The following is a 114,244-nucleotide window of genomic DNA, read 5'->3' as shown; positions in this document are numbered from 1 at the left end:
GTCGTCTCCGGCGCGCCCGTCGCTGTCGCCGCTCCTGGTGACAACGGAGACGTCAAGATCCACGAGGTGGGGACGCCCTTCGACGATCAGCGCAACCAGCCGAAGGTCTGCGACTTCTACATCGACGCGTTCAACTTCGACACGATCCAGCAGGTCACCTGGTCCATCGAGACCCAGCCGCCGGTCCTGGGCGGCGCGACCCGTTCCGGCTCCATCACGCTCAGCGGCGGCACCGGCCACACCATGCCCGTCGCGACGCTCCCGAACGGCATGTACAAGCTGACCTGGAACTTCGTCGGCGAGCACGGAAAGGCCAAGCAGAAGGTCTTCAAGGTCGACTGCGGTCCCGGTGGCGGCACGGGCGGCACGGGTGGCACCGGTGGCACCGGCGGTCCCAACGGCGGCCCGCCCGCCGGTGGCGGCGGCCTGGCCAGGGAAGCGGCCCTGACCCCGCTCGCGGGCGCCGCCGCGGTGGGCCTGACCGCGGTCGGCGGGGTGGTCTGGTTCCGGCTGCGTCGCCGTCCCCACGGTGCGGCCTGAGCGGATGCGATGAATCCGAGTTCCGCCCCGCGCCCCACCCGGGCGCGGGGCGCTGACACCGCCCACCTGCACCAGACCTCGCGCCCGGCCGACCGCGACACACCGGGTCGCACCGCTCCGCGCGGATCGTCGGGCCGCACCGCCACCTGCAAGACGCCGGGCCGCTCCACCACCCGCATGGTGCGGCGCCGTCGGCCCTGGTACCGGACGCGGGCCTACCGGCTCACCCGGACCGTCGTGCTGGCTGTCTTCCTGATGGTCGGCGGCTCCCGGTGCGCCGGGAGCGCGGGCCCGACCGGCCCGGCCCGGGCGACGCAGTCGGCCACGGACGCCTCCGGCCCGGCCGGGGCGGCTGCGTCGGCCACAGGCACCTCCGGCCCGAACGGAGCGGTTTCGCCGCCCCCGGACGCCCGCTCGGACGCCCGTGGCGGTCAACACCCGCCCCCGGCGCACCCCGTGGCCCGCTCCGGACGCCCGGCGGCTCCGCCGCGTGCCCTCCCGCGCTCCCGCGCGACCGGGCTCGTCATCCCCTACCTCGGTGTCGACGCCCCGGTCGTCCCGCTCCGGCTCGGCAGCGGGCGGCACATGTCCGCGCCGCCGGACGACGACTCCAAGCGGGTGGGCTGGTACGCGGACGGGCCCACCCCCGGCGAACAGGGCACCGCCGTCGCCGTCGGCCACCTCGACACCATGACCGGCCCCGCCGTCTTCGCGGGACTCGGCGTACTCAAGCCCGGCCGCCTCATCGAGGCCCGCCGCGCCGACGGCCGGACCGCCGTCTACACGGTCGACGCGGTGAAGACGTACGAGAAGGCGCACTTCCCCGACCGGGAGGTCTACGGCGCACGTGGCCGGCCCGAACTCCGCCTGATCACCTGTGGCGGCAGCTTCGACCACCGGACCGGCTACTCCGGCAACACCGTCGTGTTCGCCCACCTGACCGCGACCCGCGAACGCGGCCGTACGCGCTGAACGCGATCGTCCGTTTTCTCACCACCCGGACCGACCCGCCCGATCCGGTCCGGTCTCTTCCCCCGGGCGCGCACATTCCGTTAACTTCCGTGACTCACAAGCCCCGTACGACCCGTACGGGGCGATCCGATCGCGGAGCCCCCGGGGGCACTCGTCATGACACGCGCCATCTCCCTGCACGACGTGAGCAAGGCCTACCCGCGAGGCGCCCGCGTGGTGGACCGGTTGTCGCTGGACATCGCGCCGGGGGAGTTCCTCGTGCTGCTCGGGCCGTCCGGGTGCGGCAAGTCGACCGTGCTGCGCATGATCGCGGGCCTGGAAGAGATCACCGAGGGCGAGTTAAGACTCGACGGCGAGTACGCCAACGAACTCGCCCCCTCCGAACGGGACATGGCGATGGTCTTCCAGAACTTCGCCCTCTACCCGAGCATGACCAGCCGCGACAACATCGGCTTCCCGCTGCGCATCGAGGCCCCCGGCACCGACCCCCGCCCGCGCGTGGACGCCACCGCCCGCATGCTCGGTATCGAGGAACTCCTCGACCGCTTCCCCGGCCAGCTCTCCGGCGGCGAACGTCAGCGCGTCGCCATGGGCAGGGCCATCGCCCGCCACCCCTCCGCGTTCCTGATGGACGAACCGCTCTCCAACCTCGACGCCAAACTCCGCAACCACCTGCGCGCCGAAATCTCCACCCTCACCCGCGAGTTGGGCGTCACCACGGTCTACGTCACCCACGACCAGGCCGAGGCCATGTCGCTGGGCGACCGGGTCGCCGTCCTGCGCGGCGGAGTCCTCCAGCAGGTCGGCAGCCCCCGCTCGGTGTACGCGCTGCCCCGCAACGTCTTCGTCGCCGCCTTCATCGGCACCCCGCGCATCAACCTCCTGCGCGGTCTGGTCCGGGCCCCGTTGGACGGCGCGATGACCATCAGCCTCGGCAAGCAGTACCTGCGTCTGCCCGAACCCCTGTGCCTGGACCACCAGTTGCTCCGCGTCCAGCAAGGCCGCGAGGTCATCGTCGGCCTGCGCTCCGAGGCCATCCGCATCGCGAAGCCCGCCGCCGCCCGCCCCGGTGAGGTGGCGATCAGCGGCCTGGTCGAGCATGTGGAGTTCCAGGGCCACGAGGTCCTCGTCCACTTCAACACCGGCTCCCGGCCCGCCGTCGTACCGGAGTTGGAGGCCCCGCGCCCCGCCCGCCCGGCCCGGCGCCGCCGACGCGAGGGCGGTGTCCTGGGCCGGCTGCGGGAGCGCGCGGGCGTGCTGCGCGCCGGACCGGTCGTCGTACTCGACCACCCGGCGGACCCGGAACCCGACCTCGTACCGCCCGAGGGCCGCCTCCCCGGCGACCTCGTCGTGCGTACCACCCCCGACATCCAGCTCCGCCACGGCATGCAGGTCCCGCTCCTCGTGGACATCGCCCACCTGTTCGTCTTCGACCAGCACGGCGAACGCATCTCGCCCGCCCCGGCGCGGCTGCCCGACCTGGACGAGTGACGACCGGTACGGATAGGCGCATGAGCGCATATATCGGCCGAAACATGATATTCCTCGCGATCGCTGGCCTCTTCCTGGCGGCGGCAGCCCCGACCGCCTACGCAAGCCTCGACACGGAGACCGCCCCCGCGCCGACGCGCGGAGCGCCGTACGTCGAGACGCAGCTCTTCTTCGGCACCGAGCGGCCCGACGGCGGTCCGGCCGTCACCGACCGGCAGTTCACGGCCTTCGTCGACAAGGAGGTCTCGTCGGACTTCCCGGACGGGCTCACCGTGCGGAGCGGGCGCGGGCAGTGGCGGGACGCGAACAGGAGGATCGAGAAGGAGCGGTCGTACGAGGTGATCCTGCTGTATCCGGTGGCGGCGGGTGCGAGCGACCGGAAGATCGAGGAGATCCGGAGGGCGTACGAGAAGGCCTTCGCGCAGGAGGCGGTGGCTCGGGTGGACGACCGGACCCGCGCCGATTTCTGAGGTGTCCGCGTGTCCGTGCCCCGGGGTCTCTGGCGCCGGAAAACTAACACCGCTAGTTTGTGAGGCGGACGACGCAGTCACGCCTGGGAGGCAGCACGATGAAGGCACACGACGGCATGTACATCGACGGCGCCTGGCGCCAGGCCGCGAGCGGGGAGACCATCGACGTGGTGAACCCGGTCGACGAGCAGGTGATCGACCGCGTCCCGGCCGGCAGCCCCGAGGACGTCGACACCGCCGTACGCGCCGCTCGTGCCGCCCTCCCGGGCTGGGCCGCCACCCCGCCCGCCGAACGGGCCGCGCGCCTGGGGGCGTTGCGGGACGTGCTCGTCGCCCGCAAGGACGAGATCGCCGAGACGGTCACCGCCGAACTCGGCTCCCCGCTCGCCTTCTCGCAAGCCGTCCACGCGGCCGTGCCGATCGCGGTCGCGGGCTCCTACGCCGAACTCGCCGCGACCCACGCCTTCGAGGAGAAGGTCGGCAACTCGACCGTTTACCAGGAGCCGATCGGCGTGGTCGGCGCGATCACCCCCTGGAACTACCCCCTCCACCAGATCGTCGCCAAGGTCGCCCCGGCGCTGGCGGCAGGCTGCACCGTCGTACTCAAGCCCGCCGAAGACACCCCGCTCACCGCGCAGTTGTTCGCGGAAGCGGTCGACGAGGCGGGCGTCCCGGCCGGCGTCTTCAACCTCGTCACCGGCCTCGGCCCGATCGCCGGCCAGGCCCTCGCCGAGCACCCGGGCGTCGACCTGGTCTCCTTCACCGGCTCCACGGCGGTCGGTCGCCGGATCGGCGCGACGGCAGGTGCCGCGATCAAGAAGGTCGCCCTCGAACTCGGCGGCAAGTCCGCCAACGTCATCCTCCCGAGCGCCGACCTCGCCAAGGCCGTCAACGTCGGCGTCGCCAACGTGATGTCCAACTCCGGCCAGACGTGCAGCGCCTGGACCCGCATGCTGGTCCACCGCGACCAGTACGACGAGGCCGTGCGGCTGGCCGCGACCGCCGCCGCCAAGTACGGCGACCGCATCGGCCCGGTCGTCAGCGCCAAGCAGCAGGCGCGGGTGCGGAGTTACATCGAGAAGGGGGTGGCGGAGGGTGCGCGGCTGGTGGCCGGAGGCCTCGAAACCCCTTATGAACAGGGCTACTTCATCGCCCCGACCGTCTTCGCCGACGTGACCCCCGACATGACGATCGCCCAGGAGGAGATCTTCGGCCCGGTCCTCTCCCTGCTCCGCTACGACGACGAGGACGACGCCGCGCGCATCGCCAACGGCACGGTGTACGGCCTGGCCGGTGCGGTGTGGGCCGGTGAGGAGGCGGAAGCGGTCGCGTTCGCGCGGAGGCTGGAGACCGGACAGGTCGACATCAACGGCGGACGCTTCAACCCCCGTGCCCCGTTCGGGGGTTACAAGCAGTCGGGCGTGGGCCGGGAACTCGGTGCACACGGCCTGTCCGAGTACCTCCAGACCAAGTCCCTTCAGTTCTGATCCCGTTGACCCTTCAGGAGGCCTCGCATGGTCCGCGCCGCCGTACTGCCCGCCGTGGGCGCTCCGCTGGAGATCGCCGAGATCGACCTCCCGGCCCCTGGCCCCGGCCAGGTCCGTGTCCGCCTCGCGGCCGCCGGGGTCTGCCACTCCGACCTGTCCCTGACCAACGGCACCATGCGCGTCCCGGTCCCGGCGGTCCTCGGCCACGAGGGCGCGGGCACGGTGCTGGCCGTGGGGGAGGACGTCACCCATGTCTCACCCGGCGACTCGGTCGTCCTCAACTGGGCCCCGTCCTGCGGCACTTGCCACGCCTGCACGCTCGGCGAGGTCTGGCTCTGCGCCAACGCGCTCAACGGCGCCGCCGATGTCTACGCCCACCGCGCCTCCGACGGCAGCGATCTCCATCCCGGCCTGAACGTGGCGGCGTTCGCCGAGGAGACGGTCGTATCCGCAGCCTGTGTCCTGCCCCTTCCGGACGGAATCCCGCTGACGGACGCGGCACTTCTGGGCTGCGCCGTCCTCACCGGCTACGGCGCCGTGCACCACTCGGCGCAGGTCCGGGAGGGCGAGACGGTCGCGGTCTTCGGAGTCGGCGGAGTGGGCCTCTCGACGCTCCAGGCGGCCCGGATCGCGGGTGCCGCGAAGATCGTCGCGGTCGATGTCTCCCCGGAGAAGGAGGAGTTGGCGCGCGCGGCCGGAGCGACGGACTACGTGGTCGCCTCCGAGAACACGGCCCGCGAGATCCGCGCCCTGACCGGCAGGCAGGGCGTCGACGTCGCCGTGGAATGCGTCGGCCGGGCGGTCACCATCCGCACCGCCTGGGAGTCCACCCGCCGGGGCGGCCGCACCACGGTCGTCGGCATCGGCGGCAAGGACCAGCAGGTCACCTTCAACGCCCTCGAACTCTTCCACTGGGGACGGACGTTGAGCGGCTGTGTCTACGGCAACTCCGACCCGGCTAAGGACCTGCCGGTGCTCGCCGAACATGTGCTGGCCGGGCGCCTGGACCTGGGCGCACTGGTGACGGAACGGATCGAACTGGCCGGGATTCCGGCGGCGTTCGAGAACATGGTGGCGGGGAAGGGCGGACGGGCACTGGTGGTGTTCTGAACCGCCTTGCCTACGGGACCTGTTCGGGCTCCGGGTCGATGGCAGGGGCAGGGGCAGGGGCAGTAGAGGTGGAAGTGGAGGTGGAGGTGGCCTGCTCCGCCTCCGCCTTCGCGCGTGGCCGGGACCGGGACACCGCCACACCCGTGAGACACAGCACCCCGCCGGCCAGCGTGAGCAGCCCCGGTACCTCGCCGAGCGCCAGCCACGACATCAGGACGACCAGCGCCGGCACGGCGTACGTCGTCGCGCCCATGCGGCTGGCGGTCGTACGGGCGAGGGCATAGGCCCAGGTGGTGAAGGCGAGGGCGGTCGGGAAGAGGCCCAGATAGACCATGTTGAGCGTGGCGGAGACGGGCGCGTCGGCCGCGTCCTGGACGAGCTGCCCCGCGAACGGCAGACACAGCACCGCACCGATGAGACACCCGAACGTCGTCACCTGGAGCGCGCTGGCACGGCCGAGGGCCGGCTTCTGGGCGACGACCCCACCGGCGTAGGCGACCGCCGCGAGCAGACACAGCGCCACGCCGAGCACGGACGAACCGACCTTGCCCGACATCGACAGCCCCACGGTCACCGCACCGGCGAAGGACACCGCCATGCCCGCGAGCAGCCGCGGCGGCATCGGGTCACCGAGCAGCCGTGAGCCGAGCAGGGCGATGAGGATCGGCCCGATGTTCACGACGAGAGCGGCGGTACCGGCGTCGACCTGCTGCTCGCCCCAGTTCAGGACGACCATGTAGAAGCCGAACCACAGCGCGCCCGAGATCGCGATCCCCCGCCACGCGGACCGGGGCGGCACCCCTTCCCGCCGTACGAGACAGAGCACCCCCAGCGCCAGCCCTCCGCTCGCCAGCCGTCCCAGGGCCAGGGCTCCCGGCGAGTAGGCGGCCCCGGCGCTCCGGATGGACACGAAGGCGGAGGCCCAGAGCACGACGCTGACGACAGCGGCCGCTGCGGCGGCGGTCGCTTCGGCGGGACGTACGGGTTTCTTCATGGCCCGAGGCTAGGTGGGGCGGGACGGCGATGCTAGCGGAAATCGGACGGCAGGTTCGGAGGGCAGGTGTGATGCCTTTAAGGTCAAATTCATTACCAATGAGGCTGGATGTCGACTCTCTGGGAGGGGCAGAGTCCGGCACAAGTGCCTACAGGTGAGGACGGTCGGATGAGCCACCACCCCGTACCGAAGCCCGTGCATCGCCTGTGGTCGACCGAGCACGAGCCCGTGCTGTAGGTCGAGGACGGGGACACGGTGTCGTTCGACCTCACCGAGGCGACGGACGGCCAGTTCGGCCCGACGTCGACAGTCGACGCGATCGCGGGCTTCGACGAGTTGTGCGTCAGCGCGATCGAGGCGTCCCTGTCGGGCGCGGCCCGCATCTGCCTGCACAAGGGCCGTCGCATCGCGGCTCCCCAGTTCGAAACGGCGGGCCCGCTCCGCACCGGCTCCGACCGTGTCGACCACTACGCCACGACGGGCGTGGCACCGGACCTCATGAAGGCGGCCCAGGACGCGACCCGCGCGATGATCGACCACCTCGGCACCCGCTACGGCCTCGACCCGATCGACGCATACGTCCTGTGCAGCGTGGCCGTGGACCTGGGGATCACAGAGGTCGTGGACGCCCCGAACCGGGTCGTTCCGGCATACCTGCCGAAGGTGTTCCTCCGCACCTCTTGAGTCACGGTACGGCGCACCCCCCCAGGGGTGCGGGGAACTGCGCGACCAGCCACAACGGACCCGCACCCGGCAGACGACAGAACCTAAGCCCCGCGTTGCATCTCCGAGAACTGCCCAGCCAACCCGTCCAGCAGCGCGGCCAACCCCACCTCGAAAGCCCGCTCGTCAACCTTCTCCTGCTGCTCGGCAAGCAGATGCGCCTGCCCAAGATGCGGATAGTCGGCAGGGTCGTACGCGCTCGCGTCGTCCACGAACCCCCCGGCGAACGACCCCAGCGCCGACCCCATGATGAAGTACCGCATCAACGCCCCGATGGACGTGGCCTGCGCAGGCGGCCACCCCGCATCGACCATCGCCCCATAGACCGCGTCCGCGAGCCGCAGCCCCGCCGGCCGCCGCCCGGGCCCGGTCGCCAGCACCGGCACGATGTTCGGGTGGTCCCGCAGCGCGGACCGATAGGAAACGGCCCAGTCGTGCAGCGCGGTACGCCAGTCGCGGCCGTCCTCGAACATCGACAGATCGACCTGCGCGCTCACCGAGTCCGCGACCGCCTCCAGAATCTGGTCCTTCGTGCGGAAGTGGTTGTACAGAGAGGGCCCACTCACCCCCAGCTCGGCGGCGAGCCGGCGCGTGGAGACGGCCGCCAGCCCCTCCGCGTCCACCAGGACGCGAGCCGTCTCGACGATCCGGTCGGTGCTGAGGAGGGGCTTGCGCGGTCGGGCCATGGCGCACATAGTAGGGCTGCGAGACCGAAACTAGCAGTGCTAATTTAAATGTGCAGTAGTCAATGTGCAGCAGCCGGTGTACGGCCTTCCACTTGGGGTGACGCGCGATGGACCTGGGACTGAGTGAGGAGCAGGAAGCCGTACGGCGGCTCGCCAAGGACTTCGTCGACCGTGAGATCGCCCCGCACGTCATCGCGTGGGACCGCGCGGAGGAGGTCGACCGCTCGATCGTGAAGAAGCTCGGCGGGGTCGGTTTCCTGGGTCTGACCATCGGCGAGGAGTACGGCGGCTCGGGCGGCGACCATCTCGCGTACTGCCTGGTCACCGAGGAACTCGGACGCGGCGACTCCTCCGTGCGCGGCATCGTCTCCGTGTCGCTCGGCCTGGTCGCCAAGTCGATCGCGGCCTGGGGGAGCGAGGAGCAGAAGCGGCGCTGGCTGCCGGGGCTCACCTCGGGCGAGTACGTGGGCTGTTTCGGGCTCACGGAACCCGGCACCGGTTCCGACGCGGGCAACCTCACCACTCGCGCGGTCCGTGACGGCGACGACTACGTCGTCAACGGCACCAAGATGTTCATCACGAACGGCAGTTGGGCCGACGTCGTACTGCTCTTCGCCCGCTCCACCGACGCCCCCGGCCACAAGGGCGTCTCCGCCTTCCTCGTGCCCACCGACAGCCCCGGCCTGACCCGCCGCACCATCCACGGCAAGCTCGGCCTGCGCGGCCAGGCCACCGCCGAACTGGTCCTCGAAGACGTCCGTGTCCCCGCAGCCGCCATGCTCGGTTCCGAGGGCAAGGGCTTCTCGGTCGCCATGTCGGCGCTGGCCAAGGGGCGGATGTCGGTCGCCGCTGGCTGTGTCGGCATCGCCCAGGCCGCGCTCGACGCCGCGGTCCGCTACGCCGGTGAGCGCGAGCAGTTCGGCAAGCCGATCGCCCACCACCAGCTCGTCCAGGAACTCATCAGCGACATCGCCGTCGACGTGGACGCGGCCCGGCTGCTGACCTGGCGGGTCGCCGACCTCGTCGACCGGGGGCTCCCCTTCGCCACCGAGTCCTCCAAGGCCAAGCTCTTCGCCTCGGAGGCGGCCGTGCGGGCCGCGAACAACGCGCTCCAGGTCTTCGGCGGCTACGGCTACATCGACGAGTACCCGGCCGGGAAGCTGCTGCGCGACGCCCGCGTGATGACCCTCTACGAGGGCACCAGCCAGATCCAGAAACTGCTCATCGGGCGCGCGCTGACGGGGATTTCGGCGTTCTGAGTACGTCAGCTGAGTACGCGGACGGATGTGGTGGCGGCCGTAGCAGCGGACGCTTGTCCCCATGAGCGAAGCATCGGGCAAACCGCAGAACACGGCCGCCTTCTACGGCCAGGCCGTCGCATCCTTCTCCGTCGCCATCGCGGCGACCGCCATCGGCATCTTCAAGCTGCAGGCCGACGCCTGGGTGCGGGCCTTCCTCGCGATCGCCGTCCTGTATCTGGTCACCTCCTCCTTCACCCTCGCCAAGGTGATCCGGGACCGGCAGGAGGGGACGCGCGGCACCTACAACCCGTTCGAAAAGCTCTGAGCGGGGAGACTAAGCGCTCGCTCAGGTTCGGCGGTATGGTGGAGCCCTTGTCACCGAGAGGGGCTTACGAGCGATGAGTACGGCGGAGGAGACGACCGCGGGGGACCCGCAGGCCTGGGCAGAGGTCACGCCCGACGCGGCCCGGCGACTGCTGATCGCCGCCGTGGAGGCCTTCGCCGAGCGCGGCTACCACGCGACGACCACCCGGGACATCGCCGGCCGCGCCGGGATGAGCCCGGCGGCGCTCTACATCCACTACAAGACCAAGGAAGAGCTGCTCCACCGGATCAGCAGGATCGGCCACGAGAAGGCCCTCGACATCCTGCGGACGGCGGCGGCACGCGAGGGCAGCGCCGCCGAGCGGCTCGCCGACGCGGTGAGCTCCTTCGTGCGCTGGCACGCGGGCGGCCGTACCACCGCGCGGGTCGTGCAGTACGAACTCGACTCGCTCGGCCCGGACGCCCGCGCCGAGATCCTCGCGCTGCGCCGGCAGGTCGACGCCGAGGTGCGCGGGATCGTCGAGGACGGGGTCGCGGACGGCTCCTTCGACGTGCCGGACGTGAAGGGCACGACCCTCGCGATCCTGTCGCTGTGCATCGACGTGGCCCGCTGGTTCAGCCTCGACGGACCCCGCACACCCGACGAGGTCGGCGCGCTCTACGCCGACCTCGTACTGCGGATGGTGGGGGCCAACTAGCCGCTGTCGTGCGGGATTCGGCCGCTCAGAGGTAGTAGCGCGACACCGACTCGGCCACGCACACCGGCTTGTCGCCGCCCTCGCGCTCCACGGTGAACGCGACGGTCACCTGGACGCCGCCCGGTACGTCGTCGACGCCGGTGATCGTCGCGGTGGCGCGCAGCCGGGAGTCGACCGGGACGGGGGCGGGGAAACGGACCTTGTTCGTCCCGTAGTTGACACCCATCTTCACGCCCTCGACCTTGATGAGCTGCGGTCCGAAGAGCGGGAGCAGCGACAGGGTCAGGTAGCCGTGCGCGATGGTCGTCTTGAAGGGACCTGCGGCAGCCTTCTCCGGGTCCACGTGGATCCACTGGTGGTCGCCCGTCGCGTCCGCGAACAGATCGATCCGCTTCTGGTCCACCTCCAGCCAGTCGGTGTACCCCAACTGCTCCCCGACCGCCGCCCGCAGGTCGTCGACGGAGGTGAAGATCCTCGGCTCTGCCATGTCCCGGCCTCTCACGTCATCCAGCATCACGCGTCTCGAAATGTCTAAGCAACTGCTTAGCATGGTCGTATGCCGGGCCGCTGTCAACGGAACACCTGTGTCGGTGGATGGGTAGGGTTCGAGGGGTGCCCCAGATTCCCGAGAAGATCCACGAGCTGACCGTCGGGCAACTCGCCGCCCGCAGCGGCGCCGCCGTCTCCGCCCTGCACTTCTACGAGGCCAAGGGTCTGATCAGCAGCCGCCGCACCACGGGCAACCAGCGCCGGTACACCCGTGACACCCTGCGCCGGGTCGCCTTCGTACGGGCCGCCCAGCGCGTCGGCATCCCGCTGGCCACCATCCGCGAGGCGCTCGCCGAACTCCCCGAGGAGCGCACCCCGACCCGCGAGGACTGGGCCCACCTCTCCGAGGCCTGGCGCTCCGAACTCGACGAACGCATCAAGCAGCTCAACCGCCTCCGCGACCATCTCACCGACTGCATCGGCTGCGGCTGCCTCTCCCTGGCGACCTGCGTCCTGTCCAACCCGGACGACGTGGTCGGCGAACGGGGCGCGGGTTCACGGCTGATGACGGAACCGGGAGAACGCCGAAAGGGTCGCGCTCCCCGGGACCGGACGTCGGATCCCGGTCCCGGCGAGCGCGAGTGAGGCCCGGCGCCGGGCCTCACTCGTACTCGGTGCCGCCCTTCCGCGTCAGATACGCGGCGCTCACCGCCTTGGCGATCGCCCGGCCGCCGGTCACGGGGCTGTAGCGCTCCACGGCGGGGCGGATCACGACGCCCTCCCGCAGGTGCAGTCCACGCCCAGACACGGTCTCGCGGCCGTTCGCGACCTCCAGCACCCGCTCGATGTCGTACGGCCCTTCGTAGAGTCGTGGCACCAACGGCAGGTCCCCGGCGAGGAGTTCGGCCGAGTCCAGCCAGCGCACCGTTCCGTCGATCTCGGCGGAGACGTCGAACACGGCGTACCCGAGGGTGCCGCGCCGGCCGTCGGCGCCGTAGGTGAGGTCCTGTACGCCCGCGCCGTAGACCTCGCCGAAGATGCCGACCCGGCGTGCGCCGAGCCGTTCGGCGAGGCGGGCGGCGGCCTCGGGGACGCCGTGGCCGAGGACGGCCCGCCAGTACAGATTGCGCGGATCCTCTTTCAGGGCAAGGGACTTGGCGCCGAAGCCCTTCGAGGAGACCTGGACGCGGCCGTCCTCGGCGAAGTACGTGAGCAGGCACGCCGAGCCGTGCAGTTTCTCGGTCAGGACCACAGCCTCGCCCGGTTCGAATATCCCGGGAAACCGCTGGATGTTCTCGATGTCCACCCAGGGCAGCAGATCGGGCGCGGACTCGACGTCCCCGTCCATCGTGGGCGGGATCGGCGGCACCCACTTGACGATGCCGAGCAGTTCCGCGAAGTCGGTGCCGTCCAGGGCGGCCCGGGCAAGGTCCACGTCGGCGAGCGCCTTGGGCCGGCAGACGATGCCCTGCGACAGCTCACCGCGCAGGCGCACCGCCTTGACCCGGTCGGAGTTGCTCCCCGCGAGGCGCCCGGTCAGCCCCAACTCCTCGATCAGCGCGGCCGGGAGCACGGACTGCTCGGGGATGTAGACGGCGGTGTCACCGGTGCGGTACGCGCCCTTCGCGACGACGGCCCGGTACAAACCGACCTGGGCCAGTTCGAGGGCGTCGGCGTTCGGGTGTTCGTGGACGGTCAGCACTTCGGCGGTGACGCGCAGCGTCGACATCGGGGCTCCTCGGGTTCCTCAGTTGGGTTTCATCGTCCTCAACTGTCCTGACAAGAAACCGGGTTGAGCGAGTCGAATATGGGCTGCTAGGGCCGGGCCGCGGCCGGCGGCGAAACCGGTTGGTCGTGGCTCCGTGGCCTGTGTTTCCATTCCGGGGTGACCATCCGGGAGAGGGCCGACGGTGATGTCGAGGAGTGCGTGAGGATTCTCGCGGAGGTCCACGCGCACGACGGCTATCCGGTCAACTGGCCCGACCGGCCCGGTGAGTGGCTGACCCACGGTCCCTCGCTGGGCGCCTGGGTCGCCGAACTCGAAGGCCGCCTCGTCGGGCATGTCTGTCTGGCACCCGCGGGCGAAGACGATCTGGCACCGGTGCTGTGGGGCGAGCGGACGGGGGTGCCGTCGGGTACGACCGCCGTGGTCGGCAGACTGTTCGTCGCTCCGGAGGCGCGGGGACATCGGATCGGCGCACTGCTGATCGGCCGGGCGGTGCGGGAGGCGCGGCGGCACGGCCTTCATCCGGTGCTCGACGTCGTCACCACCGATACCGCCGCGGCAGCCCTGTACGAACGGCTGGGCTGGGAACTGCTGGCCACCGTCGAGCAGCGATGGAGCCCCCAGCAGACGGTGGCCGTCAGTTGTTACGCGGCGCCGTCCTGACACCCGTACTGCACCAGCGCCTCGGCGACCAACTGACCGTTGGACAGGGCCCGTTCACCGTCCGGCAGGTACAGGGTGTCCTCCAGGCCGATGCGGGTCGCGAGCCCCAGCCGCCCCGCGAGCCGGAGCACCGGCCAGGCGCCGCCGTCCTCGCCGTGCAGCAGCACCGGGCGGCCGTGACCGGTGTCGAGGTCGGCGAGGAGGGCTCGCGCGGACGCTTCTGCCGTGTCCGCATCGGGGTCGGTCACCTCCGCGAGGACCCGCAGCACCTTCGAGCGGAGCGGCGAGACGGCGAACCGGGCGGCCCCGTCCGTGCCGGACCAGATGCCGGCCTCCACGCCGACACCCCGGTCCAGCAACACCGCCGCGACCTCCTCGGCGCCCGGCTCGTGCCAGTTGACCGACGCGTGGTCGGGCAGCACCGTCCAGCCGCGCACCCGCTCCAGCCGGGCGGCGGGCTCCGGCTCGGCCCAGGCACCGGTGGTCACACCGACCGGCACAGTCACCCGCGCCCGTATCACGTCGAGGGTCACGGCGAGGACGCGCGGCGACAACGTGTCGCCCCCGCAAGGGGACTTGGGGTGGACGTGCACCTCCGTGGCCCCCGCCGCGACGGCCTCGGCCGCGGAGTCGGCCATCGCCCCCGGCGAGACCGGCACCATCACCCCGTCGACGGCCCCACGGACCCCGTTGAGACAGACCTGCACCATGCCTCGATGGTGCCACCCGCCACTGACAACGCCCGCTCACGCCCATACCCACCGAATCCCGACCCGGCAGGGCCCCACGCCCAACGCCACCGTGTGCACCGACCCGGACGCGTCCACCCGCAGCCGTTGCTCCCTGGGCCGCGCTCCACCGGCGTGGGAGTCGAGGCCGTTCGTGCGGAACGAGTAGCACGCGCGCGGCAACGCCCCCTTCGCGAACCGGACTTCCAGGAGGTGTTCGCGCATCGGGACGTGAATGGTCGTCTCGGCGCGCGGCGAGTACGGGCGCGGGTCCCGGTGCTCCACCGTGTAGTCGACGATCACGGTCTCGCCGCGGGCCAGCGGGCGGTCGAAGAGCAACTCCGCGGCCACCAGCCCCTCGGCGGGCAGTTCGACGACGGTACCCAGCCGGGCCGGGGCCGCCGGGCGGAGCCGCGGTAGCGGCCCGGGGGCGTCGAGGCGGTACAGGGCGATCCAGCGGTCCGCGCCGTCCGCCTCGGCGCGCAGCAGCCGGCGGCTGGTCATCGAGCGGATGCTGCGGTCGGCGGCCACGTCGACCCGGTTGTGGCAGCTGAGCCGGGTCAGGCTGTCGTCCCAGCGGGTGTCGAGCGCGGCGAGGGTGGCGGTCAGGTCGCGGTGGTCCGACCAGACCCGGGCCAGATCCGGGTGGTCGCCGACCGGTGGCAGCCAGCGCCCTCGTGGCCGGGGCGGGCCGAGCAGTCCGGTGAGCGCGCCGGGCGGCAGCCGCAGTACGTCCTCCAGCACGGTCAGCGCCGCCAACGACCGCTGCCGTTCGGGCTGGTAGCGCCCGGACTGCCAGGAGCTGAGCGTCGCCGAGGCCACCGGAGTACCGCGGCGCAGCAGCCGGTCCTGGATCCGGTCCAGGCTCAGCCCGCTGGCCGCGATGGCCGCGCGCAGCGCCTCGTGGAACGGCATCGTCTCGGATCCGGAAGTCACGTACTCCAGCTCAGGTCAGGGCCGTCCTGGGGCGGAAGAGCGTTGCCCCGAAGTTTGGTCAGTCTTTCCCGGCGATGGATCAATCTTGAATGAACCTGTCAGATTTCCCGGGTGTTGCCGCGCCAATTCCCGCAAGACTGAAGGTCCTTGGCTGTCTTGTCAGGCCCATGCAAGCTCGCGGAAGCTGCTGTCCACTGCCGTCACGGCAGTCCCCCCACCCCCTCGAATGACGGAGAGTCATGTCCGCGAGATCTTCCGCCGGGTCCGTTCTCGTCACCGCCGCCGCCCTCACCGCCGCCCTCGCCACTCCCGCACTCGCCGCCGAGCCCAGCGCCGCCTCGAACACCCCCGCCCAGCTCACCCAGTCCATAGCGAGCCACGAGAGCCACACCCTGCGCGGGCTCGCGAAGCCCGGCAAGGTCAACGCAACCGTCTCGTCGACCAACTGGTCCGGCTACGCGGCCGTCGGATCGACCGGCGCCTACACGTCGGTGACCTCTTCCTGGACCCAGCCGACCGTCACCTGTGGCTCGGCCACCACGTACTCGTCCTTCTGGGTCGGCCTCGACGGTTACAGCAACTCCGCGCTGGAGCAGACCGGTACGGAGGCCGACTGCATCGGCGGCAAGGCCACCTACGGCGCCTGGTGGGAGGTGCTGCCCGCCTCCGAGAGCGCGTACTCCGGTGTCACCGTCAAGGGCGGCGACAAGTTCACCGCGACCGTGACCTACACCGGCTCCACCTTCACCATGACCCTCGCCGACTCCACCGAGGGCTGGACCAAGACCACCACGCACGCCGGCTCGTCCGGCTTCAAGAACGCCTCCGCCGAGGTCATCGCGGAGGCCCCCGAGGTCGGCGGCTCGGTCGCGAGCCTCGCCGACTTCGGCACCGTGACCTTCACCGGCGCCAAGGCCAACGGCAGCAACCTGGACACCTTCTCGCCTAACGAGATCGTCATGACGAAGAGCAGCAGCTCCGCCGTACGGGCCCAGCCGGGCTCGATCTCCGGCGGAAGTTTCGCCGACGTCTGGAAGGCCAGCTGACACCTGCCGGCGCCTGCGGCGCACCGCTTCGGGGCTGTCGACGGAACGCCGTCGGCAGCCCCGGCCGTTGCATCGGCAAGCGCAAATCGGCTGCGTCAATATGGGGTGCGGCATCCCCGGCGCACCCCTGGCGCCCTTCTTCGATTCGCCCCGGTTCAGGCCGACATCAGCAGTCGTCCGCGCCTGGCGTAGGCCAGGGCCTCGGGCGTGAGCACCGGACGCGGGACGACGATGCCGCAGTCGGTGCAGACCGGGCCCGAGGACGGTTCGTGGGCCAGGTCGTACTTCCACAGGAGGCGCTCCCCGGCGCACACCGGGCACACGGAACCCGGTTCGCGCTCCAGGGCGGCGATCAGCCGTCGCAGCACCTCGGCCAGTGGCTCATGGGGGTGGAGACGGGGGTCGTCGCACCAGGCGACACCGAAGCCGCCCCAGGTCAGCCGGTGCCAGTCGTCCACGCTGCCCGGGCGGCGCAGCCCGTCGTGCTTCTCCTTCTTACGGCGCTCGGCGAACCCCGCCTCATAGGCGAGCCAGACCTTGCGCGCCTCCTCCAGCTCGTCCAGTGCGGCCACGAGCCGCGCCGGGTCGGGGGAGCGGTCCTCGGGTCCGAACCCGGCCCGGGAGCTCAAGTGGTCCCAGGTCGCCCTGTGTCCATAAGGGGCGAACCGCTCAAGGCATTTGCGCAGCGAGTAGCGCCGCAGCGCCAGATCGCACCGAGGGTCTCGCACCTGTCTCGCCAGACTCCGGAAACCGGCCATCGCCCTGCACCTCCGTCACACCTGCACCTGTACTTCGGTCACCTCGGCGTCGTCGTACGGACGTCGCCGAATAGACGTATCGACAAGCGATTTGGCTCCATCCGATTTCCGATGGCCCCCATAAGCCGCTCCCGCCCATCCAAAACTTGACGCATGTTCATCTTCAATCCCGGGGATACCGGCGGTAACGTCCGGCCACACCCCCGTCGGTAGGAGCCGCCATGCCTCGGCGCACCCCACGTAACTTGCTCGACAGACTGAGAACTCCCGGCAGATTCCCCGGGTTCCTGAAGGCCGCATCCGTATGCGCCCTCATTGCCGCCCTTTTGTCTCCTCTTGCCCAGGGGACCGCCACGGCCGCGACCGCCTCGAACGACTACTGCGGCGGCCAGTGCTCGGACATCCTCCCGGCCGGTGAGAACGGCAACGCCACCCTCGCCCAGATCCTCCTCAATCAGGCCTTCGGCTCCCAGCCCGCGCATGCCGAAGACCAGCTCGGCCCCTACGCCAACCTGGCCACGGGCGCCTCCACGCTGACCGACGCGAAGATCAACACCTTCTTCAACGACGCCTCGTTCGGGGTCCCCGCCGCCAACGTCGCCTCGACCGAGAACCCCAGCGGCCGTACCGATGTGACCATCGTCCGCGACAAGGCGACCGGTGTGCCGCACATCACAGGCACCACGCGCTACGGCACCGAGTACGGCGCCGGCTACGCGGCGGCCGAGGACCGGCTGTGGCTGATGGACGTCTTCCGGCACGTCGGGCGCGGCCAGTTGACCACCTTCGCCGGCGGCGCGACCTCCAACCAGGGCCTTGAGCAGGAGTTCTACCGCAACGCCCCGTACTCCGAGGCCGAGCTCCAGTCCCAGATCGACAACGCCGTCGCCAACAACGGCGCCCGCGGCCAGCAGGCCCTCGCCGACGCCAACGCCTACCTGGCCGGCATCAACGCCTACATCGACGCCTCGGACAGCGGCCGTTACTTCCCCGGCGAGTACGTCCTCACCGGTCACAAGGACTCGATCACCAACGCCGGTACGATCGACCACTTCAAGATCACCGACCTGGTCGCGCTGGCCTCCGTCATCGGCACCCTGTTCGGCTCCGGCGGTGGCGGCGAGGTCAACAACGCCATCTCCCTGCTCGCCGCCCAGGAGAAGTACGGCGTGACCGAGGGCACCAAGGTCTGGGAGTCCTTCCGCGAACGCAACGACCCCGAGGCCGTCCTCACCGTCCACAACGGCGAGAGTTTCCCGTACGGCACCAAGCCCACCACCGCCCAGGGCGAGGCCCTGCCTGACGCCGGTTCGGTGACGACCGAGCCACTCGTCTACGACGCAACGGGCACCGGCGCCGACCAGAGCGCCTCCGCCGCTTCCGCCGCGGCGACCGCGACCGCCCTCAGCTCCGCGAAGCGCGGGATGTCCAACGCCCTTGTGGTGAGCGGCAAGTACACCGCGAGCGGCCACCCGATCGCCGTCTTCGGACCCCAAACGGGTTACTTCGCACCGCAGTTGCTCATGCTCCAGGAGATCCAGGGCCCGGGCATCAGCGCCCGCGGCGCCTCCTTCGCGGGCCTGAGCATGTACGTCGAACTCGGCCGCGGCCAGGACTACTCGTGGTCCGCCACCACCTCCGGCCAGGACATCATCGACACCTACGCCGTCGAACTCTGCACGGACGACTACCACTACCTCTTCCACGGCACCTGCACGGCCATGGACGAGATCGAGCAGAAGAACTCCTGGAAGCCCACCACGGCCGACGGCACCGCGGCCGGGTCGTACACGATGAGAGTGTGGAAGACCAAGTACGGACCCGTCGAATACAGAGCGACCGTCGGTGGGAAAAAGGTCGCCTACACCACCCTGCGCTCCTCCTACATGCATGAGGCCGACTCGATCATCGGCTTCCAGATGCTCAACGACCCGGACTACGTGAAGAGTCCGGCGACCTTCCAGACCGCCGCGCAGCACATCAACTTCACGTTCAACTGGTTCTACGCCGACTCCCAGCACACCGCCTACTACAACAGCGGCAACAACCCGGTGCGGCCCAGCGGTGTCGACCCCGAGTTCCCGGTCTGGGGCCAGGCCGCCTACGAGTGGCAGAACTGGGACCCCACCACCAACACCTCCGACTACACCCCGGCCTCGGCGCACCCCAACTCCATCGACCAGGACTACTACATCTCCTGGAACAACAAACAGGCCCTCAACTACACGACGGCCAGCTGGGGAGACGGTTCCGTCCATCGCGGCAACCTCCTCGACGACCGGGTGAAGAAACTCGTCGCGGCCGGCGGCGTCACCAGATCCTCGCTGGTGAAGGCCATGTCGGACGCCTCCCTCACCGATCTGCGCGCCGAGGACGTACTGCCCGACCTCCTGAAGGTCGTCAACAGCAGCACGGTCACCGACACCACCGCGGCGGCGGCCGTCACCAAGCTGCAGACCTGGCTGACCGCGGGCGGCAAGCGCACGGAGACCTCGGCCGGGTCCAAGACCTACGCCAACTCCGACGCCATCCGGATCCTCGACGCCTGGTGGCCGCTGCTGGTCAAGGCCGAGTTCCAACCCGGCCTCGGTGACAGCCTGTACACCGCGTTCACCAACAACCTGTACATCGACGAGACCCCCTCGGCCGCCCACGGTCCGACCGGGTCGCACGCCGGAAGCTCCTTCCAGTACGGCTGGTGGAGCTACGTCGACAAGGACATCCGGTCGGTGCTCGGGCAGACCGTCTCCGGACCGCTCGCCGAGCAGTACTGCGGCGGCGGCAGCCTCAGCGCCTGCCGGGACATCCTCATCAGCACCCTGAAGACGGCGGCCGGCACCAGCGCGTCCACCGTCTACCCCGGGGACTCGCTGTGCTCGGCGGGCGACCAGTGGTGCGCCGACTCGATCGTCCAGCGCACCCTGGGCGGCATCAAGCACTACAACATCAGCTGGCAGAACCGGCCCACCTTCCAGCAGGTGGTGGAGTACACGTCACACCGGTGACGCCGTAGCGGCGGCGGGCCGGCCGATCCGGCCCGCCGCAAGCACCACCCGGGCCAGCTCCGGGTGCACGATGTCGCTGTGCGCCCCGTTCGGGGCGCCACCGTGGCACACCACCGCACACGCGTCGATGTTCACACAACCCGATGTGGGAAGTGGGGAGTCGAGCGCCTCGGCGAGGGTCAGGGTGCGGGTGCCGGGAACCGCCCGCACTCCGTCGTGGCCCATCGCGCCCCACTTGTCGCCCAGCACCCGGTCGATCTCGAACGCGGCGAACGAGCAGTCGTCGTCCGCCATCCGCGATGCCAGCGGATAGATCGTGCCGAGCGCCGAGTCGAAGTGCGAGTAGCAGCACACCAGCGGACCGTCGACCCGGTTCTGCTGCCCCTGCAGCACACCCCCGGTGCGCGCGTCGTCCGGCAGCCGGGACGCGAACGCGTAGTGCGAGAAGGCCCCTTGGAGCAGCGTCACCGACTTGACCGAGTGCACCCCCTCGGGCAGACCGCGTAGCGCGAACGACACCAGGCGGCCACCGAAACTGTGCCCCACGAGATGCACCCGCACGTCCGGTGCCACCCCCGCGAGCCGCCCGATCACCGGCCCGAGCCCGCGCTCGCCGACCGTGCCCGCGCGCCGTTTCATCGCGTAGTACGCCGCCTGCCGCAGCAGCTCCCGTGCCCCCTTCCAGGGGTTCGGCAGTGTGAACTCCGGGCCGGTGCGCGGTGGTTGAGGCGACGCGAGATGCTCAAGAGCCTGCGCGAACTGGTCGCAGACCTCGGCCGTGCAGCCGACGGCGAGCATCCGCGGCTCGCACTGCGGCAGCCCCTCCGCCATCGTGTCCGCGCCGAACTGTGCCTGCGGCCCGGGCGGCACCACCTCCACGAGCGTCCGCACCAGCCGCCCGAACTCCTCCAACTCGGCGTCCTGGGCGGGCTGTTGGTCCAGCATGCGGGCGATCTGGTCGATCAGCGTCGCGTTCCCCGGAAAGGCTTCGAGGAGCGCGTGCCGGGTGTCGTCGTCGAGCGCCGGGGCCGGAGGCCCGGCCATGGTGGCCGCTGTGTGCGGGAAGTCCGGGATCGGCTGGTCCGGGAACTCCATCGATGGCCAGATCACGCCCACGTACCCGATGCGGGCCTTCGGCGCGAGCTTCGGAATCGGTGCGAAGAAGCGGCTGTAGAGCTTCGTGGCACCGGCACGCTGACTGTTCCACCCGTGCGAGAACACGATCAGGTCACCGACCCCCCGCTGCCGTACTTCACGCAGCAGACGATCGTATTCCGCCTGGTCGACGTCCCCGCCGGCGTCGAAGGTCAACTCCCAGTACGGGCTCACACTCATCGCCGGATCCGCCATGACCGGCCTCCTCGTCCCCCGGAGCGGTTCAATGTGGGCGCATCGTCCCGCTACCGGTGAAGATTGGCCATACATCGCGAGTCACTTGTAGAGGAGGTATTCAGTTCGAATACCCCGGAACACTCTCAACTCCTCCTGCCACCCCGCCACCACCTCGTCGGTGCCCGCGCCCGCGTCGATCGCCGTCCGCACCCGCGCCGACCCGGTGAGGTTGTCGATCCAGTGGTCCGAGCGCCAACCGAAGCCGCTCCAGACCTTCTTGGCGGTCACCAGTAGCGCGATCCCGGTACGCACGGGGTCGAAGGCGGCCCGGTCGTGCACATGGATCTGCACCCCGCCGACCGTCTTCCCCTGGAACTTGGAGAACGTCGGCGCGAAGTACGCCTCCCTGAAGTGCACACCGGGCAGGCCGAGTTGGTTCACCGCCGCCGCCCAACGGCCGTCGATGCCCTCCGCGCCGAGCAGTTCGAAGGGGCGGGTGGTCCCGCGCCCCTCGGACAGGTTCGTCCCCTCGAGGAGACACGTCCCCGAGTACACGAGCGCCGTGTCCGGCGTCGGCACGTTGGGGCTCGGCGGCACCCACGGCAGCGACCAGGCGTCGTAGAACTCCGACCGCTTCCAGCCCGTCATCAGTACGGTCTCCAGCTGAACGGGTGTCTTCAGGAACTCACCGTTGAACAACCGGGCCAGCTCCGCCACCGTCATCCCGTGCGCCTGCGCGATCGGCTGCCGGCCGACGAAGGTCGCGAACTCCCGGTGCAGGACCGGGCCTTGGGCGGTACGGCCGGTCACCGGGTTCGGGCGGTCGAGCACGACGAAGCGCTTGCCGGCGACCTGGGCCGCCTCCATGCAGTCGTACAGGGTCCAGATGTACGTGTAGAAGCGGGCACCGACGTCCTGGATGTCGAAGACGACGGTGTCGACGCCGGAGGCCCTGAAGACGTCGGCGAGTGGTTGACCGCTCTTCAGGTACGTGTCGTAGACCGGGAGTTGGGTGGCCGGGTCGGTGTGGCGGCCCTCGGAGCCGCCCGCCTGTGCGGTGCCCCGGAAGCCGTGTTCGGGGCCGAAGACCGCGGTGAGGTTCACGTGGGGGCTGGCGTGCATGACGTCGACGATGTGGTGGGCGTCACTGGTGATGCCGGTGGGGTTGGTGACGATTCCGATGCGTCGGCCGTTCAGCTGGGCGTAGTCGTGTGCGACGAGTTGTTCGAAGCCGGTTCGCAGAGTGCCGGGTTTGTCGTGTTTGGGGAGTGTGGGAGTGAGGGTTGCCGCCGGGGTCGCTGCCAGGAGGGTTCTTCTGGTGAGGGGCATGTCGGCACGGTATGGGCTGCCGCATGTGAATCGTCGGCTGCGGGCCCTGTGTGGCTGGTCGCGCCGTTCCCCGCGCCCCCAAACGAATCTGCCCTTCCGGTGTTACATACCGACCGGTTAGTCTGGCCATGCATTGGGGCCGGAGTCGAAGGAGACCGATGGTGGAAGCCGTTCAGGGTGCCGGGGTAGTCGTCACGGGGGCCGGGGGTGGCATCGGCGCTGCGCTCGCGCGGCGGTTCGCCGCCGAAGGGGCCCGGGTCGTCGTCAACGATCTGGACGGTGACCGGGCGAAAGCCGTTGCCGACGAGATCGGCGGGACCGCCGTGCCGGGGGATGCCTCGGCCGTTGTCGGTGCGGCCCGGGACGCTCTCGGTGGGACCGTCGACATCTACTGCGCGAACGCCGGGGTCGGCTCCGGCGGCTCCGAAGCAGCCGGTGAGGCGGTGTGGGCCCAGGCCTGGGACGTCAATGTGATGGCCCATGTGCGAGCCGCGGAGGCGCTGATTCCGGGGTGGCTTGAGCGGGGGAACGGGCGGTTCGTGTCCACCGTGTCGGCCGCCGGGCTGCTCACCATGATCGGGGCCGCGCCCTACAGCGTCACCAAGCACGGCGCCTACGCCTTCGCCGAGTGGCTGTCGCTGACCTACCGCCACCGGGGGATCAAGGTCCACGCCATCTGCCCCCAGGGCGTCCGCACCGACATGCTGTCCGCCAGCGGCAGCGCGGGCGACCTGGTGCTCCGGCCGACCGCGATCGAGCCCGACGCCGTCGCGGACGCCCTGATGAAGGGGATCGAGGAGGAGCGCTTCCTGATCCTGCCGCACCCCGAGGTCGCCGGGTTCTACCAGCACAGGGCCGCCGAACCGGACCGCTGGCTGACCACCATGAACCACATCCAGCAGAAGTGGGAGGCCGGCGAATGACCGAATCCCGCTATGCCGCCCGGCCCTGGCTCGGCCTGCTCAACGAGGCCCAGCGCGGGCCCATCAGCCCCGACGACTCGCTGGTGCACGCCCTGCGGCGGGTCGTCGCCGGGACGCCCGACCGCACCTTCCTCACCTACTTCGACGGCCGGCTCAGCTATCGCGAGGTCGACGAGCTCAGTGACTCCGTCGCCGGGTATCTGGCCGCGCGGGGGATTGAGCACGGCGACCGGGTCGCCGTCCTGCTCCAGAACTCGCCGCACTTCGTCATCGCGCTGCTCGGCGCCTGGAAGGCGGGCGCGATCGTCGTGCCCGTCAACCCGATGTACAAGTCGGGCGAGGTGACCCACGTCCTGCGCGACGGTGAGGTGGCCGCACTGATCTGCTCGGACCGCGCGTGGGAGTCGTATCTGCGCGACACCGCGGCCGATTCGCCGGTGCGGGTCGTGCTCACGGCGTGCGAGCTGGATTTCCAGAGCCGTGGGGACGCGCGCGTTCTCACCTTCGAGCGGCTCCCCCAGGCCTCCGACGCCGAGGACCTTGTCGCCGTCGCCCGCCAGGGCCACCAGGCACCGGATGTCCCCGCCCCCGCGCCCTCCGACATCGCGCTGATCAGCTACACCTCGGGGACGAGCGGTGCCCCGAAGGGCGCCACCAACACCCACGGCAACATCCTCTACAACGCCGAACGGCAGCGCACCGGGCTCGAACTGCCGGACCCGCCCGTGTACTTCGCGATGGCACCGCTGTTCCACATAACCGGGATGGTGTGCCAACTCGGCGCCTCGCTCGTCAGCGGGGGCTCGCTGGTGCTGGTGTACCGCTTCGAGGGCGGGGTCGTGCTCGACGCGTTCGCCGAGCACAGGCCCCACTACACGGTCGGCCCGTCCACCGCCTTCATGGCGCTCGCCGCGCGCCCGGACGTCACCCCGGACCACTTCGCGTCCTTCCGGACCATCTCTTCCGGCGGCGCCCCGGTGCCGCCCGCCCTGGTCGAGAAGTTCCGGGCCGGCTTCGGGCCGTACATCCGCAACGGCTACGGCCTCACCGAGTGCACCGCGCCCTGCGCCTCCGTGCCGCCCCAGCTGGAGGCGCCCGTCGACCCGGCGTCCGGGACGCTCGCCGTGGGCCTGCCCGGGCCCGACACCGTCGTACGGATCGTCGACGACCAGGGCGAGGAGGTGCCCTTCGGCGAGCAGGGCGAGATCGTCGTACGCGGGCCGCAGGTCGTGCCCGGATACTGGCGGCGCCCCGAGGCCACGGCCGAGACCTTCCCGGACGGTGAACTGCGCACCGGGGACATCGGGTTCATGGACCCGGAGGGCTGGCTGTACGTCGTCGACCGCAAGAAGGACATGATCAACGCGTCCGGCTTCAAGGTGTGGCCGCGCGAGGTCGAGGACGTGCTGTACACCCACCCGGCGGTGCGCGAGGCGGCCGTCGTCGGGGTGCCGGACGGGTACCGGGGCGAGACGGTGAAGGCGTACATCAGTCTCCGTCCGGGCGCCGAAACCGACCCGGATGAATTCGCCGTGTACTGCAAGGAGAGACTGGCCGCCTACAAATACCCGCGCCAGGTGGAGATCCTGCCCGAGCTGCCGAAGACGGCAAGTGGGAAGATCCTCCGGCGGGAACTGCGTTCCCGGTCGCACGACAGCGAGTGAACACCTAGGAAAGGCAGGTGGCGGCAGTGCCCAGGACGACCGACGGAGACGGGGCTCCCGTCCCGCAGCGGCTGCTGGCCGCCGCCACCCGGCTCTTCGCCGAGCAGGGCTACGACCGCACCTCGGTACAGGAGATCGTCGAGGCCGCAGGGGTCACCAAGGGGGCGCTCTACCACTACTTCGGCTCCAAGGACGACCTCCTGCACGAGGTGTACGCGCGCGTGCTGCGCGTCCAGATGGAGCGCCTGGAGGTGTTCGCGGACGCGGACGAGCCGGTGGAGAAGCGGCTGCGGGACGCCGCCGCGGATGTCGTGGTGACGACGATCGACAATCTCGACGACGCGTCGATCTTCTTCCGGTCCATGCACCATCTGAGCCCGGAGAAGAACAAGCAGGTGCGCGCCGAGCGCCGCCGCTACCACGAGCGCTTCCGCGCGCTCGTCGAGGAGGGTCAGCGCGAGGGTGTCTTCTCCACGGCGACCCCGGCGGACCTCGTCGTGGACTACCACTTCGGTTCGGTCCACCACCTGTCGACCTGGTACCGGCCCGGCGGCCCGCTCAGCCCCCAGGAGGTCGCCGACCACCTCGCGGACCTGCTGCTGCGGGCGCTGCGGCCGTAGGTCTACGGCTCGGGAGGTCTACGGCTCGGGCGTCGGGCCCAGCCCCGCCTCCCGGGCCCACGCCGCCGCCTCCGCGCGGTCCGCGACGCCCAGTTTGGCCAGGACCGCCGACATGTGGTTGCTGACCGTCTTGGGGGACAGACCCAGCCGGGTGGCCACCGTCGAGTTGGGCTGGCCGTCGGCGATCAGGGCCAGTACGTCCCGTTCGCGCGGGGTGAGCGCCGGGCACGGGTCGGGCCGGTCCGGCGGCCTGCTGAGCTGTCCGAGCACGCGCCGGGCGACACCGGGACCGAAGATGGCCTCACCGGCGGCCACCGCGCGGATCGCCCGGACGATCTCGTCCTGGCCCGCGCCCTTGAGGACATAGCCCAGGGCGCCCGCCCGCATCGCGGCGAACACCGAGTCGTCCTCCTCGACCATGGTGAGCATCAGCACGGCCACCCTGGGCGCCACCCGCCCGATCTCCCGGGTCGCCTCGATGCCGTTCAGATCGGGCATCCGGATGTCCATCACCACCACGTGCGGACGCAGGGTCACCGCGGCCCGCACCGCCTCCCGCCCGCTCGCCGCGACCCCGACGACCCGCACGCGCGGGCTCCTGTCCCGCACGGACTCCAGCAGCGCGGCCAGCCCGGTGCGCACCACGGGATGATCGTCGGCGAGGACGACCCGCAGCGCGCCGGTGTCCTCGTCGTCGCGAGGTTCCCGATCCGTCACAGCGCCCTCCCAACGGCGGCGTTGCCGGGTGTTCGCTCTGCCGCAGCGCTATTCGCAGCGCCGGCGTGGCCGGGTGTTGGCTCTGTCGCGGTGCGTCTCCCGGTGCCGGGGTTGCCGGGTGCTCGGTTTGTCGCAGTGCCTTTCGGAGCGCCGGCGTGGCCAGGTGCGCGCTCCGTCGCGGCGCGCTTCCCAGCGTCGGCGTCGCCAGGTGGCCGGCCCGTCACAGCGCTCCTCCCAGCGGCAGCGTCGCCACCACCCGCCCCTGTCCCGCCACGCACCGCCCGCCCAGCTCCGCCGCACGCTCCTGCATCGACGTGATGCCCACGCCCGGCGTCCACGCGGTCTCCTCGCCCGTCGGTGAACCGTCGTCGCACACCTCCAGGCGCAGCCCGTCGCCGATCTCGATACGCAGGTCGACGCGGGAGGCGCGGGCGTGCCGGGCCGCGTTGGTCAGGGCCTCGATCGCGATGCGGTACGCGGCCACCTCCACGGCGGCGGGCAGCGCCGGCAGCCGCTCGGGTGCCTGGACCCGCACCTGGAGCGGGATCCCGTCCGCGCGCCAGGACAGCCGTACCGCGCGCTCCCGCAGCGCGCCCAGCAGCCCCAACTGGTCGAGATCCGGGGGCCGTAGCCCGTCCACCAGCCGGCGCACCTCCGCGACGGCGCCCCCGACCTCGGACCGCAGCTCGGCCAGCAGCACCGCGGCCCGCTCCGGATCGAAGGCCAGCAGATTGCGGACCGCGTCCGCCTGGAAGGCCGCTCCGGCGAGGGTCGGTCCGAGCCCGTCGTGCAGATCGCGGCGGATCCGGCGCCGCTCCTCCTCGCGCGCGGCCACGATCCGCTCCCGGGAATGTTGCAACTGCCTTGTGAGATCGGTGGCGTGGAGCGCGGCGGCCAGTGGTACGGCGAGCAGTTCGAGTACGGCCAGGTCGGCCGGGGTGGGCTGTTGTTCGCCGGGGCGCAGTCCGATCACCAGCGCGCCGACGGTCCGGCCGTCGTAGTCGAGCGGTATGGCATGGATGCGTTCGCCAGGCTCGCCCCAACTGCCGTCCGTCACACCCGACTTCGACTCCACGCAGACGTACGGCAGCCGCAGCGCCTCGCCGACCGCCTCCGGGACCCCGTCGACCCCGGTGCCGGCCAGCCGTTCGCCGATGCGGGAGACCGCGCGCACCGGGTCGTGCCGGTCGCCGTACAGGGCGTGGTCGACCATGCGTTGGAGGAGACGGCGGGCGGGGGCGAAGGCGAGCGCGAGGGTGACGGTGATCAACGCCGGGCCGAGGAGGGCGGGGTCGGGGTTGAGGAGGGCCTGCACGGAGGTGACGAGGCCGACGTAGGTGACGATCACGCCGACCGTGAGGGTGCCGTAGAGGAGGCTGCGGGAGACGACGAGGCGGATGTCGAGGAGTTCCTCGCGGACCACGGCGATCATGATGGCGGTCGGCAGGAACAGGGTGCAGCACGAGGTGTAGACGGCCGGGAAGCCGAGGATCTGGAGGGCCACGCTCAGGGCGAGGGGCAGTATGCCCGCGATGAGCCACAGGAGTCGGCGGCGGTCCTGTTCGCCGCCGCGCCGGTAGCGGACGGCCATGACGGCGAACACGGCGGCCAGTACCAGGCAGGCCTTGGCGGTCTCGACGTCCCGCAGCACGGGCATCCAGCCGGTCGGCACCGGGAGGTAGGAGGGCTGGGCGGGCGTGCCGCGGAACAGGCCCCAGTCGTCCCGGGCCCAGATCGCGAAGTCCAGTGGGGAGGAGAGGAGTTGGGCGGCCAGGGCCCAGCGCCAGCGGCGGTCGGGCAGCCTGCCGTCGGGGAACAGGAAGAACACGAGCACGAACGCCGTGGAGCTGCCGAGGATCCAGGTGTGGCGGCCGACGGTCGTGACCGCGTGCAGCAGCTCCGGCGACCAGCCCAACCGCAGCCCCTGGACGGCCAGTCCGATCGACATGCCGGTGAACGCGTGTCCCAGGCCGTAGGCGATCAGCAGCCATCCGATGGGGTTGCGGGGGCGGTGCAGGGCGATCACCGTGCCGCAGACCGGGTAGGCGAGGCCCACCGCCAGGTCGACGACCATGTCGTAGTGGACCAGGTCCGCGACGGGGACGTCGGCCACCGCCAACGCGACCGACCCGACGGCCACTTGGAGTGCGGCCAGCCCCAACAGCGCATACGCGGCGGCCGAGTGGGGCCGGGTGCGCCCGTCGCGGTCTTCCATGCCTCCCATCGTGGGGGCGCGGCACCCGGGTGTCATGGGAACGCTTCCCGGACCACCCGGGAGAGGTCCCCGGCGATGCCCGGGGGCTTCCCCTCAACTCCCGGCCCCCGTCGCCGTGATGCTCGTAGCAGTGGAACGGCGGGCGCACCGCCGGACCGGACGACAGGAACCAACGGGGGAAACACCATGCTGTCAACGAAGCGGCGCCTGACCGGCGTTGTCCTGGGCTCCCTGCTCGCTCTCGGCGGCACGGCGGCGGTGCCGGCCGCCGCGCAGACACCGGCGCGGGCGGCGTGCGGTATCGCGGTGAACGAGCCGCACATCTACCAGCGTTGGAGCGCGCTCGGCGGGGCCGGTGGGTGGCTGGGGTGTCCTACTACCGGTACCAGGGACGTGTACCTGAACGGCGCCTACGCCGGGAAGCGCCAGTACTTCACCTACGGCACCGCCACCTGGTCGCCACGCCAGGGCTCGAACATGGTCGTCGCCGCGTGGGAGGACCGCGGCTACGCCTACTTCAGCTGGGGTACGACGGCCCCGGAGCATCACTACGACTCGTTCCTGGTCCGCTGGACCAGCGCGTCCGATCCCGGGGGCACCCAGCGGGAGTTCGGCGGCGGCACCGGCGGCCGGATCCGGGTGCGGGAGCAGAACACCGGCGCCTACGTCTTCATTGTCGAGGGCTGTGACATCGGCACCTTCGGTCACACCTGCCGGCAGGGCTGGACGCTGAAGGCGAGCACGCCCAACTGACCATCGCCTCGGGGGAAACGGGCTGGAGGGGGTGCTCACACCCCTTCCAGCCCCTTCGTGCTTTCTTACAGGTACTTCTTCAACTCCCGCCGCGCCAGCGACCGTTGGTGCACCTCGTCCGGGCCGTCGGCCAGCATCAGGGTGCGGGCGCTCGCGTACAGCTCGGCCAGCGGGAAGTCCTGGCTGACACCGCCCGCGCCGTGCAGCTGGATCGCCTTGTCGAGGATGCCGACCACCGTGCGGGGCGTGGCGATCTTGATGGCCTGGATCTCCGCGTGGGCGCCCTTGTTGCCGACGGTGTCCATCATCCAGGCCGTCTTCAGGACCAGCAGCCGCAGCTGCTCGACGGCGACCCGGGCGTCCGCGATCCAGTTGTGGACGACGCCCTGCTGGGCCAGCGCCTTGCCGAACGCCACGCGGGACACGGCCCGTTGGCACATCAGCTCGATCGCCCGCTCGGCCATGCCGATCAGCCGCATGCAGTGGTGGATACGGCCCGGGCCGAGCCGTGCCTGGGCGATGGCGAAGCCGCCGCCCTCCTCGCCGATCAGGTTCGTCGCCGGCACGCGCGCGTGGTCGAAGATCACCTCGGCGTGGCCGCCGTGGGAGTGGTCCTCGTAGCCGAAGACCTGCATCGCGCGTTTGACGGTCACGCCCGGGGTGTCGCGCGGGACCAGGATCATCGACTGCTGGCGGCGGATGTCGGCGCCGTCCGGGTCGGTCTTGCCCATCACGATGAAGATCTTGCAGTCCGGGTTCATCGCCCCGGAGATGTACCACTTGCGGCCGGTGATGACGTAGTCGTCGCCGTCCCGCTCGATGAGGGTCGTGATGTTGGTGGCGTCCGAGGAGGCCACCTCTGGTTCTGTCATGGCGAACGCCGAGCGGATCTCGCCTGCCAGCAGCGGCTCCAGCCACTGCTTCTTCTGCTGCTCGTCGCCGAACTGGTACAGCACCTCCATGTTGCCGGTGTCCGGTGCCGCGCAGTTCAGCGCGGTGGGCGCCAAGTGCGGGGAGCGGCCGGTGATTTCGGCGAGCGGGGCGTACTGGAGGTTGGTCAGTCCGGCGCCGTACCCGGCGTCGGGGAGGAAGAGGTTCCAGAGGCCTTGGCTGCGGGCCTCTTCCTTCAACTCGCCTACTACGGCCGGGGTGTCCCAGGGTGACGCGAGCTGGGCGCGCTGCTCCTCGGCGACCGGTTCGGCCGGGTAGACGTAGTCGCCCATGAAGGCCAGGAGCTTGGCGCGCAGTTCCTCGGTGCGTGCGTCGAACGCGAAGTCCATGGTGGATCAGCCTTCCTGAAGGGTGGTCAGGCCGTGCTCGATGAAGACGGGGACCAGCTCGCCGATGCGGTCGAAGCCGCGGCCGACGGTCTGGCCCAGGGTGTAGCGGTAGTGGATGCCCTCCAGGATCACGGCGAGCTTGAACCACGCGAACGCCGTGTACCAGGCGGCCGAGGACACGTCGCGACCCGAGCGCGCGGCGTATCGCTCGATCAGCTCGGTGGGTGTCGGGTGGCCGGGGGCCGAAGCGGTGGTGGAGATGGGGGAGTTGGGCAGCTCCAGCGGGATGCTGTACATCACCAGCAGGCCCAGGTCCGTGAGTGGGTCGCCGAGTGTGGACATCTCCCAGTCGAGGATCGCCTTGATCCTGTCGTCCTCGCCGATGAGGACGTTGTCCAGGCGGTAGTCGCCGTGTACGACCGTGGGGGCGGGAGAGGTGGGGAGGCGGCGGCCCAGGGCCGCGTGCAGTTCTTCGACGCCGGCCAGTTCGCGGTTGCGGGATGCCGCCAACTGCTTGCCCCAGCGGCGCAGTTGGCGGTCCAGGAAGCCCTCGGGGCGGCCGAAGTCCGCGAGGCCCACCTCGGCGGGGTCCACCGCGTGCAACTCGACCAGCGTGTCGACCAGTTCGAACACCGCGCCCCGGGTGCGCTCCGGGCCGATCGGGGCGAGTTCGTCGACGGTGCGGTACGGGGTGCCCTCCACGAACTCCATGACGTAGAACGGTGCCCCGAGTACCTCGTCGTCCTCGCAGAGGAGCACGGGGTTCGGCACCGGTACGTTCGTCGGGTGCAGGGCGCTGATCACCCGGTGTTCGCGCTTCATGTCGTGCGCGGTCGCCAGGACGTGGCCCAGCGGGGGGCGTCGTACGACCCACTTGGTGGTGGAGTCGGTGACCGCGTAGGTGAGGTTCGACCGTCCGCCCTCGATCAGCCGGCCGGACAGGGGGCCTGTGACCAGACCGGGCCGCTCGCGGTCGAGCAGACCGCGCAGCCGGTCGAGATCGAGTCCGGGCGGGTGGTCGGGGCTCATACATCACTCCTGGGAATGGACGAACACGTCGCCCACCATCATGCCGACCGGTCGGTATGTAGTCCAGTGGGGGAGTGAAACGTGACGGGGCCCACGATAGGCCGACAGCTCCCCGCTCGGGGCGGCGGGGAGCTGCGGGGTGGTGCGTTCAGGCCGTCCGGGGCCGTGGGGTTCGGCTCAGTGGTCGTCCCAGTGGCCGTCGTGCAGAGCGTGCCGGTGGCCGTCGTGGACGTAGTCGACGTGGTCGCCGTGCAGCACGCTCTCGTGGCCGCAGTCCTGGCCGTGCTGGTGTGCGTGCTCCTGGTGGGCGACATGGCCGCCCGGCTCGCACTCGTCCCAGTGGCCGCCGTGCTCGCGGTGCAGGTGGCCGTCGTGCGCGTAGTCGACGTGATCGCCGTGCGGGACCGGGGCGTGGCCGCAGTCCGGGCCGTGGGTGTGGGTGTGCGCGGAGTGCTCCAGGTGCAGGGTGGTCATGGCGCTCGCCTTCGGAGGTGCGGGGGATGACGTCGCACAGGCTGCCATGGGAATCGGTCATATCGGGTGATCCGGGGTGCGTGGCGTCGGGGTTGGGGGTGGGGCGCCCGCGGGCGGTGGTCGGGTCGGGGACTGCGGGTGTGTGATCCGTCTTGATCCCCCAGTCAGTACACGAGCACTGCGGCGCACAGCGCCACGGCCACTGTGCACAGCACAGCCGCTGTGGCGTGGCGGGGGGAGAGGGGTGGGGGTGTTCCGCCGGCTGTGAGGGTGGTGATGCGGTGGTGGGCCACGGTGAGGAAGCCGAGCCAGAGTCCGCAGCACAGGGCGCAGATGATGACGCCTTCCGCGGTGACTCCGCCGTGCAGTGCCGCTTTTACGGCGAGGACCGCGGCTACCGTGCTCGACAGGGTCGTGCGGCGCCAGGCGAGGCGGGTGCGTTCGGGTTGCAGGCCCGGGTCGCGGTCCGGGGTCGGGCTGGTCATCCTTCCCATCCGGCCAGTACGACGACGACCATCGCCACGGCCACGATCGCCACGGCGATGCTGAGCAGTGCGGGGAAACGGGATACGGGCAGATCCTTGCCCTGGCGCATCGCCCGTTCGCAGCGCACCCAGTGGTTGACCGCGCGCAGTGAGCACAGGACGCCCGCCGCGAGGAGGGCGAGGGCCAGGCCGACGCGCCAGGCCCAGCGCAGGTCCGGCAGGAACTGGTCGACCGCGAAGCCTCCGCCGATCAGTGCGAGCGCGGTGCGCAGCCAGGCCAGGAAGGTGCGCTCGTTGGCCAGCGAGAACCGGTAGTCGGGGGTGCCGCCCTCCTCGCTGATCTCCTGGGGCGCGAACCACAGCCGGACGTTCCGTGCGAAATCGATCACGGGAACGACCCTATCCGGCCGTCTTGGAGTGGTACTCCTTGAGCCGTTCGTAGGCTGCCAGGCCGTCCGGTACCCATTCCCACTCGTGCAGGCGTCGCACGATCTCTCCCTCTTCCAGGAAGGCGTGCCAGTCGACCTCGTCCACCTGGGGGCTGACCGGCAGGTCGCAGCGCACCTCGTACACCGCCGACCACCAGGTCTGGCCGGCGCCGTCGTCGTACAGGAACTTGAAGAGGAAGCCGGGCTGGGGGAGGCCGGTGACGCCGAGTTCCTCTTCTGCCTCGCGCAGGGCCGCTTCGTCGTAGGACTCGCCCGCGCCGACCACTCCGCCGACGAACATGTCGTAGAGGGAGGGGAAGACCAGTTTGGTGGGGGTGCGGCGGTGGACGAAGACGCGGCCCTGGGCGTCTCGGGTCTGGACGAAGACCGCGCGGTGGCGCAGGCCCCGGGCGTAGGCCTCGCCTCGCGGGGATTGGCCGATCACTCGGTCGTGTTCGTCGACGATGTCCAGGATTTCGTCTGCTGCGCTCATGGCCCCATCCAAACAGGAGAGGGGTGGGATGGTCAGCGGGGCTGGAGGTTCAGGGCCGGCTGGGGCTTCGTCGTGCCGCGTGGCATCGCGGGGTGCATGCCCAGGAGCAGGATGCCTACGACGATTCCGGCGAGGCCCACCGCCTCCCAGGCCAGCGCACCGGTGTCGGTGCGCAGCCGGTCGCCCAGGAAGCCCACCCCGCAGATGATCCCGGCCAGCGGCTGGGCCGCGGTGAGGGCGGGCAGCGACATGCGCAGGGGGGCCGTTTCGAACGCGCTCTGCACGAGGAGCAGGCCCGTCACTCCGAGCGCCAGTACGCCGTACGGCTGCCAGCCGGTGACCAGTTCGGTGAGGCCGCCCTCCGTGAAGCGCTGGCCGCTGACGCGGGTCAGTGCGTCCTGCACGCCGTAGAGGAGGCCGGCGGCCAGGGCCAGGAGGACCGGGCCCGCGCTGAGGCGGGAGCGTTTGGCGTACGTGGTGAGGAGGAGGGCGAGGCCCACCATCGCGCCGATGATCAGCCAGTGGCGGAAGGGGTCCGTCACCGCTGTGCCGCTGCGCGGTTCGCCCGCGACGATGAATGCCGTGACGCCGCCCGCGAGGAGTGCGAGGCCCGCCCAGCCCTGGCGGCCCAGGGGTTGTCTCGTCTGCTTGCGGGAGAGGGCGAGGGCGAAGAGGAGGTTCGTGGCGAGGAGCGGTTCGACCAGGGAGACCTCGCCCTGGGACAGGGCTATCGCGCCCAGCACCATGCCCGCGACCATCAGGGCGATACCGCCGAGCCAGCGCGGCACCTTCACGAGGTCGAGGAGCAGTCTCGGGGAGAGGAAGTCGCTCAGAGGTGCCTGCTGGGCCGCGTTCTGCTGGAGTACGAACCCGAAGCCGAGGCAACAGGCCGCGCTCACCGAGAGCATCAGAACCAGAACCGACACGCTGCGTACCTCGATCGTTGGGCCGGGCTACGGGGTGCGTTTGGGCGACTGTAGCGCCCCGGGGTCCGGCGTGCCCCTGGGGATGTCCGGAAGCGGGACCGTGCTGCCATGGTCCGCCGCCGCGCGCCCGAGCGCCATGGCGTACGACACATCGGTTACCCGTGAACGCTTGGGAGCGTACCGTCCCGGGTAGGGGTTGTGGCCACAAGTGCCTTTTGCGTGAAGGTAGTTGACAGGAGTAACAAGCGTTCGGCGCTTGACGTGAAGTGTTGGCTGGGGGTTTGCTGTGCGTGATCGGCCGATGGCACGCCGATGTCCCGCAGCGTCGCGTGAGGATCGTGAGGAATACCCGGGTGTCACCACCCCCGCCACCCCTCGGACGCCGCCACAAACGTGCGGCCCAGGCATTCGACGCCGCCCTCGACGACGGAGAGCTCGTCGCCGCGCGCGCCGCGTTGGCCCAGGGACGCTGGCAGGCGGCGCGTGGGCTGCTCGCCCAGACGGGCGACGAGTGGGATCTGCGCGCCCATCGGGTCACCGTTCTCGCCCAGGAGTCCTACACCGCCGCCTGGGCCCGTGACTGGCTGCTCGCCGAGCCCGAGTCCGCCGACGCCTCCGTACTGCTCGCCCTCGCCATGGTCCAGCGTGTACTGGCCGGCAAGGAGAAGTCCGTCAAGGCCCGCGACGCCTGCCGTACGGCCGCGGCGCGTGTGCCCGCCGATCCCACGCCCTGGCTCGGAATGCTCCTCCTGGAGCACAGCCTCGGCACCGACGAGGGCGTCGTCCAGCTCTTCGACGAGGTCCGCCACCGGCACGCCGACCACCACCACGCCCACCACCTGATGGTCGCCAGGCTGGCCGAGCGCCGGGCCACCGCCGGCCTCGACCCGCTGCACGAGGTCTACGACTTCGCCTACTGGGCCGCCGAACAGGCCCCGGCCGACTCCCCGCTGGCCATCCTGCCGGTCATCGCGCACGCCGAGCGCTACCGCGTGCTGGCCGCCGCCGGTCTCGAACCCGCCGACCCCGCGACCTCCGGGCACTGGTCCGGACGCCGGGCCCGGCAGGTGATGAAGGCCGCCTTCGACTGGTGGCTGGAGTGGGAGCACGAGGGCCATCCGCGCCGCCTGGTCGACCTCAACTTCCTCGCCCACGCCAAGTACTGCGAGGGCCGCAGCGCCGAGGCCGCCGCCCTGTTCCACCGCATCGGGGACCACCCGACGCCGGCCCCCTGGTCCTACCCGGACCGTGACCCGCTCACCGCTTTCCGTGCCGCGCGCGACCGTGCGCTCGGTACGACGTAACACCCCCGTACCGACGGCCCGGTAGCGATGAAACGTGACCGTAGCAACGCCGCCGTAGCGGAGTAACGCGACCGTAGCAACGAACCCGTAGCGACCCCGAAAGGACGTTCCCGCCATGACGACGGGCAGTTCCAGTACGAGCAGCGCCACCGCGGACGGCGGCGGCATCAGTACGTTCAGAGGGCAGGAGCGCGCCCTGCGCGCCGACCGCCTCGGCACCGGGGGCCTGCTGCTCTCCGTGCTTGCGGCGACAGCGCCCCTCATGGTGGTCGCGGGTGTCATGCCCACCACATTCGCGGTGATGGGCATCGAAGGGCAGCCGCTCCTCTTCGTCCTCCTCGGCGTCGTCCTCGTCCTCTTCAGCGTCGGCTACGCCGAGATGAGCCGGCACGTGCACAACGCGGGCGCCTTCTACGCCTACATCTCCCGCGGCCTCGGCGGCACCGCCGGCGCGAGCGCGGCCCTGGTGGCACTCGTCGCGTACAACGCCCTCCAGGTCGGCATCTACGGCATCTTCGGCTTCGAGGTCTCCGGGCTCTTCTCCACCTACGCCCACGTCCAAGTCGCCTGGTGGATACCGGCGTTGGTGGCCGTGGCCGTCGTCGGCGGGCTCGGCTGGCTGAAGATCGACGTCAACGCGCGCGTGCTCGGTGTCCTGCTGATCGTCGAGGTCGCGCTCGTTGTTATTTTTGACATCGCGGCCGTCGCCGACCCCGCCAAGGAGGGCCTGTCCCTGCACGCCTTCAACCCCGGCACCCTCAGCGGCGCCGGTGTCGGCACCGCCCTGTGCTTCTGCATCGCCGCCTTCCTCGGCTTCGAACAGGCCCCGGTGTACGCCGAGGAGACCAGCCGCCCGCACATCCTGGTGCCGCGCGTGATGTTCCTGGCCGTCAGCGGCGTCGCCGTCTTCTTCGCGCTCAGCTGCTGGGCGCTCACCGTCGCGACCGGGCCCTCCCAGGTCGTCGGTGTCTCCCAGAAGCAGAGCGCGGGTCTGCTCTTCTATCTGACTGAGTCCCGGCTCGGCGGCACCTTCACCGACGTGCTCCACGTCCTGTTCGTCACCGGCATGTTCGCGGCCATGCTCAGCTTCCACAACGTCGTCGCCCGCTACGCCTTCGCCATGGGCCGCGAGGGCCTGCTGCCGTCCGCCTTCGGCCGTACGACGGGCTCCAGCGGCGCCCCCGGCACCGGCTCGCTGCTGCAGACCGCGGTGTCCGCCGTGATCGTGATCGTCTTCGCGGTCGCCGACGACAAGCCGACCGGCGACCCGACCGAACCGGTCCTGCACCTGTTCACCTGGTTCGGCAACATCGGCGCCCTCGGCGTGATCCTGCTGATGGCCGCCGCCTCCCTCTCGGTGATCGTCTTCTTCGCCCGCCGCGGCTCCGCCGGCGCCCAGGCCTGGCGGCTGGTCACCTCCGCGCTCTCCGGCATCGCCCTCGTCGTCATCGCCGTCTACACCGTCAAGGACTTCGACGTCCTGGTCGGCGCGGGCCCCGGCTCGTCCCTGAGCTGGATCCTGCCGGGCATCGTCGGACTCGCCCTGCTCGTCGGCCTGGCCCAGGGCCTGTTCCTGCGCGCCCGCAACCCCGAGGCGCACGCCCGCATCGGGCTCGGCAACGAGGCGTTCCAGCTGGACAAGGCGGCCACGGAGGCGCCGTAGGAACCTGTGGGCGGGCTGTCGTTGCTGAGAAGCACGTAAGAAGTGGTTACGGAAGTCTGACGAGCATCCGCGATCCCTGGCCGCGCCGGGGTCGCGGGTGTTCGAATGAGTGCGTGAACCCTGAACCAGCCGAGTCGCCCGAGCCGTCCGAGGAGGAGAAGGAAGCGCAGGGCCGGCCCATCGGCCGCCGTGTCCTTCTCGGCACCCTCGGCCTGGGCGCCCTCGGCGTCGTGTCCGCGCCCGTCCTCCAGAAGGGCATGGACGGGTTCCTGGGCGCCCTCTCCGGCAAGGACCCCACCGGGCTGACCGGACTGCTCCCCAACGGCGGCGGCTTCCGCTACTACTCCGTCACCGCGTCCGTGCCGAACAGGAACGCCCAGAACTACCGGCTGACCGTCGACGGCCTGGTCGACAAGCCGGCCACCTACACCCTGGCCGACCTGCGCGCCATGCCGCAGACCCGGCTGGTCAAGGACGTCCAGTGCGTGACCGGCTGGCGGGTCCCCGGGACCCCCTTCGAGGGGGTGCGACTGTCCCGGCTCCTGGACGCCGCGGGAGTGCGCGCCAAGGCCGGGGCGGTCCGCTTCACCTGCTTCGACGGCGCCTACACGGAGAGCCTCACCCTCGACCAGGCCCGCCGCTCGGACATCCTGGTCGCGCTGCGCATGCAGGACAAACCCCTGGGCCACGACCACGGCGGCCCGGTCCGCCTCTACGTCGCCCCCATGTACTTCTACAAGTCCGCGAAGTGGCTCTCCGGCATCACGGTCACCGAGCACGTCAAGCCCGGTTACTGGGAGGACCGGGGCTACGACGTCGACGCCTGGGTCGGCAAGTCGAACGGACGCGACGATGACCCTACGAGCTGAAGCCCACGCACCCGCCACGGCACCCTCGTCCCGCGTCCGCCGCTTCGGCCGCACCGACCGCTGGGTGCACCGGACCACGGCCGCGCTGATGGGCATCTGCGTGGCCACCGCGGCCTGCCTCTACATCCCGGAGTTCGCCGAACTCGTCGGTCGCCGCCAACTCGTCGTCCGCATTCACGAGTTGGCCGGAGTCACGCTCCCCGTACCCGTCCTCTTCGGCCTCTTCTCCCGGGGCTTCCGCGTCAACCTCGGCTTCCTCAACCGCTTCGGCCCGCACGACCGGGTCTGGCTGCGCGGCGCCCTGATGCGCGACAAACGCCGGTCGGCCAGGCCCGCGGACAAGTTCAACGCCGGCCAGAAGATCTACGCCAACTGGATCGCCGGCGCCACGCTGGTGATGCTCGGCACGGGCCTGATGATGTGGTTCACCCACCTCACCCCGATCATGTGGCGCACCAGCGCGACCTTCGTCCACGACTGGCTCGCCCTCACCATCGGCATCGTGCTGGGCGGCCACATCGGCATGGCGCTCGGCGACCCGGAGGCACGTGCGGGCCTGCGCACCGGGTCGGTGAGCAGGGAGTGGGCGAAGCGGGAACATCCGCTGTGGAAGCCGTAGGAGTGTAGGGGTGTAGGGGGTTTGCTGCCGCGGTGGAGGGGGCTTCGGGCTGCCTGTGGCCCTGTGGCCCTGTGGCCTTGCGGTCCTGCGGCTGTACGGCTGTGGCTCTCCGGCAGGGGCGGGCAGCTGGTCGTGGGTGCCGATGGCGGTGCAGACGGCCGGTTCCGCAGGCGGTGCGGTGCGGCCTGTGGCTGAGAGGCGGAGCTGTCGGCGCGGACGCCGAATGCCGGGTCGGGAGGCCGAAGGCCGTCGGCCGCGAGGGCGACCGCCCTGTGCCAGGACGGGCGGCGGCTGCGGCAGTCGGCGTGGAACCTCCGGAAGGAACTCCGGGAACCGGGTGCGGCCGCCGCTTTCGGCGTCGGTCCGGTGGCCTTCCCGCCCGGGGGCGGGCCTGGGACCGGGCGGGGAACCCCGGGACACGGGGTGCGGCCGCCGCTTTCGGCGTCGGCCCGGAGGCCTTCCCTCTGGGGGGACGGGTCCGGGCGGCGACGTTCGCCGCCCCGGCCCGATGACCCCGCTCAGTCCCCGAAGTCCAGCAGTACCTTGCACGACCGGCTCCGGTCGGCCGCCAGCGCGAACGCCGACTCGGTGTCCCGGACCGGTACCACCGAGCTGACGAGCGCGTCGAACGCGGGCTCCACGGCGAGGAGTTGGAGCGCGTCGTCGAACTCCGTGTCGAAGCGGAACGCGCCCCGCAGTTCGATCTCCCGGCTGACGACGAGATTCCCGGCGAAGGGACTCTGCCCCGGCGGCAGCATCCCGAGCTGCACGACCACCCCGCCCCGCCGCACCAGCCGCAGACAGGTGTCGAGCCCGGCCGCCACCCCGGACGCCTCGATGGCCACGTCGACCTCTGCCGGCCACCCGGAGTCGTCCGGATCATCGGCCCGTACGACGGTGTCGGCACCGGCCGCGGTGGCGTAACTCAGCGCCGCCGGAAGCAGATCGGTGACCGTGACGTGTGCCGCGCCCGCCGCCTTCGCCGCCGCGACGACCAGACAGCCGATCGGTCCCGCGCCGGTGACCAGCACATGCCGTCCGGTCACGTCCCCGGCCCGGCGTACGGCGTGCACGGCCACGGAGAGCGGTTCGGCGAGGGCGGCCCGGCGCAGCTCCAAACCCGCCGGGAGCGGCCTCAACTGCTCGGCGGGGACGGTGACTTGGGCCGCGAATCCGCCCTGTACGTGCGGGAAGCGGGCCGCGCTGCCCAGGTACGCGGTGTCGCGGCAGACGTTGCGTCGACCGTCCGCGCACTCGGGGCAGACCCCGCACGGAGTGGCCGGGTGCACGGCAACCGCGGTACCGGGGGCGGGACCTGAGGCCCCGGTGCCGTAGGACAGGACCGTGCCGACCACCTCGTGGCCGAGCAGCATCGGTTCCTTGAGGCGGAAGTCGCCGACGCCGCCGTGGCGCCAGTAGTGGAGGTCGGAGCCGCAGACGCCGCCGTAGCGGACGGCGACCAGGGCCTGACCGGGGCCGGGCACGGGGACCGGCAACTCCTCGATCCGCAGGTCGTCCTGACCGTGGATCACACAACCCAGCACGTCCGGCACGATGATGTCCTCTTTCACAGCACGCTCGTCATGCCGCCGTCGACGTACAGCACCTGTCCGCTCACGAAGTCCGCGGCGGGGGACGCCAGGAACAGCACTCCGCCGACCAGGTCGTCCGTGGTGCCCCAGCGACCGGCCGGGGTCCGCCTGCGCACCCAGGCGCTGAACTCCTCGTCCTGGACGAGGGGTTGGGTCAGTTCCGTCTCGATGTAGCCCGGACCGAGACCGTTGACCTGCACGCCCGACGGGCCCCAGTCGGCGCACATGCCCTTGGTGAGCATCTTCAACGCGCCCTTGGTGGCCGCGTAGGGCGCGATGCCGGGGCGGACCACCTCGCTCTGCAGCGAGCAGATGTTGATGATCTTCCCGTGGCCGCGTTCCGTCATCCGCCGGGCCGCCTCGCGGCCGACCAGGAACGCGCTGGTGAGGTTGGTGTCGATGATCCGGTGCCAGTCGGAGTCGGTGAACTCCAGGAGCGGGGCGCGCAGTTGCATGCCCGCGTTGTTGACCAGGATGTCCAGCGGCCCGACCCGGTCTTCAATGTCCTTGATTCCGGAGGCTACTGACGGACCGTCGGTCACGTCGAAGGCCGCCGTGTGGACGTCACCGGGGAGTTCGGCTGCGGCCTTGGTGAGGCGCTCGCCGTCCCGGCCGTTCAGGACGACCCTGCAGCCGGCCTCCGACAGGCCCCGCGCGAGGGCGAGTCCGATGCCCCGGCTGGAACCGGTGACCAGGGCCGTACGGCCACTGATGTCGAAAAGAGGATGACTCATTCCCGTACCCCTAGATGATCAGCGAGAGGAGGAGGACCAGTCCGCCGGCGACCACCGAGATGATCGTCTCCATGACGGACCAGGTCTTGAGGGTCTGGCCGACGCTCAGGCCGAAGTACTCCTTCACCAGCCAGAATCCGGCGTCGTTGACATGGCTGAAGAAGACCGAGCCCGCGCCGATCGCCAGCACGAGGAGGGCGGTGTGGGTCGACGACATGTCTGCCGCCAGCGGCGCGACCAGACCGGCCGCCGAGATGGTGGCCACCGTCGCCGAGCCGGTCGCCAGCCGGATCGCCACCGCGATCAGCCAGGCCAGCAGCAGCGCCGGGATCGACCAGTCCTTGGAGATGTCCAGGATCATCTGGCCGACGCCGGAGTCGATCAGCGTCTGCTTGAAGCCGCCGCCCGCGCCGACGATGAGCAGGATGCCCGCGATCGGCATCAGGCCCTTCTCGACGGTCGAGGACAGCCGTTCCCTGGTGAAGCCGGCCGGGCGGCCCAGCGTGAACATGCCGACGATCACGGCCGCGAGCAGCGCGATCAGCGGCGAGCCGATGACGTCGAACACGCGCTGCGCGGTGTGTTCGGGGTCGTCGACGATGATGTCGACCAGTGCCTTGGAGAGCATCAGCACGACCGGCAGCAGGATCGTGGCGAGGGTCGCGCCGAAGCCGGGACGGTTCTCCAGGTCCTCGGAGGGGCGCTGCGGCAGCATGCGGTCCGGCGCCTGGACGTCCACCCAGCGGGCGGCGACCTTCGAGAACAGCGGGCCCGCGATGATCACGGTCGGGACGGCGACCAGGACGCCCAGCGCGAGCGTCAGACCGAGGTTGGCCTTGACGGCGTCGACGGCGACGAGCGGTCCGGGGTGCGGCGGAATCAGCCCGTGCATGACCGACAGACCGGCCAGGGCCGGGATGCCGATCCGCATGAGCGAGTAGTTGCCGCGCTTGGCGACCATCAGCACGACCGGTATCAGCAGCACGATGCCGACCTCGAAGAACAGCGGCAGCCCGATCACGGAGGCGATCAGCACCATCGCCCACGGCATCGACCGGGGGCTCGCCTTCGCGAGGATCGTGTCGACGATCTGGTCCGCGCCGCCCGAGTCGGCGAGCAGCTTGCCGAGGATCGCGCCCAGCGCGATCAGCACACCCACACCGGCGACGGTCGAACCGAGCCCGGTGGTGAAGCTGGTGATGGCCTTGTCCAGCGGCGCCCCGGCGAACGCGCCGAGCGCGAGCGAGCCGATGGTCAGCGCCAGGAAGGCGTGCATCTTGAACTTGGTGATGAGCAGGACGATGACGGCGATGCCCGCCAGTACGGCGATGCCCAGCTGTGCGTGGCCGGCCGAGGTGATGGGCTCGACGGGGTCCGCTGCCAGCATCTCGACGCTGAGTCTGGTCACGGTGGATTCCTTGCGGATACGGGAGGGGAGGGGCAGTGGGGGTTACAGGTGTCAGGCGGTCGGCTCGGGGACCTGCTCCAGCGCGGTCGTCGCCCGCTCGGCGATCTGCTCCGGGCTGCCGCTGACGTCCACGGCGACACCCGCCTCGTCCGGCTCCAGCGGCTGGAGCGTGGCGAACTGCGAGTCGAGCAGCGCGGTCGGCATGAAGTGCCCGTGCCGGTGCGCCATCCGGTCCTCGATGAGCGCGCGGTCACCGGTGAGATGCACGAAGACGACCCCGGGGGCCGCGGCCCGCAGGCGATCGCGGTACGACCGCTTCAGCGCCGAGCTGCTGACGACCCCGCCGAGCCCCGCGCGCCCGTGCGCCCAGGAGCCGATGGCGTCCAGCCAGGGCCACCGGTCCTCGTCCGTCAGCGGGTGCCCGGCCGACATCTTGGCGATGTTGGCCTGCGGGTGGAAGTCGTCGCCCTCGGCATACGGCACACCGAGCCGGGCCGCGAGCAGGGGACCGATGGTGGTCTTCCCGGTGCCCGCTACGCCCATCACCACGACGACATGGGGGGTACGCATCGCTGCCTCACTGTCTCCGTCGACACCTGATGTCGATCCCACTGAAACCGATTAGGTACGACGAATTCAAGAGTCTGTGACATATAAGTCTGACTTTTTGGTTCCGTGATGCGACCCGTACGCTGAGTGCATGACCACTCCGGGCCGCGGGTTGCACGGCCGCGTACTCGACTCCCTCGGCCCCGCCATCACCGCGGGCGAGTACCCGCCGGGCAGCGTCCTGCGCACGGACGAGCTCGCCAAGGACTTCGAGGTGTCCCGTTCTGTGATGCGCGAGGCGGTCCGCGTCCTCGAATCCATGCACCTGGTCGAGTCCCGCCGCCGAGTGGGCGTCACCGTCCGCCCCAAGGCCGAGTGGAACGTCTACGACCCACAGGTCATCCGCTGGCGTCTGGCCGGCGCCGACCGCCCGCAGCAACTGCGCTCCCTCACGGTGCTGCGCTCAGCGGTCGAGCCGATCGCGGCGGGCCTCGCCGCCAAGTTCGCCACGGCGGAACAGTGCGCGGAACTCACCGAGTGCGCGATCGGCATGGTGGCCAACTCGCGCGGCCACAAACTGGAGGCCTACCTCGTCCACGACGTGGCCTTCCACCGGGTGATCCTCGCCGCCTCCGGCAACGAGATGTTCGCCCGCCTCGGCGACGTCGTCACCGAGGTCCTGGCCGGCCGCACCCACCACGAGGTCATGTTCGAGGACCCCGACCCGGCCGCCGTCACCCTCCACGTCCAGGTCGCGGAGGCCGTCCGCGAGGGCGACGCGGTCCGCGCGGAGACCCTGACCCGCGAGATCACGATCGGCGCGCTTCAGGAACTCGACATCCTGGCGCCGTAGAGCCTCAGACCTCGATGAACTCCCCGTCGAGGTACACCCACGCCCCGTCGACCCGCTCGAACCGGCTGCGCTCATGGATCGCGCCGCCCTTGTACGAGGCCCGGAACGTCACGGTCCCCGCCTGGTGGAACGCAGACCCGCCACCCGTCTCCAGGATCTCCAGCCCCGTCCACCGCATCCCCGGGTCGAGGTCGAGCGGCTCGGCGGGCCGCGTCCTCGGATGCCAACTGCGCAGCAGATACGGCGCGTCCAACCGCACGAAGGCGCTGTAGCGGGAGCGCATCAACGCCTCGGCGGTGGGGGCGGCGGCGGTGCCTGAGTGGTAGCGGCCGCAGCAGGTGTCGTAGGGGGTGGGGAGGCCGCAGGGGCAGGGAGTGGGTCGGGGCATGGGGACCATTGTGCCGGGACTACGTTCGCGGACGCTCGGGGGTGACACGGAGCGGCAGCCGGACGTAGTCGTCCTCGGGCAGGCTCACCTCCTTGTCGCGGGTGAGTGCCGCGCAGGCGAGGAGAGGCAGCGGCTCGCTGTCAGGAGGATCACTGTCCGCGTACGCGGGTGCCGCACCGACGAACTGTACGAGGAGGGCGCCGGTGACCCGGGTCCCGATCTGTTTCACGAAGTTCGCCGGGAGCGTCCACTCGACTCCCTGGTACAGGTTTCCGCCGGGACTGCGGTGCACTCTCTTGACGTACCACTCCTCGTCCTGCATCTGGGGCGCGCTGCGCGCCCTCATGTGGGCCGCAGCGGACGTGATCGCGTCGAGTTCGGGAAAGCCGACCAGTTCGGCCGTGAGCTTGCCGGCGGCCTCCAGAACGGGACCGGCCGCCCGTATGTCTCTGGCCAGTGTGGCCCGCCACGCCCGCTCGTCCTCCACCGGCGGCAGGTGATACACGATGGCCTGGACATCCTTCACCCGCCAACCACCCATGGCAGGGAACAGCAGCGTGACCTTCACGTCGGGAGCGCCCCGCGTGTACCCGAGCGTCCAGACGTAGAGATACCCCGTGAAAGGGGCCGCCTTCTCCGGTCCTGTTGCGAAGATCCGCTCCAGCGGAATGGACCGCGGCTCGGTCTCCCCATAGACCTCCAGCCACTCACCCGTCTCCGCGCACCGTCGATTCCATGCAGACGCCATGACCTCACCCCCGTGAAGCCACTTGATACTCCGTCAGCTCCTCACCCGCAACGGAGCCGCAACGGACCCGACAACTCAGACCGCGATCCCGGTTTCCGCCGAAGGCATCGGCGGCAGTCGGGTCCCGTACACCCACGCGTCGAAGAGCTGGTCCAACGGCTCGGAGCTGAACCGGGACGCGTGCGACGTGAACGTCGCTGTCGTCACCGTGCCGTTGCGGTGGACGCTCGCCCAGCTCCGCAGCATGCGGAAGAACGCGATGTCGCCCAGGGCGCAGCGCACCGCGTGGACGGTGACGCCGCCGCGTTCGTAGAGGCGGTCGTCGAACATGGACTTGCGGCCGGGGTCGGCGAGGCGCAGGTCCTGGGGGAGCGTGGCGAGCAACCGGTGCGCGGCGGCGGCGTGTTGGTGGGCCGTACGGCCGCCCGAGCGCTCGGACCACAGCCACTCCGCGTACTTGGCGAGACCCTCGTTCAGCCAGATGTGCCGCCAGTCGGCGATGGAGACGCTGTTGCCGAACCACTGGTGGGCCAGCTCGTGCGCGACCAGTCGTTCCGAACCCCGGGCCCCGTCGACGTGGTTGGCGCCGAACAGCGACAACCCCTGTGCCTCGACGGGGACATCGAGCTCTTCCTCCGTCACCACGACCGCGTACTCGTCGAAGGGGTACGGGCCGAACAGCTCCTGGAACAGCTCCATCATCGCGGGCTGCCGCGCGAAGTCCCTTGAGAATTCCGGGAGCAGGTCCGACGGGATGTGTCCGTGCTGCGGGACACCACCGAGACCCGGGTCGCCCAGCAGCACCGTCTGGTACTTCCCGATCGACAGGCCGACCAGGTAACTCGACGTCGGCGCCGACTGCTCGTACACCCACGTGGTCGTCGAAGCCTTCGTCGTGCGCGTCAGCAGTCGCCCGCCCGCCACCACCGCGTACGCCGACGGCGTGGTGATCGAGATCTGGTACGACGCCTTGTCGGCGGGGCGGTCGTTGCACGGGTACCAGGACGGTGCCCCGACCGGCTGGCTCGCCACCAGCGCGCCGTCCGTCAGCTCCTCCCAGCCGAGGCCGCCCCAGGGGCTGGCGACCGGCTTGGGGTTGCCCGACCAGTGCACCTCGACGGTGAACGCGGCACCGGCCCGCAGCGGTTTCGCGGGCCGTATGCGCAGCCGGCCGCCGCGGTGCGTGTAGTGCGGCTGGCGGCCGTCCACCCGGATCCGGCCGATCTTGAAGTCGCCCAGGTTCAGCTGGAATTCGGGCAGCGGAGCACGGCCCGCTATGGCGTTGATACGGGCCGTGCCGGCCAGCCGGTTGGGGCCGGGGCGGTAGTCCAGCGCCAGCTCATAGCGGTGCACCCGGTAGCGGGCATCGCCGTTTGCCGGGAAGTACGGGTCCGGACCTGCCGCCTGCTGAACGGTCACTGCTGCGTCTGCTCCCTGCGATGTGCTCGTATCTCGTACCCGTGCACCGCCCTCCGAAGCCGACTCGGCGCGACCTGTGTTCAGGGGCGCCATGACTCGATCGGATTGCCCAGCCAGCGGGTGTCGTCCGGGACGGACTCCGCCGCCATCACGAGCGATGCGGGCCCCAGAGTGGTTCGGGCCCCGACCACGCTGCCGGGCAGGACGATTCCGCCAGGACCCAGCGTCGCGCCCTCACGGAGGACCACAGTATCCGTCCGCAAGATCCGGTCGTGGAAGAGGTGGGTCTGGAGCACACAGCCGCGGTTCACCGTGGAGGCGTCCTCCAGGGTCACCAGGTCGGTCTCGGGCAGCCAGTAGCTCTCCACCCAGACGCCCCTGCCGATGTGCGCGCCGAGCCCGCGCAGCCACGCCGTCAGCACCGGAGTGCCCGGCACCGAACCGGCCAGCCACGGCACCGCGACGACCTCGACGAAGGTGTCCGCCAGCTCGTTGCGCCACACGTAGCCGCTCCACAGCGGGTGCTCGGCACCGTGGTGCCGTCCCACGAGCAGCCACTTCGCCACGATCGAGATCAGCCCGGCGAGCGCGCCCACGGCCAGCAGCACCAGGCCCGCCAGCAGCGGCGCCCACACCCCCAGCGCGCACAGCGCGACCACCGTCAGCAGGGCGAGCGCCGCCGAGCAGAACACCGGCACGATCCGGCACAGCTCGACGAGCCCGCGCGCCCACAGCAGCCGGGCCGGCGGGTCGTACGTCCGGCTCTGGTCGCCGCCGCTCGTGCTGCGCGGCAGCTTCACCGGCGGCAGGCCCAGGTACGACGTGCCCTTCTTCGCCTTCTTCGGCGTCGCCGACAGCACCCCGACGAGCCCGCCGTCCGGCACGCTGCGCCCGGGCGCGGTCATCCCGGAGTTCCCGAGGAACGCCCGCCGCCCGATCTCGGCCCGCCCGATGTGCACCCAGCCGCCACCGAGTTCGTACGGCGCGGTCAAGGTGTCGTCGGCCAGGAAGGCACCCTCGCCGACGGTCGTCAGGCTCGGCAGCGCCAGCACGGTCGACACCTCGGCGCCGCGCCCGATCCGCATGCCGAGCAGCCGCAGCCACACCGGCGTGACGAGCCCGGCGTAGAGCGGGAACAGGGTCTCGCGGGAGAGGTCCATCAGCTGCGTGACCGTCCACGACTGCCAGCCGATGCGGCTGTGCGTGGGGTGCGTGCCCTCGCGCAGGCCGAGGCTGAGCAGTCGTACACCGATCAGGATCAGCAGCGCGTACGTCAGCCCGAAGGCGAGCGTCGCCGGGACCAGGGCCAGGGACGCGCCCCGCAGGGCCTCGCCGAGACCGTCGCCCGGGGCCACGAACAGGCTGGTGACCAGGAGCGCGACCGCTCCGGCGATCACCGGCAGCATGGTGAGCGCGAAGCCCGTCACGCCGTACATCACGCGCCAGTACGTGCCCCGTTGCGGGCGCTCCTTGGGCCAGTTGCGCTTGGCCTTGCCGAGCTTGACCGCGGGCGCGCCCGCCCAGCGCTGGCCGGTCGGGATCGTGCCGGTGACGGCCGAACCCGGCGCCACCTCGGCCCGCTTGCCCACCCGGGCGCCGGGGAACAGCATGCTGCGCGTGCCGACGACGGCGTGCGCGCCGACCTTGACCGGGCCGATCTCCAGCCGGTCGCCGTCCAGCCAGTAGCCGGACAGGTCCACCTCGGACTCGACGGCGGCCCCGCGGCCCAGCTTGAGCATGCCGGTGACCGGGGGGAGGGAGTGCAGGTCGACGTCCGGGCCGACCTTGGCGCCCAGGGCGCGTGCGTACCGCTCCAGCCACGAGCCCGTCAGCGAGGTCGCCCCGCTGAACTCGGCCAGCCGCTCCGCCGCCCACAGCCGCAGGTGGACGCTGCCACCACGGTCGTAGCGTCCCGGCTTCACGCCACGCAGCAGCAGGCGCGCACCGCCCGCGGCGATCGCGAGCCGGCCGGGCGGGCTGAAGAGCAGCAGGGCGCCGGCGGCGACCAGCCACCAGGAGGCGGTGGGCAGCCAGGCATAGCCGCCCAGTACGTTGCCGAGCGCGGCCAGTGCCACCGTCCAGCGCAGGCCCGCCAAGGTGAACAGGGGGACCAGCGCGAGGAGTTGGATCACCTTGGCGCGGGTCGGGACCGGCGCGATCACGCGGGCCGTGCCGTCGCCCTGCGCCGAGTCCTCCAGGTGCCGGGCCAGCTTGCGGAGCGTGGGCTGCTGGTAGATGTCGAGGACGGCCGCGCTCGGGTACCGGGTGCGCAGCCGGGTGGTCAGCTGGGCGGCGGCCAGGCTGCTGCCGCCGATCGCGAAGAAGTCGTCGGCCGCGCTGCTCACCGGGATGCCGAGCACCTCGGCCCACTGCTCGGCGAGCCAGGCCTCCGTGCCGTAGAGCTGCTCCTTGGCGCCACCGGTCTCCAGGCCTTCGAGCGGCCAGGGCAGCGCGTTGCGGTCGACCTTGCCGGAGGTGCGGGTCGGGAGGTCCTCGACCGGGGCGATCAACGGCACGAGGGCGGCGGGCAGTTCGGCGCGCAGCTTCTCGACGGCGGAGGGCTGGTCCCAGCCTTCCTGGGTGACGACATAGCCGACGAGAAGTTGGTTGCCGCTGCGGGCGGTTCGTACGGCGGCTGCCGCGCCCGCGACTCCGGGCAGTGCCTGGAGGGCCGCGTCGACCTCGCCCAACTCGATCCGGCGTCCGCCGAGTTTGATCTGCTCGTCGGCGCGACCGAGGAAGATCAGGCCTTCCGGCTCGGCCTTGACCAAGTCGCCACTGCGGTACGCGCGTTCCCAGCCGAGCGATTCGAGGGGCGCGTACTTCTCCGCGTCCTTCTCGGGGTCGAGGTAGCGGGCGAGACCGACCCCGCCGATCACCAACTGGCCGCTGCCGCCCATGGGTACGGGCACTCCGGCCTCGTCGACGACGGCCAACTCCCAGCCGTTCAGGGGGAGTCCGATGCGGATCGGCTCGTCGCCGGTCATCAGGGAGGCGCAGGCCACGACGGTCGCCTCGGTCGGGCCGTAGGTGTTCCACACCTCACGGCCCTCGGTGACGAGGCGCTGCACCAGCTCGGGCGGGCAGGCCTCACCGCCGAAGATCAACAGGCGTACGTCGTTCAGCGCCTCGGGCTCCCACAGGGAGGCCAGGGTCGGCACGGTCGAGACGACGGTGATGTCCTGGTCCACCAGCCAGGGGCCGAGGTCGGCGCCGCTGCGGACCTGGGAGCGGGGGACGGGCACCAGGCAGGCGCCGTAGCGCCAGGCCAGCCACATCTCCTCGCAGGACGCGTCGAAGGCCACGGACAGGCCCGCCATGACCCTGTCACCCGGACCGATCGGTTCGTCGGTGAGGAACAGTGCCGCCTCGGCGTCCACGAAGGCCGCCGCGCTGCGGTGGGTGACGGCGACGCCCTTGGGCTTGCCGGTGGAGCCGGAGGTGAAGATGATCCACGCGTCCTGCTCGGTGTCGGGCCGGGCGGCCGGGGCGTCACCGTGGCCGAGCACGGTCAGCGCGTGCTCGGCGCCGATGACGGCACGGACGTCGGCCTCGCCGAACACCAGCTCGGCCCGCTCGTCCGGGTCCTCGGCGTCGACGGGGACGTAGGCGGCGCCGGCGGCGAGCACGGCGAGGATCGCGATGTAGAGGTCGTTGGTCCCGGACGGGACGCGCACACCGACCCGGTCACCGAGGCCGACACCGGCGGCGGCCAGGGTGCGGCGCAGGGTCTCGACCTCGACGGCCAGCGCACGGTAGGTGAGGCGGACGGTGCCGTCGTCCAGGGCGAGCTCGTCGGGATACGACCGCACCGACGCGTCGAAGATGTCGACGAGCGTGCGGGGCGAGGCGGCGGGTGCCGCGGAGAAACGTGCCGTATCGCCGAACTGGGTGCGGATCTCTTCGTCGAGCAGGCCGAGAGCACTGCTCTCGTGTATCGCTGCCATCGGTCCTCGCGTCTCAAGCCCGGTAACTTCCGGGGCGCTGGCGGGCCCGCAGGTACGCCTGGGGTTGTCCAGCTCCAGCTCCGTTCCGTAACAAGCCGGAAATTTTAGTACGACGCTAGGCCTCAGGTCGTCCGACGGCCACTCGGGGGAGCCGAACGGGGGCGCTCCGTGAGCATCCGGCAATGCTCTGACCTGGTGATCTTCTGATCCAGGGAGACATCCCCCACAAAACCGGCCAGGGCTGCTCTCCGCTTCGGAGGGATCGGGCCGACGGCCTCCGGCGGGGCGGCGTACCGACATATGTCGTCGATCAGACAATCCCGGACCGGGATTCGGCCAACTCCCCTGTTAACCCTCTGCGTTCGCACATCAGGTGACGAAGTCGGGGCTTGTCACGCGGGACGACCATGAGGCTAAATGACGAATGAATCGACTTCGGTCGCGGGTCGCCGCCCTGCACCGGTGTCTCGCAGCGGGGAAGGGGATTCGTCTGGTGGCAGCCGACCGGCCGGTGGGCTATCGGATGCTGTGGGCGGTGACGGAATACCGTGCGGTGTTCGTCGCGAGTGCGCTGTCCTGGACCGGGGACTATCTGTGCAAGGCCGCAGTCACCCTGCTGGTGTACGAGCGGACCAGTTCGGCGCTGGCCTCCGCCGCCGCTTTCGCCATCGGGTATCTGCCCTGGCTGCTCGGCGGCCCCGTGCTCGCCGCGATCGCCGAACGGTACCCCGCACGCACGGTCATGATCTCCTGCGATCTCATCCGCGCGGCACTGATCGGACTCGTCGCGATCCCGGGCATGCCGATCCCGGTCCTCTTCGCGCTGCTGCTGGCGGGCGGCCTGGCGTCCCCGCCGTTCGAGGCGTCCCGCTCCGCCCAGCTCCCGCAGATCCTGACCGGCGACCGGTATCCGCTGGCCCTGGCCCTCAACAACTCCGTCCTGAACGCCTCACAGGTCGCCGGATACGCGCTCGGCGGAGCGATCGCCGGCTACAGCCCACAGGTGGCGCTGGCGCTGAACGCCCTCACGTTCGTCGGTTCTGCGCTGCTTCTGCGCCTGTACGTCCGCAAACGCCCCGCGACCCTGACGGCCGCCCGCCGCACCGGCCTGTGGCGCGAGACGGGCCAGGGGTACGCGGCGGTGTTCGGCGACCCGCTGCTGCGCGCGATCGCGATCATCACCTTCGGTGTGGTGACCTTCGTGATCGTCCCGGAGGGACTGGCCGCCGCCTGGGCGTCCGACCTCGGCGACGGTGGCAGAACCCAGGGCCTGATCATGGCGGCCAACCCGCTCGGCGTCGCCATCGGCGGCCTGGTCCTGAACCGTCTGCTGTCGCCGGGGGTCCGGACCCTGCTGATGCGCCCGCTGGCCGTCCTGGCACCGCTGGTCCTGGTTCCCGCGCTGTTCGATCCGCCTCTGGTCGTGGTCGTCGTCGTGGTCATGGTCTCCGGGACAGCCATGGCGCTGCTGCTGCCGGCCGCCCAGACCCTGTTCAAGCAGGCAATCGCCGACGAATACCGGGCCCGGGCGTTCGGCGTGATGAACGGCGGCGTGCAACTCGCCCAGGGAGCCGCGATCCTGATCACGGGCGCACTCAGCGAGCACCTGCCCACCCCGACCGTCATCGGCGCCTGGTGCGCCGGCGGGACCCTGCTGATGGTGCTGGCCACGTTCCGGCCGCTCACCGACCCCGGCGGGGCGGTCGCCGTTCCTCCCGCCCTGACCGAGGAAACCCGATGAATACCCCGCCGTCACGGCTGCCACCGGTGGTGGATCCGGCGGCGGACGTGCCGTGCGCGTCCTCATGGAGCGCGGTCACGACGCCACGGACGTGAAACGCGAGAAACCCCACACGAAGTGTGGGGTCCCAGCTGGTGTCCGAGGGGGGACTTGAACCCCCACGCCCGATAAAGGGCACTAGCACCTCAAGCTAGCGCGTCTGCCATTCCGCCACCCGGACAAGGTGTCTGTCGCGCGTGGTTTCCCCCGCGGCGACGAAGGAAACATTACCAGGCTTCCAGGGGTGGCCGATCACCCCCTGTTCCCACCCGCCTCCCGCGTGAACGGCGTGTGACGGCCGCGGACCGCCCTTGGGGTGCGGGCCGGGGAGAGAGAGGATGAGGGACAGGACCACCAGCAGTGACAGTGGGAGGAAGCAGCGTGAGCGACACGGGCACGGCCAAGGGCGTCACCGGCGAGGACGAGGTCGTGGACCTCTGCCGCGAGCTGATCCGGATCGACACCAGCAACTACGGCGACCACTCGGGCCCGGGTGAGCGAAAGGCGGCCGAGTACGTCGCCGAGCAGCTCGCCGAGGTGGGCCTCGAACCCCGGATCTTCGAGTCCCACCCGGGACGCGCCTCCACGGTCGCCCGGATCGAGGGCACGGACCCCTCCCGGCCCGCGCTCCTCATCCACGGCCACCTGGACGTCGTACCGGCGAACGCGGCGGACTGGACCCATCACCCCTTCTCCGGCGAGGTCGCGGACGGGTGCGTGTGGGGGCGCGGCGCCGTCGACATGAAGGACATGGACGCGATGACCCTGGCGGTCGTCCGCGACCGGCTGCGCAGCGGGCGCCGGCCCCCGCGCGACATCGTCGTCGCCTTCCTCGCGGACGAGGAGGCGGGCGGCACGTACGGGGCGCGGCACCTCGTCGACAACCACCCCGAGCTGTTCGAGGGCGTCACCGAGGGCATCAGCGAGGTCGGCGGGTTCTCGTTCACGGTGAGCGAGGAGCGGCGGCTCTATCTGGTCCAGACGGCCGAGAAGGGCATGCACTGGCTGAAGCTGACCGTCGCCGGTACGGCCGGGCACGGGTCGATGATCCACCGGGACAACGCGATCACCGAACTGTCCGAGGCCGTCGCCCGGGTGGGCCGGCACAAGTTCCCGGTGCGGGTCACCAAGACGACCCGGGCCTTCCTCGACGAACTCGGCGACGCCCTCGGCACCCCGCTCGACCCCGAGGACATGGAGTCGACCCTCAAGCGGCTCGGCGGCATCGCCAAGCTCATCGGCGCGACCCTCAGCAACACCGCCAACCCGACGCAGCTGAACGCCGGTTACAAGGTCAACGTCATCCCCGGCGAGGCCACCGCGAACATCGACGGGCGCTTCCTGCCGGGCCACGAGGAGGAGTTCCTCGCCGACCTGGACCGGATCCTCGGCCCGAAGGTCAAGCGCGAGGACGTGCACTCGGACAAGGCGCTGGAGACCTCCTTCGACGGCCCCCTGGTCGAGGCCATGCAGTCCTCGCTGCTCGCCGAGGACCCGACCGCGAAGGCGATCCCCTACATGCTCTCCGGCGGTACGGACGCCAAGTCCTTCGACGACCTGGGCATCCGCGGCTTCGGCTTCGCCCCGCTCAAGCTGCCGCCGGAGCTGGACTTCGCCGGCATGTTCCACGGTGTCGACGAGCGGGTGCCGGTGGAGGGGCTGAAGTTCGGGGTGCGGGTGCTGGACCGGTTCATCGACGCCTCGTGAGACGTCGGGTGACACCGGTTGACGCCTGAATTCGACCGCGCGTGCGGGAGGCGACTGGGACGAGTGAATGTGCTCATAAGCTCGTAGCTCCATTACTCCCTCCTCGTTACAGGTGATGCGATCGGCAACACGAGATCGCTTTTGCCAACAAGGAGGAATAATGATCAAGAAGGTCGTCGCCGCTGCGGCTGCCACCGGTGGCCTGGTTCTCGCGGGAGCGGGCCTGGCCGTCGCCGACTCGGGCGCCCAGGGTGCCGCCGTGCACTCCCCGGGTGTCGTTTCCGGCAACGTCATCCAGGTTCCCGTGCACGTCCCGGTGAACGTGTGCGGCAACACGATCTCGGTGATCGGTCTGCTGAACCCCGCCTTCGGCAACACCTGCATCAACAAGTGACGTCGCCCCACTGAGGGGTGACCACGTCCTCGGCTCCGGAGCGCGCGCCATGCGCTCCGGGGCCGACGGTCTTTGCGCGAGAAACCGACCGACAGATCGACCGGGAAACCGAGCGAAAGGTCGATCGGGAAGTCGCGCGGGGAATTTCAGTCAGGAATGAAGGCAGGGGGGAATTCAGTGATGCGACAAGTCACCCGCAAGAGCTTGATGACCATGGCGGCGGCGACCGGAGTGATCGCCGCCGCGGGCGGTGTCGCCCACGCCGACTCGGGCGCGAGCGGCTCCGCCTCGGGCTCGCCCGGCGTACTGTCCGGCAACTCCGTGCAGGCACCGGTGCATGTGCCGGTCAACGTCTGCGGCAACACCGTGAACGTGGTCGGGATCCTCAACCCGGCGGTCGGCAACAAGTGCGCCAACCAGGGCGGCGGCAGCGGGCACGGTCACGGCCATGGGGGTTCGGGGGGTCACGGCTCGTCGGGCGGTTACGGCGACTCGGGGGGTTACGGCAATTCCGGAGGCTACGGCGACTCGGGCGGCTACGGCGGCGCGGGTGGGCACGGGGGCTCCGGCGGACACGGCGCGCACGGCGGCTCAGGGGGCTCGTACGCCGGAGGACACACCGCCGGCTCGCCCGGCGTCGGCTCGGGCAACCACGTCCAGGTACCGATCGACGTGCCGGTGAACGTGTGCGGCAACAGCGTCGACGTCATCGGCATCGGCAACACCGCCACCGGCAACGACTGCGCCAACGGCGGCGGTTGGCACGACGGCGGCCACCACCACGGGACGCCTCCGGGCGGTGGCGGGCAGCACGGTGGCGGGGGCCACCACGGCGGAGGCCACGACGGCAGCGGCGGTCACCATGGTGGCGGTCACCACGGCGGAGGCCACGACGGCAGCGGCGGTCACCACGGCGGCGGTGGCCATCACGGGGGTGGCGGTCACCACGGCACGCATCCGGGCGGCGGCCACGGGACGACCCCGCCGGGGACGCCGGGCCACCCCGGAACTCCCGGCCACCCGGGGACGCCCATCCACCCGGGCACCCCCGCCCACCCCGGTTCGCCGGGCGGCATCTCGCCGGTCACCGGCGGTCACACGCCGACCGGCTCCGCGCACGTCACCCAGCCCGGCGCCGCGCAGTCCGCCGTCCGGTCCCAGGGCGCTCCCCAGCTCGCGCACACCGGCAGTGAGCTGCCGCTGGGCCTCGCGCTGCCGGTCGGAGCGGGCGCGCTGCTCGCGGGCGCGGTGCTCTACCGCAAGGCGAAGGCCACGGCGTAGCGCCTGGGAACCAGCACCCGGGACCTGGGAACAGACCCCCGGGAACATGTGATCTGCGCGACGGAGGGGCCCCGCACAGCCGGGGCCCGCTCCGTTTCGCCCGACTCAGCTCACCACGTGGCACGCACCTGGCGGATGATCCGCCGGCGCAGCCGCACCCTGCGGCTGCCGTCGCGCAGCAGGCTCAGTCGGTCCAATTCCCAGTGTCCGTACTCGGCGTGGTCCGTCAGCAGACGTGTGGCGTCCTTGCGGGAGACCCCGCGCGGTACGTACACGTCGACAAATTCGTATTCCGGCATCGCATCTATTGTGCGGGCAGAGCCCCGGTACGGATAGCGTCTGCACTATGTCTGATGCTGCGCAGCCCACCGCTGCCGAGGTACGCGCCGCCGCCGAGGCGGTCAAGACCGCGCTCGACCGCCACCTGGCCGCGGTCGAAGGTCGGTCGGGGGAGGACGACCCGGCCGTCTACGAGGCGTTCAACCAGCTCGCCGCGGCGGCCGAGGTCTACGACGAGCTGCTCTACGACCGTTATGACGAGGTCACGCCTTTCGAGATCCCCGGTACCGACGACTCCCTGCCGCCGTACACCGGCCCCGAGGAGCCGAACGCGGTGAGCGTGCTGATCCGTCGTGACTACGCCGTGGCGGAGCCGCAGCGGCTGCTCGCGCAGGCGCAGCGGGTCGAGGCGGCGGTCGGCGACGGCACCGGCACGGAGGCCTCCGGCACGATCCACGGCGCGCTCGGCATCCTCTTCGACGAGTTCGAGGCGGACGAGATCGCCTCCCGGCCCAAGGAGTTCGGCCTGGAGGAGGGCGACTCCACGCTGTGGGTGACCGCCTCCGACGAAGCGGCCGAACCCGGCGCCTGGCTGGAGGCCCCCTTCGAGGGGGTCGATCCCCAGCGGGTGGTGTGCCGTTTCGACGTCAGCGCGGTCTTCGACGACGAGATCAACGACGAGCTGGACGACATCGACGAGGTGGACGAGGTCGAGGAGGAGATCGAGGACGAACTCGATCCCGAGCTCGACGCGGATCTCGACGAGGACGAGGACCTGGAGGCGCTCGAAGCGGACCGCTGAGCCGCGCCTCGCCGACGGCGACGAACGACGGCGACGGCGGTCACGGAGGGGCTCCCTCCGCGACCGCCGCCGTCGCCGTTCGTCGTTGTGCCGTCCGGTTCAGCCTCCCACCGGGACCTGCGGTCGCAGCAGCACCGGCAGGCGGGTCGTGCGCGGCTTGGCCGGGATCTCGGCGACGGCCCGGGGCAGCGCCTGATCGACGCCGTGCACCACGGAGAGATGACGGTCCGCCCGGCTGAACGCCGTATAGACCCACGGCCGGCTGAGAGCCTGCGCCGCGTCCCCGGGCAGCACCACGACCACCGCGGGCCACCGCGCCCCGACCGCCTGATGCGCGGTCAGCGCCCACCCGTGCCGGACGGACTGCTCGACTCGCTCCTTCGCTACGACGACGGGCTCGCCCGCGCACGACAGGTGCAGCCCCTCGGCGTCGGCCTTCACCACCTGGCCGACGACGGTACGGCCCGGGGCGGGGGAGTACGCGACCCGGTCACCGGGGTCGAAGCCGCCGAAACGGCCGGGACCGGGGTTGAGCCGCTCCTTCAGCGCCACGTTGAGGGCACGGGTGCCGGCCGCGCCGCCGTGGCCCGGTGTGATCACCGCGGTCTGCTCGGCGGGGACGCCGATCACGCGCGGCACCGAGTCGGCGACGAGCTGCACGGTGCGGTGCACGGCCTCGCCGGCGTCCCGCACCGGCACGATCACGACCTCCTTGCCGGGGGCCTCCACCTGGTTCAGCTCGCCGACGCCGATGCCGGAGACCAGCTCGCCCACGGGACCGAGGTCGGGGCGGCGCGAGACGACGTGGGGGCAGGCCCGCGCGGCGAGCAGATCGGCGAAGACCCGCCCGGGGCCCGCCGACCACAGCACCGCCGGGTCCCCGACCAGCACCAGCCGGGCGCCGTCCGGCAACGACTCGGTGAGCAACGCCGCCGTCTCGACGTCCAGTTGGGGCGCGTCGAGCACGACGAGGAGATCCAGGTCCAGGGCGCCGTCCGTGTCCCGTCCGGGGCCCTCGGTACCGGCCAACAGCCCGGCGACGGTTGCCACTCGGGGTCCCTCGTCGGGCTCGGCACCCTCCGCCTCCGCGGACCGCGTAAGCAGTGCGGCGAACCGGTCCCGGCCCACCGGGCTGTACGCGGCGGCCCAGGCGCGCAGCCCGAAACCCGCCGCCGCGTGCAGCAGCGCGGCCGGTTCTTCGAGGGACGCCTCCCCTCCCGTGTGCAGCACCAGGCCGTGTCCCGCCACCGCTCGGATCAGCTCGCCGGTGGATCCCCCGGCGGCACCTGCCTGCTCCCACTCCGCCGCCGAACCGTCCTCCTTCGGTACCGAGTTGATCAGCTTGGCCAGCCCGTCGGCGAGGCTCTCCTCCGCGAGCGCGTACCGCTCCAGGCCGATCAGCACCCGGACCGGACGCTCCGCGCCCTCTTCCGTTTCCGCTTCGTCGTCCGTGCGCTGCACCGGGACCGCGGGCTCGTCCAACGCGTCCTGGAACACCAGCACTTCGCCCTCCGCGATGGCGCTCTGCGTCGCCGCGTCCGGGTCGGGCACGCCCTGCTTGGCCAGTGCGGCCGTCAACGCCGAGGCCTCCAGGGCCGTATGCCCGGCAAGGGCCGCCTGCTCCAGGAGCCAGCCGGTGACCGACCGGCCCCGCCGCTCGTCGTCCGGCGCGCACTCGGCGCCGAGCAGTGCCCGCGCGAACCCGTCGGCCTGCTCGGGCCGCACCCCCGGGACGCGCAGCAACTGCCAGGGATCCTCGCGGAGTTGGTCGTCCGCGCCCTCGCCGAGCGCCGCCGCGACCTGTGCCGCGAGCGTCTCGGGCGCGCCGCCCTCGACCAGCACCTGCCGTACGGACGCGACGGTTTCGCCGGCCGGGGCGCCGGGCTCGGCCGCGACGGGCTGTGGCCGCCGTACGGCCTCGGGGGCGGCGGAGCGGCGCGGGGCGGGCTCCGGCCCGGTGAACGCGGTGGCCACGGGCTTCTCGCCGCTCTCCACGGCCCGGACGGCCGCGAGCAGATCGGCGGCCGTGCCGCTCAGCTTGGTCCCGGCCGCGATGGGCCCGGCCTTCTCCGCCTTCCGCCGCTCGATCCGCTCCCGCTCCAGCCGCTGCGCGAGCAACTCGGCGGCGGCTTCGGAGAGTTCGGGAGCGGCGGCGGCAGCCTCGGCGCTGGCCTCACCGGCGGCTTCCGTGCCTTCGGCGCCCTCTGCGGTCGCGGCCTCGTCGGCGTCCGTGATCTCCGCGTCCGCCGCGACATCCGGCCCCTCGGCATCCGCGCCCGCGCCGTCGGCGGCCGAACTCTCCCCGGCCGGGACCCCGTCCGCGCCCCCGGCACCCTCGCCGGTGTCCGTGCCCGTGTCGACGGCGGCGTCCGTCACGGCGTCCCGCGTCGCCTCCGCGCCCTCGGCCGGCGAGGTCTCCGTGGTCTCCGGGTCCGTGCTCACAGCGTGCTCCAGTCGTGATCGGGATAGCGGTGCAGAGGCGCCGACACATCGTCGAGCGCTCGGCAGATCTCGTCAGGAAGACTAAGGGCCTCCACTGACAATGCGGCCGTGAGCTGCTGCGCGTTGCGCGCGCCGACGATCGGGGCGGCCACCCCGGGACGGTCGCGGACCCAGGCCAGGGCGACCTGGAGGGGGGTCACGGCGAGCCCGTCCGCGGCCGTGGTCACGGCGTCCACGATGCGGCTCGCCGTGTCGTCGAGGTAGGGGGCGACGAAGAGCCCCATGTGTTCCGAGGCGCCGCGCGAGTCGGCCGGTGTGCCGTGCCGGTACTTGCCGGTGAGCACCCCGCGCCCGAGCGGCGAGGAGGGCAGCAGCCCGATGCCCAGGTCGAGCGCGGCCGGCAGCACCTCGCGCTCCACGCCCCGCTGCAGCAGCGAGTACTCCAGCTGTGTGCTCGCCAGCCGGGTCCGCGTGCCCGGCGCCGCGAGCTGCCAGGTCGCCGCCTTGGCCAGCTGCCAGCCGCAGTAGTTGGAGACGCCCGCGTAGCGTGCCCGCCCGCTGCTGACCGCCAGGTCGAGGGCCTGGAGGGTCTCCTCCAGCGGGGTGAACGGGTCGAAGGCGTGGATGTGCCACAGGTCGACGTAGTCCGTGCCGAGGCGGGCCAGCGAGGCGTCCAGCGCGGCGAGCAGATGACCGCGCGAGCCGTCGAAGCGGCGGTCGGGGTCGGGCACGCTCCCCGCCTTCGTCGAGATGACCAGGTCCCGGCGCGGCACGAGCCCCTCTATGAGCTGCCCGAGCAGATACTCGGCCTCCCCGTCGCCGTACACGTCCGCCGTGTCGACGAGGGTGCCGCCGGCCTCCCAGAACGCCTTCAAGAGGTCCGCGGCGTCATGCTCGTCGGTGTCGCGTCCCCACGTGAGGGTGCCGAGTCCGATCCGGGACACACGAAGGCCGGTACGGCCGAGATGCCTCTGCTCCATGAACGCCGAGATTACTGGCCTGAACCTGGCCTGTGGTTGCCTGTGGATAACCGATTTCCATGATGATCCACAGTCCCTCCCACGGCACGCTCCGTGACCACTCACCGGCACCCGTCCTGTCCGGCGGGACCGCCTCGCGCTAGGGTCGGCACGACAGCGACGTTACTGATGGGTAAGGGGTCTGCCATGCAGCTCGGGATCAACCTCGGCTACTGGGGTGCCGGAATGGACGGCGACAATCTGGCCGTGGCCCAGGAGGCCGACCGCCTCGGCTACTCCGTGTGCTGGGCCGCCGAGGCCTATGGCTCCGACGCGGCCACCGTCCTCACCTGGGTCGCCGCGCAGACCGAGCGCATCGACGTCGGATCGGCCATCTTCCAGATCCCGGCCCGCCAGCCCGCGATGACCGCGATGACCGCCGCGACCCTCGACTCGCTCTCAGGGGGCCGCTTCCGCCTCGGCATCGGCGTCTCGGGCCCCCAGGTCTCCGAGGGCTGGTACGGCGTCAAGTTCGACAAGCCGCTGGCACGCACGCGTGAGTACGTCGAGATCGTCCGCAAGGCGATGACCCGTGAGCGGCTGTCCTACGACGGCGAGCACTGGACGCTGCCGCTGCCCGGCGGCCCGGGCAAGCCCCTCAAGCTGACCGTGCACCCGCAGCGCGAGCACATCCCCCTGTACATCGCGGCGATCGGCCCGAAGAACCTGGAGCAGACCGGCGAGATCGCCGACGGCGCGCTGCTCATCTTCCCGTCCGCCGAGCATCTGGAGGACACCGCCGTCCGGCACCTGCGAGCCGGGCGCGAGAAGGCCGGCAAGACCCTCGAAGGCTTCGACATCGTCCCGACGGTCCCGCTCGCCCTCGGCGAGGACAAGGACGTCGAGAAGCTCGCCGACACCTTCCGTCCGTACACCGCGCTCTACGTCGGCGGCATGGGCAGCCGGCAGCAGAACTTCTACAACAAGCAGGCCCGGCGCATGGGCTTCGAGGAGGCGGCGACCGAGATCCAGGACAAGTACCTGGCCGGCGACAAGGACGGCGCCGCCGCCGCCATCCCGCACGACCTGATCGACAAGACGACGCTCCTCGGCTCCGTGGACCGCATCGCGGACCGGATGAAGGAGTACGCGGCGGCCGGTGTCACCACCCTGACGCTCGCCCCCGCGGGCTGGACCCTGGAGGAGCGGATCGCCGCGCTCCGCGCCGGAACCGAGGCGCTGGAGCGCGCGGGACTCGCGTGACGCGACGGCGCCGTACGGAAGTTTTCTACGGCCGTGGTGGGGGCTCGGGGGGTCTTCCCCGCCACGGCCGTCACGGGGAACAACGCGCGGCAGCCCGCGCGGTTACGCCCCCGACGGGACATCCGTAGTCCTCCTTTTGGCGGAGTTGTCCGACACTGCTGTTGCAGCACCTCTGACGCGGCATTTGACTCGTTCTTTGCGGAATGCGGCGGAATCCTGCATGGAGGTGCCTTCAGATGCTTTCGGCCAAGAGCCTGTTCCAGGAGATCCTCGACGACGACGAGTCCTTCCGGCTGTTCTGCTCCATCGCGGCCGGCGGCGAGTCCCAGGGCGGCTGGGAGAACGGGCGCATCGCCGCCCTCGTCCCGCCGAGCGAACGCGACCTCGCCCCCAAGATCAGCCGGCACGGTGCCGACGAGGACAAGCACGGGCGCATTTTCAACGCCCTCATGAAGAGGCGCGGCCTCGAACCCGTACCGGTGCCCCCGGACACCGACTACACGATGCTCCTGGAGCGGCACGGCATCGGTCTCGCGCACGAGAAGCTCAAGGGCGAGTCGCCGCTCACCGTCCAGGACATCGTCACCTACCTCGCGCACAGCCGGGTCACCGAACAGCGCGCCTCCGAGCAGATGGAACTGCTGCGCAGGCACTTCGCCGACCACCCCGACCTCGGCCGCGCGGTGCGGATGATCTCGAACGACGAGGACAATCACCTCGCCTACTGCCACGAGGAGTTGCTGCGCTTCGCGCGCGCGGGACACGGCCGATCCATCCAGAAGGCGCTGCGCGAGTGCGCGCTCGCCGAGATCCGCATCTACCGGGACGTCAGCCTCGCAGTGATGGCCCACATGGGGCGCGTCCTCGGCTGGCCGCGCGCCAAGTCGGCGGCCCTGGCCGCGGGCATCCACGCCGTGTACGCCTACGAACGGCTCGGCGGCTGGCGGCGGATGGTGTCCCTGAGGATGCCGGAACGACGTGACGCCCTCGGCGGACCGGCCGCGACCGCCCCCGAGTTCGCCTGAGCCCGACGGGCGCGCTACAGCCAGCCGCGCCGCTTGAACGTCCGGTACAGCAGCACCTCCAGGGCGACCATCAGCAGGATCACCGCCGGGTACCCCCACAGCCAGTGCAGCTCCGGCATGTGGTCGAAGTTCATGCCGTAGACGCCCGCGATCATCGTGGGCACCGCGGCCATGGCCGCCCACCCGGAGATCTTCCGCATGTCGTCGTTCTGCCGGACGCTGGTCTGCGCGAGATGTGCCGCCAGGACGTCCGAGACCAGCCGGTCCAGGCCCTCCACGGACTCGTTGACCTTCATCAGGTGATCGTTCACGTCCCGGAAGAACGGTCGCGACTTGTCGTTCACGAACGGCACCCGGTCCCCGGCGAGGCCGACGCCCGCGAGCCGGGCCAGCGGCTGCGCGAGCGGTCCGGTGGACCGGCGGAACTCCAGGATCTGCCGCTTGAAGGCGTAGATCCGCGAGGCCGTGGTCCGCGAGCCGCCGCCGGTCGGCGAGAACACCGCAGCCTCCAGCTCCTCCAGGTCGGTCTGCAACTCGCCCGCCACGTCCACATAGTGGTCGACCACGGCGTCGGCGATCGAGTACAGCACTGCCGTGGGACCGTGCCGCAACATCGCCGGCTCCTCCTCAAGACGGTGCCGTACGGCCGCCAGGGGGGCCTCCTCGCCGTGCCGGACGGTCACCACGAAGGAGTCGCCCACGAAGACCATGACCTCGCCGGAGGTGACCACGTCGCTGTCCGCCTCGTAGCCCACCGGCTTGAGGACCACGAACAGCGAGTCGTCGTAGACCTCCAGCTTGGGCCGCTGATGCGCGGTCAGGGCGTCCTCGACGGCCAGCGGGTGCAGCCCGAACTCCTCGGTGACCTTGTCGAACTCGTCCTCGGTGGGCTCGTAGAGACCGATCCACACGAAGGCGTCGCCCACCCGGCGGCAGTGGTCCAGGCCGTCGGAGAAATCGCCGGGCCCCTCCGTCCGGCGTCCGTCGCGGTAGATGGCGTAGTCGACGATCACGGTGCGTATTCTCCCGCCGTCCGGCCAAAACCGCACTCCGGTGTGCGCCTACCCTTGGCCCCATGCCCACGTTGATCCTTGTCCGGCACGGACGTTCGACCGCCAACACCGGGGGAGTGCTCGCCGGCTGGACGCCCGGTGTCGCCCTCGACGAGCGGGGCAACGCCCAGGCCGCCGCGCTCCCGGGACGGCTCGCCGCGCTGCCGATCGCCGAGGTCGTCACCAGCCCGCTGCAACGCTGCCAGGAGACCCTCCAGCCGCTCCTGGACGCCCGCCCCGAGCTGCGTGCGCACACCGACGAGCGGATCGGGGAGTGCCACTACGGTGACTGGTCCGGCCGCAAGCTCGCCGAGCTCAAGGACGAGCCCCTCATGGAGGTCGTCCAGGCGCACCCCTCGGCCGCCGCGTTCCCCGGCGGCGAGTCGATGCGATCGATGCAGACCCGCGCGGCCGAGGCCGTACGCGAGTGGAACGCGCGCGTGGAGCGCGATCACGGCGCCGACGCCGTCTACCTGATGTGCTCGCACGGCGACATCATCAAGTCCCTTGTCGCGGACGCACTCGGACTTCATCTCGACCTCTTCCAGCGGATCTCCGTAGAACCGTGTTCCATCACAGCGATCCGTTACACCCGTCTGAGGCCTTTTCTCGTACGGCTCGGGGACACCGGGGATCTCGCCTCCCTGGCGCCGCGCGAGGAGCCGCCGGGCGACGAGGCCACGGTCGGGGGCGGCGCGGGCGCACCGTGATCGTCGGCCGCAGTAGGGTGAAGCGGTCGCAGTAGCGCCGCACTTGTCAGCAGTCGATTCCAATGGAGACAGGACGTGTCCCGTCAGGTGTTCCTCTACGACCCGCCGGACCGCTTCGTAGCCGGTACGGTCGGTCTGCCCGGGCGCCGTACGTTCTTCCTCCAGGCCGCCGCCGGCCCTCGGGTGACCAGCGTGGCCCTGGAGAAGACGCAGGTCGCCGCGCTCGCCGAGCGCATGGACGAGCTTCTGGACGAGGTCGTACGGCGCAGCGGCGGCAGCGCGGCCGTCCCAGCCGTCACCCCCACCGAGATCTCCGACACCCGCCCGCTGGAGACCCCCGTCGAGGAGGAGTTCCGCGTCGGGACCATGGCGCTCGCCTGGGACGGCGAGGAACAGCGCATGATCGTCGAGGCGCAGGCCCTCGTGGAACTCGACGCGGAGTCCGAGGAGGACCTCGCCGAGGCCGAGGAGCGGCTGCTCCAGGACGAGGAGAACGGACCCCCGATGCTGCGGGTCCGGCTCACCGGAGCCCAGGCCAGGGCCTTCGCCAAGCGCGCCCTCGACGTCGTCAACGCCGGCCGTCCGCCGTGCCCGCTGTGCAGCCTCCCGCTCGACCCGGAAGGACACGTATGTCCGCGCCAGAACGGATACCGCCGCGGAGCGTGACCACGGCCGAGCTGCTCGCCAAGGGTGAGCTGAAGGTACGCGGACGCATCCGCGAGGCGTCGAACGCGGTGCTGTTCTGCTCCGTGACGTACGAGGGCCGTGAGGCGTCCTGCGTCTACAAGCCCGTGGCCGGGGAGCGGCCCCTGTGGGACTTCCCGGACGGCAACCTGGCCCGGCGCGAGGTCGCCGCGTACGAGGTGTCCGAGGCGACCGGCTGGGGGCTTGTGCCGACCACCGTGCTGCGCGACGGGCCGTACGGCGAGGGCATGTGCCAGCTGTGGATCGAGGCGGCGGCCGAGTCCGAACTGCTCGCCCTGGTGGACGCGGAGGAGCCCGAGGCGGGCTGGAAGGCCATCGGCCTCGCCGAGGTCGGCGAGGGGAGAACGGCCCTCCTGGTGCACGCCGACGACGAGCGGCTGCGGCGGCTCGCCGTTCTCGACGCCGTGATCAACAACGCCGACCGCAAGGGCGGCCATCTGCTGGCCGCCGACGAGGGCCGCCTCTACGGCATCGACCACGGTGTCACCTTCAACGCCGAGAACAAGCTGCGCACCCTCCTGTGGGGCTGGGCGGGCGAGTCCCTGCCCCCGGAGTCGATCGAGGTCCTCCAGGGGCTCAGAGAGGCGCTCAGGGACGATGCCGGGCTCGCCGGGAAGCTCGCCGAGTTGATCACCGCCGTGGAACTCGACGCCACGCGCGCGCGGGTCGACGCGCTGCTCGCGGCCGGAAAGCATCCCGAGCCGAGCGGGGAGTGGCCGGCCATTCCGTGGCCGCCGGTGTAGCTGCACGGCGAGCACCGCCGCGCAAGAGCGCCTTACCGGCCGTCCGCCCTGGTCCGGTTCGTATGCGAAACATCTGTCCGGTTACGCTCATGACATGTATGCCTGGCCCGCTTCTGAGGTCCCCGCCCTGCCCGGCAAGGGCCGCGACCTCCGGATCCACGACACCGCGACCGGCGGTCTGGTCACCCCCGACACCGGTCCCGTCGCCCGTCTCTACGTATGCGGCATCACGCCGTACGACGCCACCCACATGGGGCACGCGGCGACCTACAACGCGTTCGACCTCGTGCAGCGCGTGTGGCTCGACACCAAGCGCCAGGTTCACTACGTCCAGAACGTGACCGACGTCGACGACCCGCTCCTGGAGCGCGCCGAGCGCGACGGCGTCGACTGGGTGGCCCTCGCCGAGAAGGAGACGGCGCTCTTCCGCGAGGACATGACCGCCCTGCGCATGCTGCCCCCGAAGCACTACATCGGCGCGGTCGAGGCGATACCCGGCATCGTGCCGCTCGTCGAGCGCCTCAGGGAGGCCGGAGCCGCCTACGAACTCGACGGCGACATCTACTTCTCCGTCGGCTCCGACCCCAACTTCGGCAAGGTCTCGAACCTCGACGCCGCCGCGATGCGCCTGCTGTCCGCCGAGCGCGGCGGCGACCCGGACCGCCCGGGCAAGAAGAACCCGCTCGACCCGATGCTCTGGATGGCTGCCCGCGAGGGCGAACCGAGCTGGGACGGCGGCTCGCTCGGCCGGGGGCGCCCCGGCTGGCACATCGAGTGTGTGGCCATCGCCCTGGACCACCTCGGCATGGGCTTCGACGTCCAGGGCGGCGGCTCCGACCTCGCCTTCCCGCACCACGAGATGGGCGCCTCGCACGCCCAGGTGCTGACCGGCGAGTTCCCCATGGCCAAGGCGTACGTCCACGTCGGCATGGTCGCCCTGGACGGCGAGAAGATGTCGAAGTCCAAGGGCAACCTGGTCTTCGTCTCGGCGCTGCGCCGCGAGGGCGTCGACCCGGCCGCGATCCGCCTGGCGCTGCTCGCCCACCACTACCGCTCCGACTGGGAGTGGACCGACGGGGTGCTCGCGGACGCGGTCGCCCGGCTCGGCCGCTGGCGTGCCGCCGTCTCCCGTCCCGACGGCCCGTCCGCCCTGAAGCTCGTCGAGGAGATGCGCGAAGCCCTCGCGAACGACCTCGACGCCCCGGCCGCGCTCGCCGCGGTCGACCGCTGGGCCGCGGTCCAGCGGGACCGGGGCGGCAGCGACGAGGGCGCCCCCGGCGTCGTCTCCCGCGCGGTGGACGCCCTGTTGGGCGTGGCCCTCTAGCAACGGCGAACAGAAGCAGGGGCGGTTCCTCTCCGGAGAGAGGAACCGCCCCTGTTTCACGCCCTGTTGAGCGCCAGGATCACTCGTCGGAGGAGTCCTCGTCGTCGGCCTCGGTGTCCGGCCCGGTCCCGGGCTCCGTCTCCGGTTTCGCGGGCCTCGTCGGCTTCGCGCGGCCGGGGTTGTCCCGGAGGTACGACGCGCTGTCGCTGCCGTCCGCCGTGGCGTGCCCACCGGGCGGACTGCCGCCGCCGTCCCTGCGCCGCAGATAGCGCTCGAACTCGCGGGCGATCGCCTCGCCCGACGCCTCCGGCAGCTCCGCGGTGTCGCGGGCCTCCTCCAGCGTCTGGACGTACTCGGCGACCTCGCTGTCCTCGGCGGCCAGCTGGTCCACACCGACCTGCCAGGCGCGCGCGTCCTCGGGCAGCTCGCCCAGCGGGATGCGCACGTCGATCAGGTCCTCCAGGCGGTTCAGCAGCGCCAGGGTGGCCTTCGGGTTGGGCGGCTGCGACACGTAGTGCGGCACCGCCGCCCACAGCGACACGGCCGGTACGCCCGCGTGCGTGCACGCCTCCTGGAGGATGCCGACGATCCCGGTGGGACCCTCGTACTTGGTCTCCTCCAGGTCCATCCGCTGCGCCAGGTCCGCGTCGGACGTGGTCCCGCTGATCGGTACCGGACGTGTGTGCGGGGTGTCACCGAGCAGCGCGCCCAGGATCACCACCAGCTCGACGCCCAGCTCGTGCGCGAAGCCCAGCAGCTCGTTGCAGAACGAGCGCCAGCGCATCGACGGTTCGATACCTCGGACGAGTACGAGATCGCGCGGCTTCTCACCGCCGACCCGGACCACCGACAGACGGGTCGTGGGCCAGGTGATCTTCCGCACCCCGGCGTCCATCCACACCGTGGGCCGGTTCACCTGGAAGTCGTAGTAGTCCTCGGCGTCCAGGGCCGCGAACACCTCGCCCTTCCACTCCCTGTCCAGATGCGCGACCGCGGTGGAGGCGGCGTCGCCGGCGTCGTTCCAGCCCTCGAACGCGGCCACCATCACTGGGTCGATCAGCTCGGGAACCCCCTCCAGCTCGATCACCCAGCGCCTCCTTCCGATCTGCCCTCGCGTACGCCCCAACCTTACGGCGTCCGACGGGGGCGCCCGCAGCCCCCTTGCACGGGGGAGTGACCCCATGCCTGCCCCGTCCGAGCCGGTCGAACACACAAGATCGCCACCCGGTGCGGGCCCGGACCGGGCGGTCACTCCTCCGACGGGTCGGCGGACCCGCCCACTCGTTCACAGGGTCGAACGCAGCCACTGCTCCACGCTCGCGATGTGCACCGTCGCCCACGACCGCGCCGCCTCCGCGTCCCGGTCGCGCAGCGCGCCCAGGATCGCCCGGTGCTCGTGCAGGGTGCGGCTGACCGCGTCCTCCTGGGTCAGCCCGCGCCAGATCCTGGCCCGCGTGGTGGGGCCCGACAGACCGTCGAGGAGCGAGCAGAGCACCGAGTTGCCGGAACTCTGCACGATGCCCCGGTGGAACTCCAGGTCGCAGGCGACCAGTTCCTCCACCGAGGGGGCACCGCCCAGCGCGTCCAACTGGAGGGTGAGTGCGTCGAGTTGCTGCTCGCTGATCCGCAGGGCCGCCATCCCGGTGGCCGCGGGCTCCAGAATGCGCCGCACCGCCAGGAATTCGAGCACCGTGTCGTCGCGGTGGAAGTCCACGACGAAACTCAGCGCCTCCAGCAGGAGTTGGGGATCCAGACTCGTGACGTACGTGCCGTCGCCCTGCCGCACGTCCAGGATGCGGATCAGGGACAGCGCGCGCACGGCCTCCCGCAACGAGTTGCGGGACAGGCCGAGTTCGGCGGCGAGTTCGCTCTCCTTGGGCAGCCGGTCCCCGGGACGCAGCGCGCCGGAGACGATCATTCCCTTGATTTTCTCGATCGCCTCATCGGTGACTGCCATGACCGGCCTCCCTGTTGCTCAGACATCCGATGTATCAGGCATATTATGGGGGTTCAGTGGGCTGAACGGGAGGGAAATCCACAGCTCAGGCAAGTGATTCGAGCTCCGCGATCACGGATTCCTCGTCCAGCGTGCCCAGGGTCCGGTTCCGCATCAGCACCCGGCCGTCCACCACCGTGTCCCGCACATCCGCCGAGTGCGCCGCGTACGCGAGCGTCGACCACGGGTCGTGCAGGGGCCGCAGATGCGGAGCCCCCAGGTCGAGCACGATCAGGTCGGCCCGCTTGCCGACCTCCAGAGACCCCAGGTGCTCCCCGAGCCCCAGCGCCCGCGCGCCCTCGATCGTCGCCATCCGTACGGCCTGCTCGGCGCCCACCGCCGTCGGGTCCCCACTGGCCTTGTGCACCAACGCCGCCTGTCGTACGGTGCCCAGCAGGTCCAGCGTGTTCGAGCTGACGGCCCCGTCCGTGCCCAGCCCGACAGTGACACCCGCGCTGAGCAGCCGCGGCACCGGCGCGATCCCGCAGCCCAACTTCAGGTTGGAGACCGGGCAGTGGGCCACCGAGGTGCCCGTGCGGGCCAGCGCCGCGATCTCCGGGCCGGTCAGGTCCACGGCGTGCGCGAGCAGCAGATCGGGACCCAGCAGCCCCAGCGAGTCGAGCAACTCCACAGGCCGCTTGCCGTACTTGACCTCGACGGTGGCGACCTCGGTCGCGTTCTCCGCCGCGTGGATGTGCAGCAGCGCCCCGAACTCTCTTGCCAGGGCGGCGATTTCGACCAACTGGTCGGGGGAGAGGGTGTAGGTCGAGTGCGCGAACAGGACCGGCCGCCGACCGGGGCGTGCCGCACCCCGCGCCACCAAGTCCCTGCGCGCCCAGTCGAGTCGGTCCTCATAGGGCATACCGTCCGGCGGCTCCGGTACGTCCATGAAGGTCGGCCCGGAGTGCAGCCGCCAGCCCGCCTCACGGGCCGCCTGCTCGGCCGCCTCGTGGAACCAGTACATGTCGAGGGCGGAGGTCACCCCGGCCCGCACACTCTCCGCCACCGCGAGCCGCACCGCCGCCGCCACGTTCTTCGGCGCCAGCAGCTCGGCCTCCCACTTCAACACCCGCTCCAGGAAGCCCTGGAGAGTCACGTCGTCGGCGCGACCGCGCAACAGCGTCATCGCGAGGTGCGTGTGCGTGTTGATGAGCCCGGGCAGGACCAGACAGCCCTCGGCGTCGATCGACTCCGCAGCCGTGAACCGTGCCTTCAGCTCCTCGGCGGGTCCTACGGCGACGATCTCGCCCTCGTGGACGGCGACCGCCCCGTCCCGTACGACAGTTCCGGCCTCGTCGACGGTCAGGACATCCCCGCCGTGCACCAACAGGTCGATGCTCACGCCTCGTTCCCTTCCGCCAGCAGCCGCAGTGCCTCCAGCGAGACCACCGCACCGCGCTCGACACCGGCCGCGACGACCTCCCGGTGCGGGTCGTACCCGCCGGTGGCTTCTTCGTCGACGAGCTCATCGGCGTTGGCACCGTCGATGACCAGCACCCCGCCCGCGACCAGCCCGCGCAGCGAAGCCGTCACCAGCAGCGCCGACAGCTCCATCTCGATCGCCGCGAGCCCGGCGCCGTCGTAGGAGAAGAGGGGGAGGAGACCGGGCTGGAAGGCCGCCCGGGTCCACACGATCCCTCGGTGGTGCGGGGCGCCGGCCTCGCGGGCCGCGCGCTGGAGGGCGAGGACCGCCTCGGGCGCGGCGACCGCCGGGTACTCCGGCGGCAGCAACTGCTGCGTGACACCGTCGTCCCGTACGGCCGCCTCCGCGATGACGAGGTCGCCGTCGCCGATGCCGGGCTTCATCGCGCCCGCCGTGCCGAAGCGAAGGAAGGTGCGGACCCCCGCCTCCGCCAGTTCCTGGAACAGCAGGATCGCGCCCGGTCCGCCCACCCCGTGCGAGGCGACGGTGACCGGCAGGCCCTTCCAACTCCCGCTGAACACACGGTATTCGCGGTGGTACGACACCTCCTCGGCGCCGTCGAGCAGCGCGGCGACGGCCGCGGCACGCGCCGGGTCGCCGACGACGACCGCGTGGGCCGGCAGGCCGGTGCGCGGTATTCGGGTGATGGGCAGCAGGTCCTGCGTCATGTGGTGGCTCCGGAGGGGGAGTTGGCGGTACGGCGACGGCGGCGGGCCGTCGAGAGGAAGAGGGCGACGAGCGTCACGACGTAGGGCGCGGCGTCGGTGGCCTGTTGGGGCAGGCCGACGCCCTGGAGGCGGAAGCCGGCGGCCTCGGCGAGACCGAACAGCAGCGCGGCGAGCAGCACGCCGACCGGTGCCGCGCGGCCGAGCATCACCGCGACCACGGCGATCCAGCCCCGGCCGGCCGTCATGTTCTCGGAGAACAACGTGACGTTGCCGAGCGCGAGTTGGGCCCCCGCGAGCCCGCACAGCACACCGGAGATCAGCACGGCCGCGTACTTGTACTTGGCCGGGCTCACCCCGAGCGTCGCCGCCGCGTCCGGTGCCTCACCGACCCCGCGCAGCCGCAGCCCCCACACACTCCGGGACAGCAGCACCGCGGCCACCGCGACCGCGACGAACGCCAGATACGCGAGGGGAGTGAAGCCACCGATCAACGGCAGCCCGGCGAGTGACGGATCGTCGAAAGTGCCCTGCACACCGAAGACCGTACGCAGGAGGAAGCTGGTCAGGCCAACTGCCAGGAGATTCATGGCGATTCCGAGAACGACCGCGTCCCCGCGCAGAGTTACCGCACCCACGGCCAGGATCAGCGAATACGCGGCTGCCGCGAGGGCGGCGGCGAGCACGCCGAGCCAGGCGCTGCCCGTGAACCAACTCGTGGCCACGGAAGTGAAGCAGCCCATCAGCATCATGCCTTCGAGGCCGATGTTGAAGACCCCCGCCCGCTCGCACAGGGCACCGCCGAGCGCGGCCAGCAGGATCGGGGTCAGCGCGCGCAGCGCCGACATCAGCAGATCGGAGTCGAAGAACATCACGCGGCCCCGCTTTCCTGAGTACGCCTGGTGAACCACTTGGTCGGGAAGCGGAGTCGGGCCGCGAGGAACACGATCACGATGGCCTGGAGCACCTGCGTCAGCTCGCGCGGCACCTCGGTCGTGCGCTCCATCGCCAGGCCGCCGACCGCCAGGACGGCGAAGAAGAAGGAGGCGACGACCGTGCCGAGCGGGGCCGCGGCTGCGAGCAGGGCCGCCGTAAGTCCCGTCCAGGTGTAGCCGGGTGCGGTGAGCGAGCCGTCGACGAAGCGGTACGGGAAGCTCAACACCCCTATGGCGCCCACGAGTCCGGCCAGCGCGCCGGACACGGACATCAACTTGAGGGTCAGGCCCCGGCGTTCGACGCCCGCGTAGGCGGCGAAACGGGAGTTGAGGCCGGTCATCCGGATCTCGTAGCCGAAGGCCGTGCGCCTATCGGTGAACCAGTACGCGGCTGCCGCCAGCACCACCAGGACGAGCCCGACGGTGACCGTCGAGTCGCCGAACGCGGGCAGCGCCACGCCGTCCGGCATCGCGCGGGTCTGGGGGAGGCTGGAGCCGGGTTCCTTGAGCGGGTAGCGCGCCAGGTAGGAGGCCAGCGACACCGCCGGGTAGCTCAGCAGCAGGCTGCTGACCAGCAGCGGGACACCGAGGCGGTTCTCGCACAGGGCGGCGAGGGCGGCGTACGCGGCGCCCACGGCCATACCCGCGAACAGCGCGAGTACGACGGTGAGGGGCGCCGGCAGCGGGGAGTAGAGGCCGGTCACGGCCGCCGTGATGCCGCCGAGGACCATCTGGCCGTCGCCGCCGAGGTTGATCAGCCCGGCGCGCAGCGGGATCGCCAGCGCGAGCGCCATGCCGAGCACGCTGGTGCCGGTGCTCAGCGTGGAGCCGATGCCGTCGCCGCCGAGCGAGCCGGTGAGGACCGCGCTGTAGGCGGTGAGCGGGTCCGCGCCCGTGCCGACCAGGAACAGCGCGCCGATGACCAGGCCCGCGAGCACGGAGAAGGTGACGGGGGAGCGCAGGGCGCCCGATATACGTGTGAGTGTCATGTCAGTCGACGGCCTCCGTCGGCGCCACGGCCCCGCCCGCCATGGCGAGCCCCAGCGCGCGTTCGTCGGCCTCGTCCTTCGTGTACGTCGCAGTGACCCGGCCCTCGTACATGACCAGGACCCGGTCCGCGAGGCCCCGGATCTCGCTCAGTTCGGCGGAGACGAGGAGGACGGCGTGACCGGCGTCGCGGTGGGCGACGATCTGGTCGTGGATGTTCTGGATGGCGCCGATGTCGACCCCGCGAGTGGGTTGCTCAACGAGCAACAGCGGTGCCTCGTGGGCGAGTTCGCGGCCGATCAGCAGCTTCTGCAGATTGCCGCCGGACAGTGCGGAGGCGGGCACCTCCGGGGTGGCCGCCTTGATGCCGAAGCGCTCGATCAGCCGTCCGGCATGGGCGCGTACGGACGCGGGCGGCAGAAGTCCCCTGGTGGAGAGGGACGTTCGGTGGTGGCCCATCGCGAGGTTGTCCGCGACGCTGGCCGCCGGCGCCGTACCGACCGCGTGCCGGTCCTCGGGGACGTAGGCGAGGCCCTGTGCCCGGCGCTCGGTGGCCGAGACGTGGGTGATGTCCCGCCCCTTGAGACGTACCTGTCCGGAGGCGACCGGCCGTAGCCCGGCCAGTGCCTCGATCAGCTCGCTCTGGCCGTTGCCCGCCACGCCCGCGATCCCGACGATCTCCCCGGCACGGACGGTGAGTCCCACATCGTGGACGGAGTCCGTGGTGAGGTTCTTCACGTCGAGGATCACGTCACCGGGTGTTCCGGGCGCGTGCACGCGGTCCAGTTCGACCGCGCGGCCGGTCATCGCGGCGGCGATCTCGTCGGCCGAGGTGTCCGCGGTGACCAGGCGGGCGACCACTCGGCCGTCCCGCAGCACGGTCACGTTGTCGCTGCCATCGAGGACCTCGCGCAGCTTGTGGGTGACAAGGATCACCGTACGACCCTGCGCGGCCAGCGACTTGAGGACCGCGAACAGGGCGTCCGCCTCGGCGGGTGTGAGCACGGCGGTCGGTTCGTCGAGGATCAGCGTGCGGGCGCCCCGGTGCAGGAGCTTCAGGATCTCCACGCGCTGGCGCAGGCCGACCGGCAGGTCGCCGACCCGGGCGTCCGGATCGACGGCGAGGCCGTGCTCCTCGGCCAGCTCACGCACCCGGTGGCGGGCGGCGGTCCGGTCCACCAGGCCGAAGCGGCGCGGCTCGGCGGCGTAGACGACGTTCTCGGCGACCGTCAGCGAGTCGAACAGTTTGAAGCTCTGGTGGACCATGCCGAGCCCGGCGGCCATGGCGGCGCTCGGGTCGCCGAAGGTCACCTCGCGGCCGTCGATCCGGAGGGAGCCCGCGTCGGCGCGCTCCATGCCGTAGAGGATCGACATGAGGGTGGACTTGCCGGCGCCGTTCTCGCCCATCAGGGCGTGGATCTCGCCGCGTCCGACGGTCAGGTCGACGTCGTCGTTGGCGAGCGTGCCGGGGAAGCGTTTGGTGATTCCCCGGAGCTCGACCGCTGGGTCAACTGGCGGCGGGGTCATCGACCTTGAGCTCTCCGGAGACGATCTGGTCGCGCAGCGCCTTGACCTTCGCGAGGACGTCCTTGTGCTGGGCGATCACGCACTTCGACGAGTCGACGCCCGCCTCCAGACCGGTGAGGCTGATGCCGCCCTCCTTCAGGCCGTACGACACCGAGGTGCCCGTCCTGCCCGCGAGGACCTGCTCGACGCCCTTCTCGACGGCGACGTCCGTCTTCTTGATCACGTTGTCGACGACCGTCCCGGGGGAGGAGACGCACTGGTTGACGTCGACGCCGTACGCGAACGCGCCCTTGGCCTTCGCGGCCTCGAACACGCCGTAGTTGCCGGCCGCCGCTGCCGCCATGATCTGGTCGGTGCCCTTGGAGAGCAGGGAGTTGGCCTGCTCCTTGGCGCGCGCCGAGTCGTCGAACGGGGACTGGCCGCCGACGAAGCGCGTCGACGCGGAGGTCTTGGCGGCGACCTTCTTGGCACCGGCCGCGAACGGGTCGCTGTAGCGCCGGAATTGGGGAGTGTCGAGCACGTCCACCGCTCCGACCTTGCCGCTCTTGCTGAGCAACCCGGCCTCGGCGCCCGCGAGATAGACACCCTCGTGCTCACGGAAGACCGCGCAGGTGACATTGCTGAACGTCTTGGTGGTGCACGCGTCGATCATCAGGAACTGCTGCTTGGGGTGCGCCTTGGCCTGCTGCGCGACGATGTCGGCGAACTCGAAGCCGACCAGCACGATCACGTTCGGGCCCGCGTCCACGGCGGCCTGCACGTTCTGCTGCTGGGACGCGGTGTCCGTGGACTCGTAGACCTTCTCGGTCCCGTTGTGCGTCTTCGCGGCGGCCTTCACACCGGTGACGGCGAGCTTCAGGAACTCGTTCTGCCCGACCGCGTCCGGCGTGACCAGCGTGAACGACTTCCCGCTGCTGCCGCTCGCGCTGTCCGAGGCGTCGGTCTTGGCGGCGGCGTTGCAGGCGCTGGCGGCGGTGACCATGAGCGTGGTGGTGGCGACGAGCTGCAGGGTGCGACGTGATCTGCGGAGCATGGGGACCTTCCGGGGTACGGCAAGGCACGCTCCGGCGGGAGCGCGTGCGACCAGATGGTGAGACAAGGGGAGACGAGGGGTGGACGCGAGAGGGACAGGTCAGCGTCGACAGCAGTCGCTCGCGCAGCGGCCGTGATCGAGGAAACGGCGCATGGTGAGCAGCACGCGTCCTCCTTCGTCTCGGCCTTCGGGCTGCGGGTGCTGGACTTTAACATTCGTTTTGAGACACCTGCTCGACTGTCTCGAACTGTGGTTCTTCGAGGTCATGTACGGTGTCCGACACCATCGGAACAGCAGGAGTGTCCCGTTATGCCCCAGGAATTGCGCGCGGTCGACTGGACGGGCGGCGGCCTCGCGCTCATCGACCAGACCCTGCTCCCGCACCGCCACGAGACGATGACTGTCCACGATGTGGACACCCTGGTCGACGCGATCCAGCGTCTCGTCGTGCGCGGGGCGCCCGCGATCGGGGCGGCCGGCGCGTACGGTGTCGCGCTCGCGATCATCGAGGGCGAGCGGGAGGGCTGGACCGAGGCCGAGGTGCGCGCGGCGGTCGCCCGGGTCCGCGAGGCCCGGCCCACCGCGGTCAACCTCATGGCGGGCGTGGACCGGGTCATGACCCGCTTCGCCGAAGGCCTCGACGCGGTGCTGGAAGAAGCCGCCGCCGTGCAGCGCGAGGACGTCGCGGGCAACCGCGCGATGGGCGCGTTCGGCGCGGACTGGCTGGTCCAGAAGGTGGGCGTGGAGCGGCCGTTGAGGCTCCTGACGCACTGCAACACGGGCGCGCTGGCCACGGCCGGATGGGGCACCGCGCTCGGCGTCATCCGTGAACTGCACGCGCGTGGGCTGGTGGAGGTCGTCTACGCCGACGAGACACGCCCCCTGCTCCAGGGATCACGCCTGACCGCCTGGGAGTTGGTCCAGGAGGGCATCCCGCACTACGTCCAGGCCGACGGCGCCGCCGCCGGCACCATCCTGCGCGGCGAGGTCGACGCGGCGATCGTCGGGGCCGACCGCATCGCGGCCAACGGAGACACCGCGAACAAGGTCGGCACGGTCGGCGTCGCCCTGGCCTGCGCGGACGCCGGCATCCCGTTCCTGGTGGCGGCCCCGACCACCACGGTCGACCTCGCCACCAAGACCGGCGACGAGATCCACATCGAACTCCGCGGCGAGGCCGAGGTGTTGGAGTGGGCCGGGGTACGCACGGCTCCCGCCGGGTCGCGCGGCCACAACCCCGCCTTCGACGTGACCCCGGGCCGCTTGGTGACCGGACTGGTCACGGAGCGGGGCGTGTTGGAGGTGTCGGCCGGTGAACTCCCCGGAGACCGGCTGAGGTAAGGGTGTGGGTGGCGGAGAGGGGCGTCGGCCCGGCGGTGTCGCGGGCCAGGCGGTTCAGCCCGTGAGGGCGTCGAGCCAGCCGGTCAGCAGACGGTTGACCTCCCCGGGGCGTTCCTGCTGGATCCAGTGGCCGCAGCCGTCCAGGAGATGGGAGGCGGTCAGGCCGGGGAGCGTGGTGGGGAAGTCGGCGATCGCGTCGGACATCCAGGTGGTGGAGGCGTCCAGGGTGCCGCCGATGAACAGGGACGGTTGCTTGATCGGGGCTCCGCGGTGCGGGGCGAGGTCCTCCCAGTCGCGGTCCGTGCTGCGGTAGCGGTTGAGGGCGCCGGTCAGGCCGGTGCGCTCGAACTCCCCGGCGTAGACGTCGAGTTCGTCCTCGGTCAGCCAGGCCGGGAGGACACCTGTGGGGAAGCGGTCGCGCAGCAGGCCGCCGCGGGCGACGAAGTGCGGGTCGGGCTCGCCCCGGGCGGGCATGGTGTCGGCGGACAGGGCCGCGTAGAAGCCGGCGAGCCAGCCCCGGACATCACGTTCGATCTCCGCCTCGGCGCGGCGGGGCTCCTGGAAGTAGGAGACGTAGAACTCCTGATCGGGGCCGCCCGATCGTGCCGAACACCTCCGTGGGGCGGGGCCCGCCGGGCGGTGCGTAGGGGACGCTCAGCAGGCCGACCGCGCGGAAGACCTCGGGATGGAGCAGGGCGGAGGCGGCGGCGATGCCGGAGCCCCAGTCGTGGCCGACGACCACCGCGCTCTCCTCGCCGAGGGCGCGCACGACGGCGACGTTGTCCGCGACCAGGTCGAGCATCCGGTAGGCGTCGGTCGCCGCGGGCCTGGCGGAGCGGCCGTAGCCGCGTACGTCGATCGCCGCCGCCCGGTAGCCGGCCGTGGAGAGGGCCGGGAGCTGTCGGCGCCAGGAGTACCAGGACTCGGGGAAGCCGTGCACGAGCAGGACCAGCGGGCCGGTGCCCTGTTCAACCAGGTGAATGCGCCCGACCGGCCCCTCGACGGTGCGGTGGCGGAGGGCGGAGGGCGGCTCGGACTGCATGGGCGTCTCCTCGGTGCGCTGGTGGTCACGGGTACCCGTCGATCATGCGGCGCGAGGACCGTCCGAGGCGACAAGCGTTGCCAATCTGGCAAACTTGCAGGACAGGGCGGTGGAGCACGGTGTTCGGGAGGTGCGGGGGCGGTGGCAGGCGACGACGTGTCCGAGACGCTGGCGGCGATGGGTCCCCGGCTGCGTGCCGCACGCGAGCGTCGCGGCGCCACGCTCACCGGCGTCAGCCGTGCGACCGGCATCTCGCCGAGCACGCTGTCGCGGATCGAGACCGGCCGGCGCAAGCCCACCCTGGAGGTGGTCCTGCAACTGGCCAAGGAGTACGGCGTCTCCCTGGACGAGCTGGCCGGCACCGCGCCCGCGGCCGAGCGCCGCACCTCGGTGCCGCTGAGCTTCGGCGACGACAAGGCGGTCCTGCCGCTGACCCGCTACGTCGGCGGGCTGCACGCCCACAAGCACGTCCTGCCCGCCGTCGAGGAACCGCCGGCGCGCCCGCGGCAGGTCTCGCACGACGGCTACGAGTGGCTGTGCGTCCTGTACGGGCGGCTGTGGCTCGCGCTCGGCGACCAGGATCTCGTCCTGACGGCCGGGGACATGGCCGAGTTCGACACCCGCACCCCGCACGGGGTCGCGAACGTCGGCTCCGGTGGGCCGGTCGAGTACCTGATCATGTTCGGGCCGCAGGGAGAGCGCCTGCGACCGCGCACGTCCCCGGCGTCGTTCAGCGCTGGGTGAGCTCCAACTCCAGCAGCCATTCCACGACTTCGGTGTGATGCCGGGCCTGACGCGGGTCGGCACCCCACACATAGAGCCCGTGCCCGGCCACCACCACCGCCGGCATCCTCGGGTCCCGAGCCGCCTCCAGCCGATCCCCGAGCACCTTCATGTCCTGGCTGTTGGCGATGACAGGCAAGGTCACCTCGACATCGTGTGCAGGCTGGCCGACGCCCTTGAGCATCTCGACGTCCTTGAACACGATCCCGCCCGGCTCACGACGACCCATCGCGACGGACGCCACGGTGTGTACGTGGACCACCGCACCGGCGCCGGTCAACGCGGCGACGCGGGCGTGCAGTTCGGCCTCGGCGGACGGCTTGCCGCCCTGTACGGCGGTGCCGTTCCCGTCCACCAACACCACGTCCGCGGGCGTCAGTTCACCCTTGTCGTGTCCGCTCGCCGTCACGGCCAGCCGCAGCGGGTCCCGGGACAGGACCACGGACAGGTTCCCGGAGGTCCCCCGCATCCAGCCGAACGAGGCGAAACGGGCGGACTCGACGGCGAGTACCGCGCCGGCCTCCTCCAGGTCGAATGTGGTGGTCACGTGGTGCTCCTTGAACTGGTGATGCCGATCTCGTCGAACGCCCCCGCCTGCGGGTGGTCGCCGACGCCTTGCTCGAAGTACGGCTCTCCCGGCCGCCGTACCCCCACGGCGTGCCAGCCCGCGGCCACGGCCGCGTCCAGTTCGCCGGGCCGGTCGGAGAGGAAGAGCAGCCGGGACGGCTCGACACCGGTCGCCGCCGCGATACGGCGGTACGACTCCGGCTCCTGCTTGGGACCGGCGTTCTCCGTGTCGTAGAGACCGGAGACGAGGGGGAGGAGGTCGCCCTCCGGGCTCGATGTGAACCACGCGCGCTGCGCGGCCACCGAGCCGGACGAGTAGACGTACAGCCGAAGTCCCGCCGTGTGCCAGGCGCGCAGGGCCGGTACGACGTCGTCGTAGAAGTGCGAGACGAGGTCGCCGCGTGCGAAGCCCTCGGACCAGATGATGCCCTGGAGGGTCTTCAGGGGCGTGGCCTTGCGGTCCTCGTCGAGCCAGGAGTTGAGGGTCTTCTCGATCTGTACGGCGTCGGCGTCCGGGGTGTCCGTCAGCTCGCGGACCTGTGCGATCGCCCGGGACACGGCCGGGTCCTCGGCCCGCTCGGTGAGCAGGGCGGCGAAGCGCGAGCGCGAGTACGGGTACAGCACGTCGACGACGAAGCCCGTGGCGCTCGTGGTGCCCTCGATGTCGAGAACCACGGCGTCCACGTCGTACGGCAGGGTCACGCGGCGGCCTTGTCCTGCTGGTAGCCCGCGTCGATCGTGTCGTAGTCGGGGAAGCGCGAGGCGATGGTCGAGCCGGTGAAGTTGCCGACCCAGCCGTCCTCCTCGTGGAAGAAGCGGATCGCGGTGAAGGCGGGCTTGGTGCCCATGTCGAACCAGTGGGTGGTGCCGCGCGGCACGCCCAGCAGGTCGCCCTTCTCGCAGTAGACGGCGTGCACTTCGCCGTTCACGTGCAGGTAGAAGATGCCGGAGCCGGAGACGAAGAAGCGGACCTCGTCATCGTCGTCGTGCGTGTGCTCCTGGAGGAACTTCGCGCGGGCGCCGGCCGCCTTGGCCGGGTACTCCGGGTCGTCGCCGGGGTGCAGACCGAGGACGTCGACGGTGGTGAAGCCCTCCTCGGCGTTCAGCTTGTCGATCTCCGGGCCGTAGGCGGCGAAGACGGTGTCGCTGTCCGCGTCGGCCGGAACGTCCTCGCGGATCGGCCACTGCTCGTAGCGCACGCCGAGGGGCGCGAGCGCGGCGGCGATCTCGACGGGGTCGGCGGTACGGCGTACGAGGTTCTCGGGACCGGACTCGGGCCAGGTGGTGAGCAGGGTCATGGGAACAACTCCGAAAAAAGTGGGCGTGATGTCCGGATACCGAGACGAACACCGGACCGGTGGGAGGCGGAAAGCGGCTACTGCGCGGCCCGTGGTACTGGGTCGGGACCGGTTATGTGATGGTAACCGCCGCCGGTGAACAGGCCTGATGTGACGTAGTCGTTGTCTCACCAGCTGAGAAACCGCTTCCATCCCTTTGACCAATGGCTGAAAACATTCTCATGATCTCCCTATGAAGACGCTGCTGCTCGTGCGGCGGCTGTACGTGGACTTGCTCCGGTCGACCACAGCCAGCTGTCGCTGACCACATCCGGAGCCCCGCGAGCCTTTCGTGCCGCGGTCCACCACCCGTTCGCGGTGGCTGATTCCTTTTCCCGTGCTCCGGGTCACGCACGCCCGTCCTTCATCCCTTCTGCATCACCTTGCACCTGGAGCCCCTCATGTCCCGCACCCGTGTCCCCCTCGCCGCGCTCTCGCTGGCCTCCGCCTCGGCCCTGCTCCTCGCGGGCTGCTCCCAGTCCGGCGACGCGTCGAAGAGCACCGCCGACACCGCCGCCTCGGCCTCGGCCGCCAGGGGCAAGAAGCCGGCCCCCTTCAGCAAGGGCACGGTCAAGATCGCCCTCGTACGGCAGAGCGGCGCCGGCGACTACTTCGAGCAGTGGGGCAACGGCGCCAAGGCGCAGGCCAAGGCGCTCGGCGTCGACCTGACCGTGTACGACGCCCAGGCCGACAACGCCAAGCAGGCCACCGACCTGTCCTCCGCCATCAACTCCGGCGCGCAGGCGATCATCATCGACCACGGCTTCCCGTCCACGATCCAGCCCGAGATCGACCAGGCGGTGAAGAAGGGCATCAAGGTCGTCGTCTACGACGTCGACCAGACCAACAAGTCCGTGATCGGCACCGAGCAGGACGACGCCAGCATGGCGCAGGCCGTCCTCGACGTGATGGCCAAGACGGTCGGCAAGAACGCCAAGGTCGGCTACGTCAACGTGGCCGGCTACGCGGCCCTCGACAAGCGCAACACCGTCTGGGCGAAGGAGGTCGCCGCCCAGGGCTGGAAGCAGCAGTTCAAGGTCGGCAAGGTCACCGACTCCACGGCCACCGACAACGTTCCCCTGGTCTCCGCCGCGCTCACCCAGCACTCCGACGTGGTGGGCGTCTTCGCCCCCTACGACGAACTCGCCAAGGGCACCGTCCTCGCCGTCCAGAACAAGAAGCTCCAGAGCAAGGTGAAGGTGTTCGGCGCGGACGTCTCCAACGCCGACATCCAGAACATGACCGCCGCGGGCAGCCCGTGGGTCGCCACCGCCGGCACCGACCCGTCCGCCGTCGGCGCGGCCGTCGTCCGTACGGCGGCACTGGAGTTGGCCGGTCAGCTGAACAAGACCTCGGTCGACTTCCCGGCCGTCGCCATCACCCAGGACTTCCTGCGCAAGAACAAGATCGAGAACATGGACCAGCTCCGCGCGGCCCTGCCCGCCCTGAACCTCTCCAAGGTGAGCACCGCCGACTGGATCCCCAATGTCGCCCACTGACACGGCAGTTGACCCCGCGGTCTCGCTCCGCGACGTCAGTATGGCCTTCGGCGGCAAGACGGTGCTCGCCTCCGTCTCGCTCGACATCGCACCGGGCAGCGTGGTCGCGCTGCTCGGCGCGAACGGCGCCGGCAAGTCCACGCTGATCAAGATCCTGTCGGGCGTGCACACGGACCACGGCGGGGAGGTGCGGGTCGCCGGGGAACCCGCAGCTCTCCAGTCCCCGTCCGCCGCCCGGCAGTTGGGCATCCAGACGGTCCACCAGCGGATCGGCGAGGGCATCGTGCCCGGCCTCTCCGTCGCCGAGAACCTGGTCTTCGAGGAACTGGCCCGGCGCCGCGGCAACCCGTTCCTCAACGGCCGCCGCGTCCTGGCCCGCGCCCGTGAGATCCAGGCAGCGCTGGAACTCGACTGGAGCGACGCCGTGTTGCGCCGGGACGTCACCGAACTCGGCATCTCCGACCGCCAGTTGCTCATCCTGGCTCGCGCCCTCGCCACCCGCCCCCGGCTGCTCGTCCTCGACGAACCGACCTCCGCCCTCTCCGCCGCCGAGGCGCAACGGCTCTTCGCCCTCGTCGAGAAGATGCGCGACGACGGCATCGCGGTCCTCTACGTCTCCCACCGCCTCGGCGAGATCGACGCCCTCGCCGACCGCCTGGTCGTCCTGCGGGACGGCGGTCTCACCGACGACCAGGTCAAGCCCTTCGACTGGGACAGCGCCCTGCGCGCGATGCTCGCCCAGGCCCATGAGGTGACGACGGCCCGCCCGCAGCACTCGGGCGAGCACGGAGACGCCGTCCTCGCCCTGCGCGGCGTCCACCTCTTCGAGGGACGGGTACCCCTGGACCTCGACCTCCGCGCCGGTGAAGTCACCGGCGTCGTAGGCCTGTTGGGCGCGGGCAAGACGGAACTCGCCCGCGGCCTGTTCGGCGCCGAGCCCTTCACCACCGGCACGGTCACGCTCGACGGCAAGCCCTACACGCCCCGCCGCCCGGCCGACGCGATCCGCGCCGGCGTCCACCTCGTCCCCGAGGACCGGCACGCCGACGCGCTCGTCCCCGGCTGGTCGCTGGCGCAGAACGTCTCGCTGCCGTTCCTCAAGTCCCTGTCCCGGGGCGGGCTCGTGAACACGGCGAAGGAGGACGCCCTCGGCCGAGAGACGATCACCGCCCTCGGCGTCGTCGCCCGCGACGAGCACAGCACGGTGGAGGAACTCTCCGGCGGCAACCAGCAGAAGGTCGTCGTCGGCCGCTGGCTGGCCCACACCCCACGTGTCCTCATCCTGGACGAACCATTCCGAGGCGTGGACATCGGCGCCCGCCGCGACATCGGCCGCCGCGCCCGCGCGCTGGCCGCCGAGGGAGCGGCCGTCCTGGTCCTCTCCGCCGACGTGGACGAGGTCCTGGAGACCGCCGACCGGGTCGTGGTGCTGTCGGCCGGTGAAGTGCATCTCGACGCCTACGGCGAAGACGCGGAACGCGACCGCGTGATCCAGACCATCTCGGCGTCCGTGTGACCCCGGCCCACTCAGGAAGTACGCCATGACCACCACCCAGAGCCCCGAGACCGCACCGAAGGCCGCGGCCCCGCCCGCCGTCTCCACCGCCGTGCTCGTCCAGAACGCCGTCATCAAGTACGGCTTCATCTTCGTCACGGTCGTGCTCTTCCTGTACTTCGCGCTGACCGAGGGCTCCTTCCGCGAGTCGGCGACCCTCCTGGACACCCTCCGGTACGTCTCCGTCGCCGCGATCCTCGGCCTCGGCGTCACCCTCACCATGGCCGTCGGCGGAATGGACATGTCCGTCGGCGCGGTCGCCGGGCTCGGTGTCACCGTCGCCGCGAAGACGATGGTGACGTACAACCAGGTCGGCACGGTCGCGATCCTCGCCGTCATCGCGGCGGGCGCGCTCGCCGGACTCCTCAACGCGCTGCTGATCGTCGTCATGAAGATCCCGGACATGCTCGCCACCCTCGGCACCATGTTCGTCATCCAGGGCACCAAGCTCATCCTGGTCGACGGCCAGTCCATCTCCGCCGGCATGACCCAGTCCGACGGCACCACCGCCCCCGGCAAGTTCACCGCCGGTTTCCTCCGCATCGACCGCGGCACGCTCCTCGGCATCCCCATCTCGGTGGTGATCTTCGGCGCGCTGACCGTCGTCGCCTGGGTGTTCCTGGCCCGCACCCGCTGGGGCCGCGTCCTCTACGCCATCGGCGCCAACCCGGAGGCCTCGCGCCTGGCGGGCATCCGCGTCGGCGCGTACCGGGCCCTCGCCTACGTCCTCTCCGGCGTCCTCGCCTCCATCGGCGGCCTGATCCTGGCGTCCCGCATCGGCCAGGGAGACGTGAGCGCCGGCACGTCACAGCTCCTGGAGGCGGTCGCCGTCGCGCTCGTCGGCACCTCGGTCCTCGGCCGGGGCCGCCCGAACGTCTGGGGCACGGCGTTGGGAGCCGTCCTCATCGGCATCATCACCACCGGTCTGACCATCAAGGGCCTGCCCTACTACACCCAGGACGTCGTCGAGGGCGCGGTCCTCATCCTCGCCCTGGTCTTCAGCTTCACCCTGTCCAAGCGCCGCACCGTATAAGGAAGTTCGAGGAGTTCGTACGATGGGCTACCGCATCCTGGAGACCGACGACATCCCGGCGTACCTGCACGAGCGCGGCCACTGGGCGGACGTGACCGACATCCACGTCCGCGAGGTGTCGGACGGCAACATGAACCGGGTGTTCCTCGCCTCGAACACCGACGGCAGCCACAGCCTCGCCGTCAAGCAGGCGCTGCCCTGGGTGCGGGTGGCAGGGCCCTCCTGGCCCATGAGCCCCGAGCGCGCCGACGCCGAGGCAAGGGCGTACGAGCAGGTCGCGCGCGTGGCCCCCGACAAGATCCCGGCGATCCACGGCTACGACGCCGACAACTACGCCCTCGTCATGGAGGACATGTCCGACCTGGAGGTCCTGCGCACGGTCCTCAACGAGGGCGCGTCCTACGGTCCGGACACCTCGGCCCGGATCGGCGAGTTCGTCGCCCAACTAGCCTTCGCGACCAGCGACTTCGGCATGGAGTCCGCCGACCGCAAAGCGCTGATCGCGGCCTCGGTGAGCCCCGAGCTGTGCAAGATCACGGAAGACGTGGTGCTGTCCGAGCCGTACATCGAGCACGAACACAACCACTGGCTCCCGGAGTTGACGGACCTGGCCGCCGGGTTCCGCGCGGACGCCCGCCTGCGCACGGAGGTCGCCGATCTCCGGTACACCTTCATGACCAGTGCGCAGGCCCTCCTCCACGGCGACCTGCACACCGGCAGCGTGATGGTCGGCGAGCGTGAAGGCGTCCCGGTGGTACGGGTCTTCGACCCCGAGTTCTCCTTCGTCGGCCCGATCGGCTACGACCTCGGGCTGTACTGGGCCAACGTGCTGGTGTCGGAGGAACGGGCGCGCGCACTGGGCACGTTGACCGACCACGGCGACCAACTCCGCCTCTCCTGGGAGGCGTTCGAGGCCGAGTTCCGCCGCCTGTGGCCGACCCGCGTCGACATCTTCTTCGACGACGCCTACCTCGACCGCCTCCTCTCCCGTGTCTGGACCGACTCCGTCGGCTACGCCGGCACGGAGATCGTCCGCCGCATCATCGGCTTCGCCCACCTGACCGACCTGACGACGCTGCCGGATCCGGTGCCCGCGTCTCGGCGGGCGTTGCTACTGGGCCGTGAACTCATTGTGCGGCGCGGAGAGTTGACGTCACCGGAGGCTGTCCGGATGTTGGTCTGAGTCCGGGTGGGAGCTGTGGGGTACCCCTGCCTGCACCGAGCGATCCTGGGACTCGCGCGGTCGCGACGGGCCGTCCGCCGGAGGACCGGTGACCGCCGGGGTCGTATCGCGGGCCGCCAGGTGCGACTGAAGCCGCTGGTGCCGGAATTCGAAACCCGCGCCGGACTGTCGTAGGACACCACGGCGGTGGGCGTCCTCCAGGAACGTCATCAGGCGCCACGGCATCCGGCCCGTCGCCGCGAGCCAGGCGCGGGCGACGGTGAAGCGACCCCAGGCGCTCAGCGCGAGGGCCGCCGAACCCAGCGGCAGCCACAACTGGGTGCCGATATGGACCAGTCCGCCCCAGTCGCCCGGCAGCGTCACCACCGGTACGCAGACCGCGGCGACCAGCAGCGCGATCATGCCGCCGCGGGTGAAGGACGCCGTACGGTCCGTGCGCAGGGACGAACCGGGGCCGGCCGCGCGCATGACGTCCGACGGGACGCTCAGCGCGCGGTAGACGCCGCACACACAGCCGCCCACGATCCCGACCAGCACCCCGCCTGCCATCAGCGGCGGCAGACAGCGCCGCAGCACGCCCGACGGCGGGCCCGCGGTGAGCCAGCCGCGGGACGGCTCCGGCAGCACGGACCGCATGTTCGCGGCGTATGCCGTCGTGGCCGTGTCGTCCATGAGGTCGAGGTGGACCTCCACCGCGCCGTCGTGCGACTCGAAGACCGTGCGCCGCGCGGTGAAGGGGACGCAGCGGCGGCCGACGAGGAGGGGAATCGCGCAGTCCGGGGGCCGGGTGTCCTCGGGGTAGGCGATCGGCCGGGCCCCGTTGCCGGGGATCAGCAGCGTGCCGTGCAGCTCACGCCCGGTGGCCGCCGTCCGCAGGCCTGGGCGTTCCGTGAAACTCCAGCCGTCGATCGTCCGGTCCGAAAGGGCGGCCGTGGAACCGGACTTGAGCAGGGTCACCCCGGCTGCCGTGAACCCCGCGACCGTGCAAGCCGTGACCCCGATCAGCAGCGCGGCGGCGGTGCCCCGGACCGCGCCCGCCGCGAAACGCCGGGCGACGCGGCCCGCCCGAGCCGGCTGCGCGAGGTCCTGCCCGGCCCGGCGGCCACCGCTCATCAGCAGCGCCGCGCCCGCTCCCGCGCAGGTGATGCCGACCAGCCCGGTCCAGGGGTTGCCGGACCGGCCGGTCACCACCGCGCACGCCAGGCCGAGCCCGCCCAGCAGCAGGACGGCCCCGCAGACTCGGGCCGCCGCGCGCCCCGCGCTGCCGCTCCAGGGCAGCGACAGCGGCACCGGGTGGCGGGACAGTCCGGCGATGCCGAAGAACAGGGTGAACAGGAGGGAGAAGAGGCATCCGCCGAGCAGATCGGGCACCCAGCCGTCCGTCACCGCGCCGAAGCGGAAGCCGAACCGCAGGTCGTCGGCGTAGGCGAAGCCCGCCCACAGCAGCGCGCTCACCCCGGCGGTGATCAGCGTCTGGCGGGCGAGGGAACGGCGGTCCGGCGGGGCGTCTGCGGATGGCAGCAGGAACGCCTCCCCGAACGCGAAGCCCACGGTCTGCCCGGCCAGGGTGGCGAGTACGGACGCGAGATCCTCCACTCCCGCCAGTTCGTTCGCCGCGCGGGCCACCGTGACCGGCAGCACCACCAACGACAGCAGGGTCAGCGCCAGCAGGCCCGGTGCCAGGACGGAGACGGCCTTCGGGAGCATCGACTCCAGCTCCCACCACGCCAGCCGCCCGGTGCCGCGCCGCTCCAACGCCCTTGCCAGCAGGGTGAGTCGGCGCACCGCGGCGGAGGTCGCGGAGGGGCCGGAGTCCGCGAACGCGGCGGGCACGAAGGCCCCGAGCAGATGCTCCTCGACGGCCTCCACGGTCGGGAAACGGTCCGGGTCCAGCAGTTCGGACGGATCGCGGGAGGTGTCGCCGTAGACCGCGCGGGCCAGCGCCACCATCAGGGGAGTGGTGAGCGCCCGCGCCACCGGGCAGTCCGGCTGGGCCGTGAGTTCCCGCAGCACGGGTGTCCACACGGTGCCCGTCGCACCCTCCACAGGGCGTAACGGCCTTGCCGTGCGCTCCAGATGGGCCCCGGCCTGCGCGAGGCCCAGCGGGCGCAGCTCGACCACCTCGGCGGCGGTCAGCACATCGCCCTCGGTCACCCCCTTCGCCCACGCCTCGACCCGGCTGGTGAGCAACAGCGGGAGACTGTCGTCCAGTTCGGCGTTGATCCGCCGTACGGCCTCCCCGTAGACGGGCCCGGACAGTTCGTCGAAGCCGTCGAGGACCGGCAGCACGAGCCCCGCGTCGAGGAGGCCCCGGGCGAGGGTGTGCCGTCCTTCGGTCACGGCGGCCAGCGGGCGGTGCTCGGCCGCCAGCCGCTCGGCGAGCCAGTCGCGCAGCCCGGTCCGTCTCGGGTCCCAGCCCGCCGGCGGGAAGATCACCGGCACCGGACCGCCGGACCGCCGCGCGGCCAGCCGGCCGAGCACGAACCGCATCGCCAGCACACTCTTGCCCGACCCCGGACCGCCCAGCACCACCAGCCGCCGCCCGGGCAGCGCGGCGAACGACCCGGTGACGTCCTCGATCCGCTGCCCACGGGGCGCGGGCAGCGGCCGTACCCGCCTGATGTTCTCCGGGTGATCGGCCAGCCACCGCTCCGCCGGAGCCCAGGCCACGTCCAGCGGGGCGGGATCCTGCAATCGCCGGAGCCGTGCCTCGGCGGACCACTGCTCCCGTACGGCCTCGGCGAGCGCGTCGGCGGCCCTCCCGCGGTCCTCGTCGGCCGAGCGCGGGGCCGGATCGGCGTCGCCGCGCAGCACGTCGGCGACGAGCGCCGCGATCGACACGAACGCGCCGATCGCCGAGACCATCACCCCCGCGGTGGCCGCGTCGCGCCACCACAGCCGCAGCACCCCGGCCAGCGCCGCGAGCGCGCCCCCGCACACGGCGAACCCGAGCCGCCGCCGGACCCGCGCACTGTGCCATCCACCCTGCATACGACCGCTGCTCCCCAGACCGGACCCCCATGGCCCGACCGCTCTGCCGGAACCAACCGTTCTAACGGCCGGGACCGGCCTGGAACCGCCGGTCGGCTACCCGTGTGAGGGAGCGCGCGGAATCACCCGAGGGGCGTGCGGAAGCGTGAACCGCCGGTGGGGTATGGGCCGTTGGCACGTGTGAGCGGCATGCGCAGGAAACGACGAAGGGGCGGTTCCCGATCGGGTACCGCCCCTGTCACGCCGTAGCGACTACTTCTTGTACGCCTACTTCTTGTCGAGCAGATCCTGCACCTTCGCCCGCACCTCGTCCGTAGCGAGCCCGCGGATCGTCAGGGTGGTGCGGCGGCGCAGGACGTCGTCCTGGGTCTCCGCCCACTCGTGGTCGCGGGCGTAGACGACCTGGGCCCAGATCTCGGGGGCGTCGGGGTGTACGCGCTGGCCCAACTCCGGGTTCTCGTTGGCGAGTCGGGCGATGTCGAAGGCCAGGGAGCCGTAGTGGGTGGCCAGGTGCTTCGCCGTGTCGGCCGCCATGCGCGGGCCCGGCGCCGGGTTGTCGACCAGGAGGCGGTGGGCGACCGCGCGCGGGTTGGCGACGCCCGGCAGCGGGAGCTTCTTCGGGAGGGAGGAGATCGGCTCGAAGTCCTCGCCGAGCGGGCGGCCCGGAAGGGCCTCCAGCTTCTGCATGACCGTACGGCCGATGTGCCGGAAGGTGGTCCACTTGCCGCCCGCGACGGACAGCATGCCGCCCTTGCCCTCGGTCACCACGGTCTCGCGCTTGGCCTTCGCGGTGCTGCCGGGGCCGCCGGGCAGCACGCGCAGACCGGCGAAGGAGTACGTGATCAGGTCACGGGAGAGCTGCTGGTCGCGGACCGAGAACGCGGCCTCGTCCAGGATCTGGGATATGTCCTTCTCGGTGACCGAGACGTCCGCCGGGTCGCCCTCGTACTCCTCGTCGGTCGTGCCGAGCAGCAGCATGTCCTCCCAGGGGAGGGCGAAGGTGATGCGGTACTTGTCGATGGGGGTCGCGAGTGCGGCCTTCCACGGGGACGTGCGCTTCAGGACCAGGTGCGCGCCCTTGGAGAGGCGGATGGAGGGGGCCGCGTTCGGGTCCTCCATCCGGCGCAGGTGGTCCACCCACGGGCCGGTCGCGTTGAGCACCAGGCGGGCGCTCACGCCGAACTCGTCGCCGGAGGTCGTGTCGCGCAGTTCCGCACCGGTCACCCGGCCCTGGGTGAAGCGCAGGCCGGTGACCTGGGCGTGGTTGAGGACGACCGCGCCCGCCTCGACGGCCGCGCGGACCGTCATCAGCGCCATGCGGGCGTCGTTCATCTGGTCGTCGCCGTACACGGCCACGGCCTTGAGGTTCTGGGTGCGCAGCTCGGGTACGTCCTGCGCCGCCTTGGCGGGGGACAGGAGGTGGCCGACGCCGTCGCCGAACGCGGAGAGCGCGGAGTAGGCGAAGACGCCCGCCCCGAGCTTCGCCGCACCGTGCGGACCGCCCTTGTACACGGGGAGGTAGAACGTGAGCGGGTTCGCCAGGTGGGGAGCCACCTGGCGGGAGACCGCACGGCGTTCGAAGTGGTTCTCCGCCACCAGCTTCACCGCGCCGGTCTGCAAGTAGCGCAGACCGCCGTGGAGGAGCTTGGAGGAGGCGGAAGAGGTGGCACCGGCGAAGTCGCCGGCGTCGACCAGGGCCACCCGCAGCCCGGACTGCGCGGCGTGCCAGGCGGTCGAGATGCCCAGGATGCCGCCGCCGATGACGAGGAGGTCGTACGTCGCCTTGGAGAGCTGCTCCCGGGTCTCGGCCCGGCTCGGGTTCGAGCCGGAGGCCGGGTGCGTACCGAGGGCAGGCACGGACTGCAGGGTGGACTGACTGGTCATGTGGGGTTCTTACTCCTCGTCGTCGAGCCAGCCCATGGTCCGCTCCACGGCCTTGAGCCAGCTCTTGTACTCACGGTCGCGCTTCTCCGCGGCCATGTTGGGGGTCCACTCGGCGGCCCGGCGCCAGTTGGCACGCAGGTCGTCGGTGCTGGTCCAGAAGCCGACGGCCAGACCGGCGGCGTAGGCGGCGCCGAGGCAGGTCGTCTCGGCGACCATCGGGCGCACCACGGGGGCGTCCACGAAGTCGGAGAGCGTCTGCATCAGCAGGTTGTTGGAGGTCATGCCGCCGTCGACCTTGAGCGCGGCGAGCTCGACGCCGGAGTCCTTCGTCATGGCGTCCGTGATCTCACGGGTCTGCCAGGCGGTGGCCTCCAGGACGGCACGCGCGAGGTGCGCCTTGGTGACGTACCGGGTGAGACCGGCGATCACACCGCGGGCGTCGGAGCGCCAGTACGGGGCGAACAGACCGGAGAAGGCCGGCACGAAGTAGGCGCCGCCGTTGTCCTCGACCGAGAGCGCGAGGGTCTCGATCTCGGCGGCGGTGGAGATGAGGCCCATCTGGTCGCGCATCCACTGCACCAGCGAACCGGTGACGGCGATCGAGCCCTCCAGGGCGTAGACCGGAGCGTCGTCGCCGATCCGGTAGCCGACCGTGGTCAGCAGGCCCGAGTAGGAGTTGATGATCTTCTCGCCGGTGTTCATCAGCATGAAGGTGCCGGTGCCGTACGTGGACTTGGCCTCGCCCTCGGCGAAACAGGTCTGGCCGAACAGGGCCGCCTGCTGGTCGCCGAGCGCGGAGGCGACCGGGATGCCGCCGAGCAGCTCGCCGAGGCGGCCGCCGGTGACCTCGCCGTAGACCTCGGAGGAGGAACGGATCTCCGGGAGCATGTTCAGCGGGACACCGATGGACTCGGCGATCTTCTCGTCCCACGCCAGGGTGTGCAGGTTCATCAGCATGGTGCGGGAGGCGTTGGTGACGTCGGTGTAGTGCTTGCCGCCGTTCACACCGCCCGTCAGGTTCCAGATGACCCAGCTGTCCATGGTGCCGAAGAGGATGTCGCCGGCCTCGGCGCGCTCGCGCAGGCCCTCGACGTTGTCGAGCAGCCAGCGGGCCTTGGGCCCGGCGAAGTACGACGCGAGCGGCAGACCGGTCTCGCGGCGGAAGCGGTCCTGGCCGACGTTGCGGCCCAGCTCCTTGCAGAGCGCGTCGGTGCGGGTGTCCTGCCAGACGATGGCGTTGTGGACGGGCTCACCGGTGTTCTTGTCCCAGAGGAGGGTCGTCTCGCGCTGGTTGGTGATGCCGATGGCCTTGATGTCGTCGCGGGTGATGCCGGCCTTCTCGATGGCGGAGGCGACGACCTCCTGGACGTTGGTCCAGATCTCGGTGGCGTCGTGCTCGACCCAGCCCGGCTTCGGGAAGATCTGCTCGTGCTCCTTCTGGTCGACGGAGACGATACGGCCGTCCCGGTCGAAGACGATGCAGCGGCTGGAGGTCGTGCCCTGGTCGATGGCCGCGATGAACGGTCCGGCGGTGTGGGCGTCGGTCACTGTGTGCTCCTGAGGGGTTCCGTGGTCGTGAGGACTGGTTCTACTGCTGCTTCACTGCTCGGAAGTGCTTGGAATTCTGCTTCTAAGCAAAAGCGACGTTGTAGAGGCCTGCAGCGATGGCGCCGCCGATCAGCGGACCGACCACCGGGATCCAGGCGTAGCTCCAGTCGGAACCGCCCTTGTTGGGCAGGGGCAGGAGCGCGTGCACGATGCGCGGGCCCAGGTCACGGGCCGGGTTGATCGCGTAGCCGGTCGGGCCGCCGAGCGACAGACCGATGGAGACGACCACGAAGGCGGTGATCAGGGCGCCCAGGGTGCCGAGGCCGTTGCCCTTGTCGTTCAGACCCTGCGTCAGGATGGCGAGGATCAGGACGACGGTGCCGATGATCTCCGTGGCGAGGTTCTGCACCACGTTCCGGACCTCGGGGCCGGTGGAGAAGATGCCCAGGACCGGGCCCGCGCCCTTCTCCTCGGCCTCGACGGCCTTGACCGTCGGCTCGCCGACGATCTCCTTGTCGGTCAGGTGCGCCTGGAACTGGCCGTAGTAGGCCACCCAGACCAGTGTCGCGCCGATCATGGCGCCGAGCAGCTGCCCGGCCCAGTAGATCGGGACGTTGTCCCAGCCACCGTCCTTGATCGCGAGTGCGAGCGTCACGGCCGGGTTGAGGTGGGCACCGGAGAGCGGTGCCGAGATGTACACGGCCGTCATGACGGCGAAACCCCACCCGAAGGCGATGGCGAGCCAGCCGGCGTTACGGGCCTTGGAGGCCTTCAGCGTGACGGCGGCGCAGACGCCACCGCCGAGCAGGATGAGTACGGCGGTACCTATGGTCTCGCCGATGAAGATGTCGGAGCTGGACACCCGCGACTCCTTTGTCCTTCGTCCAGGGAAGCCGAACCCCGGGTCCCGCCGGGGGTTCGTGCGCCCTCGGGGGTGAGAGCGATGCCGGCCTTTGGCGTTGCCACACTCTAGCGCGTATTGCCGGTAGGTGTTCGACAATGCCGACCGATGGACGGGAGTCTTGCTCCGGGGTTACAGGCGCGTCAAGAGTGCTGTTATCGAAAACACGATCGTTATTGATCGCTGTGGGCTATCGATCCCGCGACCGATGCGGACGGCAGTCAAGCGGACACCGTGTGTGGCGATTTGGCTTTTTGGCCGACTTTGTCATCCACAGTACGACTGATGCCGGAACGTCCGCATGACGTCCCGGTGAGTTCCTGCTGTGAATCCGCTGAGGTCAGAACCGCCCGGCGCCCAGGTCCCGCGACACCGCGCGGGCGCAGTCCCGTACCGCGGCGATCAGCTCGGGCCGCAGGGCGCCGTCCTCGTCGGGCCGGCACAGCCGCTCCACGGCGCCCGTGATGCCGACCGCGCCGACAGGCATGCGTCGCCGGTCGTGGATGGGCGCGGCGATGGACGCGACGCCCTCCCAGGTCTCCTCGACGTCGGCCGCGTACCCACGCGCGCGCGTGACGTCAAGGACGTGCTCGAAGTCGGCCAGTTCGGACACCGTGCGCTCGGTGAAGGGCTTGCGGTCGGCCTCCAGGACCTCGCTGTGCGCGACCGGGTCGTAGGCCGACAGCACCTTGCCCAGGGCCGTGGAGTGCAGTGGCTGCATGGCGCCGATCTCCAGGACCTGCCGGCTGTCGTCGGGCCTGAAGACGTGGTGCACGATCAGGACGCCCTGCTGGTGAAGGACGCCCAGGTGCACGCTCTCGCCGCTGGAGCGGGCCAGGTCGTCCGTCCACACCAGGGCACGCGCGCGTAGCTCGTGCACGTCGAGGTAGGTGGTGCCCAGGCGCAGCAGTTCCGCGCCCAGCTGGTAGCGCCCGGAGGCGTCGTCCTGCTCGACGAAGCCCTCCTGCTGGAGGGTGCGCAGGATGCCGTGGGCGGTGCCCTTGGCCAGACCGAGCGACGAGGCGATGTCCGAGAGGCCGAGCCGTCGCTCGCCGCCCGCGAGCAGGCGCAGCATCGCGGCCGCCCGTTCGAGCGACTGGATGTTCCGTGCCATCGCCGTACTGCCTCCGTCCCGTTCGACCGCCGATGCGCGACGCTGCCGCCGCCGTTCGGCAATGTCGAACACTACCGGTCCATGCCGACCTCCCGCTAATGGTCGGTCAATACCTGTTACGTCATCCGTCGCGAGAACCTAGACGGCGTTGATCCGCCCGTCACCCCGGTCCGCCCCATGGACGTGCCGAGCACTCTCCCGCCCGACCCCGTTACCCTGGCGGCGTGCAAGCTCCCCGGGGAGTTCCGTGAGAGGTTCCCAGGGAAGCCGCAAAGCCGACAGCCGTCGCACTCCAGGGAGCCCCTTCATGGCCTCGTCGCCACTGACCCCTTCTGCCGACAGCCGGACCCGTGTGTCCGAGCTCCGAGAGGCACTCGCCACCCGTGTGGTGGTCGCCGACGGAGCCATGGGCACCATGCTCCAGGCGCAGGAGCCCACTCTCGACGACTTCGAGAACCTCGAAGGCTGCAACGAGATCCTCAACATCACCCGCCCGGACATCGTCCGCTCGGTCCACGAGGCGTACTTCGGCGCGGGCGTCGACTGCGTCGAGACGAACACCTTCGGCGCCAACCACTCCGCGATGGCCGAGTACGACATCGCCGACCGCGTCCACGAACTCTCCGTGGCCGGCGCCCGCATCGCCCGCGAGACCGCCGACGACTTCGCCGCCCGCGACGGCCGCCGCCGCTGGGTCCTCGGCTCCATCGGCCCCGGCACCAAGCTGCCCACCCTCGGCCACATCGGCTACGCCACCCTCCGCGACGGCTTCCAGGCCAACGCCGAGGGCCTCCTCGCCGGCGGCGCCGACGCCCTGATCGTGGAGACCACGCAGGACCTCCTCCAGACCAAGTCGTCGATCCTGGGCGCCCGCCGCGCCATGGAGGCGACCGGCGTCGACGTACCCCTGCTGGTCTCGATGGCCTTCGAGACCACCGGCACCATGCTGCTGGGCTCCGAGATCGGCGCCGCGCTCACCGCGCTGGAGCCCCTCGGCATCGACATGATCGGCCTGAACTGCTCGACGGGCCCGGCCGAGATGAGCGAGCACCTGCGCTATCTGGCCCGCCACTCCCGCACCCCGCTGCTGTGCATGCCGAACGCGGGCCTGCCCATCCTCACCAAGGACGGCGCCCACTTCCCGCTCGACCCCGAGGGCCTGGCGGACGCGCAGGAGCACTTCGTACGGGACTACGGCCTGAACCTGGTCGGCGGCTGCTGCGGTACGACCCCCGAGCACCTGCGCCAGCTCGTCGAGCGGGTCCGCGAGACCACGCCCACCGAGCGCCACCCGCAGCCCGAGCCGGGTGCCGCCTCGCTCTACCAGACGGTCCCCTTCCGCCAGGACACCGCCTACATGGCGATCGGCGAGCGCACCAACGCCAACGGCTCGAAGAAGTTCCGCGAGGCCATGCTGGAGGCCCGCTGGGACGACTGTGTGGAGATGGCCCGTGACCAGATCCGCGAGGGCGCCCACATGCTGGACCTCTGCGTGGACTACGTGGGCCGCGACGGCGTCGCTGACATGGAGGAGCTGGCCGGTCGCTTCGCCACCGCCTCCACACTGCCCATCGTCCTCGACTCCACCGAAGTCGCCGTCATCCGCGCCGGGTTGGAGAAGCTCGGCGGACGCGCGGTCATCAACTCCGTCAACTACGAGGACGGCGACGGCCCCGAGTCCCGCTTCGCGAAGGTCACCAAGCTGGCGCAGGAACACGGCGCCGCGCTCATCGCGCTGACCATCGACGAGGAGGGCCAGGCCCGCACCCCGGAGCACAAGGTCGCCATCGCCGAGCGGCTGATCGAGGACCTCACGACGAACTGGGGCATCCACGAGTCGGACATCCTCATCGACACCCTGACCTTCACCATCTGTACCGGCCAGGAGGAGTCCCGCGGCGACGGCATCGCCACCATCGAGGCCATCCGCCAGCTGAAGAGCCGTCACCCGGACGTCCAGACCACGCTGGGCCTGTCCAACATCTCCTTCGGCCTCAACCCGGCCGCCCGCGTGCTCCTCAACTCCGTCTTCCTCGACGAGTGCGTCAAGGCCGGCCTCGACTCGGCGATCGTGCACGCCTCGAAGATCCTCCCGATCGCCCGCTTCACCGAGGAAGAGGTGCAGACGGCCCTCGACCTGATCTACGACCGCCGCGCCGAGGGCTACGACCCGCTCCAGAAGCTGATGGCCCTCTTCGAGGGCGCCACCACCAAGTCCCGTACGGCGGGCCGCGCCGAGGAGCTGGCCGCCCTCCCGCTGGACGAGCGGCTCAAGCGGCGGATCATCGACGGCGAGAAGAACGGCCTGGAGGCCGACCTCGCCGACGCGTTGCAGACCCGCCCCGCCCTGGACATCGTCAACGAGACGCTCCTGGACGGCATGAAGGTCGTCGGCGAACTGTTCGGCTCCGGCCAGATGCAGCTGCCGTTCGTGCTCCAGTCCGCCGAGGTCATGAAGACCGCGGTCGCCTATCTCGAACCGCACATGGAGAAGTCGGACGCCGAGGGCAAGGGCACCATCGTGCTCGCCACCGTGCGCGGCGACGTCCACGACATCGGCAAGAACCTCGTCGACATCATCCTGTCCAACAACGGCTACAACGTCGTCAACCTCGGCATCAAGCAGCCGGTCTCCGCGATCCTGGAAGCCGCCGAGGAGCACCGAGCCGACGTCATCGGCATGTCGGGCCTCCTGGTCAAATCCACGGTGATCATGAAGGAGAACCTCCAGGAGCTCAACCAGCGCAAGATGGCCGCCGACTACCCGGTCATCCTGGGCGGTGCCGCCCTGACCCGTGCCTACGTCGAGCAGGACCTGCACGAGATCTACGAGGGCGAGGTCCGCTACGCCCGCGACGCGTTCGAGGGCCTGCGCCTGATGGACGCCCTGATCGGCGTCAAGCGGGGCGTGCCCGGCGCGAAGCTGCCCGAGCTCAAGCAGCGCAGGGTGCGGGCGAGTGCCCCCGTGGAGGTCGAGGAGCGTCCAGAGGAGGGCCACGTCCGCTCCGACGTCGCCGTCGACAACCCGATCCCCACCCCGCCGTTCCGCGGCACCCGGGTCATCAAGGGCATCCAGCTCAAGGAGTACGCCTCCTGGCTGGACGAGGGCGCCCTCTTCAAGGGCCAGTGGGGCCTCAAGCAGGCCCGTACGGGCGAGGGACCGTCGTACGAGGAACTGGTGGAGACCGAGGGCCGCCCCCGGCTGCGCGGCCTCCTGGACCGGCTCCAGACCGACAACCTCCTCGAAGCGGCCGTCGTCTACGGCTATTTCCCCTGTGTGTCCAAGGACGACGACCTGATCATCCTGGACGACGAGGGCAACGAGCGGACCCGCTTCACCTTCCCGCGCCAGCGCCGCGGCCGCCGCCTCTGCCTGGCCGACTTCTTCCGCCCGGAGGAGTCCGGCGAGAAGGACGTCGTCGGCTTCCAGATCGTCACGGTCGGCAACCGCATCGGCGAGGAGACCGCCAAGCTCTTCGAGTCCAACTCCTACCGCGACTACCTCGAACTGCATGGCCTGTCCGTCCAGCTGGCCGAGGCGCTCGCCGAGTACTGGCACGCGCGCGTGCGCTCCGAGCTGGGCTTCGCCGGCGAGGACCCCGCGAACGTCGAGGACATGTTCGCCCTCAAATACCGGGGCGCCCGCTTCTCCCTCGGCTACGGCGCCTGCCCCGACCTGGAGGACCGCGCCAAGATCGCCGACCTGCTGGAACCCGAGCGCATCGGCGTCCACCTGTCGGAGGAGTTCCAGCTCCACCCGGAGCAGTCCACGGACGCGATCGTCATCCACCACCCCGAGGCGAAATACTTCAACGCACGTTGATCGGATAAGTCGTACACTGGTCGGTCCACCGCAGGCCGGTCGCCCTTGTTGGTATCAGGGGTGGCCGGCCTGATCGTCCCTCAAGGAGGTGCGCCAGGATGACCAGCACGGTCCCCGCGCTCGGAACCCGTACGGCCGAAGGCTCCGCGCTTCAGGCCGTTCTCCTCGACATGGACGGCACCCTGGTCGACACCGAGGGTTTCTGGTGGGACGTCGAGGTCGAGGTCTTCGCCGCCCTCGGACACGCCCTCGACGACTCCTGGCGCCATGTCGTGGTCGGCGGCCCCATGACCCGCAGCGCCGGCTTCCTGATCGAGGCCACCGGCGCCGACATCACCCTCGCTGAGCTGTCCGTCCTGCTCAACGCGGGCTTCGAGGACCGCATCGGGCGGGCCCTGCCGCTGATGCCGGGCGCCGCCAGACTCCTGGCCGAGCTCTCCGAGTACGAGATCCCCACCGCCCTGGTCTCCGCCTCGCACCGGCGCATCATCGACCGAGTCCTGACCGCTCTCGGCCCCCAGCACTTCGCGCTGACGGTCGCCGGAGACGAGGTGGCGCGCACCAAGCCGTACCCCGACCCGTATCTGTTCGCCGCCGCCCGCCTGGGCGTCGACCCGGCCCGCTGCGCGGTCGTGGAGGACACTGCCACCGGTGTCGCGGCGGCGGAGGCGGCGGGCTGTCTGGTGGTGGCCGTGCCGTCCGTGCAGCCCATCGCCCCGGCCGCCCGGCGCACCGTCGTGACCTCGCTGGAAGTCGTCGACCTGGCATTTCTGCGGGGACTGATGACCGACCGATGACGGAAATGCGTCAGCCGTTCACCGAGCGTGCAAAGTCCAATGGGAAAGGAATTCACACTCGGTCGACCGGTCGAATTCGGTTGCTCTCCAACCGAGTTGGGGGTGTGAGGTTCCCCACGTGTACGGGAGTCGACATCGCCGCCGTCCTGTGCTGTTCACCCCATTTCGGAGGCTGATCACGCACCGTTGTGTCCCGATTGGTGAAACGCTGCACTAATCCTTCCCTCGGCGGGTTTTCGGTCTGTCCGCAGCCGGTTCCGCAGCGTGATGGGAACTCCACTACGGTGGCCGCGAACCCGTGTGCGGGTCCGGACTAATCTCAACGCGAGAACATCGCCCTTGCCCCCGTGATCGGCGTCACCACCCTATGTATGCCGGGTACACGGAATCGAACAGCTCTGGAGAAACTCGAGCATGAACCGCAAGACTTTGGTGCTGCCGGCCGTCGTCGGCCTGCTCGCGCCGGTGCTCGCCGCCTGTGGCGGTTCCGGCAGCGGTAGTTCCGGCGACGGAGCGATAGTCGTCGGCACCACGGACCGGTTCGAGGCGACGAAGGACGCTCCGGCGCCGCTCGACCCCGCCTACGCCTACGACGTCGGCACCTGGAACATCCTGCGTCAGACCGTGCAGACCCTGATGATCCAGCCCAAGGGCGAGGGCGACCCGGTCCCCGAGGCCGCCGAGAAGTGCGGCTTCACCGACACCGGCAGCGAGCGCTACGCCTGCACCCTGCGCGAGGGTCTGAAGTTCGCCAACGGCGACAAGATCACCGCGGCCGATGTGAAGTACTCCATCGACCGCGCGATGCGCATCAAGGCCGACAGCGGTGTGTTCGCCCTGCTGTCGACCGTCGACACCGTCGAGACCCAGGGCGACCGCGAGGTCATCTTCCATCTGAAGACGGCCGACGCCACCTTCCCGTACAAGCTGTCCACCCCGGTCGCGGGCATCGTGAACCCCGACGACTACCAGAAGGACAAGCTGCGCGACGGCTTCGGCGTGGACGGCTCCGGCCCGTACACGCTCTCGGTCGCCCAGAAGGACGACGCGATCACCACGGCCACGTTCACCAAGAACCCCAATTACAAGGGGACTCTGCAGGTGAACAACAGCAAGGTCGAGATGCGCTCCTTCGCGGACGCCACCACCATGGGCACCGCGCTGAGCAAGGGCGACATCGACGTGATGACGCGCACCATGTCGCCGGAGCAGATCCAGAAGCTCGGCGACGACTCGAACGGCGACATCGACCTCGTCGAGATGCCCGGTCTCGAAATCCGCTACCTGGCCTTCAACACCGACGCCGCGACCGTCAAGACGAAGGCCGTGCGCGAGGCGATGGCCCAGCTCATCGACCGCGGCGAGCTCGTCTCCAAGGTCTACGGCACCGAGGCCGAGCCGCTCTACTCGATGGTCCCCGCGACCATCACCGGCCACTCGAACTCGTTCTTCAACAAGTACGGCAACCCGAGCGTCACCAAGGCCAAGTCCCTGCTGACCAAGGCCAACATCACCACCCCGGTGAAGCTCACCCTGCACTACACGACCGACCACTACGGCCCGGCCACCAAGGACGAGTTCGAGCAGCTGCGCACGCAGCTCAACAACAGCGGCCTGTTCGACGTCACCATCAAGGGTGAGCCCTGGTCCAAGTTCGTCCCGGCCGAGCGCAAGGGCTCGTACGACGTCTGGGGCATGGGCTGGTTCCCCGACTTCCCCGACGCCGACAACTACCTCGCGCCGTTCCTCGACACGGACAACTTCCTCAAGCTGCCGTACAGCAACCCCGAGATCATCAAGACCCTGATCCCGGAGTCCCGCCGCGAGGCCGACCGGCTCGCCGCCGCCAAGAGCCTCACCACCATCCAGGACCTCGTCGCCACGGACGTCCCGCTGATCCCGCTGTGGCAGGGCAAGCAGTACGTCGCCGCCCGCGACGACATCACCGGCACCGCGTACGTCCTCAACTCCTCCTCGACGCTCCAGCTGTGGGAGCTCGGCCGAGGCGTGTGACCGCCTGACGACGGAGTGAGCAAGTTTCACCAGTGGCCGGTCCTGCCCATCGCGGCGGGGCCGGCCACTGGCCTGTGGAGGGGATGCGGCACCGGCTCCTCGACGAGTCGACCGGTCGCCGGTGTTCCGCTTCCGGGACTCGGCACGAGCTGAATCCGCCCCGCAGACACGGAGAGGGCGCCCCTGTCAGGAAGGGGCGCCCTCTCCGCTCGTACCCGGTCTGCTACGGCGTCTACTGCGCGCCGGGGCGCACCAGCCCGCTCTCGTACGCGTACACCGCCGCCTGTACCCGGTCGCGCAGGCCAAGCTTGGTGAGGACGTGCCCGACATGCGTCTTGACCGTGGTCTCGCTGACGAACAGATCGGCGGCGATCTCCGCGTTCGACAGCCCGCGCGCCACCAACTTCAGCACCTCGACCTCACGCTCGGTCAGCGTGTGCAGGGCGTCCGGCACCGGCTCGTCCCCGGACGGCAGATGACCGGCGTACTTGTCGAGCAGCCGTCGCGTGATGCTCGGCGCGAGCATGGCCTCACCCGCGGCCACCACCCGGATCGCCTGCACCAGTTCGTTCGCCGGCGCGTCCTTCAGCAGGAAGCCACTGGCGCCGGCCCGCAACGCCTCCACCACGTACTCGTCGAGGTCGAAGGTGGTCAGCACCAGCACCTTCGCCGGGCCGTCCCGCCCGGGACCGGTGATCTGCCGGGTCGCCTCCACCCCGTCCATCCGCGGCATACGGATGTCCATCAGCACGACATCGGGCTGCAGAGCCCGCACCTGGTCGAGCGCCTGCAGACCGTCACCGGCCTCGCCGACGACCGCCAGATCCTGCTCGGCCTCCAGAATCATCCGGAACCCGGTGCGCAGCAGCGGTTGGTCGTCGACAAGTAGGACGCGGATGGCCACGTGAGTCTCCTTCGCTAGCCCGCGCCCATTCTGCCCTGCGCGACAGGCGACTACCCGACCGGGCTGACCGCCTCGACGACCTGACCGCCTCGGCGACCTGGCTGAACCGGTGGCGTGGCCGACCTGGCGACGTGGCTGGCCCGGCGGCATGTTAGACCCGGCGACCTGGCCGAACCGGTGACCTGACCGGCGTGGCCAGGCTGCCCGACCGACTCGACCGACTCGACCGACTTGACCGGTCCGGCGGCCCGACCTGCTTGCCGGACCCGATCGGCCTTGCGGCCTGCCCTGCCCTGCGGGCTTGACCTGCTCGACGGCCCGGCTTGACCCGGCTCGGCCCGGAACATCCGACCGGCAGAGCCGGGCCGCCGGCCGCCGGTGGCGCCGGCGTCGCCGCAGGGCCGCCCGGCTGAAACGGCGCCGGCCGCGGTGCCGCCCGGCTGAAACACCGTCGACTGTCCCTAGCCCGCGCTGGAGTCACCGTCCGCTGCCGTGCCCTCGGCCGAATCGCTCTGGGCCGCTGGGCCTGCGGTTGAGACGCCGTGGGCTGCCGTGCCCTCGGCCGAACCGCTGCCAGCCACCCGCACCACCGGCAGCGGATACGGCGGGGGAGTGCCCCCGAACTCCGGGCACACCGCCTGGTGGTCGCACCAGCCGCACAACTTGGTCGGCCGGGGCAGCCACTCGCCCGTCTCCGTGGCCAGCCGGATGGCTTCCCACAGCGCCAGCAACTTCCGCTCCACCCGCTCCAGATCCGCGAGGACGGGGTCGTACGTCAGCACGTCCCCGCTGCCGAGGTACACCAACTGGAGCCGCCGCGGCACGACCTGCTTCAGCCGCCAGACCACCAGCGCGTAGAACTTCATCTGGAACAGCGCGCCCTCGGCGTACTCGGGGCGAGGCGCCTTGCCCGTCTTGTAGTCGACGATCCGCACATCACCCGTGGGCGCCACATCGACCCGGTCGATGATCCCGCGCAGCTTCAGCCCCGAATCCAGCTCGGCCTCGACGAACATCTCGCGCTCGGCGGGCTCCAGCCGCGTCGGGTCCTCCAGGGAGAACCAGCGCTCCACCAGCCGCTCCGCCTCCCCGAGCCAGCGCGCCAACCGCTCCCCCTCCGGATCGTCGGCGAACAGCTCCACGACCTCCGGCCGGGTCTCCCGCAACCGGTCCCACTGCCCCGGGATCAGCGACTTCGCGCGCGGCGCCGTACGCTCGGCGGCCGGCGCGTCGAAGAGGCGCTCCAGGACCGAGTGCACCAGAGTCCCGCGAGTCGCCGCCTCGCTGGGCTTCTCCGGCAGCCGGTCGATCACCCGGAACCGGTACAGCAACGGGCACTGCATGAAGTCGCTGGCACGCGAGGGGGACAGCGAGGCGGGCGCTATGGCGACACGCTCGACCACGCCCACCGTCCCCGGCTCCACTGCCGCTTCCGCGCCCGGCTCCGCCGTCGCGCCCTCGTCGCCGACTGTCCCCGCGACGCCCTCCGCACTCGTCTCCATGCCCACAGACCTTACGGCCCGCCACTGACAGTGACCCGCCCCCGGCCCACGCGCCCGCGACAGCCGGGGAAACACGGGGGGTGCCGGGGCGGAACGCGTCGCGACCGCCGCATACCATCGACCCGAGACCCCTCCGCCCGGCTGGCGCGGAGGACGCTTCGAACGAGGGGACACCGTGGACGAGAGCGGCGGCAGCGCACAGCCGCGGTCCGGCAACGACGAGCCGACCGAACACGCCACGGGCGCCACGACCCCGGCCGCCGATCCCGGCACCCCCGAATCGAAACACGACGAAACCCCTCACAACGGCACCGAAAGGCCCACCCGGTACGTCGAGGACCCCGACACGTCGTCCAAGAACCACACGAAGCCGACCGCACCACCCGGGCCGGCCACCCCCGACCACTCGGAGACGCCGACCCCGTCCGGGACGACACCGACGGACCACGACGAGCCGGAACCGACGTCCGAACCCACCGCGAGCGACGGCCCGCCGCCGGGAGCGGGCACGCCGACTGTCGGCTCCACCTCGCCGTCCACCGACTCCGCCCCGGCCGACGGCCCGTCGGCCCCGGTATCGGGCGCGCCGTCCGCAGGCTCCGCCCCGCACGAGGCCGCACCGGTGTCTGAAACGGGCACGCAGTCCGCCGATTCAGCCGCCAACGCCGACCCGTCGACGCCGGTATCCGGGACACCGTCCACCGACCCCACCCCGCACGCCGACCCGGACACCGCGATCGGCACCCCCGCCACGGCCGCCGCCCCCCACGACACCCCGCACGCCGACCGGGCCCCCGACCGCCCCCACGCCCACACGGAGGCGCACCTTCACACGGACGCGCCCACGCCCGCCGGCGGCACCTCCATGCCCAAGGGACGCCCCCCGCAGCGCCCCAAGGAGCCCGGTGGCGGGTTGCTGATGGGGCGGCCCTTCGGGGTGCCCGTCTACGTGGCGCCCAGCTGGTTCCTCGTCGCAGCCCTCATCACCTGGGTGTTCGGCGGCCAACTGGACCGCGTGCTCCCCGAACTGGGCGCCGCCCGCTACCTGGTGGCCCTCTTCTTTGCGGTCGCCTTCTACGGCTCGGTCCTGGTGCACGAGCTCGCCCACACCGTCGCGGCCCTCCGCTTCAAACTCCCGGTCCGCCGCATCCAGTTGCAGTTCTTCGGCGGCGTCTCCGAGATCGAGAAGGAGGCCGAGACCCCCGGCAGGGAGTTCGTGCTGGCCTTCGTCGGCCCCCTGCTCTCGCTGATCCTCTCGGGCATCTTCTACCTGGCCATGCAGCCCGTGGAGCCCGGCACCGTCCCCGGCGTCCTGTTGGCCGGCCTGATGGTCTCCAACCTCATCGTGGCCGCCTTCAACCTCCTGCCCGGCCTGCCCCTCGACGGCGGCCGGATGCTCCGCGCCGTCGTCTGGAAGATCACCGGCAGGCCCATGAGTGGCACGATCGCCGCAGCCTGGGTCGGCCGCGCCCTCGCCGTCTCCGTCCTGATCGGCCTCCCGCTGCTCACCCAGACCGGCGCCCTCGGCACCAACACCGAGAACATCAGCGGCATGGACACCGTCACGGACGCCCTCCTGGCCGCGATCCTCGCCGCGATCATCTGGACCGGCGCCGGCAACAGCCTCCGCATGGCCCGGCTGCGCGAGCACCTCCCGGACCTCCGCGCCCGCAACCTCACCCGCCGCGCGGTCCCCGTCGAGACCAACACCCCCCTCTCCGAGGCACTGCGCCGCGCCAACGCCGCCGGTGCCCGCGCCCTGGTCGTCGTCGACGCCGACGGCCAGCCCCTCTCCCTCGTCCGCGAGGCCGCCATCGTCGGCGTCCCCGAACACCGCCGCCCCTGGGTCTCGGTCAGCGGCCTCGCGCAGGACCTCACCGAGGGCATGCGCGTCTCCGCGGAACTGGCCGGCGAGGACCTCCTCGACACCCTGCGCGCGACCCCGGCCACCGAATACCTCGTGGTCGAGGAGACCGGCGAGATCTACGGCGTCCTGTCCGCCGCCGATGTGGAGCGCGCCTTCGTGAAGGCAATGGCCCGCCCGAACTGAGGCACGCGCGCGTGGTCGGCGGCCCCCGTAATCGCCGGTAGGCTGGTCACATGTCCGAACCGACCGGTGCCGCCCGCAGGCGCGGGCCCTTCAAGGTCGGGGACCAGGTTCAGCTGACCGACCCCAAGGGCCGCCACTACACGTTCACGCTCGAAGCGGGGAAGAACTTCCACACCCACAAGGGTTCCTTCCCGCACGACGAGCTGATCGGCGCACCCGAGGGCAGCGTTGTCCGCACCACCGGAAACGTCGCCTACCTCGCGCTGCGCCCCCTGCTCCCCGACTACGTCCTGTCCATGCCCCGCGGCGCCGCCGTGGTCTACCCCAAGGACGCGGGACAGATCCTGTCCTTCGCGGACATCTTCCCCGGCGCACGCGTCGTGGAGGCGGGCGTGGGCTCCGGCTCGCTCAGCAGCTTCCTGCTGCGCGCCATCGGCGACCAGGGCATGCTGCACTCCTACGAGCGCCGCGAGGACTTCGCCGAGATCGCCCAGCAGAACGTGGAGCGCTACTTCGGCGGCCCGCACCCCGCCTGGCAGCTCACCGTCGGCGACCTCCAGGACAACCTGTCCGACACGGACGTCGACCGCGTCATCCTCGACATGCTCGCCCCCTGGGAGTGCCTGGAGGCCGTCTCCAAGGCGCTAGTGCCGGGCGGCATCCTGTGCTGCTACGTCGCGACCACCACCCAGCTCGCGCGGACCGTCGAGTCCATTCGCGAGATCGGCTCCTTCAACGAGCCGACCGCCTGGGAGACGATGCTCCGCAACTGGCACGTCGAGGGTCTGGCCGTCCGCCCCGACCACCGCATGATCGGGCACACCGGCTTCCTCCTCACCGCCCGCCGCCTCGCGGACGGCGTCGAGCCCCCCATGCGCCGCCGCCGCCCCTCCAAGGGCGCCTACGGCGACGACTACACCGGCCCGAACGCAGACGGCGGTGGCGGCCGCTAGCTCTCGCGCAGCGCCCTTGGCGGCCCTGTGCCGCACTCAACGCACGAACGCCGTGGCCGAGTTCCCGGAAGACCTCCGGAACTCGGCCACGGCGTCTTTCTTCTGACGTACCGCCACGGCCGAACCCTCCCGGGCGATCACGCGAACGAACTGTCGACCCCGCCGTTCCCCTGCATTGTGACGTGTGGCACCATGCAGGCCACCCCCACCGGCACAGCCCTCACAGGAGACACTCCTAGTGCAGCACTCCGCCGTCCCGGAACTGGAACTGGCACACACGAACACCCGGCCCATCCACTGGGTCGCCACCGCCACGGCTCTCGCCGCCGTCGCGGCGCTCTCCTCGGTCCTGCAGCCCGATTCGGCGCGCGCCGCCCAGGCCTCCGGCCCGCAGGCGAAGCCCGCCACCGCCGCGGCCCCGGCGACCACAGGAGTCGACTTCCCCATCCAGTGCGGTCCCCAGAAGGCCGTCGTCCAGAAGCAGGCCTCCGGCGACCTCGACGGCGACGGCAGGCCGGAGACGGTCGCCGTGGTCCACTGCGACGCCGGCATGGGCACCCCGCCCGACGGCGTCTACGTCCTGACCCGGGCTGCGCACACCGCCAAGCCGCGCGTGGTGGCCACCCTGATCGCGCCGAAGGCCCGGGAGACGGTCACCGAGTTCGCCGTACGCGACGGCGCCGTACTCGCGACCATGCTCGGTTACTCGACCCAGGACGTGCCCAGTTGCTGCCCGGACGTCAAGGAGAGCGCGAAGTGGCAGTGGAAGAACGGCACGTTCGTCCGCTCCACGCCCGGCAACGCCCAGAGTGTCTGACGCCGCGGAGCCGCTGCCCCGACGGCCCTCAGGCCGCGTCGGGGCCGTAGACCTCGACCCGGTCCGCGATCCGGCGCACATGAATGCAGTCGCCGGGACACTCCTTCGCGGAGTCCACCACGTCGACCAGCAGCGGCAGCGGCACGGGCGTGGTGGCGCCCTTGCCCTGCAGCAGCTCGTCGTCCGGGCTCTTCACATAGGCCAGACCGTCGATGTCCAGCTCGAAGACCTCCGGGGCGTACTGGGCGCAGATGCCGTCGCCGGTACAGAGGTCCTGGTCGATCCAGACCTCCAGCGCCTCGCCGTCGGCCGCGGCCTCGTCCTGCACGGTGATGTCTCCTGCTTCCGCCGGGTGTTGAACACTTCGACCCTACCTCCGCGCACCCCGGCGACACTTCCTGGAGATCCCTGGTTTCACGCCACGACATGACGGGCACCGTCCGCCCGGACACTCTCCGTCAGGGGACAGTCCGGCGGGATTTCGCCGGGCCCCGAACCCGCCGTCACGGCAACTCACGTCCCCCATGAAGGATTTTGACCGACCCACCCTTGGAACAGTCGGCTTCTGAATCACGTTGAGTGGGTATTCAGTCGGCGTGAGGGAGAGCGCAGGGTGACCGACGACACACCTTGACAGTCTTTGTGATCTAGGGGTTTCAATCGACACCCACCCAGGTAGGGTCTGGAAGCGTCCAGCTCCCCTTGGAGGAGGTGAGGACCGTGGCAGCCCACGACGACGACATGAACCGCGGCATCCGCCCGGGACGAGGGTCCGACGACCCGTCCGGGCAGATTGCCTACCTTGAGCAGGAGATCGCCGTCCTGCGACGTAAGCTCGCCGACTCTCCGCGACACACGAGGATTCTCGAAGAGCGGATCGTCGAGCTGCAGACCAATCTGGCCGGGGTGTCCGCCCAGAACGAGCGACTCGCCAACACGCTCCGTGAGGCCCGCGACCAGATCGTGGCCCTCAAGGAAGAGGTCGACCGGCTCGCACAGCCACCGGCCGGCTTCGGAGTCTTCCTCGTGGCCAACGAGGACGGCACCGCGGACATCTTCACCGGCGGCCGCAAACTCCGGGTGAACGTCAGCCCAAGCGTGGATCTCGAAGAGCTCCGCCGCGGCCAGGAAGTAATGCTCAACGAAGCGCTCAACGTGGTCGAGGCCATGGAGTACGAGCGCGTCGGCGACATCGTCACCCTCAAGGAGATCCTTGAGGACGGCGAACGCGCCCTCGTGGTGGGGCACACCGACGAGGAGCGGGTGGTGCGGCTCGCCGAGCCACTGCTGGACATCACCATCCGCCCCGGCGACGCCCTGCTGCTCGAACCCCGTTCCGGCTACGTCTACGAAATCGTCCCGAAGAGCGAGGTCGAGGAACTCGTCCTCGAAGAGGTCCCCGACATCGGCTACGAGCAGATCGGCGGTCTGGGCGGCCAGATCGAGATGATCCGCGACGCGGTCGAACTGCCGTACCTCTACCCCGACCTCTTCAAGGAGCACGAACTGCGGCCGCCCAAGGGCGTCCTGCTGTACGGGCCTCCCGGATGCGGCAAGACGCTCATCGCCAAGGCCGTCGCCAACTCGCTGGCCAAAAAGGTCGCCGAGGTCACCGGCCAGGCCACCGGCAAGAGCTTCTTCCTCAACATCAAGGGCCCCGAGCTCCTCAACAAGTACGTCGGTGAGACCGAGCGGCAGATCCGCCTCGTCTTCCAGCGTGCCCGTGAGAAGGCCAGCGAGGGCACCCCAGTCATCGTCTTCTTCGACGAGATGGAGTCCCTCTTCCGCACCCGCGGATCCGGCGTCAGCTCGGACGTGGAGAACACCATCGTCCCCCAGCTGCTCGCCGAGATCGACGGTGTGGAAGGCCTGCAGAACGTGGTCGTGATCGGCGCCTCGAACCGCGAGGACATGATCGACCCCGCGATCCTGCGCCCCGGCCGCCTGGACGTGAAGATCAAGATCGAACGTCCCGACGCCGAGGCCGCCAAGGACATCTTCGGCAAGTACCTCACCGAGCGCCTCCCGCTCCACCCCGACGACGTCGGCGAGCACAGCGGCGACAAGACCACCACCGTCCAGAGCATGATCCAGACGGCCGTGGAACACATGTACACGGAATCCGAGGAGAACCGCTTCCTGGAGGTCACCTACGCCAACGGTGACAAGGAAGTCCTCTACTTCAAGGACTTCAACTCCGGCGCCATGATCGAGAACATCGTGGGCCGGGCCAAGAAGATGGCCATCAAGGACTTCCTCGACCACAAGCAGAAGGGCATCCGCGTCTCCCACCTCCTCCAGGCCTGCGTGGACGAGTTCAAGGAGAACGAGGACCTGCCCAACACCACCAACCCGGACGACTGGGCCCGGATCTCCGGAAAGAAGGGCGAACGGATCGTCTACATCCGTACGCTCATCACCGGCAAGCAGGGCGCCGACACCGGACGCTCCATCGACACGGTGGCGAACACCGGTCAGTACCTGTAAAAAGCAGGGTGGCTGCGGGTGCCCTAGGCGGGTACCCGCAGCCAACTGTTTTTCAGGCCATGACCGCGACAAGGGGCGCGCAAGGCAATGACGCAAATGATCTCCCCACCAGCGCAAAGCCGTTCTAGGCTCTTCGGTACCGCCGAGTCGCGCAGTGCGGGGACGGGCACCGCACACGCACCGGAGCGCCAGCGGTACTTGAGCGGCGCCCCCGACCGAGGGCGCCGCCGGGCAAGGAGGGCCGCATGACCGTACGGCGAGTAATGGGCATCGAGACGGAGTACGGGATCTCCGTCCCCGGCCACCCCAACGCCAATGCCATGCTCACCTCGTCCCAGATCGTCAACGCCTACGCGGCGGCGATGCACCGGGCCCGGCGGGCCCGCTGGGACTTCGAGGAGGAGAATCCGCTGCGGGACGCGCGAGGCTTCGACCTCGCCCGGGAGGCCGCCGACTCCACCCAGCTCACCGACGAGGACATCGGCCTCGCCAATGTCATCCTCACCAACGGCGCGCGCCTCTACGTCGACCACGCACACCCGGAGTACAGCTCCCCCGAAGTCACCAACCCCATGGACGCCGTTCTGTGGGACAAGGCCGGCGAGCGCATCATGGCGGAGGCCGCCGAGCGCGCGGCCCAACTCCCGGGCGCCCAGCCGATCCACCTCTACAAGAACAACACCGACAACAAGGGCGCCTCCTACGGCACGCACGAGAACTATCTGATGAAGCGGGAGACCCCCTTCTCGGACATCGTGCGCCACCTGACGCCCTTCTTCGTCTCCCGACAGGTCGTCACCGGAGCGGGCCGCGTGGGCATCGGCCAGGACGGGCACGAGCACGGCTTCCAGCTCAGCCAGCGCGCCGACTACTTCGAGGTCGAGGTCGGCCTGGAGACCACCCTCAAGCGCCCGATCATCAACACCCGCGACGAACCGCACGCGGACGCCGAGAAGTACCGCCGCCTGCACGTGATCATCGGCGACGCGAACCTCTCCGAGATCTCGACGTATCTGAAGCTCGGCACCACCGCCCTGGTCCTCTCCATGATCGAGGACGGCTTCATCGCGGTGGACCTGGCGGTGGACCAGCCGGTCCGCACCCTCCACCAGGTCTCGCACGACCCCACCCTCAAGCGCCTGGTCACCCTCCGCAGCGGCCGGACACTCACCGCGGTCCAGCTGCAGATGGAGTACTTCGAGCTGTCCCGCAAGTACGTCGAGGAGCGCTACGGCTCGGACGCGGACGACCAGACCAAGGACGTCCTCGCCCGCTGGGAGGACACGCTCAACCGCCTGGAGAACGACCCGATGAGCCTGGCCGGCGAGCTGGACTGGGTCGCCAAGCGGGAACTCATGGAGGGCTACCGGCGCCGGGACGGCCTCGACTGGGACGCGGCCCGCCTCCAGCTGGTCGACCTCCAGTACGCGGACGTACGGGCCGACAAGGGCCTCTACAACCGCCTGGTTGCCCGCGGCCGCATCAAGCGGCTGCTGGACGAGGACACGGTCGAGCGGGCGCGTACGACGCCGCCCGAGGACACACGCGCTTACTTCCGGGGACGCTGCCTGGAGCAGTACGCCGACGACGTCGCGGCGGCCTCCTGGGACTCCGTGATCTTCGACCTCCCGGGCCGGGACTCGCTCCAGCGCGTCCCAACCCTGGAACCGCTTCGCGGAACGCGTAATCACGTCAAGGAGCTCCTGGATCGCTGTCGTACGGCGGAAGACCTGGTCAGGGTCCTGTCGGGCGGCTGACCGGAACCTCGGGTCCGGGGCGCCGGGCAGGGTGGAATGTCCGGTGGCCGGGAATCATCGAGGTGGCCGCCGTACGTTGTAGGAACTGCGGGGCCGATGTCAGTCCCTGCAAGTAGGGTCTGATCAAGAACGTCGAACCGAGCGGGGTGAGGGTTATGGCGACCAAGGACACCGGCGGCGGACAGCAGAAGGCGACGCGCTCCACGGAGGAGGTCGAGGAGCAGGCCGAGGAAGCGCAGGCGACCGACGACCTCAAGGAGCGCCACGAGAAGCTGAGCGACGACGTGGACTCCGTCCTGGACGAGATCGACGACGTCCTGGAGGAGAATGCCGAGGACTTCGTTCGGTCCTTCGTTCAGAAGGGCGGCCAGTAGGTCGCTCTGTCCTTCGATTTGAAGGTGAACGGGGTGGCGTGGTGGCGCGCGAGGCGAAGATGAAGTGCTGCGTGCGGTGCGGTGCGACCAAACCGCACGCAGTCTTCGCATCCGGGCGCACGAATCGAGTGCGATTCGGGGAGAGCCGGCCGCGTTCGGAGCGGTATTCCGAGCGGTAAAGGAATGCCTCCGCCGTTCATGTGGATCACTGCCACCAGACGGGTAGGGTCCGTGGCGTACTGTGCTTCAACTGCAATTCGGCCATCGGCAAGTTGGGAGATGATCCCGACGCTGTTCGTCGGGCTGCCGCCTACTTGGAAGGATCCTCGTGGAAGCCAACACTCGTAGCACCGGGCGTCTACCAGCTGCCTTCCTGACGCCCGGGTCGTCGTCCTTCATGGACTTCCTCTCCGACCACCAGCCTGAGATGCTCCCGGGCAACCGGCAACTGCCGCCCACCCAGGGCGTCGTCGAGGCCCCGCACGGCACGACCATCGTCGCCGTCACGTTCCCCGGCGGCGTGGTGCTCGCCGGCGACCGGCGGGCCACCATGGGCAATGTCATCGCACAGCGGGACATCGAGAAGGTCTTCCCGGCGGACGAGTACTCGGCCGTCGGTATCGCCGGCACCGCCGGCCTCGCCGTCGAGATGGTCAGGCTCTTCCAGCTGGAGCTGGAGCACTTCGAGAAGGTCGAAGGCGCCCAACTCTCCCTGCAGGGCAAGGCCAACCGACTGTCCACCATGATCCGTTCCAACCTCGGCATGGCCATGCAGGGCCTCGCCGTGGTCCCGCTCTTCGCCGGCTTCGACGTGGACCGCGGCATCGGCCGCATCTTCTCCTACGACGTCACGGGCGGCCGTTCCCAGGAGCTCGGCTACGCGGCCACCGGCTCCGGCTCGGTCTTCGCCCGCAGCGCCATGAAGAAGCTCTTCCACGACGGACTGACCGAGTCCGAGGCCACGACCCTCGTGGTGCAGGCCCTCTACGACGCCGCTGACGACGACTCGGCGACCGGTGGTCCCGATGTGGCCCGTCGGATCTACCCGATCGTCACCGTGATCACCGAGGACGGCTTCCGCCGGCTCACCGACGACGAGTCCTCCGAGATCGCCGCCTCGATCCTGGAGCGGCGACTGCAGCAGCCCGACGGTCCGCGCGCCGCGCTGCTCTGACCGCGGGCCCGTTCTCATCAAGGTGATCCAGTGACTTCGACGGAACTTTAAAGAGAGGGACGGATACCGGTGTCGACGCCGTTCTATGTCTCACCCCAGCAGGCCATGGCCGACCGGGCGGAGTACGCCCGCAAGGGCATCGCCCGTGGCCGCAGCCTGGTCGTGCTGCAGTTCGCCGACGGCATTGTCTTCGTCGGCGAGAACCCGTCCCGTGCGCTGCACAAGTTCAGCGAGATCTACGACCGGATCGGGTTCGCGGCCGCCGGAAAATACAACGAGTACGAGAACCTGCGGATCGGCGGCGTGCGCTACGCCGACATGCGCGGTTATACCTACGACCGCGCGGATGTGACCGCCCGCGGTCTCGCCAACGTCTACGCCCAGACGCTCGGCACGATCTTCTCCAGCGCGGCCGAGAAGCCGTACGAGGTGGAGCTGGTCGTCGCGGAGGTCGGGGACACCTCCGACGGTGATCAGATCTACCGGCTGCCGCACGACGGTTCGATCGTGGACGAGCACGGCTCGGTCGCGGTCGGCGGCAACGCGGAGACGATCAGCAGCTATCTGGACCAGCGCCACCGCGACGGCATGACCCTCGCGGAGGCGCTCAAGCTGGCCGTCCAGTCCCTGTCCCGTGACACGAACGGCAGCGAGCGGGAGATCCCCGCCGAGCGCCTGGAGGTCGCGGTGCTGGACCGCACCCGCCCGCAGGCCCGCAAGTTCAAGCGGATCGTCGGCGGCGAGCTGTCCCGGCTGCTCGGCGAGAGCGAGAGTGCGGACGCCTCGCCGGAGTCCGACGACGGCGAGGACGACGCCGAGAAGTGAGCCGACGTTCGCTCGGCGCCTGACCCTTCGTGCGCCCCGGCCGGTCATCGGCCGGGCCCATGCAACCGTGGTTCAACGACGCCAAGTTGGGGATCTTCGTCCACTGGGGG

The 114,244-nt window shown here is 70.7% G+C and carries 101 protein-coding genes, 1 tRNA gene and 2 pseudogenes (1 of these 104 cut by a window edge); 53 read left to right on the top strand and 51 right to left on the bottom strand.

The features are described 5' to 3' along the window. The 6 genes from ACWDEW_RS22830 to ACWDEW_RS22805 form a co-directional block, all read left to right on the top strand. A protein-coding gene (locus ACWDEW_RS22830) for a hypothetical protein (protein ID WP_450514780.1) crosses the window boundary here: on the top strand, positions 1–540 show its 3' portion. The gene continues 63 nt to the left of window position 1, outside the view; the window shows 540 of its 603 coding nt (coding positions 64–603); the start codon falls outside the window, past its left edge; its stop codon occupies positions 538–540. A 9-nt stretch (positions 541–549) separates the two neighbouring features. Continuing rightward, the gene (locus tag ACWDEW_RS22825; protein WP_450514779.1) at positions 550–1,512 is read left to right on the top strand and encodes a class F sortase; all 963 of its coding nucleotides are present in this window, start codon (positions 550–552) and stop codon (positions 1,510–1,512) included. Positions 1,513–1,668: 156 nt separating this feature from the next. Beyond that, positions 1,669–3,003, top strand: coding sequence for an ABC transporter ATP-binding protein (locus ACWDEW_RS22820; RefSeq protein ID WP_450514778.1), 1,335 nt, complete (start codon positions 1,669–1,671; stop codon positions 3,001–3,003). A gap of 44 nt (positions 3,004–3,047) precedes the next feature. Further along, complete coding sequence (locus ACWDEW_RS22815) at positions 3,048–3,473, top strand: DUF3574 domain-containing protein (protein ID WP_450514777.1); 426 nt, start codon at positions 3,048–3,050, stop codon at positions 3,471–3,473. 98 nt (positions 3,474–3,571) lie between these two features. Further along, on the top strand, positions 3,572–4,960 hold the full coding sequence (locus ACWDEW_RS22810) for an aldehyde dehydrogenase family protein (protein WP_450514776.1): 1,389 nt from the start codon (positions 3,572–3,574) through the stop codon (positions 4,958–4,960). Between the two features lie 27 nt (positions 4,961–4,987). After that, positions 4,988–6,070, top strand: a complete 1,083-nt coding sequence (locus ACWDEW_RS22805; protein ID WP_450514775.1) for a Zn-dependent alcohol dehydrogenase — start codon at positions 4,988–4,990, stop codon at positions 6,068–6,070. A 10-nt stretch (positions 6,071–6,080) separates the two neighbouring features. Here the strand turns inward: ACWDEW_RS22805 and ACWDEW_RS22800 are convergent, their stop codons facing one another. After that, positions 6,081–7,064, bottom strand: a complete 984-nt coding sequence (locus ACWDEW_RS22800) for a DMT family transporter (protein ID WP_450514774.1) — start codon at positions 7,062–7,064, stop codon at positions 6,081–6,083. 255 nt (positions 7,065–7,319) lie between these two features. Here ACWDEW_RS22800 and ACWDEW_RS22795 point away from each other — a divergent pair, with 255 nt between their 5' ends. Beyond that, positions 7,320–7,748: an acetamidase/formamidase family protein gene (locus ACWDEW_RS22795; protein ID WP_450514773.1), complete on the top strand. Its 429-nt coding sequence runs from the start codon at positions 7,320–7,322 to the stop codon at positions 7,746–7,748. An 83-nt stretch (positions 7,749–7,831) separates the two neighbouring features. Here the strand turns inward: ACWDEW_RS22795 and ACWDEW_RS22790 are convergent, their stop codons facing one another. After that, positions 7,832–8,473 carry a TetR/AcrR family transcriptional regulator gene (locus ACWDEW_RS22790; RefSeq protein WP_450514772.1) on the bottom strand — a complete coding sequence of 214 codons (642 nt, stop codon included), beginning with the start codon at positions 8,471–8,473 and terminating at the stop codon, positions 7,832–7,834. 107 nt (positions 8,474–8,580) lie between these two features. On the opposite strand from ACWDEW_RS22790, the gene ACWDEW_RS22785 reads away from it, so the two are divergent. The 3 genes from ACWDEW_RS22785 to ACWDEW_RS22775 all read left to right on the top strand — a co-directional run bounded on the left by ACWDEW_RS22785 (position 8,581) and on the right by ACWDEW_RS22775 (position 10,736). Next, positions 8,581–9,732, top strand: a complete 1,152-nt coding sequence (locus ACWDEW_RS22785; protein ID WP_450514771.1) for an acyl-CoA dehydrogenase family protein — start codon at positions 8,581–8,583, stop codon at positions 9,730–9,732. 61 nt (positions 9,733–9,793) lie between these two features. Then, the gene (locus ACWDEW_RS22780; protein WP_450514770.1) at positions 9,794–10,039 is read left to right on the top strand and encodes a YiaA/YiaB family inner membrane protein; all 246 of its coding nucleotides are present in this window, start codon (positions 9,794–9,796) and stop codon (positions 10,037–10,039) included. Positions 10,040–10,112: 73 nt separating this feature from the next. Beyond that, positions 10,113–10,736, top strand: coding sequence for a TetR/AcrR family transcriptional regulator (locus ACWDEW_RS22775; protein WP_093624869.1), 624 nt, complete (start codon positions 10,113–10,115; stop codon positions 10,734–10,736). Between the two features lie 25 nt (positions 10,737–10,761). On the opposite strand, the gene ACWDEW_RS22770 is transcribed toward ACWDEW_RS22775, so the two are convergent. Beyond that, positions 10,762–11,223 (bottom strand): MaoC family dehydratase, encoded by a 462-nt coding sequence (locus ACWDEW_RS22770; protein ID WP_362972400.1) that lies wholly within the window; start codon positions 11,221–11,223, stop codon positions 10,762–10,764. A gap of 125 nt (positions 11,224–11,348) precedes the next feature. Here ACWDEW_RS22770 and soxR point away from each other — a divergent pair, with 125 nt between their 5' ends. Next, a complete protein-coding gene (soxR, locus tag ACWDEW_RS22765; protein WP_450514769.1) occupies positions 11,349–11,870 on the top strand; it encodes a redox-sensitive transcriptional activator SoxR in 522 nt (173 codons plus the stop codon). A 16-nt stretch (positions 11,871–11,886) separates the two neighbouring features. Here the strand turns inward: soxR and ACWDEW_RS22760 are convergent, their stop codons facing one another. Next, the gene (locus tag ACWDEW_RS22760; RefSeq protein ID WP_450514768.1) at positions 11,887–12,954 is read right to left on the bottom strand and encodes an RNA ligase (ATP); all 1,068 of its coding nucleotides are present in this window, start codon (positions 12,952–12,954) and stop codon (positions 11,887–11,889) included. Between the two features lie 198 nt (positions 12,955–13,152). Between ACWDEW_RS22760 and ACWDEW_RS22755 the strand changes: the two genes are divergently transcribed. Further along, a complete protein-coding gene (locus tag ACWDEW_RS22755; protein ID WP_450514875.1) occupies positions 13,153–13,614 on the top strand; it encodes a GNAT family N-acetyltransferase in 462 nt (153 codons plus the stop codon). Here ACWDEW_RS22755 and ACWDEW_RS22750 read toward each other — a convergent pair. Further along, positions 13,596–14,324 carry a 3-keto-5-aminohexanoate cleavage protein gene (locus ACWDEW_RS22750; protein WP_450514767.1) on the bottom strand — a complete coding sequence of 243 codons (729 nt, stop codon included), beginning with the start codon at positions 14,322–14,324 and terminating at the stop codon, positions 13,596–13,598. The two genes, ACWDEW_RS22755 and ACWDEW_RS22750, sit on opposite strands and share 19 nt — an antisense overlap. A gap of 36 nt (positions 14,325–14,360) precedes the next feature. After that, positions 14,361–15,278 (bottom strand): hypothetical protein, encoded by a 918-nt coding sequence (locus tag ACWDEW_RS22745; RefSeq protein ID WP_450514766.1) that lies wholly within the window; start codon positions 15,276–15,278, stop codon positions 14,361–14,363. 239 nt (positions 15,279–15,517) lie between these two features. Here ACWDEW_RS22745 and ACWDEW_RS22740 point away from each other — a divergent pair, with 239 nt between their 5' ends. Continuing rightward, positions 15,518–16,324 (top strand): G1 family glutamic endopeptidase, encoded by an 807-nt coding sequence (locus tag ACWDEW_RS22740; protein WP_450514765.1) that lies wholly within the window; start codon positions 15,518–15,520, stop codon positions 16,322–16,324. A 155-nt stretch (positions 16,325–16,479) separates the two neighbouring features. Here the strand turns inward: ACWDEW_RS22740 and ACWDEW_RS22735 are convergent, their stop codons facing one another. Continuing rightward, the gene (locus tag ACWDEW_RS22735) at positions 16,480–17,082 is read right to left on the bottom strand and encodes a hypothetical protein (RefSeq protein WP_381245756.1); all 603 of its coding nucleotides are present in this window, start codon (positions 17,080–17,082) and stop codon (positions 16,480–16,482) included. A 221-nt stretch (positions 17,083–17,303) separates the two neighbouring features. Between ACWDEW_RS22735 and ACWDEW_RS22730 the strand changes: the two genes are divergently transcribed. After that, complete coding sequence (locus ACWDEW_RS22730) at positions 17,304–20,087, top strand: penicillin acylase family protein (protein WP_450514764.1); 2,784 nt, start codon at positions 17,304–17,306, stop codon at positions 20,085–20,087. Here ACWDEW_RS22730 and ACWDEW_RS22725 read toward each other — a convergent pair. Next, entirely contained in the window at positions 20,076–21,437 is a 1,362-nt protein-coding gene (locus ACWDEW_RS22725) for a serine-threonine protein kinase (protein WP_450514763.1), read from the bottom strand. The two genes, ACWDEW_RS22730 and ACWDEW_RS22725, sit on opposite strands and share 12 nt — an antisense overlap. An 81-nt stretch (positions 21,438–21,518) precedes the next feature. Further along, a complete protein-coding gene (locus ACWDEW_RS22720) occupies positions 21,519–22,748 on the bottom strand; it encodes an exo-beta-N-acetylmuramidase NamZ family protein (RefSeq protein WP_450514762.1) in 1,230 nt (409 codons plus the stop codon). 158 nt (positions 22,749–22,906) lie between these two features. Here ACWDEW_RS22720 and ACWDEW_RS22715 point away from each other — a divergent pair, with 158 nt between their 5' ends. Genes ACWDEW_RS22715 through ACWDEW_RS22705 form a run of 3 tightly spaced genes read left to right on the top strand, consistent with a single transcriptional unit; the run spans position 22,907 to position 25,955 of the window. Beyond that, the gene (locus tag ACWDEW_RS22715) at positions 22,907–23,671 is read left to right on the top strand and encodes an SDR family oxidoreductase (protein WP_450514761.1); all 765 of its coding nucleotides are present in this window, start codon (positions 22,907–22,909) and stop codon (positions 23,669–23,671) included. Continuing rightward, entirely contained in the window at positions 23,668–25,335 is a 1,668-nt protein-coding gene (locus ACWDEW_RS22710; RefSeq protein WP_450514760.1) for a class I adenylate-forming enzyme family protein, read from the top strand. The genes ACWDEW_RS22715 and ACWDEW_RS22710 overlap by 4 nt, the downstream gene beginning before the upstream one ends. Before the next feature lie 26 nt (positions 25,336–25,361). Then, positions 25,362–25,955 (top strand): TetR/AcrR family transcriptional regulator, encoded by a 594-nt coding sequence (locus ACWDEW_RS22705; RefSeq protein WP_450514759.1) that lies wholly within the window; start codon positions 25,362–25,364, stop codon positions 25,953–25,955. Positions 25,956–25,973: 18 nt separating this feature from the next. Here ACWDEW_RS22705 and ACWDEW_RS22700 read toward each other — a convergent pair whose 3' ends face one another. Together ACWDEW_RS22700 and ACWDEW_RS22695 are read right to left on the bottom strand one after the other, a co-directional pair. Continuing rightward, positions 25,974–26,672 carry a response regulator transcription factor gene (locus tag ACWDEW_RS22700; protein ID WP_450514758.1) on the bottom strand — a complete coding sequence of 233 codons (699 nt, stop codon included), beginning with the start codon at positions 26,670–26,672 and terminating at the stop codon, positions 25,974–25,976. A 220-nt stretch (positions 26,673–26,892) separates the two neighbouring features. After that, positions 26,893–28,887: a sensor histidine kinase gene (locus ACWDEW_RS22695; protein WP_450514757.1), complete on the bottom strand. Its 1,995-nt coding sequence runs from the start codon at positions 28,885–28,887 to the stop codon at positions 26,893–26,895. Positions 28,888–29,073: 186 nt separating this feature from the next. Here ACWDEW_RS22695 and ACWDEW_RS22690 point away from each other — a divergent pair, with 186 nt between their 5' ends. After that, entirely contained in the window at positions 29,074–29,640 is a 567-nt protein-coding gene (locus ACWDEW_RS22690) for a hypothetical protein (RefSeq protein WP_450514756.1), read from the top strand. A 65-nt stretch (positions 29,641–29,705) separates the two neighbouring features. On the opposite strand, the gene ACWDEW_RS22685 is transcribed toward ACWDEW_RS22690, so the two are convergent. The 7 genes from ACWDEW_RS22685 to ACWDEW_RS22655 all read right to left on the bottom strand — a co-directional run bounded on the left by ACWDEW_RS22685 (position 29,706) and on the right by ACWDEW_RS22655 (position 34,755). Continuing rightward, positions 29,706–30,920 carry an acyl-CoA dehydrogenase family protein gene (locus ACWDEW_RS22685; protein WP_450514755.1) on the bottom strand — a complete coding sequence of 405 codons (1,215 nt, stop codon included), beginning with the start codon at positions 30,918–30,920 and terminating at the stop codon, positions 29,706–29,708. A 6-nt stretch (positions 30,921–30,926) separates the two neighbouring features. Continuing rightward, the gene (locus ACWDEW_RS22680) at positions 30,927–31,949 is read right to left on the bottom strand and encodes a phosphotransferase family protein (protein WP_450514754.1); all 1,023 of its coding nucleotides are present in this window, start codon (positions 31,947–31,949) and stop codon (positions 30,927–30,929) included. A gap of 177 nt (positions 31,950–32,126) precedes the next feature. Continuing rightward, positions 32,127–32,423: a hypothetical protein gene (locus ACWDEW_RS22675; protein WP_362972368.1), complete on the bottom strand. Its 297-nt coding sequence runs from the start codon at positions 32,421–32,423 to the stop codon at positions 32,127–32,129. A gap of 164 nt (positions 32,424–32,587) precedes the next feature. Further along, positions 32,588–32,908, bottom strand: coding sequence for a DUF202 domain-containing protein (locus ACWDEW_RS22670; RefSeq protein ID WP_450514753.1), 321 nt, complete (start codon positions 32,906–32,908; stop codon positions 32,588–32,590). Next, positions 32,905–33,297: a YidH family protein gene (locus ACWDEW_RS22665; RefSeq protein ID WP_450514752.1), complete on the bottom strand. Its 393-nt coding sequence runs from the start codon at positions 33,295–33,297 to the stop codon at positions 32,905–32,907. Before ACWDEW_RS22665 ends, ACWDEW_RS22670 begins: the two co-directional genes overlap by 4 nt. Positions 33,298–33,307: 10 nt before the next feature. After that, entirely contained in the window at positions 33,308–33,829 is a 522-nt protein-coding gene (locus ACWDEW_RS22660) for an NUDIX domain-containing protein (protein WP_450514751.1), read from the bottom strand. Positions 33,830–33,861: 32 nt separating this feature from the next. Beyond that, the gene (locus ACWDEW_RS22655) at positions 33,862–34,755 is read right to left on the bottom strand and encodes a DMT family transporter (RefSeq protein ID WP_450514750.1); all 894 of its coding nucleotides are present in this window, start codon (positions 34,753–34,755) and stop codon (positions 33,862–33,864) included. A 353-nt stretch (positions 34,756–35,108) separates the two neighbouring features. Between ACWDEW_RS22655 and ACWDEW_RS22650 the strand changes: the two genes are divergently transcribed. The 4 genes from ACWDEW_RS22650 to ACWDEW_RS22635 all read left to right on the top strand — a co-directional run bounded on the left by ACWDEW_RS22650 (position 35,109) and on the right by ACWDEW_RS22635 (position 39,210). Continuing rightward, the gene (locus ACWDEW_RS22650; protein ID WP_450514749.1) at positions 35,109–36,059 is read left to right on the top strand and encodes a hypothetical protein; all 951 of its coding nucleotides are present in this window, start codon (positions 35,109–35,111) and stop codon (positions 36,057–36,059) included. 115 nt (positions 36,060–36,174) lie between these two features. Continuing rightward, positions 36,175–37,722, top strand: a complete 1,548-nt coding sequence (locus ACWDEW_RS22645) for an APC family permease (protein WP_450514748.1) — start codon at positions 36,175–36,177, stop codon at positions 37,720–37,722. Between the two features lie 113 nt (positions 37,723–37,835). After that, positions 37,836–38,591 carry a molybdopterin-dependent oxidoreductase gene (locus ACWDEW_RS22640; RefSeq protein WP_450514747.1) on the top strand — a complete coding sequence of 252 codons (756 nt, stop codon included), beginning with the start codon at positions 37,836–37,838 and terminating at the stop codon, positions 38,589–38,591. Then, positions 38,575–39,210: a cytochrome b/b6 domain-containing protein gene (locus tag ACWDEW_RS22635; RefSeq protein ID WP_450514746.1), complete on the top strand. Its 636-nt coding sequence runs from the start codon at positions 38,575–38,577 to the stop codon at positions 39,208–39,210. The genes ACWDEW_RS22640 and ACWDEW_RS22635 overlap by 17 nt, the downstream gene beginning before the upstream one ends. A gap of 518 nt (positions 39,211–39,728) precedes the next feature. On the opposite strand, the gene ACWDEW_RS22630 is transcribed toward ACWDEW_RS22635, so the two are convergent. The 4 genes from ACWDEW_RS22630 to ACWDEW_RS22615 are packed head-to-tail and all read right to left on the bottom strand — an operon-like array spanning position 39,729 to position 43,514. Beyond that, on the bottom strand, positions 39,729–40,754 hold the full coding sequence (locus tag ACWDEW_RS22630; RefSeq protein ID WP_450514874.1) for an L-idonate 5-dehydrogenase: 1,026 nt from the start codon (positions 40,752–40,754) through the stop codon (positions 39,729–39,731). Positions 40,755–40,777: 23 nt separating this feature from the next. After that, entirely contained in the window at positions 40,778–41,536 is a 759-nt protein-coding gene (locus ACWDEW_RS22625) for an SDR family oxidoreductase (protein ID WP_450514745.1), read from the bottom strand. Between the two features lie 10 nt (positions 41,537–41,546). Further along, positions 41,547–42,944 (bottom strand): GntT/GntP/DsdX family permease, encoded by a 1,398-nt coding sequence (locus ACWDEW_RS22620; protein ID WP_450514744.1) that lies wholly within the window; start codon positions 42,942–42,944, stop codon positions 41,547–41,549. 51 nt (positions 42,945–42,995) lie between these two features. Next, positions 42,996–43,514: a gluconokinase gene (locus ACWDEW_RS22615; protein ID WP_450514743.1), complete on the bottom strand. Its 519-nt coding sequence runs from the start codon at positions 43,512–43,514 to the stop codon at positions 42,996–42,998. Between the two features lie 130 nt (positions 43,515–43,644). Between ACWDEW_RS22615 and ACWDEW_RS22610 the strand changes: the two genes are divergently transcribed. Further along, positions 43,645–44,346 (top strand): FadR/GntR family transcriptional regulator, encoded by a 702-nt coding sequence (locus tag ACWDEW_RS22610; protein WP_093624811.1) that lies wholly within the window; start codon positions 43,645–43,647, stop codon positions 44,344–44,346. Between the two features lie 4 nt (positions 44,347–44,350). On the opposite strand, the gene ACWDEW_RS22605 is transcribed toward ACWDEW_RS22610, so the two are convergent. The 4 genes from ACWDEW_RS22605 to ACWDEW_RS22590 all read right to left on the bottom strand — a co-directional run bounded on the left by ACWDEW_RS22605 (position 44,351) and on the right by ACWDEW_RS22590 (position 50,848). Continuing rightward, positions 44,351–44,734, bottom strand: a complete 384-nt coding sequence (locus tag ACWDEW_RS22605; RefSeq protein WP_450514742.1) for a YchJ family protein — start codon at positions 44,732–44,734, stop codon at positions 44,351–44,353. Positions 44,735–44,753: 19 nt separating this feature from the next. Beyond that, positions 44,754–45,482, bottom strand: a complete 729-nt coding sequence (locus ACWDEW_RS22600) for a hypothetical protein (protein ID WP_450514741.1) — start codon at positions 45,480–45,482, stop codon at positions 44,754–44,756. A 75-nt stretch (positions 45,483–45,557) separates the two neighbouring features. Further along, positions 45,558–46,901 (bottom strand): M1 family metallopeptidase, encoded by a 1,344-nt coding sequence (locus ACWDEW_RS22595; protein ID WP_450514740.1) that lies wholly within the window; start codon positions 46,899–46,901, stop codon positions 45,558–45,560. Positions 46,902–46,981: 80 nt separating this feature from the next. Beyond that, positions 46,982–50,848 (bottom strand): Pls/PosA family non-ribosomal peptide synthetase, encoded by a 3,867-nt coding sequence (locus tag ACWDEW_RS22590; RefSeq protein WP_450514739.1) that lies wholly within the window; start codon positions 50,846–50,848, stop codon positions 46,982–46,984. Positions 50,849–51,341: 493 nt separating this feature from the next. Between ACWDEW_RS22590 and ACWDEW_RS22585 the strand changes: the two genes are divergently transcribed. Continuing rightward, positions 51,342–52,589, top strand: a complete 1,248-nt coding sequence (locus ACWDEW_RS22585; RefSeq protein WP_450514738.1) for an MFS transporter — start codon at positions 51,342–51,344, stop codon at positions 52,587–52,589. Positions 52,590–52,721: 132 nt separating this feature from the next. On the opposite strand, the gene ACWDEW_RS22580 is transcribed toward ACWDEW_RS22585, so the two are convergent. Next, positions 52,722–52,809: transfer RNA gene (locus ACWDEW_RS22580), tRNA-Leu, on the bottom strand. Positions 52,810–53,009: 200 nt separating this feature from the next. On the opposite strand from ACWDEW_RS22580, the gene ACWDEW_RS22575 reads away from it, so the two are divergent. The 3 genes from ACWDEW_RS22575 (at position 53,010) to ACWDEW_RS22565 (ending at position 56,010) form a co-directional block, all read left to right on the top strand. Then, a complete protein-coding gene (locus ACWDEW_RS22575) occupies positions 53,010–54,335 on the top strand; it encodes a M20/M25/M40 family metallo-hydrolase (RefSeq protein ID WP_450514737.1) in 1,326 nt (441 codons plus the stop codon). 160 nt (positions 54,336–54,495) lie between these two features. Beyond that, positions 54,496–54,729, top strand: coding sequence for a chaplin ChpH (chpH, locus tag ACWDEW_RS22570; RefSeq protein WP_019066065.1), 234 nt, complete (start codon positions 54,496–54,498; stop codon positions 54,727–54,729). A 180-nt stretch (positions 54,730–54,909) separates the two neighbouring features. Beyond that, on the top strand, positions 54,910–56,010 hold the full coding sequence (locus tag ACWDEW_RS22565) for a chaplin (RefSeq protein WP_450514736.1): 1,101 nt from the start codon (positions 54,910–54,912) through the stop codon (positions 56,008–56,010). Between the two features lie 110 nt (positions 56,011–56,120). Here ACWDEW_RS22565 and ACWDEW_RS22560 read toward each other — a convergent pair whose 3' ends face one another. Then, the gene (locus ACWDEW_RS22560; RefSeq protein ID WP_005485166.1) at positions 56,121–56,309 is read right to left on the bottom strand and encodes a DUF5703 family protein; all 189 of its coding nucleotides are present in this window, start codon (positions 56,307–56,309) and stop codon (positions 56,121–56,123) included. 47 nt (positions 56,310–56,356) lie between these two features. Here ACWDEW_RS22560 and ACWDEW_RS22555 point away from each other — a divergent pair, with 47 nt between their 5' ends. Further along, positions 56,357–57,091, top strand: coding sequence for a hypothetical protein (locus ACWDEW_RS22555; protein ID WP_450514735.1), 735 nt, complete (start codon positions 56,357–56,359; stop codon positions 57,089–57,091). A 99-nt stretch (positions 57,092–57,190) separates the two neighbouring features. Here ACWDEW_RS22555 and ACWDEW_RS22550 read toward each other — a convergent pair whose 3' ends face one another. Both ACWDEW_RS22550 and ACWDEW_RS22545 read right to left on the bottom strand, forming a co-directional pair. After that, complete coding sequence (locus ACWDEW_RS22550) at positions 57,191–59,533, bottom strand: helix-hairpin-helix domain-containing protein (RefSeq protein WP_450514734.1); 2,343 nt, start codon at positions 59,531–59,533, stop codon at positions 57,191–57,193. Beyond that, positions 59,530–60,513, bottom strand: a complete 984-nt coding sequence (locus ACWDEW_RS22545; protein ID WP_450514733.1) for an aldo/keto reductase — start codon at positions 60,511–60,513, stop codon at positions 59,530–59,532. Before ACWDEW_RS22545 ends, ACWDEW_RS22550 begins: the two co-directional genes overlap by 4 nt. 186 nt (positions 60,514–60,699) lie before the next feature. On the opposite strand from ACWDEW_RS22545, the gene ACWDEW_RS22540 reads away from it, so the two are divergent. Both ACWDEW_RS22540 and ACWDEW_RS22535 read left to right on the top strand, forming a co-directional pair. Further along, positions 60,700–61,755 carry an LLM class F420-dependent oxidoreductase gene (locus ACWDEW_RS22540; RefSeq protein ID WP_450514732.1) on the top strand — a complete coding sequence of 352 codons (1,056 nt, stop codon included), beginning with the start codon at positions 60,700–60,702 and terminating at the stop codon, positions 61,753–61,755. Positions 61,756–61,991: 236 nt separating this feature from the next. Beyond that, positions 61,992–62,780, top strand: a complete 789-nt coding sequence (locus tag ACWDEW_RS22535) for a ferritin-like domain-containing protein (RefSeq protein WP_450514731.1) — start codon at positions 61,992–61,994, stop codon at positions 62,778–62,780. A 14-nt stretch (positions 62,781–62,794) separates the two neighbouring features. On the opposite strand, the gene corA is transcribed toward ACWDEW_RS22535, so the two are convergent. Next, positions 62,795–63,793 (bottom strand): magnesium/cobalt transporter CorA, encoded by a 999-nt coding sequence (corA, locus tag ACWDEW_RS22530; protein ID WP_450514730.1) that lies wholly within the window; start codon positions 63,791–63,793, stop codon positions 62,795–62,797. Positions 63,794–63,855: 62 nt separating this feature from the next. Between corA and ACWDEW_RS22525 the strand changes: the two genes are divergently transcribed. From ACWDEW_RS22525 to mshC, 4 genes are all read left to right on the top strand, one after another. Continuing rightward, positions 63,856–64,542 (top strand): histidine phosphatase family protein, encoded by a 687-nt coding sequence (locus ACWDEW_RS22525; RefSeq protein WP_381245826.1) that lies wholly within the window; start codon positions 63,856–63,858, stop codon positions 64,540–64,542. A 75-nt stretch (positions 64,543–64,617) separates the two neighbouring features. Then, the gene (locus tag ACWDEW_RS22520; RefSeq protein ID WP_019066074.1) at positions 64,618–65,208 is read left to right on the top strand and encodes a DUF3090 domain-containing protein; all 591 of its coding nucleotides are present in this window, start codon (positions 64,618–64,620) and stop codon (positions 65,206–65,208) included. Continuing rightward, positions 65,172–65,990, top strand: coding sequence for an SCO1664 family protein (locus ACWDEW_RS22515; protein ID WP_450514729.1), 819 nt, complete (start codon positions 65,172–65,174; stop codon positions 65,988–65,990). Before ACWDEW_RS22520 ends, ACWDEW_RS22515 begins: the two co-directional genes overlap by 37 nt. A 94-nt stretch (positions 65,991–66,084) precedes the next feature. Further along, the gene (gene mshC, locus ACWDEW_RS22510; protein WP_450514728.1) at positions 66,085–67,314 is read left to right on the top strand and encodes a cysteine--1-D-myo-inosityl 2-amino-2-deoxy-alpha-D-glucopyranoside ligase; all 1,230 of its coding nucleotides are present in this window, start codon (positions 66,085–66,087) and stop codon (positions 67,312–67,314) included. A 79-nt stretch (positions 67,315–67,393) separates the two neighbouring features. Here the strand turns inward: mshC and ACWDEW_RS22505 are convergent, their stop codons facing one another. The 8 genes from ACWDEW_RS22505 to ACWDEW_RS22470 all read right to left on the bottom strand — a co-directional run bounded on the left by ACWDEW_RS22505 (position 67,394) and on the right by ACWDEW_RS22470 (position 75,880). Next, on the bottom strand, positions 67,394–68,401 hold the full coding sequence (locus tag ACWDEW_RS22505; protein WP_450514727.1) for a PAC2 family protein: 1,008 nt from the start codon (positions 68,399–68,401) through the stop codon (positions 67,394–67,396). Positions 68,402–68,599: 198 nt separating this feature from the next. Further along, a complete protein-coding gene (locus ACWDEW_RS22500) occupies positions 68,600–69,271 on the bottom strand; it encodes a FadR/GntR family transcriptional regulator (RefSeq protein WP_019066078.1) in 672 nt (223 codons plus the stop codon). Positions 69,272–69,356: 85 nt separating this feature from the next. After that, positions 69,357–70,652 (bottom strand): amidohydrolase, encoded by a 1,296-nt coding sequence (locus ACWDEW_RS22495; protein ID WP_450514726.1) that lies wholly within the window; start codon positions 70,650–70,652, stop codon positions 69,357–69,359. Beyond that, on the bottom strand, positions 70,649–71,401 hold the full coding sequence (locus ACWDEW_RS22490; RefSeq protein ID WP_450514725.1) for a nucleoside phosphorylase: 753 nt from the start codon (positions 71,399–71,401) through the stop codon (positions 70,649–70,651). Before ACWDEW_RS22490 ends, ACWDEW_RS22495 begins: the two co-directional genes overlap by 4 nt. Further along, entirely contained in the window at positions 71,398–72,270 is an 873-nt protein-coding gene (locus tag ACWDEW_RS22485; protein ID WP_450514873.1) for an ABC transporter permease, read from the bottom strand. Before ACWDEW_RS22485 ends, ACWDEW_RS22490 begins: the two co-directional genes overlap by 4 nt. Then, entirely contained in the window at positions 72,270–73,322 is a 1,053-nt protein-coding gene (locus ACWDEW_RS22480) for an ABC transporter permease (protein WP_450514724.1), read from the bottom strand. The genes ACWDEW_RS22485 and ACWDEW_RS22480 overlap by 1 nt, the downstream gene beginning before the upstream one ends. 1 nt (position 73,323) lies before the next feature. Further along, on the bottom strand, positions 73,324–74,847 hold the full coding sequence (locus ACWDEW_RS22475; RefSeq protein WP_450514723.1) for an ABC transporter ATP-binding protein: 1,524 nt from the start codon (positions 74,845–74,847) through the stop codon (positions 73,324–73,326). Beyond that, positions 74,828–75,880, bottom strand: a complete 1,053-nt coding sequence (locus ACWDEW_RS22470; protein WP_450514722.1) for a BMP family ABC transporter substrate-binding protein — start codon at positions 75,878–75,880, stop codon at positions 74,828–74,830. The genes ACWDEW_RS22475 and ACWDEW_RS22470 overlap by 20 nt, the downstream gene beginning before the upstream one ends. A 309-nt stretch (positions 75,881–76,189) precedes the next feature. Here ACWDEW_RS22470 and mtnA point away from each other — a divergent pair, with 309 nt between their 5' ends. Next, positions 76,190–77,221, top strand: coding sequence for an S-methyl-5-thioribose-1-phosphate isomerase (gene mtnA / locus ACWDEW_RS22465; RefSeq protein WP_450514721.1), 1,032 nt, complete (start codon positions 76,190–76,192; stop codon positions 77,219–77,221). Positions 77,222–77,275: 54 nt separating this feature from the next. On the opposite strand, the pseudogene ACWDEW_RS22460 reads toward mtnA, so the two are convergent. Further along, positions 77,276–78,263: pseudogene (locus tag ACWDEW_RS22460) on the bottom strand (alpha/beta fold hydrolase). A gap of 141 nt (positions 78,264–78,404) precedes the next feature. On the opposite strand from ACWDEW_RS22460, the gene ACWDEW_RS22455 reads away from it, so the two are divergent. Beyond that, on the top strand, positions 78,405–79,007 hold the full coding sequence (locus ACWDEW_RS22455) for a helix-turn-helix domain-containing protein (protein ID WP_450514720.1): 603 nt from the start codon (positions 78,405–78,407) through the stop codon (positions 79,005–79,007). Here the strand turns inward: ACWDEW_RS22455 and mtnB are convergent. Genes mtnB through ACWDEW_RS22440 form a run of 3 tightly spaced genes read right to left on the bottom strand, consistent with a single transcriptional unit; the run spans position 78,994 to position 80,911 of the window. Next, positions 78,994–79,593, bottom strand: coding sequence for a methylthioribulose 1-phosphate dehydratase (gene mtnB, locus ACWDEW_RS22450; protein WP_450514719.1), 600 nt, complete (start codon positions 79,591–79,593; stop codon positions 78,994–78,996). The two genes, ACWDEW_RS22455 and mtnB, sit on opposite strands and share 14 nt — an antisense overlap. Beyond that, positions 79,590–80,315: an acireductone synthase gene (mtnC, locus tag ACWDEW_RS22445; protein WP_450514718.1), complete on the bottom strand. Its 726-nt coding sequence runs from the start codon at positions 80,313–80,315 to the stop codon at positions 79,590–79,592. The genes mtnB and mtnC overlap by 4 nt, the downstream gene beginning before the upstream one ends. Then, entirely contained in the window at positions 80,312–80,911 is a 600-nt protein-coding gene (locus ACWDEW_RS22440; RefSeq protein ID WP_450514717.1) for a 1,2-dihydroxy-3-keto-5-methylthiopentene dioxygenase, read from the bottom strand. Before ACWDEW_RS22440 ends, mtnC begins: the two co-directional genes overlap by 4 nt. A 440-nt stretch (positions 80,912–81,351) precedes the next feature. On the opposite strand from ACWDEW_RS22440, the gene ACWDEW_RS22435 reads away from it, so the two are divergent. Genes ACWDEW_RS22435 through mtnK form a run of 4 tightly spaced genes read left to right on the top strand, consistent with a single transcriptional unit; the run spans position 81,352 to position 86,220 of the window. Next, entirely contained in the window at positions 81,352–82,449 is a 1,098-nt protein-coding gene (locus ACWDEW_RS22435) for a substrate-binding domain-containing protein (protein ID WP_450514716.1), read from the top strand. Further along, complete coding sequence (locus ACWDEW_RS22430; RefSeq protein WP_450514715.1) at positions 82,436–83,965, top strand: sugar ABC transporter ATP-binding protein; 1,530 nt, start codon at positions 82,436–82,438, stop codon at positions 83,963–83,965. The genes ACWDEW_RS22435 and ACWDEW_RS22430 overlap by 14 nt, the downstream gene beginning before the upstream one ends. A gap of 25 nt (positions 83,966–83,990) precedes the next feature. Then, positions 83,991–85,037 (top strand): ABC transporter permease, encoded by a 1,047-nt coding sequence (locus tag ACWDEW_RS22425; protein WP_450514714.1) that lies wholly within the window; start codon positions 83,991–83,993, stop codon positions 85,035–85,037. Between the two features lie 22 nt (positions 85,038–85,059). Then, a complete protein-coding gene (gene mtnK / locus ACWDEW_RS22420; RefSeq protein ID WP_450514713.1) occupies positions 85,060–86,220 on the top strand; it encodes an S-methyl-5-thioribose kinase in 1,161 nt (386 codons plus the stop codon). Here mtnK and ACWDEW_RS22415 read toward each other — a convergent pair. The 5 genes from ACWDEW_RS22415 to ACWDEW_RS22395 form a co-directional block, all read right to left on the bottom strand. Beyond that, positions 86,191–89,211, bottom strand: coding sequence for an NACHT domain-containing protein (locus tag ACWDEW_RS22415; RefSeq protein ID WP_450514712.1), 3,021 nt, complete (start codon positions 89,209–89,211; stop codon positions 86,191–86,193). The two genes, mtnK and ACWDEW_RS22415, sit on opposite strands and share 30 nt — an antisense overlap. A 267-nt stretch (positions 89,212–89,478) precedes the next feature. Continuing rightward, the gene (locus tag ACWDEW_RS22410; RefSeq protein WP_450514711.1) at positions 89,479–91,095 is read right to left on the bottom strand and encodes an FAD-dependent oxidoreductase; all 1,617 of its coding nucleotides are present in this window, start codon (positions 91,093–91,095) and stop codon (positions 89,479–89,481) included. Between the two features lie 9 nt (positions 91,096–91,104). After that, a complete protein-coding gene (gene glpK, locus ACWDEW_RS22405; RefSeq protein ID WP_450514710.1) occupies positions 91,105–92,643 on the bottom strand; it encodes a glycerol kinase GlpK in 1,539 nt (512 codons plus the stop codon). A gap of 82 nt (positions 92,644–92,725) precedes the next feature. Next, the gene (locus ACWDEW_RS22400) at positions 92,726–93,505 is read right to left on the bottom strand and encodes an MIP/aquaporin family protein (RefSeq protein ID WP_450514709.1); all 780 of its coding nucleotides are present in this window, start codon (positions 93,503–93,505) and stop codon (positions 92,726–92,728) included. A gap of 379 nt (positions 93,506–93,884) precedes the next feature. Beyond that, the gene (locus tag ACWDEW_RS22395) at positions 93,885–94,658 is read right to left on the bottom strand and encodes an IclR family transcriptional regulator (protein WP_019066101.1); all 774 of its coding nucleotides are present in this window, start codon (positions 94,656–94,658) and stop codon (positions 93,885–93,887) included. A gap of 307 nt (positions 94,659–94,965) precedes the next feature. Here ACWDEW_RS22395 and metH point away from each other — a divergent pair, with 307 nt between their 5' ends. From metH to ACWDEW_RS22380, 3 genes are all read left to right on the top strand, one after another. Beyond that, positions 94,966–98,481 (top strand): methionine synthase, encoded by a 3,516-nt coding sequence (gene metH / locus ACWDEW_RS22390; RefSeq protein WP_450514708.1) that lies wholly within the window; start codon positions 94,966–94,968, stop codon positions 98,479–98,481. A gap of 98 nt (positions 98,482–98,579) precedes the next feature. Further along, positions 98,580–99,278, top strand: coding sequence for an HAD family hydrolase (locus ACWDEW_RS22385; RefSeq protein WP_450514707.1), 699 nt, complete (start codon positions 98,580–98,582; stop codon positions 99,276–99,278). Positions 99,279–99,692: 414 nt separating this feature from the next. Next, positions 99,693–101,291: an ABC transporter substrate-binding protein gene (locus tag ACWDEW_RS22380; protein WP_450514706.1), complete on the top strand. Its 1,599-nt coding sequence runs from the start codon at positions 99,693–99,695 to the stop codon at positions 101,289–101,291. 232 nt (positions 101,292–101,523) lie between these two features. Here ACWDEW_RS22380 and ACWDEW_RS22375 read toward each other — a convergent pair whose 3' ends face one another. Together ACWDEW_RS22375 and ACWDEW_RS22370 are read right to left on the bottom strand one after the other, a co-directional pair. Then, on the bottom strand, positions 101,524–102,195 hold the full coding sequence (locus tag ACWDEW_RS22375) for a response regulator (protein ID WP_019066105.1): 672 nt from the start codon (positions 102,193–102,195) through the stop codon (positions 101,524–101,526). Between the two features lie 461 nt (positions 102,196–102,656). Beyond that, a complete protein-coding gene (locus ACWDEW_RS22370; RefSeq protein WP_450514705.1) occupies positions 102,657–103,697 on the bottom strand; it encodes a RecB family exonuclease in 1,041 nt (346 codons plus the stop codon). A gap of 175 nt (positions 103,698–103,872) precedes the next feature. Here ACWDEW_RS22370 and ACWDEW_RS22365 point away from each other — a divergent pair, with 175 nt between their 5' ends. The 3 genes from ACWDEW_RS22365 (at position 103,873) to ACWDEW_RS22355 (ending at position 107,517) form a co-directional block, all read left to right on the top strand. After that, positions 103,873–105,747, top strand: a complete 1,875-nt coding sequence (locus ACWDEW_RS22365) for a site-2 protease family protein (protein WP_450514704.1) — start codon at positions 103,873–103,875, stop codon at positions 105,745–105,747. A gap of 50 nt (positions 105,748–105,797) precedes the next feature. Continuing rightward, complete coding sequence (locus ACWDEW_RS22360) at positions 105,798–106,700, top strand: tRNA (adenine-N1)-methyltransferase (protein WP_019066108.1); 903 nt, start codon at positions 105,798–105,800, stop codon at positions 106,698–106,700. Between the two features lie 238 nt (positions 106,701–106,938). After that, a complete protein-coding gene (locus tag ACWDEW_RS22355) occupies positions 106,939–107,517 on the top strand; it encodes a hypothetical protein (protein WP_450514703.1) in 579 nt (192 codons plus the stop codon). Positions 107,518–107,545: 28 nt separating this feature from the next. Here the strand turns inward: ACWDEW_RS22355 and ACWDEW_RS22350 are convergent, their stop codons facing one another. Further along, a complete protein-coding gene (locus ACWDEW_RS22350) occupies positions 107,546–107,851 on the bottom strand; it encodes a ferredoxin (RefSeq protein ID WP_450514872.1) in 306 nt (101 codons plus the stop codon). 386 nt (positions 107,852–108,237) lie between these two features. On the opposite strand from ACWDEW_RS22350, the gene arc reads away from it, so the two are divergent. From arc to ACWDEW_RS22315, 7 genes and pseudogenes are all read left to right on the top strand, one after another. After that, positions 108,238–110,004: a proteasome ATPase gene (gene arc / locus ACWDEW_RS22345; RefSeq protein ID WP_019066111.1), complete on the top strand. Its 1,767-nt coding sequence runs from the start codon at positions 108,238–108,240 to the stop codon at positions 110,002–110,004. Positions 110,005–110,249: 245 nt separating this feature from the next. Beyond that, positions 110,250–111,761 carry a depupylase/deamidase Dop gene (dop, locus tag ACWDEW_RS22340; RefSeq protein ID WP_078532319.1) on the top strand — a complete coding sequence of 504 codons (1,512 nt, stop codon included), beginning with the start codon at positions 110,250–110,252 and terminating at the stop codon, positions 111,759–111,761. A 155-nt stretch (positions 111,762–111,916) separates the two neighbouring features. Continuing rightward, positions 111,917–112,135 (top strand): ubiquitin-like protein Pup, encoded by a 219-nt coding sequence (locus tag ACWDEW_RS22335; RefSeq protein WP_019066113.1) that lies wholly within the window; start codon positions 111,917–111,919, stop codon positions 112,133–112,135. A 185-nt stretch (positions 112,136–112,320) separates the two neighbouring features. After that, positions 112,321–112,512 (top strand): annotated as a pseudogene (locus tag ACWDEW_RS22330) (endonuclease VII domain-containing protein); the annotation flags it as partial. Then, positions 112,464–113,309, top strand: coding sequence for a proteasome subunit beta (gene prcB / locus ACWDEW_RS22325; RefSeq protein ID WP_450514702.1), 846 nt, complete (start codon positions 112,464–112,466; stop codon positions 113,307–113,309). The pseudogene ACWDEW_RS22330 and the gene prcB, both read left to right, overlap by 49 nt. Before the next feature lie 69 nt (positions 113,310–113,378). Next, positions 113,379–114,134, top strand: a complete 756-nt coding sequence (prcA, locus tag ACWDEW_RS22320; RefSeq protein ID WP_450514701.1) for a proteasome subunit alpha — start codon at positions 113,379–113,381, stop codon at positions 114,132–114,134. Positions 114,135–114,163: 29 nt separating this feature from the next. Further along, the coding region (locus tag ACWDEW_RS22315) for an alpha-L-fucosidase (protein ID WP_450514871.1) at positions 114,164–114,244 on the top strand (81 nt) is incomplete at its 3' end.

The organism is Streptomyces sp. NPDC001100, assembly GCF_053598575.1.
The sequence above is the reverse complement of the archived record's forward strand: the minus strand, read 5'-3'. Positions and strand labels throughout refer to the sequence as shown.

Excerpts from the sequence above, each read along its gene's own strand:
- ACWDEW_RS22825 (WP_450514779.1), top strand. The coding sequence starts at position 550 with ATGAATCCGAGTTCCGCCCCGCGCCCCACCCGGGCGCGGGGCGCTGAC.
- ACWDEW_RS22820 (WP_450514778.1), top strand. The coding sequence starts at position 1,669 with ATGACACGCGCCATCTCCCTGCACGACGTGAGCAAGGCCTACCCGCGA.
- ACWDEW_RS22815 (WP_450514777.1), top strand. The coding sequence starts at position 3,048 with ATGATATTCCTCGCGATCGCTGGCCTCTTCCTGGCGGCGGCAGCCCCG.
- ACWDEW_RS22810 (WP_450514776.1), top strand. The coding sequence starts at position 3,572 with ATGAAGGCACACGACGGCATGTACATCGACGGCGCCTGGCGCCAGGCC.
- ACWDEW_RS22805 (WP_450514775.1), top strand. The coding sequence starts at position 4,988 with ATGGTCCGCGCCGCCGTACTGCCCGCCGTGGGCGCTCCGCTGGAGATC.
- ACWDEW_RS22800 (WP_450514774.1), bottom strand. The coding sequence starts at position 7,064 with ATGAAGAAACCCGTACGTCCCGCCGAAGCGACCGCCGCCGCAGCGGCC.
- ACWDEW_RS22790 (WP_450514772.1), bottom strand. The coding sequence starts at position 8,473 with ATGGCCCGACCGCGCAAGCCCCTCCTCAGCACCGACCGGATCGTCGAG.
- ACWDEW_RS22785 (WP_450514771.1), top strand. The coding sequence starts at position 8,581 with ATGGACCTGGGACTGAGTGAGGAGCAGGAAGCCGTACGGCGGCTCGCC.
- ACWDEW_RS22780 (WP_450514770.1), top strand. The coding sequence starts at position 9,794 with ATGAGCGAAGCATCGGGCAAACCGCAGAACACGGCCGCCTTCTACGGC.
- ACWDEW_RS22775 (WP_093624869.1), top strand. The coding sequence starts at position 10,113 with ATGAGTACGGCGGAGGAGACGACCGCGGGGGACCCGCAGGCCTGGGCA.
- ACWDEW_RS22770 (WP_362972400.1), bottom strand. The coding sequence starts at position 11,223 with ATGGCAGAGCCGAGGATCTTCACCTCCGTCGACGACCTGCGGGCGGCG.
- ACWDEW_RS22760 (WP_450514768.1), bottom strand. The coding sequence starts at position 12,954 with ATGTCGACGCTGCGCGTCACCGCCGAAGTGCTGACCGTCCACGAACAC.
- ACWDEW_RS22750 (WP_450514767.1), bottom strand. The coding sequence starts at position 14,324 with ATGGTGCAGGTCTGTCTCAACGGGGTCCGTGGGGCCGTCGACGGGGTG.
- ACWDEW_RS22740 (WP_450514765.1), top strand. The coding sequence starts at position 15,518 with ATGTCCGCGAGATCTTCCGCCGGGTCCGTTCTCGTCACCGCCGCCGCC.
- ACWDEW_RS22735 (WP_381245756.1), bottom strand. The coding sequence starts at position 17,082 with ATGGCCGGTTTCCGGAGTCTGGCGAGACAGGTGCGAGACCCTCGGTGC.
- ACWDEW_RS22730 (WP_450514764.1), top strand. The coding sequence starts at position 17,304 with ATGCCTCGGCGCACCCCACGTAACTTGCTCGACAGACTGAGAACTCCC.
- ACWDEW_RS22725 (WP_450514763.1), bottom strand. The coding sequence starts at position 21,437 with ATGGCGGATCCGGCGATGAGTGTGAGCCCGTACTGGGAGTTGACCTTC.
- ACWDEW_RS22720 (WP_450514762.1), bottom strand. The coding sequence starts at position 22,748 with ATGCCCCTCACCAGAAGAACCCTCCTGGCAGCGACCCCGGCGGCAACC.
- ACWDEW_RS22715 (WP_450514761.1), top strand. The coding sequence starts at position 22,907 with ATGGTGGAAGCCGTTCAGGGTGCCGGGGTAGTCGTCACGGGGGCCGGG.
- ACWDEW_RS22710 (WP_450514760.1), top strand. The coding sequence starts at position 23,668 with ATGACCGAATCCCGCTATGCCGCCCGGCCCTGGCTCGGCCTGCTCAAC.
- ACWDEW_RS22695 (WP_450514757.1), bottom strand. The coding sequence starts at position 28,887 with ATGGAAGACCGCGACGGGCGCACCCGGCCCCACTCGGCCGCCGCGTAT.
- ACWDEW_RS22690 (WP_450514756.1), top strand. The coding sequence starts at position 29,074 with ATGCTGTCAACGAAGCGGCGCCTGACCGGCGTTGTCCTGGGCTCCCTG.
- ACWDEW_RS22685 (WP_450514755.1), bottom strand. The coding sequence starts at position 30,920 with ATGGACTTCGCGTTCGACGCACGCACCGAGGAACTGCGCGCCAAGCTC.
- ACWDEW_RS22680 (WP_450514754.1), bottom strand. The coding sequence starts at position 31,949 with ATGAGCCCCGACCACCCGCCCGGACTCGATCTCGACCGGCTGCGCGGT.
- ACWDEW_RS22675 (WP_362972368.1), bottom strand. The coding sequence starts at position 32,423 with ATGACCACCCTGCACCTGGAGCACTCCGCGCACACCCACACCCACGGC.
- ACWDEW_RS22670 (WP_450514753.1), bottom strand. The coding sequence starts at position 32,908 with ATGACCAGCCCGACCCCGGACCGCGACCCGGGCCTGCAACCCGAACGC.
- ACWDEW_RS22660 (WP_450514751.1), bottom strand. The coding sequence starts at position 33,829 with ATGAGCGCAGCAGACGAAATCCTGGACATCGTCGACGAACACGACCGA.
- ACWDEW_RS22645 (WP_450514748.1), top strand. The coding sequence starts at position 36,175 with ATGACGACGGGCAGTTCCAGTACGAGCAGCGCCACCGCGGACGGCGGC.
- ACWDEW_RS22635 (WP_450514746.1), top strand. The coding sequence starts at position 38,575 with ATGACCCTACGAGCTGAAGCCCACGCACCCGCCACGGCACCCTCGTCC.
- ACWDEW_RS22625 (WP_450514745.1), bottom strand. The coding sequence starts at position 41,536 with ATGAGTCATCCTCTTTTCGACATCAGTGGCCGTACGGCCCTGGTCACC.
- ACWDEW_RS22615 (WP_450514743.1), bottom strand. The coding sequence starts at position 43,514 with ATGCGTACCCCCCATGTCGTCGTGGTGATGGGCGTAGCGGGCACCGGG.
- ACWDEW_RS22610 (WP_093624811.1), top strand. The coding sequence starts at position 43,645 with ATGACCACTCCGGGCCGCGGGTTGCACGGCCGCGTACTCGACTCCCTC.
- ACWDEW_RS22605 (WP_450514742.1), bottom strand. The coding sequence starts at position 44,734 with ATGCCCCGACCCACTCCCTGCCCCTGCGGCCTCCCCACCCCCTACGAC.
- ACWDEW_RS22600 (WP_450514741.1), bottom strand. The coding sequence starts at position 45,482 with ATGGCGTCTGCATGGAATCGACGGTGCGCGGAGACGGGTGAGTGGCTG.
- ACWDEW_RS22590 (WP_450514739.1), bottom strand. The coding sequence starts at position 50,848 with ATGGCAGCGATACACGAGAGCAGTGCTCTCGGCCTGCTCGACGAAGAG.
- chpH (WP_019066065.1), top strand. The coding sequence starts at position 54,496 with ATGATCAAGAAGGTCGTCGCCGCTGCGGCTGCCACCGGTGGCCTGGTT.
- ACWDEW_RS22565 (WP_450514736.1), top strand. The coding sequence starts at position 54,910 with ATGCGACAAGTCACCCGCAAGAGCTTGATGACCATGGCGGCGGCGACC.
- ACWDEW_RS22560 (WP_005485166.1), bottom strand. The coding sequence starts at position 56,309 with ATGCCGGAATACGAATTTGTCGACGTGTACGTACCGCGCGGGGTCTCC.
- ACWDEW_RS22555 (WP_450514735.1), top strand. The coding sequence starts at position 56,357 with ATGTCTGATGCTGCGCAGCCCACCGCTGCCGAGGTACGCGCCGCCGCC.
- ACWDEW_RS22545 (WP_450514733.1), bottom strand. The coding sequence starts at position 60,513 with ATGGAGCAGAGGCATCTCGGCCGTACCGGCCTTCGTGTGTCCCGGATC.
- ACWDEW_RS22540 (WP_450514732.1), top strand. The coding sequence starts at position 60,700 with ATGCAGCTCGGGATCAACCTCGGCTACTGGGGTGCCGGAATGGACGGC.
- ACWDEW_RS22535 (WP_450514731.1), top strand. The coding sequence starts at position 61,992 with ATGCTTTCGGCCAAGAGCCTGTTCCAGGAGATCCTCGACGACGACGAG.
- ACWDEW_RS22525 (WP_381245826.1), top strand. The coding sequence starts at position 63,856 with ATGCCCACGTTGATCCTTGTCCGGCACGGACGTTCGACCGCCAACACC.
- ACWDEW_RS22515 (WP_450514729.1), top strand. The coding sequence starts at position 65,172 with ATGTCCGCGCCAGAACGGATACCGCCGCGGAGCGTGACCACGGCCGAG.
- mshC (WP_450514728.1), top strand. The coding sequence starts at position 66,085 with ATGTATGCCTGGCCCGCTTCTGAGGTCCCCGCCCTGCCCGGCAAGGGC.
- ACWDEW_RS22500 (WP_019066078.1), bottom strand. The coding sequence starts at position 69,271 with ATGGCAGTCACCGATGAGGCGATCGAGAAAATCAAGGGAATGATCGTC.
- ACWDEW_RS22490 (WP_450514725.1), bottom strand. The coding sequence starts at position 71,401 with ATGACGCAGGACCTGCTGCCCATCACCCGAATACCGCGCACCGGCCTG.
- ACWDEW_RS22485 (WP_450514873.1), bottom strand. The coding sequence starts at position 72,270 with ATGTTCTTCGACTCCGATCTGCTGATGTCGGCGCTGCGCGCGCTGACC.
- ACWDEW_RS22480 (WP_450514724.1), bottom strand. The coding sequence starts at position 73,322 with ATGACACTCACACGTATATCGGGCGCCCTGCGCTCCCCCGTCACCTTC.
- ACWDEW_RS22475 (WP_450514723.1), bottom strand. The coding sequence starts at position 74,847 with ATGACCCCGCCGCCAGTTGACCCAGCGGTCGAGCTCCGGGGAATCACC.
- ACWDEW_RS22470 (WP_450514722.1), bottom strand. The coding sequence starts at position 75,880 with ATGCTCCGCAGATCACGTCGCACCCTGCAGCTCGTCGCCACCACCACG.
- mtnA (WP_450514721.1), top strand. The coding sequence starts at position 76,190 with ATGCCCCAGGAATTGCGCGCGGTCGACTGGACGGGCGGCGGCCTCGCG.
- ACWDEW_RS22440 (WP_450514717.1), bottom strand. The coding sequence starts at position 80,911 with ATGACCCTGCTCACCACCTGGCCCGAGTCCGGTCCCGAGAACCTCGTA.
- ACWDEW_RS22435 (WP_450514716.1), top strand. The coding sequence starts at position 81,352 with ATGTCCCGCACCCGTGTCCCCCTCGCCGCGCTCTCGCTGGCCTCCGCC.
- ACWDEW_RS22430 (WP_450514715.1), top strand. The coding sequence starts at position 82,436 with ATGTCGCCCACTGACACGGCAGTTGACCCCGCGGTCTCGCTCCGCGAC.
- ACWDEW_RS22425 (WP_450514714.1), top strand. The coding sequence starts at position 83,991 with ATGACCACCACCCAGAGCCCCGAGACCGCACCGAAGGCCGCGGCCCCG.
- mtnK (WP_450514713.1), top strand. The coding sequence starts at position 85,060 with ATGGGCTACCGCATCCTGGAGACCGACGACATCCCGGCGTACCTGCAC.
- ACWDEW_RS22415 (WP_450514712.1), bottom strand. The coding sequence starts at position 89,211 with ATGCAGGGTGGATGGCACAGTGCGCGGGTCCGGCGGCGGCTCGGGTTC.
- ACWDEW_RS22410 (WP_450514711.1), bottom strand. The coding sequence starts at position 91,095 with ATGACCAGTCAGTCCACCCTGCAGTCCGTGCCTGCCCTCGGTACGCAC.
- ACWDEW_RS22395 (WP_019066101.1), bottom strand. The coding sequence starts at position 94,658 with ATGGCACGGAACATCCAGTCGCTCGAACGGGCGGCCGCGATGCTGCGC.
- metH (WP_450514708.1), top strand. The coding sequence starts at position 94,966 with ATGGCCTCGTCGCCACTGACCCCTTCTGCCGACAGCCGGACCCGTGTG.
- ACWDEW_RS22385 (WP_450514707.1), top strand. The coding sequence starts at position 98,580 with ATGACCAGCACGGTCCCCGCGCTCGGAACCCGTACGGCCGAAGGCTCC.
- ACWDEW_RS22380 (WP_450514706.1), top strand. The coding sequence starts at position 99,693 with ATGAACCGCAAGACTTTGGTGCTGCCGGCCGTCGTCGGCCTGCTCGCG.
- ACWDEW_RS22370 (WP_450514705.1), bottom strand. The coding sequence starts at position 103,697 with ATGGAGACGAGTGCGGAGGGCGTCGCGGGGACAGTCGGCGACGAGGGC.
- ACWDEW_RS22360 (WP_019066108.1), top strand. The coding sequence starts at position 105,798 with ATGTCCGAACCGACCGGTGCCGCCCGCAGGCGCGGGCCCTTCAAGGTC.
- dop (WP_078532319.1), top strand. The coding sequence starts at position 110,250 with ATGACCGTACGGCGAGTAATGGGCATCGAGACGGAGTACGGGATCTCC.
- ACWDEW_RS22335 (WP_019066113.1), top strand. The coding sequence starts at position 111,917 with ATGGCGACCAAGGACACCGGCGGCGGACAGCAGAAGGCGACGCGCTCC.